Raw genomic sequence first — 115343 nt, 5'->3', positions numbered from 1 at the left:
GTGGAAGCCGTTGCGATTGTACTGGTACTGAAGTTTTCGTTGATGCTGTCTAATATCGTGCAAGCCTACATCGGTCTACCTCAGATTTTCTTTGCGATGATTTTGTCATCGGGCCTTGGCGCTATGCTGCCAAAGTGGAAGTTAGGGCCAACCATGAACTCACTGTTGTTCGCTGGTATTCCACTTGTATTGGCAGGGAGCTTCTTGGTCGGCGGTTCGCACATGCTTGAAGCGTTCGCAATTCCGGGTCTATCGAGCGTGATCGTTTACGGTTTTGCAGGACAAGTCTTCTGGATGTTTGGAGGTTTGGCGCTGTTAATCTTTGTTGGTCGTGCTAACCATCTCAGAAACTTGGCGCCGGGTATGGCAGGCGGTTTGTCTCACTCAGGGCTAACGGGCGCATGTACGGCAGGCGATTTCGGTCGCACTGCGGCATCACGAGCGCCTATCATGATCAACATTCCGTTTGCAGGTCATATCTTTGTGTTTACGATTCTTGCGGCGAGTGCTGAGAATGGTTCACTGCTCGTACAATGGACATTGCCACTGATTTTAGTGGGGGGAGCATTTGTTTTCTTTGCACTGAAAAACCTACGCAATGCCGCTGGTAGCGAGGCCAAAGAGGTGAAAGGGTTGATGCTCTTTTCCCTGGGTTGGCAAATTATGGCAGTCTTCGGCAGCTTTACCCTCCTGAGTTTGGCGGGAATGTCGTTGGAGCATGCATCAATGGCAGCGTCTTCAGGCTTATCTCACTTTGGCCTATTTGCTGCGGTGCAAGAGGGCATGTTTGGTAGTGCGGCGGCCAGCTTGATCACCTTCACTTTCGCGATGACTTTCTTAGTCCATCCACTCGTCTTCGGTATGTTCGGCAAAGCGGCGGAACGTGAGGGTGTGATGACAGAAAAAGTGGTTGGCGTGTTAGCCACCTTGGGACTTGCTGGTGTGGTTTACTCGACTATGTTGATCTAGCCCCCACGTCATTTGTCGATACAAAAAATGGCCAAGCATTACGTTTGGCCATTTTTGCTTTCTGTTTACTAAATCTGTTTAAATATCGATTGCGTCACTAATTAATGTAACGAATGAATTTTTGTTGCGCAATAGTGTGATCAATGTAACTTAATAAGGTTAAGCATAGCGATATGATGGCGGCAATTTCTAACGCTATCGATTTTCTCTGTGAGGCATTATGACGACATTACTCGCGATATCGCTGACCACCGGCTTACTTTCCGGCCTGTGGGGCTGGATTGCCATCTCACTCGGTTTGCTGACCTGGGCAGGATTTCTAGGCTGCACCAGTTACTTTGCTTCTCCGACTTCAGGCTTAAAAGGCTTAGCACAAAGCTTAATCACCAACCTAAGCGGTGTGTTTTGGGCAATGGTGATCATTCACGCTAGCCAGTTTGCTTCGCTAGAAATACTTGGCTATGTCATTACTGCGATTGTCGCTTTTTTCATGTGTATTCAAGCGAAACAGTCCTGGCTAGCTTATATCCCTGGTACATTCATCGGTTCGTGCGCGACGTTTGCCGCAAATGGTGATTGGCAACTGGTTGTTCCATCCCTGATGTTGGGCGGCGTGTTTGGTTATGCGATGAAAGCGTCTGGCCTATGGTTACAACAAAAGTCTCAATCCAATGGCAAATCCGCGTCAGCGAGAAGCGGCCAAGCTGTGAGCCAGTAGTGCGTTATTACTACTTCCCCCCGATTGAGTATCTTCTTCGCACTCTCAACCTGAATGAGTGAGCCTTGTGATACAACGGCATCTCTTTATGATATGCCGTTTTTTCGTTTGTTGGTCACACCAATATAAAACTTTAAGGCGTGTTGCCGTTCGCCATGGTAATCACACGCTTTAATGTCCATCTAAGCAGTATTGGAATGCACTCGACGCCTTGCTCTTCACAATGGTGGACCAGTGCGAGTGCTAAGTCGGGTTTGGCGTATTTCTTCAGCACCCTCGCGACCACCTTTTTCGCGGGAATAGGATGATCCAAAGGCACCTTGATTTTTTCCTTGAAGAAGGATTCAAAACCGTTGTTGTAAAGATAGTGTTCGATGTCTCGATCGGGCAGCTCGGTGAGACGATGTCTTTGCTGGTCATGCCCCAATTGCGCTTTTACCGCCGCCGCGTACTTTTTGCCAGCTGCATCGCCATCGGTCACCACATGCCAATCGATACCAAAGGCTTTAGCGACTTTGATCAGAGATTTCAGCCCCGATTGCGCAAACTCGATGATTTGCACGCCCTCTGCGGCGAGGTTATAGCCGCATTGATTGGCCAGCTCATTAAACAGCCATACTTCCGTTTCTCCCTCCACCAACAACCAACAACGCGCAAACAGCGCTCCGGATCGGTGAAAGCGAATGTGGAAACCAATCCGTCGAAGCTCATCGCGGCTAAAACGTTGTTCTGGCAAGTAGTAGGTGATGGTTTTATCGGATTGTCGCACTAGACGTCGCAGGCTGCGCATTGGCACTTGACCAAGTAACTCTCCACTGTTGGTGGTGAGAATCTTTTGCATTGGCAGCAACTGCAACAGCCCCCACGCCCGAGCTAGGTGGGTGGGGTGTAAACGACCTTCGGGATCTTCAATGATCAGCAAAGGACGTGCGCAGCGACGAAGTTTGTTTGGCCCTTTAGCCTGTAAATAGGCGTTGAGGAGTGTCATAAACAGTAAACGCGTCTGCTTGTTGTGCGTTTCCGCGACGACCTGCGTAATGCTCTTGTTGCTGCTTGGAGCATTAAAGAAGATGCCGTCACGCTGCTTCCGCGGATTCTTACGACTGCTGGATTTAAAGGAGAAATAGTGATCGACCAACACGTTCATCGAGTTGAGGCTACTGCGCATTTCGCCTTTGTTGACATGGCCAGGGATAGCCATCAAACGGCGGCAAGTGTTATCAATGCGTTTCTCTGATCGTTCATTGACGCCGTTACCGTTGCTGAAAGGGCGTTCAAATCGGCGGGAGTCTTTTAACCGAATCACGGGGTGAAGTGACATCAACTCCTGAGCAAGCTTCTCTGAGTGGTGTAACGGCAAAGGATCCCCTTGATCGTTGAGAAAAGCATAGCGGGTCGAGATGGAATGCCCGTCGCGTGAAGCACTTAAACGGTAAATAATCCTTTGTACACCTTCCTCGTCGGTGATCCAGATCGGTTTGATTTTTCGATAGCGCCCGGAGCGAACTTCATTTTTATCCGTCGCGATAAGGCTGAGCACGATTTGTAAGTGTTGGGTTTGCGGATGAGCAATGGAGTAATCAACATGAAAGTCCGTCATTTCAAATTGATACGGTGTGCCTTCAGACGGCAAGGCAACGCTCAGTGCGTCGAGCAGTGACGATTTACCCCAGGTGTTTTCGCCAATCAGCGTGGTGAGTTCATCAAATGCGATAGATAAGCGGCGGATACCGCGAAAGCCAGAAATTTCGATTCGCTCTAATCTCATAGAGTCACTCCGTTTTGGCTATAGACAGTTTAAGCATAATCGAAAAAGTGTGGTTTAGCAGATATTTACCTCACAAACAGGCAATTATGCACAAGTCACACTGAGTGATGTATATCAAATGGCATGTTCAATAAAAGTGTGAAATATAATGAATCTGTCATACCGATTGCGTTAGGATGACGGGAAAAGAGAGTAGAGAAGACAGATAAAAACTATAACATGACAAAATTACGTATAGCGCACATTAACGATACCCATTCCTATTTTGAACCCTCCTCGTTACAGCTCACATTGAACGTGGAAGGTGACACACTCACACCTTACGTCAGCGCCGGGGGCTTTGCTCGCATCGCCACTCGCGCAAAACAGCTTAGAGACGAGGCGCAACAGGCCGGTGATGCCTTCCTCTTCCTCCACGCAGGAGATTGCTTTCAAGGCACACTTTACTTTTCGCTGTTTAAAGGGGAAGCAAACGCCACCATGCTCAATGCGCTAGGCATAGATGCCATGGCGTTAGGCAATCATGAGCTCGATATGGGCAACTTACCCGTCGCGCAGTTTGCCCAGCGAATCGAGTTTCCACTGCTTGCAGGCAACTGGGATCTGAGCCAAGAGAGCCAAGACAAACCCACACGCCTATCCGATAACCCAAAGGTTATCGCCTATCAATCCCCAACACGTACGGCTGGTTGGATAGAGAAAACGGTCGGGCAGAGTAAAGTGGCGATTTTCTCCCTAGCGTTGGATAAGATGGAAGACATCTCTAATCCAGATTTTGATACGCCGTTTGTCTCCACCATTGAAACCGCGCGGGCCACCGTGGCTGCCATCCATCAAGCGGGGATCCGAAATATTATTTTGCTTAGCCATATGGGCTACGACGCGGACTTGGATATCGCCAATCATGTCGATGGGATTGGCTTGGTGATTGGCGGCCACAGCCATCGCCTGCAAGGCGACTTCTCGGCGCTCGGACTTGCGAAAGACGACGAATACGGAGTGAAGGTCAACAATACCTATGTTGTGCAAGCAGGCTATCACGCACTGAGCATGGGTCATTGTGACATTGAGTTTGATGACCAGGGCCAGGTGATCGCATTTAACGGAACCAATGAGCTATTACTGGGCCGCCAACTGTTTATTGATGCTTCGCGAAGTCAGGCGCATACAGAAAGCCGTTATCAAGCCGCGAGACATTTTATTGATGCGTATCCTCAAGCGGTGGTCTGCAAAAAAGATCCCACGGTCTATCAACTTTTAGAGCGCCAATACAGCTGTCATGTCCGCAGCCTACAAAACACATACATTGCGGATGCGGGTCGCTATCTTCGCCATGTGAGGATCCCTGATACGCAAGGGCCGAGCGAACTCGCGCCTCTCGTCGCACGCTCTTTTGTCCATTCGATGCGCAAGCGCGGTATGACAGTGGATTTTGCCATTCACAATGCCGGAGGAGTGAGAAACTCACTCAATATTGGTCAAGTGAGTGTGGCAGACATTGCTGGCAAACTTTTGCCCTTTGCCGTCCCTATTGGCGTATATGAGATAGAGGGGCAGCATCTTTATCGCGTGATAGAAGGCGCCATCAACAACGCGATCAGCAATGGAGTTGAAGGGACAGGGGATGGTTCTTACCCATACACGTACAACTTGCGCTTTACCTACAATGAATCGTCACCCATCGGTGAACGAATCACGCGGCTAGAGGTGAGAAGCTCAGGCAACCAATGGGTGAAAGTTGAACAAAATCAAACCTATGTGGGCACATCATCGGCTTACACCATGAAAGGGAAAGAAGGCTACGACGCCATCTTGAACATGGCTGGCGAGGGAGTGGTGACCCCCATGTCGATGGCCGATTGCTTTATCGAAATGCTTCAAGACTGCCCCGACACCCTCAATGCCAAGCACGTAGGGACATCAAAATCCAATTTGGCATAGAGTATGCTAAGCCATTAATGTCAGCAGAGAGACCGAAACGGTTTACGATAAGCGAACTCAAAGGTAAGACATTATGTGGCGTAAAGACTGGATTGATGTCGTCGTGGTGATCAGTTGGATAAGCGTTTGGTCGGCATTGGTGTATTTCGTACCAATGGGCACGATTTGAAAGCGATACTCACCGACATGATGATCCCATTAAACATATAAGAGCGTACATTCACCGTGCGCTCTTTTCATTTTTGAGGATTCCTCATACCAACGCTGCGGAAAATAAACATTAGCAATTGTTATGGCTTTAAGCCAAACAATTCGATAATTTATGGTTCTTACCTGCAAATTTCTATCAATCTTGTGGTAAATGACGCTACCTAGTGCTCACACAGCGATCAAGACGGTAAAAACGCCACATCAGCAGCAACGAAACGACGACAATATGGGTATCAACAAGTTAATGCCGAAAATCATACGTGACCAGATGTAAATGTTTTGTAAACAACGCAAGAGAGAAGAAATGTCTGTAGAAAAACTATGCACATTAACGAGAACTCTACGCACTTTTTAACCCCTTTGACGCATAATCCGTTTTTTGTTCTGTTAACGACTTGTTTTATTAGAAAATCTAATTTGAATAGGGAAATTTTGTCATTTTTTGGCCAACATAAGTTTGTCTATTATTAGCCCAACAAAACGTACAGATTTATAGAGAGGCAATCATGGCACAAGCAATGCAAATGGGCACACTAAACCCAACTATCTCTATGGACAAAAAAACCTACGCGGTTTCTTTCAAAGGATTGATTGCTCACTTACTCGATATTCTATTTACCGACAACAGCCAGCCACGCGCGTATTATGCGGATCAGCTGTCAGGTCACATGCAAAAGGATATCGGTCTCTACCGTTAACACCAAACGGTAATACGAAAACGCCAGCTCACGTCGAGCTGGCGTTTTGCTTTCTTAACCGCTCATTACTTCTTACGAGTAAATTCAGCAATCACGTACATCGACTGACCGCCGTTTGCTTTACCAGAAACAAGCTTAGGATCGTCACCAATGCTGATACCACGGATAACTGTACCTTGCTTAATGACTTGGTTGGTGCCTTTTACGGGAAGGTCTTTGATTACCGTTACGTCGTCACCTTTCTTTAGCTCAACGCCATTGCAATCAAGAGGTTTGTCATCAGCAGACATACCTTGCATCGCCCACGTTTTCTGATCTTCTTCCATGTACATCATGTCTAGCGCGTCTTGTGCCCAGCTCTCGCTGTTGAGGCGCGTTAACTGACGCCAAGCTGTCACTTGCACAGGTGGAACCTGACTCCACATGCTGTCATTGAGGCAGCGCCAGTGGTTAATGTCTTTTGGCTTATCAATTTCTGATAGACACTTGTCGCAAACCATAATCGCATGATCAACGGTCACGTGGCTGTGAGGCGGCACTGCATAAGCCGTCAATGGTGCGTCACTGGCGCACAATTCACACTTAGATTCACAACGTTCTAGCATAGTAGCTTCTGAAGACATAAAGGACTCACATTTGATGGGTGTTTAATCTAGGCGGCTTATTATGCACACTATCGGGTAAAAATAAAGGGCATGAACGATCGTTCAATTGATATATATTGAGTGACAGCGTCACAGATAAGCTTTACCTGACGTATTCAAGTCGGCATAATTCGCGGGTGAATTGTGCGCATACCTAACCAAAGGAACCCTCTTGGAACTCTTTTCTATCGACTTTCTAGGCAAGCCGCTGCGGGGCGAAGCCTCTATGGCAGGCTGGCAACAGATCTATTGGGACAACCACTTAGTGTCACAACTCGATGCCAATGCCGAGCGCGGACACAAATCCAGCCACCAATTTGAGTTACTCAAAGGGGATGAGCGCTTGGCCTGCAAAGTGGATTTGACGTTGCAGTGGCAGCCGTTTTCACTCGAAGTGAGAGTGATGCTCAACGATCAACTCTATTCAACCACCACGCGCACGGAAAAAGACATTGAACGTCAGCAGCCGACGCGACCACCAAAGGCAGAAAGACGATTTAGCCTGATTGGCTTAGTCTCTTTGGGTATGAAAGCGCTAAAAAGCGCCAAACTGATTAAGGTTGTACTGGCATCAGCCAGTTTAGCCGCCTATTCATGGCTGTTCTCGTTTCAGTTTGCCTTAGCACTACTGGCTTGCTTAATCTTTCATGAATATGGGCACGTCAAAGCAATGAAATACTTTGGCATGAAAACCAAAGGCATCTATTTAGTGCCGTTTCTCGGCGGACTCGCTCTCAGCGACGAAAAGATCAACACTCGCTGGCAAGACGTGGTGATCTCAATCATGGGGCCAATGTTTGGCTTCATCCTTTCATTACTGTTGACGTTAGTCTATCTGCTCACAGGGGAAGCCTTCTTTGCGGGGTTGGCGGTGTTTAATGCACTGCTGAATTTGTTTAATTTGCTGCCTATTTTGCCTCTCGACGGCGGCCATATTCTAAAAAGCATCAGCTTCTCAATGAACAGCGTCGCTGGCATTGTACTGTGCAGTGCGGCAGCTGGGGCAGGGGTCTTGCTCAGCTATTCGCTCGGTCTGACCTTGTTTGGCTTCTTGCTCATCATGGGCATGCTTGAGATCGTATTGGAGTGGCGTGGCCGCCATGCGAGCCATTTATTACCGCTCGACCGATATGGACAAGTTGTTTCATCCATATGGTATGTGGGCTTGGTAGCGGGGTTAGCCGCGATTATTGCCTTCTTTGCTAATACGGGCGATGAGTTGCTACGCCTACCTCTATTGATATTGGGTACCTAATTGACCCGATACGTACCGCGCTATCACGCTTACAGCATGAACTAGGTAGAAACAACGGGAGCATGCTCCCGTTGGTCATTGTGTAGAGTATGCACACTCAGCATTGTGGTTTGCTTACGCTGCTCGCTGGCAGCGTTTTCATTTTCGCGCTGAGATCATCAATACGTGTACTGTGAGAGGGGTGGGTCGAGAGTAGCTCAGGCGGCGTATTACCCCCGGAGGCTTTCGCCATATTTTGCCACAGCGCGACGCTTTGCTTAGGGTCAAAGCCGGCTTTGGCCATCAATTCTAACCCAACGATATCCGCCTCGGATTCTTGGGTACGCCCGTAGGGCAACAGCACGCCATATTGAACGCCAACGCCAAGTGCCGCCATCGTCATGTCACGATACTCTGAACTGCCCAACGCGATGTTGGTGATTTGTAAGCCTGCATTGGCAATTTGAGATTGAGATAAGCGCTCGTTACTGTGATCGGCGAGTACATGCGCAATTTCATGGCCAATCACCGTTGCTAGCTGATCTTGATTGACCGCGACGTTTAACAATCCGGTGTATACGCCGATTTTTCCACCTGGGAGCGCGAAGGCGTTGACTTGGTCACTGTCGAATACCACTACTTCCCATTCGTCAAATCCCGCTTGCTTGGGCACATGAGCCGTAATGGTTTTGGCAACGCACTGCACGTACGCGTTAGTTTTGGCATCGGTACTGATCGGCTGTTCGCTTTTCATCTGTTCAAATGACTGGGCACCTAAAGCGCTCATATCTTGATCGGAAAATAAAATCAGCTGTGATCGCCCCGTCGGCGATGAACTACAGGCAGACAACGCGAGGCTTGCAGCGATTAAGGATAGCGACAAGCCGCGCTTATAAGTGATGTGCATGACGTTCTCCATCTAGGTAACGAATGTGCCAGCGTCGGCATTGTGAGTCATGACGCTTGAGTTATTCCGCTTCATTATGCTACAACGCGACTCTGTTTCCTACGCACCAACCGCGCGACAACGCTTTTTATTACGACGGATCACAGAATGAAAATATGGAAAAAAGAGATCGATCTGGAAAAACTCAATCAAACCTCAAAAAACACTCTGATTGAGCATCTCAATATCGTCTATACCGATTTTGGTGATGACTCCCTAACGGCCACCATGCCCGTGTGTCATTTTACCCACCAACCACTCGGTATGCTTCATGGCGGCGCTTCAGTGGTGCTCGCAGAAACACTCGGTTCACTGGCCGCAAACTTCTGTGTTGATAACGAAAGCTATTGTGTTGGACTTGATATTAACGCCAACCACGTTCGCGCGATGCGGGAAGGGCATGTCATCGGTACAGCCAGACCCGTGCATTTAGGCGTTTCTACACAAGTGTGGCAAATTGATATCACCGACGAAAGGCAACGACTGGTGTGCACCAGTCGCTTGACCATCGCGGTTAAGAAACATCGTGGAACGAAAGCTCATGCTGATTGAGTTCAGTTTAGGGAAAATCATCGCGACCCCCAATGAAGTGGTGATTAAGTTAGCAGGGCCGGGTAGAGTCACGTTGCAAGCCCAAGCGGACGCCGTCATGCTCTATGGTGGCGGTAACGTGATTGCGGTAAGAGCGTCTGAAGCTAGCTGGTCAATCTCGCTCGATAACGCCCATCAATTAACCCAAGTTGCCGAGCAATTAGGTATCGCAATATCATAGAACTCGGTATTGGGGTGAGATATCAAAACTTGCATGTGAGCTCATAAATGAGGAAACTAGTTTGGAATCCAAAACCAACGAATTTCCCCTTTATGAGTAGCCCAAGATTACGCGTCCAGTTCGAAACTTTATTTGAGCACTACCAAGGCAAAGATTGTGGTGTCCAACTAGAAGAGATCACAGAGATCTTATTCTGCACACGGCGAAATGCGCGAATCGTGCTGAATAAAATGGAAGAAGAGGGGTGGCTTGAGTGGCACCCAGCACCGGGGCGCGGCAAGCTCTCCCAGTTGGTGTTCAAACGTAGCCGCAGTGACGTCAGCGAAACTCTAGCTCGCAGATATTTAGATGAGGGAAAAATCAGCCAAGCGCTCAAAGCGCTCGATCAAGATACCGCTAAGTTAGCTCAAGTGATTGAAAGCTACTTAGGCGTGGTCCACCAGCAAGGTGAGCAGGTGATTCGCTTACCCTACTATCGCCCCTTATCCACTCTCAATCCCGCTAAAAGGGTTCGCCGTTCAGAGCTGCACATCATCACGCAGATATTCAGCGGTTTAACTAAAATTGGCGATCAAGAGCGTATCGAGCCGGATATTGCGCACAATTGGGAGTTGGTGACACCGCAGCATTGGCGCTTTTACATTCGTAGCGGGGTACGCTTTCACAACGGAGAGTTGCTTACTATTGAGCACATTTTGTCCGTTCTGCGCCGATTGAGCCAAAACACGCTCTTTTCTCATATCGAATGCGTTGAGTGTCGTTACGCTAACACTATTGATGTATACCTTTCTAGGCCTGATTACCATTTGCCTGTTCTGTTAGCAGAGTCGAGTGCGAAGATCACGTTGCCAGAGCGAGACCAACAAGACGATTATGACGCGTTTCCCATTGGTACAGGACCGTTCAAAGTGGTTCAAAATGATGCCAAACGTCTGGTACTTCAAGCGCACGATGGGTATTTTGGCTACCGACCTTTACTCGATCGTGTGGAAGTGTGGGTGATTGAGCGAGCGCTCTCTTCGATGATTTTTCCGAGCCTTTCGCAGCCAATTGCGACTGGGATTGAGCGTGTCACAGATAATGTCGAGCTAGACCCGGGTTGTACCTTTTTGCTCTTCAATCGTAAAACGGGACTGGCTAAAGAGTCACAATGGGCAAGCTATTTCCATGACCGCCTAGCCACGCTCAATTTATTTAAACAAATTCCTGATGAGAAATTAGTCGAGTTGGGCGCTCTGCCGGCACATGGACTCAAGCCAGGTTGGTATCACCACATAAAAACCGACGCTGTCGAAGCTCCCTCAACAGAGCGAGAGGTGACGGTTGCCTACCAATCGCAACACCCGATGTTTCCGACTTTGGTTAAGTGTATAGAGCGTGTTCTCAAACAAGACAAGGTATCAGTTCGCCTCATTCGTTATGAGCACGAGACACCTGATCTCGCCGATGTGGATATCTGGGTTAAAGCGATGGGCATCACTAACAATCGTGATGATGCATTGGCTGCTTGGTTACTCAGCTACAGCGATATTGAAGCGATGAGCCAGTCAGATGACTTTCAATATTGGCAGCAACTTGTGATGGATTGGCAAAGTGATCAAAACCGACCTTTTCCCGCTAAAGCGCTAGGGCAGTCTCTTGTGGAAAGAATGCAGTTAATTCCGATGTTCCACTGTTGGTTGGGAGTGAGTAAAGATCAATGCGGTTCATTGCAAAATGCGCAGTGTAACGCGTTGGGCTGGTTTGATTTTAGTTCAGTGTGGGTGAAACCAGAACTCGGACAGTGATAGTCTCAAGCACTCACTGCTCAATGTTAATTATTTGTAATAAAGGCATGTATTATCTCAAAGATAAGACGGATTTATGTGTCAAAAATTAATCATAGCGCAGCTTTTTTGAACTGAGTCGATAAAACTGGCAAAAAAGTGAACATTTGGACTTTGCACGACGACGTAAACTGTTAGAATTACCGAAGTTTAAATTCGGTATTTTCAACAAATCAACGAGGTTCATAATGGAACTAGGTTTAATCGTCGCTTTCATCGTCGCTGCTGCGCTTATGGTTAAGAAAGAGATGGCTAGCTCAAACGCTTAATGGATTCCAACCCTTTTTTGTTCACTTTTATTGGAAACCAAAGAAAAGCTCCCTTTATTAAAAAGGGAGCTTTTTTTGTTTTTGACGTCGTCAATATTTAGAATTCGTACTTAGCCGTGATTGCCCAGTTACGACCCGGTTGAGTGAAATCTTTGTCCTCTTCTACAAAGCCTTTGACATCATTCCACTCGTAATACTCTTCGTCCGTTACGTTGAAGAGTCCGGCGCGTAGCGTCAGATCTTTCATTGGTACGTAGTAAGCCGTTAGGTCGACAATGGTCGCGGCATCAATACCGATGTAATCTCCACGAGTTGAGCCTTCAGAGTTGATGTCTTTGGCTTTCTTCTCCGCGTTATAGGTGACAGTCAACGCGCTACCCCAAGTACCAGCAGGTGCGTCGTAATTGAGGCCAACCACAGTGTTCCATGGTGTCACGTCGTTAAGTGGTTTACCTTCTCCATCTTCACCCTCGGTGTAAGCCGCGGCAACACGCGTACTGATCCCGTTAAGCGGCAACTGCTCATCCCAATAGAATGTGTTTGAGAGCTCTACACCTTTGATGGTTGCTTGATCAATGTTGATGTATTGAATAACGGCGGGATCCGCTGGCGTAAATGAACCGCTGACCGTATCGCTAGAGATAAAGTTGTCGTAGTCACTGTAGAACACGGCCAACTCTGTAGCTGAGTTCTCTGTGTTATGGCGCCAGCCTAACTCATACGAGACACTCTTCTCTGCCTCAAGATCAGGGTTAGGTTTATTGATGTAGCCATAATTAGGGTTGCCATAGGAGTAGTACAACTCTTGGAAATCAGGGGCTCTAAAACCTTGACTCACTTGAGCAAAGAGTTTGTGCTGCTTATTCAGTGCATACACCGCACCTAGACGTCCAGTGAGAGCAGAGTCGGAGAACTTTTGGTAATCAGACGCTGGGTTTTCACTTGGGTTTTCCGAACTGTCACCAGGTTTTGTCTCAAAGCTGTCAAAACGGACACCTGGAGTCAGCGTAAGTTGACCAATGGTGATCGTATCTTCGATAAATAAGCCGTAGTTTCGTTCAGAGGCAGAAGGAATGTAGAAAATCGTTTTGTCATCATCAATCGAGTTGTATTCGTTGTTGATGTTTTTGATATCCTTATCGGCAAACGACAGTCCGTAGACGATGAAGTGCTCCGTTGAACCTAGGTTAAATCCTTTATCAAACTGCGCGTCAAACTGGAAGCCTTCGTCCGAATAGAGGTAATCTTTACGCTGCACGTTACCGGCCGTCGGTAAGAACATTCCGCCATTTGAGGTACGATTGGTCACGCCATTTTCTTCTTTGCTCAACCAATCCAACTGCCAGGTCACCGTGTCTGCAATAGACGCGTCCGCATTCCAAATGTGTTTAATGCCGATCTGCTGCTTGTCGGTCGTATCATCACCGTTGTAATCACTGTAGCTGTCGCTAATAAACTGCGTGTCTACCGTATCGTGCAAGATATTACCCGTAAACTCGAAACGGTGATCATCTGACGCTTGGTATTGAAGCTTAACCAATAAACTGTTAGCCGTGGTGTCTTGCTCATCAGGCTCGCCAAAGTTATCCACTTCATTCCCATCCCTGCGCGTGTAGGCGACGAGACTTTCTAAATTGCCTGTTTTGTTGGCAAGTGCAATCGACTCACTGAACGTGTTGTCAGAAGATGAGAAATTGAACTTAGCATGGCCACCAAAATTGCGACCTTTCAGTAAATCACTCGGGTCGATGGTCTGAAAAGCCACGATCCCACCGATAGCGCCTGAGCCATAAAGGGAAGAGGCGGCCCCCTTAACCACTTCAACCGATTTTAGCAGGTCAGTGTCTACATCAATACGTGAAGAGTTGATAAAGTTGTACGACTGACCACCGCTTGGCGCGAACTGGTTGGTTTGGTTGACGCCATCCACCAAAACTTGAATTCTGTTGCCTTCCATGCCGCGAATATTGATGCCTTGCACACCTTGACGAGAGTTTGTCTGTACACTAACACCCGGTGTGTACTTAAACAAATCCTCAAGACCTGTGGTCATATTACTTTCGATTTCGTCGTTATCGATCACCGCAACCGATGCAGCAACATCACTAAGCTGTTGATCAGTACGCGTTGCCGATACCACAACTTCGTCAAATAGGGCATACTCTTGTGCATACGCACTCGTTGTTAGGGCTAAAACAATCGAAGCCGACAATAGTGATTTCTTATACATTTATGATTACCTTAAATCCATTAGGTTTGGTTGAACGGCCTGAATTTTATTGGATCTAAATGATAATTACTATCGTTATCAATATCACTTTTGAGTTGAGCTATTGGAATTTGAATGAATCCTATCAATATTTTATATATAAAACAGAAGCTTAAACTTGTAGAATAGTCAGTGTATTGGTAAAACAAGACTTCATTAGTGAGATATATGTCACAATAATGATTCTCATTTATAGGAATGTAAGCGATGCAAAGCCCGATAACGTTAGAAGCCTTACACATATTGGACGCGATTGATCGAAGAGGAAGCTTTGCGGCCGCCGCGAATGAATTGGATAAAGCGCCATCATCTTTGAGCTATCAAATTCAGAAACTCGAGCAAGACCTCGATATCACCATCTTTGATCGCTCTGGGCACAAAGCGAATTTCACTGAGGCAGGCAAACTGATTCTCGAACGAGGTAGGGCCATATTGGCGGCGACAGAGAAACTCGTCAATGACGCCAGTGTTATAGCCAATGGGTGGGAGCTCGATATTACACTCGCGTTCGATGGCATCATTCCTGTTCACAACTTTTTCCCCCTTGTCGATGCGCTTGGCAATGTCAGTTCAACTCGAGTCAAACTGCAAGAAGAGATTTTAGCCGGCAGTTGGGAGGCATTGAGTACGGGTCGAGCTGACCTGTTAGTGTGTCCGAAACTGGATGCGCTTCCCCATGACGTTAAGGCTGAAATATTAGGGGAAATGAAAATGATTTGGGTCGCGGCCAGTGATCACTACGTACACAAACGTTCAGGCGCATTTAATGAATCAGCGCGTGAGAAGTATCGTGTTATTGCGATTGCGGATACGGCAAGAGAGCAACCGGCAATCAGCATCAATGTGATGCAGCGCCAACCGCGTTTAACCGTCACGACCTTTGCTGCCAAAGTCGATGCTCTGCGCAGTGGTCTAGGCATAGGAACGCTTCCCGCCGAACTGGCGCAAAGCTTGATTGAAAAAGGGGAGCTCAAACAGATCACCGATACCGAACCTGTCACCATCGACATCGTCTTAGCTTGGAAGCGCAATAAAATGGGCGAAGCCAAGTCTTGGTGCATCCAATACCTGAAGAAAAACTGGAAGACTCTGGCAAAAATCTAATATCAACTCACGGATTTCAACACTTGGCTCCTTAATTCAAGGGTAACACCATATCCGCGACGCCATCTTCAAACTGAATATCAAGGGTGAAGCCCAGTTTTTGCGCCAGCATTAGCATACCGCGGTTGGTGGGCATGGTCATACCGGACATTTGCTTGGTGCCCTTATGGTGGCAGTAATCAATGATCTTTTTCATCAACACCTTACCTAAACCGATCCCCTTAAGATCGGAACGGATCAAAATCGCGAACTCGGCGTCGGTGTTGTCATGGTTAATTAGTGCGCGTGACACGCCAATGATTTGCGGCTGACCTTGCTCTTCACGCACTGCGACAAAAGCCATCTCTCGGTCATAGTCAATTTGCGTTAGATTCGCTAGCGCTTCATGATTAAATTCGCCCACATCCGTAAAGAAGCGTTTGTAGAGATCCTCCTTGCTGACGTTGTGAATAAAATCCGCATGAAGCGGCTCATCTTCAGGCAAGATTGGACGAAGGAGTAGGGAGTCACCGTTTTTCAATGTAATCGACTCTTCATACTCTACTGGATACGGTCGAATGGCCAAACGCTGCTGGGCGTCGCCTTGATAGCGTCGTAATGTAAGATCCGCATCGAGGATAGTAAATTGTGAGCCATTTGCTAGTACTGGATGTATATCCAGCTCATGAATTTGAGGGCAATCCACCACTAATTGAGACAAACGAACTAAAAACTCAGAGAGCCCTTGTATGTTCATCGGTTCTGGGAGTTTTTGCAGACGTATCTTGCCATTTTTAATCGCAATGACGATAAGATAACGCGCCAACGCCATATTCAACGGCGGTAAAGCGGCGGCCGCGTCGATGGCCTCGTCCCATTCGGAGCCACCCTGACCGATAAGAATTACTGGTCCGAAGGTCTTGTCATGTTTAATCTTAATACGAATCTCTTCACCGCCGGCCAATTTCGCCATGCCCTGCACAATCAAACCATGAACATTGGCGGAAGGGTAGGAAAGCTGCGTTCGGTCCAGTATCGCTTGCGACGCATTTGCCACCTCTTGACTATTTCTGAGATTAAGCATTACACCTTGTACATCGGATTTATGCGCAATGTCAGGTGAGCGAAGCTTTACCGCAACAGGATAGCCAATGCTTTCGGCGATATGCACAGCTTCACTCGCATCGGACGCAAGCCATGTCGGCAGCACATTGAACCCATAGTGCTTGAGTAATGTCCCTATTTGATGAGTATCGAGGTGGCGAACGTCATGTTGCTCTAAGCGCTCATTGATCCATACTTTTGCTTCATTTCTATCATTGATCTCGATAGGTTCTGCGGTGGTTGGGGTTTCCATCAGCTGTTTTTGATTTCGTCTGTACTCGACCAAATGCATGAAGGCCACCACAGCGCTCTCCGGAGTACGATAGGTAGGAATGCCCGCTTGGGTAAACAGCAATCGCGCGGGTTTGGCGGTTAACTCGCCAGACCAATTCGTCAAAATGTTGAAACGTCGATGACGAGGATGAGCTCTGACCGCTTCGACAATCGCTCGTGCGGTCTGCTCCGACTCCGCCACGGCTGAGGGACTGTGCATAATCAAAATGGCGTCCGCACAATCTGTATCCATCAAAGCGTTAAGCGTATTCACATAGCGCAAATGGTCTGCGTCGCCAACCATGTCAATGGGGTTACTTTGGCTCCAGCTGGGCGGCAACGCGGAGCTTAAACGCAACATGGTTTCTTCAGACAACTGCGCAAGTTTGCCGCCACGTTCGAGCAGCGTATCCACCGCCATAATCGCGGGACCACCGCCATTGGTAATGATGGCCAATCGTTCGCCGCGCAAAGGGACGGAGTGAGTCAACGTCTCAACGGCTGCAAACAGTTCATGTGAATTATTGACGCGCAGCATACCAGTACGTCGAATCGCCGAATCATATATAATATCAAGCGTGTCATCGCCGCCAGTGTGTGCTTTTGCAGCGGCACGTCCGGCTTTTGTTCGCCCACCTTTGAGCACCAGTATGCGGCGGTTACGTGACGCCGCACGCGCGGCAGAAAGAAACTGTCTGGCATCTTTGATGGTATCGACATAGAGCAAGATCGCGTCGGTGTTGGTGTCAGTGCTGAGGTGATCGAGAAGATCGGCAAAATCGACATCGCTGGCATTGCCAATCGAAATAAATGCGGAAAATCCGATGTCTTTGTCGTTGGCCCAGTCCAAAATAGTGGTACACATAGCTGCAGACTGGGAAATGAACGCGATTTTGCCTTTTTGCGCCATCACCGGGGAAAACGAAGCATTAAAATTGTGCCAAGGAAGGATGAGTCCCAAACTATTAGGACCGAGCAGGCGCATGCCAGCGGCCCGCGCTATCTCTAAACAGCGTGATTGATGAGTGATACCATCTTGGTCAGGGAGGTGCATGTCCGCCGAAAGAATGATCGCGGCCTTGACTTGTTTGTCGGCAAGCTGACGTATCAGCTCAACATTGTGCTTCGCACTAGTACATAAAATCGCGACGTCCGGTACAATCGGCAGCGAGTCAATCGTCGGGTAGGCGAGCACGCCACACACAGAGGAATAACGAGGTGTGACAGGCATGATTGCGCCCTCAAACCCACCTTGTAGTAAGTTTTTCATCACGATGTTGCCCGCTCTCATCGGTCGCGAAGAGGCGCCGATGACGGCGACTGACGAGGGCTTGAGTAACGCAGCGATACTGGACATAACGTGACACTCCTTGAATCTAACTCTGTTTATGGTATCCGAGGTTAGACCCATTCGCTGCGTGAGTTTGACGTAGTTTTAATCAGATCACTGTGTTGCTCACTGACTTTGTGTCATGTGTCACAAGAGTCTTGGTATATAATTTCATTGTTGGGTTGATTATACGATTATCTAACGGCATGATTTACAGTAATTTCTAGTTTAAGGCATTCGAACATCCCATGAAAAAAATCGCAATAGTAGGCCTGTCCGTCGTTCTCTCCGCTTGTGTATCCAGTGATTACGTCACCGATGTCAGCTCAGAGAGCTACCGTGAAGATTACCAAACGGCATCTGTCGCCAAACCTGTCGTCTCTGAGCAGGGCATGGCAAAAGATGTGACCGAAAGTAACGTCAAGCCTAATGTTGTGAAAATGTCACCAGAATCTAGCAAGCAAGTGGTGAAAAAGCAGCCACAAAGCAAGCCTGCTGTTGCAATCATACCGCCGACAGCTAAACAGAAAGCGATGAATCCACGTTTTGGTTTTACGATTCAAGTCGCGGCCGTAGGGTCACAAACGAAAGTTGACCAGTTTGCTCGACAACTACCTCAAGGTGATCAACCGATTTGGGAAAACTACAAAGTCGTGAACGGCACAAAGTGGTACACCGTACTTTATGGGGATTATGCGACGCGTGCGGATGCCAAAAAAGCAGTGAGTGAATTACCAGCCGAACTGCAAGCACTCAAGCCATTTGTTAAGAGCATCGATGATATTAAGAACTCTCAGTACCCGACGCTCAACAAACTAAACTGATAGAATGAAAGGGGCCAAGCGCCCCTTTTTCATGACTCTTCTTATTATCCGCTTAGAAATTCAACAACTAACCAACTAACTCGATATGAATAGACGAAAAACGTGTAAACGCTCCCGAGTTTTCATTAAGATCGGATAAGCCTCTTTGTTGCATTACGGAAAGACCATCAATGACGACCAACATCTTATTACTCTGTGGCGGCGGCTCATCTGAGCACGAAGTCTCACTCGTTTCAGCCAATTACCTGCAAGAACAACTTACCTTGACGGATGGGTTTAACGTCGTACGCGTTGAAATGCGCTCTGATGGCTGGCATACCGAAGATGATGAGTTAGTCTATCTCGATACCAATGCAGGCACCTTAAATACCGCAACAGATGCCATCACGCTCGATTTTGTCGTCCCGTGCATACACGGTTACCCTGGGGAGACGGGTGATATTCAATCAATGCTCGAGCTATCAGGGATTCCTTATCTAGGCTGTGGACCTGAGGCGAGCACCAACAGCTTCAATAAGATCACCTCTAAGCTTTGGTACGACGCATTAGGCATCCCCAACACACCTTACTTGTTTCTCACAGAAAACACCGAAGAGACTTATCAGCAGAGTAAGCAAGCCTTTGAAAACTGGGGTAGTGTGTTTGTCAAAGCGGCGAGACAGGGCTCTTCCGTTGGTTGTTACAAGGTCACTAATATCGATCAGTTGCGTACGGCGATTGCAGACGCGTTCACATTTTCCGATCAAGTGCTGGTCGAAAAAGCCGTGAAGCCACGAGAACTTGAAGTGGCGGCCTACGAAATGGATGGCCAACTGCACATTACCTTACCCGGTGAAGTTAAGGCGCCTGCTGATGCCTTTTATAGCTACGAAGAAAAATACAGTGCAACGAGCCATTCCACAACGGACATCGTCGCGTCTAATCTCACCGAGCAGCAACAACAGATGATTCGACTCAACGCTGAAAAGGTCTTTACCCATATGAAGCTGCGTCACCTCTCTAGGATCGATTTCTTTTTGACACAAGAGGGTGAGCTTTACCTCAATGAAGTCAACACCTTCCCTGGGATGACCCCAATCTCAATGTTCCCTAAGATGGTGGTCAACGACGGTGTGCCATTTCATCAGTTTCTCGCCAACTGCGTGACAACGTCACTCAATCAATAGGGCGGATCACTTTATATTTGAGCCTTTCTTGCGCTGCTCGCACTGTATTACCAACATAGTAATAGGGCATAGCAGCGCTCTTCCAACGACCGTAAGTCTGAATCTCACGCGTGTTTATACCTTGTTTAGCTAACTCAATCGCTCCACCTACACGCAAAGACTGACCAGAAAAATCAAGTGCCAAGCCAAGCTTGTCACTCGCTGAGCGCATGATTCGGTATATTGAGGAGTCATCCAAAGGTGCGGTACCAAACCGACCATGTTTGTCTATTGCGACAAAAAGAGGACCGGGAGCCACACCACGTAAAATCAACCAACGATTAAGCTTGTCTGTCGCACCTTTACTCAATCGATAACACTCATTACCCAAGCTCAAAATCCCCTGCGATGACTCAATCGTCACATTGCCAACGTTAAGCGATTTGAGCTCTGAACGTTTTAACAAACACTCAAACATCACGTGGTAAATCGCTAGATTTCGAACATCGATTGGCGTATTCGAGCGCTCAAGCTTATCAGTCAGTGTATCGAGCGAGGATTTAGTAAAGGCATGGCTTGATGTCGCATCCCCACGCTTTTCGTTGCTAAGTTCAGACATCAAGCGCCTAACAGAGTGGGTGTTGACGGGATCGTCGTAGCCCAATATGCGGTGCATCAAACTTATGGTGACACTGTAACGACGAATGGAGGCGTACTTTCTGTTTCTCGATTCCGACTGCAGAAATAACCGTACTGCCGTCGAGGCGGCTGGCAGCGCGACAACATGGTGACTAAGACAAAAGTTGTAGAAACGATTCCAATCATTACTCATCGCCAAGACGGAATTGTGCGAGTATTGCCCATCGGTAACAAGGTTAAGGTCTTGAATTGTCGTCTGTTTGTTGAGTGCACGAGTCAATGTTTGTCTCATGCTGTTATCGGTCACTATTCGAACATTTTTTCTCATGGATTCACTATAAAAACGCACAAACTCATATCGAGATACTTGATAAACAAGGAATTACAATTATCATTAATTTAACTCATAACTAAGACAATACATACTATGCCAGTAGCGACTTATCGAGGTTTTAACCTTAAAACTGCCGGGAACTCTACAGAGATTTGGCAAGTGCAAATCAAAAATCACCAACTGCAAGGCAGTATGGCGGCGGTGAAGAAGAGCATTGATTGGTTTTGTGACACTGCGACCATTATCGATCCCCGCGAATTCAGTTCCATCAACTCGAAACGTGAAGGTTCAGGCCAGCCCGCACAAGAGAATTTTAATGGTTTCACCCTAAAGAATGATACAGGCGAACCCAACGCTTGGTATTGTTTTTTCAATGGCAGGTTACTTAAGGGCGGAAAACTTGCCATTCAGAAGCACATAGAGGCATACTTGGTCGCGAAACAAAAAGCAGAGCAACAGAAGAAGTAATATGTCTTTAGTGTATTCAACAGAAGTTGGCCGAATTAAGCCAGATGAAGAGAAAGTACAACGCCCAAAAGGCGACGGTATTGTGCGTATTCAACGTCAAACCAAAGGCCGCAAAGGCAAAGGCGTGAGTATTGTCACTGGCCTTGATTTGGATGACGCGCCATTGAAACTCCTCGCAGCAGAACTTAAGAAAGTGTGTGGCTGCGGCGGTTCAGTTAAAGATGGCAACATTGAGATCCAAGGCGACGCGCGAGATAAAATCAAAGCCCATCTAGAAAAGAAAGGCTTTACGGTAAAGCTCGCTGGCGGTTAATGCTAAGTAATAAGCGGTTTGGTAATCGCAGATTAACAAACTGATTATTAGGTATTTTATGGTAAATTAAGTTATGTTTAATGAATGCTGTATTTAACCGTAAAGATCGAATAGGGAGCGTGGCTCCCTATATTTGAACAACCATATTTAACATAAGATAGATAATACGCACTCATTAACACGTTGAAATAGGTCATCTGAGCTAAGGCTAAATACTGCATAAGCACTTGATACGCTTGTAATTCCTAGCCCGTTATACTTTTTTGCGATCTGGCTCCACAGCGTTTGCGCTTCGTGCGACTTGGCTTTATCAGCCGCCAAGTAAACCAACACCATTTCTTTGTCCGCACAAACTTTCTCTGTTGGCGATACTGTGCGCGACTTAAAAACGGCGCTAACCAAAACACCTCTAGTCGGACCTTGTAGTCCTCACAAAATCACCCGCTTTTAACTCTCGTTATCTTAATTACATTAATTAGATTAAGTTTACGTGACCGCGTCACTTCACTCTCGTATCCAAACCATCCGTCCAATTTATAGGTGACTGTAAATGACAAGGCGACATCATTGGTCAAAGCCGGCAACAGTGACGGCATCACCCGTCAGCATGATTAACTACCAATAGTAAGCGCTTACACCGATCGGCTTTCAGTTGTGTAATTAAATTACACCATGAAGTAAAAATAAGTTAGCGGCAGAATAATAAACCAACATAAACCATTGTAATTAATAAACTTAATCTTGATGTTATTGCTTTCGACATGACTTTCAGTTTCTGTAACCACTTTGTTTTAGGCAAAAAAAAGAGAGCCATTGGCTCTCTCAAGGTGGGTTATTGTTTGTTTTTTGCTGCGGCTTTGCGTATGTCATCGGCAACGACTTTTATCGCCTGCGCGGTACTCATCCCGCTTGCCATTAGCTCTTGAATCCGCTCTACGGCTTTTTGCTGCTCTTCGTGTGTCAGGGGTGGTAAATCATCAAACATAAAAAAGGCTCCTTTTTATAGGAGCCCGACTATAGTACGAATCATTCGAGGTGGCTAGCGCTACCCTCGCCTTTAGTAACTGCCTAAGAAATTAATAAAGGCGCCCATAGAATCTTCATTGGTGTAGCTTGCACCAATATCGAGTTGAAACAGGTTCAATGGCGATATACCTATACCTGCTGTCAACGTGTCATCTTGATTGTCATACGCAAGATTGCGTTTCCATCCAGCTCGTAGTTTTAACTGACGCATGATATCAATTTCGCCACCAATTCTGAGCATTTGTGTATTGTCTTCAAAGTCAGTGTAACGTTTGTCTTCATTGAGGTCGTAGTCAACACTGATTGTCGCGTAGTCAGCAACTAAACCAAAACCGACGGTGTATTGCGGTCCTAGTTGATATTGATACGTACGCCCAGACGTAGTCGCTTTCGTTTCGATGTCACGGCTGATCAAGTTAGTCGCGGAGATACCCGCGCGTAACGGACCATGGAACCACAGGAAACCTGCATCCATATTGAACATGGTTTCGCCAGTTCCGTTTTCACGTACGTCTGTTATATCGTAGTCAGCTAGAGATGCTTCATACACGTATGTGTAAATACGCTGCAGTTTTGGTGAGACACCAAACGCAATGTGTTGTCCGAGAAATGTCTGATATTTAGCTAGAGAGATACCCGCTTCCGCAACTCCGATAGAAACAGCACTAACAGAGCTATTTTGCGCATTTTCTAAAATACGTTGCTCCTCTGTGCCTGCTGTACTATCCGTTGCAATATCAGGAGTTGCGTATGACTCGGTGTATAACTTGCCGAAAACATTGGCAGCGATAAAGCTATTCGGAATTGCAAACGCTACAACGCCACCCATTTCCAACTTAGCTTGATCACCTTGCAGATCATCAAGCGCTTGTCCTAACTCGTTAATTCTACTAGGGTCATTGGTCTCTAATAGGTCCGCCACTGTATCAAGATCATTCACCATATTATCTTGATCACTATACGAGAGACCAAAAGAAGGCACGATCATCCCGACATCATCATTGCGACGGTAAATAGCGGTAAGCGCGGGATTGTAGAACGGTGCAGTGAGAAAATTGGCGGATACCACCCCTACGCCACCCATGGCATCACCACGTGCTTCAATGGCGTAGTTGGCGGCAGAGGCTGACGTGGCAGTCAGAGCAATAGACAGGCTCAAGAATTTAATTTTATTATCCATAGCGATATAAATCTTTTCAGTTCCATTCATTTATATCGTCTTATTGTCTATGAACTTTAACTATTCCTCTACAGAAACATCATAGGTTTTGCTGATAATTTGGGATTGTTCAACAATTATTGGCCCTTGCCAACGTTGTTGATTGATGGAAACGGCCAACACGTAACGACCTGCTGGTACCACATTCGGTTTCAGCGCAGTCGGAAAATCGGAAACATGTACCTCTGTCCAAATTTGGTTATATTTGCCATCCACATAGTCGTAAATCCCCGTTTCTAGCTTAGGTAATGGGCAGTGCGGGTTGAGTAATGCGGTGCGATCGATACTCCACTCATCCTTTGATTTCCAACGAACATCAATCGCAGCATTGGGCTCGCCAAGCAACACCCAAGCACTCCAAGAGGATTGATCGGCGGCAGTGACGTCCAATCGATAGAGTCCCATAGGTAAACGACTGTTCAAGTTGTATCGCTTAATGTATTTACTCAGGCCACTTTCGTTACCCGGTAACTTAGTCAAAGTGTTGTCAGTGGATATATTACGAGATACCCACTGGGTTAATGCGATATCTCGAATGGGCTTTTCTGAATCCACTTCGACGATGGCTCGAAACGCATCGCGCCCAGGGCTTTCAATGTTAGTACGGCGGATGACAACCGAGGATATCCAGGTGGGCGTGGGATTGGTATCTAGGCCTTTTCCACAGTCCACTTCAAGCGATTGAAGGAGTAACGAATTGAGGTGGCTTGATAAATTTGAGGTTGATTCGAGTTGCCAAACTTCCACCAATGAAGAAAACATACCCGACAAGTTATTGTTGAGTAGATGCTTATGAGCTTGAGTCAACGGTGTGTTGTCCTCAAACCAAGGCGCGGTATCGCTGAGTGCAGGTGCACTCGCAATGAGTGCACCCCATAAGAGGGCCCGTATCTTCATGTTAGGCTTTCATTTTGTATCCAACACCGCGCAAGGTCTCGATTTCTAGACCTGGGAGTTTTTGACGTAGCTGCAATACATGTGTGTCAACCGTACGTGTGGTAGGAAAATGATTGTATCCCCAAACATGATCGAGCAGTTCGTCGCGAGTAAACACGCGGCCTAAGTTACTGGCTAGGAACAACAAGAGATCAAACTCTGTACGTGTTAAGGTGATGGATTCCTCTTTGTAGAACACTTCACGGGTCGCTTTGTCGATCACCAAGTCGCTGGTCGTCACTTTGGAGTCATCTTGAGCTTCGGCGTCCGGAGAGCGCAACTGCGCACGAATTCGAGCAAATAGCTCCGCTTCAGCGAAAGGTTTGGTTAAATAGTCATTCGCACCGGCATCTAAACCTGTGACTTTGTCTTTTACCGTTACCAGAGCCGTCAATAAGATCACTGGAACATCTTTGATTTTTTTCCAATCGGTTAAGTGCGCTACAGAATCACCATCAGGCAATTGGCGATCAAGGACCACCAAGTCTGCTTTATCCCAGTACTGTGCCACGTCCGCAATGGTTTCAGAGTGAAAACATTCGTAACCTGCTTGTTCAAGGCTAACTAGTAGGCCGTCAGCTAAATTTTTGTCGTCTTCAACGAGAAGCAGTGTCTGTTTCACAGGGTATCTCCAATATAAATGTTGTCGGTGGGCCGATGAGGTTCATAGTTCCGCCCATACGTCCGACCATCGATTCAACTATGGTTAATCCTAAGCCCAGGCCGCTTTTGCTCACAAAGGGTTTGCGCAAATTGCGCCAATCTTTATGGGTTAACTGGCCTTGGTCTTTGACCTTTAGCGTAATCATGTCCACTGAGGTTTCAACCTCAAGTTGAACAGGAGCAACGCCATATTTAATGGCATTGCGGATTAAGTTGTCGATGCAAGTCCCTAGCCAGTAGACATTGAGCTTTGCCGCGACATCTTGGTTAATTAAGAACTCAACTTTGTCGCCAAATTCTTCTTCTAATTTGAACTCAAGCCACTCGCTGACAGATGGTACCCAATCTGCGGCCAATGGTTTGTTATCTGATTGCAAATAATCTTTACTGGCTTCGGCCAGTTGGCGCAATCGCCTAGAATCTTCACATAATCGACGAAATTCGTCGTACACTGACTCTGGCAGCTTTTCAAACTCACGACGAAAGCCTTCAACCGTCAAGGATAAACTAGCGATTGGCGTGCGCAGTTCGTGCGTCAAGATCTGCAAAATCAGCATACGACTTTTCATTTCTTGGCGCTTGGTGTTCCAGCGATACGTCAACCAACCCAGTACCAGCAAAATGTTCGCGACCACTAAAACTGCCATGCTAATTCGTAAGATCTCTGATTGATCTTCAATATCCCAACACAAATTGCCCCGCTGTGCGAAACAGCGTACCGCCGTGGATTTCGGCTCTACTTTTAGACCACTCTGATCGACATAGGTTTTCCAAACATTGTCTGGATACACCAAATATTCATCATTATTGCGAAGCCAGAGTGCATTTCGATCCAAAAACATGCTGGATCCTGCCAATAGTGCCAACATGGCAGACTCATCCATTCGCTGCAATCGCCCTAATAAGGTCGTTTCTGGATCGAGCGGACGCTCTTTGATGTGCATGTATTGCGATAGCTCATCCAGTTTTTCCGGATGCAGTGCAACGTAACGACTTGCGTAGGTTCCGCCGCCAGGATGGATAAGCGCACTGCGCGCAAACCACTTGGTGCTCACGGTATTCCCTTTACATACAGAACGGGTAAACACCAACGGCTCCGTCACTAAAGGGCTCAGAGGGAGCTTACCTGTACAGTCTCTTGCGAGATCATACAAGCGCTGAATATCTTTGAGAGGATAATACGCCGTTTGCGGCAACATAGATTCAGGCGTAAGCAGACGTGTGGGGTAATCAGCCTGTAGTACGCGAATATCGTAACTCACTACCGCCTCAGAGCGGTCAAACATATCAATAAATGTGTCGATACGCTCAGGCAAAGAGTTCGCTAACGCCCCCTTCGTGGCCAGAGTTATCAAAGCAGTTATCAGTATGTTTACGGGTTTAATCACTGTAAAAATTCATTAAATCAGTAAGTTAGAAATAGAATAAACCATTATGACAAAAATAGACATTTCAAATGTAATATTGATGTCAGGAATCATTACCACTAAAACGCATAAAGCCAGCATTACGCTGGCTTTATCGTACTGTGAGGGGAGATTACAACGCTTTGGAGATGGCGTCGACACTCTCTTTCGCATCACCAAACAGCATCTGAGTGTTCTCCTTAAAGAACAATGGGTTCTGAACGCCAGCGTAACCAGTGTTCATAGAGCGTTTGAAGACAATCACATTTTGCGCATTCCACACTTCTAACACGGGCATGCCAGCGATCGGGCTGTTTGGATCTTCCAGCGCGGCTGGGTTCACCGTGTCGTTAGCACCGATGACAAGCACGGTATCGGTCTCTGAGAAATCGTCATTGATTTCATCCATTTCCAATACGATGTCGTAAGGAACTTTCGCTTCCGCGAGCAATACGTTCATGTGACCAGGTAGTCGGCCCGCAACAGGGTGAATACCAAATCGCACCTCCACACCTTGTGCACGAAGTTTTTCGGTAATTTCATGCACTGGGTACTGCGCTTGGGCAACGGCCATACCGTATCCTGGGGTGATGATCACAGACTTGGAGTTTTTCAGCATCTCGGCCACTTCTTCTGCTGTTGTCTCGCGGTGCTCACCTTGCTCAACATCTTCAGAAATCACCACTTCTTGACCAAAACCACCGGCGATCACACTAATGAACGAGCGGTTCATCGCTTTACACATGATGTAGGAGAGAATCGCACCGGAAGAGCCCACAAGCGCACCGGTGACGATCAAGAGATCGTTGGCGAGCATGAAACCGGCCGCTGCCGCTGCCCAACCTGAGTAAGAGTTGAGCATCGAAACCACCACAGGCATGTCCGCCCCACCGATGGACGCAACCAAGTGGTAACCAAACGCAAACGCAATCAACGTCATCACAAGCAGTGCGAACATACTGCCGTCAGCGTTGACGAAATGCACCATCAAAAGCGTTGATACCACAATCGCCGCAAGGTTCATTTTGTGCTTATGCGGCAGATTTAATGGTGAAGATGACACAATACCGCGCAGCTTACCAAATGCGACCACGGAACCTGTAAAGGTAACTGCACCAATGAAGACACCTAAGAACACCTCAACCAAGTGGATAACGTGCTCGGCATGCGTTGCTGCCTCTGGTGCGTCGAGGTAGCTGTTGTAGCCAACCAATACCGCCGCCATACCAACAAAACTGTGCAAAATCGCCACCAGTTCTGGCATTTCGGTCATTTCGACTTTCTTCGCATAGTGGATGCCGATACCCCCACCGATCACCATAGCAACGATGATCCACGCAAAGCCTTGCGATTCAGGACCAAAGATCGTGGCGATCAACGCGATCGACATACCAGCGATACCATAGTAGTTACCTGCGCGAGCAGACTCCTGCTTTGACAACCCGGCCAAACTTAAAATAAAGAATAATGCAGCAACAATGTAAGCTGCTTGTACTAATCCTGCAGACATCCTTGTTACTCCTTAGTCTTTACGGAACATTTCAAGCATACGCTTGGTGACGGTGAATCCACCGAAGATATTAATACTGGCAATCAACACAGCGATGAACGCCAAAAATGACACCACTCCGTTGCCTTGGCCTATTTGTAACAGAGCGCCGACAACAATAATGCCAGAAATTGCATTGGTCACCGACATCAGCGGAGTATGCAGAGCGTGAGTAACATTCCAAACCACGTAGTAGCCAACGACACATGCAAGAACAAACACTGTGAAATGTGACAAGAAGGCCGCTGGCGCGACAGAGGCTATCCATGCAAACGCACCGACACCCACAGCTAACGCCGCCAGTTTCTTCACTGGAGAAGTGGGCTCTTCAACTTTCGGCTCTGCTTTTACTGGCTGCGCTTTTTTCTGCTCTGGTTGAGCTGAGACTTTGATTGGTGGCGCAGGCCAAGTCACTTCACCCTCTTTAACTACAGTGACACCGCGGATAACAACATCATCAAAATCGATGGTGATGTTGCCATCTTTCTCTTTGCACAGCAGTTTGAGCAAGTTGACGAGGTTGGTTGAATAGAGCTGCGATGACTGTGTGGGCAATCGGCCGACCATATCGGTGTAGCCCACGACTTTGACACCATTGGCTGTTGTGATCACTTTGTCTGCTTCAGTGTATTCGCAGTTACCGCCGTTGGCCGCAGCCAAATCAACAATCACACTGCCCGCTTTCATGCTGTCGACCATCTCTTTGGTGATAAGCTTAGGTGCAGGGCGACCCGGGATCAGTGCGGTAGTGATGATGATGTCGACATCCTTCGCTTGCTCAGCGTAAAGCTCAGCCGCTTTTTTGTTAAACTCATCCGACATCTCTTTCGCATAACCATCGCCAGCGCCAGAATCTTCTTTGAAGTCGACTTCAAGGAACTCAGCGCCCATCGATTGCACTTGCTCTTTTACTTCTGGGCGCACGTCAAACGCACGAACGATCGCACCAAGACTGCCGGCTGCACCGATCGCAGCTAGACCAGCAACACCAGCACCAGCCACCAAAACTTTCGCTGGCGGCACCTTACCCGCGGCGGTAATTTGCCCAGTAAAGAATCGACCAAACTCATGCGCGGCTTCAACTACAGCACGATACCCGGCAATATTTGCCATTGATGAGAGCGCATCTAACGCTTGAGCACGTGAGATACGCGGCACAGCATCCATCGCCATAACATTAATGTTTTTGCTCGAAAGCTTCTCCATCAATTCTGGGTTTTGTGCTGGCCAAATAAAGCTAATCAGCGTGGCCCCTTCCTTAATCAAAGCCAACTCATCCAGCGTGTCATCGATAATCGGCGCATTGACCTTTAAAATGACGTCTGATTGCCACACGTCTTGCGTTGAGACGATGCTCGCCCCTGCGGCTTCAAACGCACCATTATCAAAACTGGCTTTCTCTCCTGCTCCTGATTCAACGGCAACGCTGAACCCCAATTTAATTAATTGCTCGACCGATTTGGGTGACGCAGCAACACGCGTCTCACCGGGGAGCGACTCTCTTGGCACACCAATCTGCATTAGCTATTCCTTGACTATTCGCAACACTGTTTGATTTGTTTTTATCCAACGTAAAAACAGACTGCAAGTCTTTTTAAAAACTTGCTGAAAAAATCATGAGTTATAACCGTTGGGAATGAAGGATTGTGCGTCTGAACGACAAAAAGGACAAGACAGAAACCATTGATAGGAGGTCAAACCAGTTGCGTCCAGTGCAAGCAAAAATTTCCTTTAAAACAACAAATTATCTTACTCACCAAAACAAAGAAGCCATCAGCATAACGGCTAATGGCTTCTTAGAGTATGATGTTCATCAAATTGAGGAGTTATCACAGCAAAATAATCAATCAGGCGCACTCTCTATGGGTTACTTTCCCATTACGCGTCTTATTACGTCACTGTTAACGAAAACTGTTAGCTGAAAATACTGTCACCCATTTGATCAATGAACATTTGTGATTTTTTCAGCATCAATTCATTGGCATCGTCTTTACTAGCGAGCACATCTGAGCGAATAAAACGGTGTGATAGGATCTCGCCCTCTTTTTCTTTCTCAATACGTCCTGCAATACGGTATTGACCGCCTTCTGCAATGGATTCTTGATAAATGAGATAACCTTTATATTCAACCGGCTCTACCGCGACGGCTTGTTGTGATTTTCCGCCACCAAATAGACGTGAAAACAATCCCATTTATAACTCCTTACTTACGACTTTTCATGGATACAATCGGTTTCTCAAACCATTCCAGCTCCAAGTCATCATCAAAACGTGGCTTGTTGATGATCACCGGAATCTCATCTTTACGATTTTTACGGCGGTCGTCAACGATCAGGCTCACAGCAGAAGAGACCGCTGTCTCAGCATACTCTTTTAATGCCACTAAACGTTCTTCTGGGAGTGCAGAGAGAAAGTCGACATCAAAACGGATGTAGACGGGCCTCAATTGGCTGAGCGCAAGACACGCTAAATCGGCCAATTGATCATGGTCGAATCTCTGAGTAAATTCTTCTCGCGCAAGCACGTGTCCAACTAAGGTTTCCATGTAATTGTGGACATCAACGCTAATCTGCATATCAATCACTCCTTTTCGTTATGCTTCTGGTATCAGTATGTGGAACATTACCTAAAATTGCCATGCAATAGAGTCATTTAGATATGATGGTGTTCAAACATTAAACATATGATCCAATTTGCTACTTAAGTTTAGTAAAAAGCTTGGATTTTCAGCAAATCAAAGTATTCTTATCTTTTGCTATTCAATATGTCTTTTTCTGTGGGTTTGGTTGTTGCATGTCACTGTCAGTAGTTTCCGCTAATTGGTTTCGGTTGTCGTTTCCGCTACTGCTACTGTTATTCATCGCGTCTGGTATGAACAATGTCATCACATTGACGCAAGCCAACCTGGATATCACCTCGAAACTGCCTTTTGTTCTGTTTATTTGTGCGATAGCGTTAGCGAACGCGTTCAAACAGAGCCGAATCGCCATGGTCGCCACGACCCTTCTGCTTGCCTACTGGTTGATACAGTCTCGACTACAATCTCCACTATCGACTGGCACGACGGTGCTTGAGTTGTCGTTGTTGGCCTTTTTGCTGCCTATTGCACTACTCAGTGTCTATCCCTACAAAGATTCGAGTTTAATGTCTCGCTCATTTGGGCTTTATTTGGTGACGCTGTCACTTATTATCGTCTGGTGCTACCTCGTATTGGCTCACTTTTACGATGGTGGTTTCGATGACATTAACTCAACGTTTTTATTTATCGAACCCGCCGTATCGCGAATCCCACTGATTCTTGTGCTTTACATGTTTGCCATCACTTTAAGTGGCGCGATATTGGTCATGGCAAAAAATCGCATTATCGATGTGGTAATATACTCATCAATACTGCTTGCATCTGTGACGTTTATCTTTTTCCATGTGCCCTTTATTTCGAGCACCATGTTCTCTCTTGCAGGCATATTGCTGCTGGTTTACTTACTGTCAGCCAGTTACGAAATGGCGTTTAACGATCGTTTGACCGATATCCCTGGACGATTGGCACTTGAGTCAGACTTAAAACACCTAGGTCGAAAATTTACGATTGCCATGCTCGATATTGATCACTTTAAGTCGTTCAATGACACCTATGGCCATGACACCGGCGACGATGTGCTGCGCTTAGTCGCCAGTAAACTTCAGCAAGTCGGCGGTAGAGCGCGAGTGTATCGCTACGGCGGTGAGGAGTTCACCGTCATTTTTAAAGGTCGGTATGCCGAACAGGTAAAAGAGCATCTTGAGGCGTTACGAGTGTCGATTGAAGAGTACGAAATGATGTTGCGCGATCAATCTGCGCGGCCAAAAGACAACAAACAAGGGACAAAACAGCGCGGTTCGGCGAAAAACCCAGACTCGGTAAGCGTGACCATCAGTATTGGTGTCTGCGACAGCCAGGAAACACGCAAAGTCTCTCAAGTGATTAAAGAAGCGGACAACGCTTTATATAAAGCGAAAAAGGCCGGGCGTAACCGAGTCGCTTACGCATAATAAACCCAATACGCGTAAATCAAGTGCAACATGAATAAAGAGTGCATAAATGAAGAGTGCAACCAGCGCTCACACAATCACGTATCGATTTCGGCCAGACGCCTTGGCTTGGTACAAAGCTTTATCCACTTTCTCAAATACCGACTCCAATGTCTCCTTTCCGCTAGGAACAAAGGAATAGACACCTTGTGACACGGTCACGTTTTGATGAATGGGTGAAGATTCGTGAGCGATATCCAACGCTTCAACGGTATTGTGGATCCGCTGCGCATCTTGCTCAACCTTGTTTTCATCGGTATAGCCGAGCAGCACAATGAACTCTTCCCCACCATAACGCCCCACCACTTCGCCATTGCGAACAAACAGGCCCGACAATGCACTCGCAAGGGCAACAAGGCACTTGTCGCCTTCGATGTGACCGTACGTGTCGTTGTAGAGTTTAAAGTGGTCTACATCCAGCAGTATGAACCCGAGGGGCAGATGATGGCGACCATGAAACGCAATCAGCTCACGAGTTTTTTCATCGATTGAGCGACGGTTTGCGACTTTAGTAAGGCCATCTTCTGTCGCCAACTTTTCAAGCAGACGATTGGCCTCTTCAAGGGCGGCGGATTTCTTTTTATATTCACGGCGCATGGCAGCGATGCGCTGCATGGCAATCAACTTAGAGTTAAGAACGATCTTATCCACGGGCTTGATCAAGTAGTCATCGCCGCCAGCTTCAATGGCTTTAGCGATGATCGCCGGCTCATCGTGACCACTTAGGAAAATGATCGGTACCCACTCTTCATACAGATCACGAATTCGAGATGAAACTTCAAAGCCGTTCATATCCGGCATGCTGATATCGAGCAGTACCAAATCAGGTTCAAAGGTGGGATAAATATCCAAAGCACCGGCGCCAGAATCCGCCATTTCGACCGTATGGCCAAGCTGCTTAAGTCGAATGGCTAGCTGCATGCGTTCCATTTGCACGTCATCCACTAGCAAGATTTTCATCGAAGAACCTGCTTTATCCACGCTAACTACCTTGATTTAATTCATGAATATCGTAATCCGTTGTCTAAAAGCATACCTTACCACCCCATGTTCAGCCAACTTATGTTGACTTTTATACGGTTTTTTTTACGATAACGCCCTAATTTTAGTAATTAAAGAGAGCATCCTTATGTCTGACGAGAATCAAGCAGAACAAGCTGTCGTAGACCTGTCCACCGTTTCCGCTGAACTTCGTCAAGTGATTGAGTTTGATGGCGTACCAGAAGCTATGCACACCATGGTCGTCTCAATTCATGAAGTATCGGAAGAAGCCGTGCGCGAATCTTGGGAACAACTGCCAAACAGTGCGCAAAATGTTCTCGATAACTTTGAGCAGTTCCATGCGCTTGTGTCGGTAAGCCAAGCGTTTGCTGGGCTTAACGTAATGGAAGAGTTTCCAACGCTTAATCTGCCCAAAGAGATGACAGATGAGCAAAAAGAAGAGTACCGTGCTCAGCTTCTCGACCAAGTCCTGCACAACTGTGTGAAAGATATGGTTAAGCAAATTAAAAAAGCACGCCGCGACCCTATTCTTAAACGCGACTTTACGGATGTCTTTGCGAAGTAATGATCGCAACACAACCGTTTTGTTGAAAAAGCGCCGCAAGGCGCTTTTTTAATGGCTACCTGTCACCGTGGGCAAGCGCAATGTCTTTTTGAGTCACGCTCACGCCTTTGATCTGGGCGTATACCGTCATCCCAGGTGTTAAATTCAACTCATCTTTGGCCCACTGAGTAATGGTCGCTTTGAGGGTTCGTCTTTCATCTAGGCGCAAATAGACCGTCACACTTTGCCGTTGATCACCATGACGCACCTCTTCCAATTGATCAATCGTAACTTTAAGGCTATTACGAATCGACGTTCGCTTTGGCGGCTCTAGAGCCAAAGAGACATCATTGGCGCGAATTTGCAGCCGTACTAAGTCGTCTTCACTGACGTTGATTTTTTGCACCCAGAGCGAATGCGCAGGCGTTAAACTCACCTCAGTCAACGCATAGTGGTGATTGTGGCGCAGGACACGAGCCTCGAACAGCGAGCTTTGCTCCGAAAACGAGTGCCACGGGCGCATGACGTCTGAAGACCAGACCGCCTCAATATTATCGCAAGCCACCACCCGACCGTCATCGATCACCACCAGTTGATTAGCCAGACGCAATACTTCATTCAAGCTGTGGGAAACATAAAGAATAGGCACGTCGATATCGGCAGCAAGCTGCTCAAGATACGGCATCACTTCGCGCTTTCTCGGCATGTCCAATGACGCAAGCGGCTCATCCATCAGGAGTATGTCTGGCTTGCGCAGCAATGCTCGTCCTATTGCGACGCGCTGCTTTTCTCCCCCAGACAACGCTTTAGGGTAACGACTCAACAGCGCGCCGAGATCGAGCGTGTCCACCACCTTGTCAAAATGTGCCTTATCATCCCCCTTCACGCCATACAGCAAGTTGCCTTCAACGCGATAATGGGGAAATAAGCGGGCTTCTTGAAACACGTAACCCACATTGCGCTGATGCACCGGGACGTTGATCTTATTTTGTGAGCAAAACAACACACGGTCATTGAGTTGAATCCGCCCTTCTAGGGGCGTATGAAGGCCAGCGACAGAATGAATCAAACTGGTTTTGCCCGCCCCCGAACGGCCAAAGATGGCGGTAATGCCGCGATTGGGCAACGCAAGGTCGATATCAAACGTTTGATCACCGAGTCGGGTGCGGTACTGAACGTTCAGCGCGTGCGAATTCGTCATTGCCCTAGCCTTTTTTGACTGACTCGGCTTAACCAGCCAGAAATAAACAGAGAGAGTAACGCAATCGCAATTGAGATGAGGCACAGCCTCATTGCCGCATACTCTGCGCCCGGGGTCTCGATAAAGGTGTACATCGCCAAAGGAATGGTTTGCGTTTCGCCAGGAATGTTGGAGACAAAACTGATGGTGGCACCAAATTCACCTAAGCTGCGCGCAAAGGCGAGCATCGTACCGGTAATAATGCCCGGTAAGGTTAAAGGCAGTGTAATGGTGGTAAAGATTTTCAACGGGGAAGCACCCAATGTGGCCGCTGCCTCTTCAAGGCGTGGGTCAATGGACTCTAGACTCAAACGAACCGACCTGACCATCAATGGTAGAGAGACAATCATGCACGCGATTACCGCGCCTTTCCAACTGAAGGCGAAGACCAGCCCCCAATGCTCAAACAGATACTGACCAAGCCAGCCTTGGCGACCAAGGGAAATCAGCAGCAAATAGCCAATCACAACAGGGGGTAACACCAGTGGTAGGTGGATGAGGCTATCTAACACGCTACGTCCGAAAAACGACTTTCTAGCCAGCAACCACGCCAACAAGATACCAAGGGGGATCAGCCATAGCACCGCCACCCCCGCTATTTTCAAACTGAGTGATAAGGCTTGAATCTCGTAATCACTGAGCATCACTGACTAAAAATCCGTATTGTGTAAACAGCGCTCTTGGGTCACGCGTTTGCAAGTAATCAAGAAATTCGTTCGCCGTGACATTGTCACTCACAACAGCAGCAGGATATTGAATCGGGTCGTGGCTACGCTCCGAAAGCGTGGCTACCACTGTCACCTTCTCTGATTGCATCGCATCGGTTTTATAGACAATCCCTAATGGCGTTTCACCTCGCTCCACTAACGCCAGAGCAGCACGTACACTTTTACTCGGCGCGAGCGACATCTCTACGCTCTGCCAGACGCCAAGCCAAGTCAGCGCTTGTTTCGCATAGATACCAGCGGGAACCGTGTCGGTTTGCCCCACCGCGAGTCTTTGCCCGTTTAGCGCTTGTTGCCAAGATTGAACGTCCCCGACAGCCAAAGCGATCTGCTTCTTGGCAATGACGACGAGTTGGTTTGCCGCTATCTGTTTCACCTGGTGTGGTTCTACACTGCCATTGTCGATCAAATATTGCACCCACTGATGGTTCGCTGAAATAAACACGTCTGCGGGTGCGCCATAGGCAATTTGCCGCGCTAGGGACGAAGAGCCACCAAACACGGTGATCACCGAGACATCACGCTGCTGCTCGAATTCATTCACGAGCTCTGAGACCACATTGGTCATCGACGCGGCGGCATAAACCGTGAGTTTGTCTTGCGCATGAGCGTGAAAAGCAAGGCCTAACCACATAGCGAAGAAAAGTGAAAATCGTTGTTTCATTGTTTGTTCTGTGTCTCTAGTTCTGGCCAGAGTAAATCCAGTTTCAAATGCTGCTCGATGGCATCAGCAATACGATCGATGGCATCAAGTTGGCGCGCATTATGGTCTATCGCGCCGATCTCCTCACCGGTTGCCCAACGCATAATCAGCGTCGTCGCCTCGGCCGAGTTAAAGATACCATGTAAATAGGTCCCAAAGACTTGATTACACTCACTCAACGCGCCATCTCTCTCGCCCGAACTGAGCATAATGGGCGATACATCTGTGGTTTGAGTGCGACCAGCATGAATCTCATAGCCTGATACAGGCACCGTGCTGCCATTTAATGAGAGTTGGCCATGCACATTCGTTAGCGTTTTTGAGTCGGTGATCACCGTTTGAGTCTGCAAGTACCCCAGCCCTGCTGTGCTGCCTGCGTCACTTTCTAACCCCAAAGGATCATCAATGTACTGACCCAGCATTTGGTATCCACCACAAATGCCAATCACTTTGCCGCCTAAACGAAGATGACGCTGGATATCGCGATCCCATCCCTGACTGCGCAAGTAGGTAAGATCGCTGCGGACCGATTTTGAGCCCGGCAAAATAATGACGTCTGCTCCCAACAGCGACTCCCCCTTACCTACGTATCTAAGGTGAATGTCTGGGTTGCTTCTTAACGCATCAAAGTCGGTGTGATTGCTGATCCGAGTAAACACTGGCACCGCAACCTGAATCTTCGCGCTCGAATTGAGCGATTGCTGAGTATTGATGGCATCTTCCGCCTCTAACTCAAACCCGTGCAGATACGGCAACACGCCGATGACAGGCTTGCCGGTTTTTTCTTCCAGCCAATCAAGGCCAGGTTCGAGCAGTGAAATATCACCACGAAAGCGATTAATAATAAATCCTTTGACTCGCTGCTGCTCGCTCTCTGATAGCAGGGCCAGAGTGCCGTATAAGTGAGCAAACACGCCGCCCCGATCAATATCGGCGACAATCACGACTGGCACATCTGCCTCCTCAGCAAAGCCCATATTGGCGATATCATTCTCACGTAGATTGATTTCTGCTGGGCTACCAGCGCCTTCGATCATAATCGAATCATAGTGTTCGGTCAGTTGACTAAACGAGTCCATCACAAAAGGCAGCGCTAACTGTTTGTAGTTCTGATAACCACACGCTTCCATATTGCTCAGTGCTTTACCTTGCACGATCACCTGTGCGCCAGTATCGGAATTGGGCTTAAGTAACACTGGATTCATATGTACACTAGGCTCAACACCGGCGGCTAAAGCTTGAACCGCTTGGGCGCGACCAATTTCACCACCGTCAGCGGTCACGGCGCTGTTTAACGCCATATTCTGTGGTTTAAATGGGGCAACTCGCACACCGCGGCGAGCCAACACTCGGCAAAGACCTGCCACGACAACGCTTTTTCCTGCGTCAGAGGTTGTACCCTGTACCATTAGGGCTTGAAGAGGCGTTTTCATATAAAGAAAAAACTACAATAAATCCATCCGTTATGTTGGCTGACGATACCACTCCCACCTTGCAATCGCTAATGTTTCGATAAAAAAGCCCGAGGTGGTAATACCTCGGGCTCTCAATCATTCTGCGAATTAGAACGCCGCTTCAATCGTGCTACCAAACTGCTTGGCTAGGAAGGCTTTCGTTTCTTGCGATTGGAAGATCTCGACGAACTGCTGATACTCAGGTTTAGTCTCTTCCCCTTTACGGGTCGCGATGACCATAACAGCGAGCGGGGCATCGGTCGATTCGAGATAAATACTCTGTTTCTGCGGATCAAGCCCTGATGACATCACATAGTTCATCGTGATTGCCGCAGCATCGACATCATCCAGAGTTCTGGGTAACTGCGCCGCATCGACCTCGATGAATTCGAACTGTTTAGGGTTGTCCACAACATCAGTGAGCATTGCCGCATATCCAACGCCCTCTTTCAGGGTGATCACTCCCGCATCAGCAAGCAATAATAGACCGCGACCACCATTAGTCGGATCGTTTGGTATCGCGATACGCGCTTTCTCTGGCAACGCATCTAAAGTGCGGTATTTATTTGAGTAAAGTCCCATACGCATGAGGATTGAACGGCCGATTGAGACAAGTTCTGTACCATGATTTTGATTAAAACTGTCTAAAAATGGTTGATGTTGATAACTATTGATATCGATACTGCCATCATCAAGCGCCGCGTTTGGTGTGACATAATCCGAAAACTCGATCACTTGCACCTTTAACCCATGCTGCTCGGCTTGTTTTGCTACCGCCTCGACAACCTGGGCGTGCGGGCCAACCGTCGCTCCAACTTTAATCACTGACTCTTCTTTTTCGCCGCACCCGGTAAGTCCGACTACCGTGATGAATGCTAGCAACGACACCTTACTGACTAACTTCATATTTCCCTCTCATTGTTAATAAAAGCCTTTTAGATGGCTAGAGCTCCACTGTATGCTTTCTATATAAAAAATCAATCAATTCAATTCGTAGGCGACAAATCATTTTAAATCATCAATAATGACACCCACCTCAAATGGCTGGCTTAAAACTTGCTAATATTTTTTCATTAGGCAAAAACGCCAAGCCAATGTGGCGCTTAGACGGAAAATTGACAATGTCGGAGACTGTTTTGAAAAAAATCCTACTTACCAGCGCGCTGGCTCTTGCGGCGACATCAGCACAAGCGAATAACTTCAGCTACAACTACTTTGAAGTGCGTGTAGGCGCCAATCCCTCGACATTAGGCGGTGAGTTTACCACTCTATTCACGGAAAACTCCCATTTGATCATTCGCGCCGATTCTCAGTTTGATGGCGATTATGACGTTGCCGGTGGTATCGGTTTTAATGGACCAGTAACACAATTTGCGGATGTGTATGGTCAAATGCTACTTCACCAAACAAAATATGTGGCAGGTGATAGCGACACGCAGATTGAAATGAACATTGGCGGTCGTCTTTGGTTGACTGAACAAGTCGAAGCGACGATGCGATTAGGCCGTTTGGATGATTCCTCTGTCTTTCACGCCGGACTTCGTTTTCACTCTACTCAGCAGATGTCGCTATCAGCCGAGACAAGAAACAACGGACTCTATGGTCCACAATTGACGATGAGCGTTCGTTTTCAGTACTGATGATCGTGCTGCTCTGATGTGAAAAAAGCGCCGTCTTGGCGCTTTTTAGTTCCACGGTTTTAGTATCCCTGTTTTAGTAACCTTATCTTAGTTAAAACGGTTAGCGAACAATCAACTCACGTGGAATCAACTCAATACCCGGATCGTAACGTTTTGCCGACGCGTTAAGTGCCAACGCCAACGCGCTGTCTGAAATCATTTCAAATTGCTGAGGCAAAGAGTTCACTTTAAAGGGAAGGAAATCAAGCAGACGATTATCACCAAAGGTCCCCAGTTTGATGCCTTTGACCAACTCTGGTTGCTCGAGAAATACGTCTAATACCCCTTCCAACAATGTATACGAGGTGGTCACAATCGCATTGGGAAGCTCATCGTTGGCCAGCCAAGTACGCATCACCTTTTTCGCGTCAATACGGTTAAAGTGGTCACCATAGCCAATCACTACACTACAACCTCGCTCTTCTGCCGCCGTCTTAAAACCCAACTCACGCTCTTTAGAGATATTGAGGTCTGGAAGTGCACCAATTAAGCCAATAGTTGTGACGGCGTCACTAATTACGGAGTGAGTGAGCTCATTCGCCGCGCCAAAGTCTTCGCTGATCACGCATGAAAAAAACTCATCGTCTAAGGGACGGTCAATCGCGATAACCGGCGTGCCCTTATTTTGAATGTCGAGATAAAATTCATTGGCATCTGGCATCGCGCTCGCCACAAACAGCCCATCGACCTTACGACTGATCAACGCATTGACGACATTTTTTTCCGTATCAGCGTCATCATCCGAACAGGCGATCAATATTTGATAGCCTGCTTTTCGAGAACTTTGTTCGAGAAGTTTTGCAAGCTTGGCATAACTGGTGTTTTCTAAATCAGGGATCACCAACCCAAACGATCGACTTTGTCCTGCGCGCAGCGTACTGGCAGCAAGATCCGGGCGATAGTTATGCTCTTCCACCACCGCCATCACTTTACGTTGTGTCTTTTCGCTGATCCGATATTTTTGTGCTTTACCGTTAATCACATAGCTTGCGGTTGTCTTGGACACACCGGCCAATTGGGCTACTTCATCTAGTGTCATATCTCTACCTTAATCTGTGCGCACGATCATAATAATTCATCAAAGATCTATCGCTGAGTTGAATTATAAGCTGAAACGTTTCAGTATAAAAGCTGAAAGGATTCAGCAAAGAATAAAACAAGAGTAAGGTCACTATTTTCAACCAAGTTGAACAGTATTGAGGCGGGAACCTCATAGATATTACTCCATTCTTTGCTAAAACTTTTTTGTGGCGCGAATTTGCTGAATCGATTCACTAAAGTGGTTGCTGGTCTCAAGCTATACTGACTGCCCAGTAAACAGATGAAAGTAAATAGCGAGAAGAGACAACAGAAGTTGCACTCCGCGCCCACAGACTGAGAACGAACTGTATGACTTTTATGCTGGAGAAGCGCCATGCTCAAGCTCACCAAAACTGATATCACCCTATCGCAACAGGCGGATGATAAATTTGCCGCTATTCAAAACATTGCATCGACACTTGCGAATAAAGGCTTAGTCGACGCGCAGTACGTCGAGGGCATGCTCAATCGCGAGAAACAAAACTCGACGTTTTTAGGCAACGGCATAGCCATCCCACACGGCACCACCGACACCCGTCACATGGTCAAAGAGACAGGCGTTGCGATTCACCACTTCCCTGACGGTGTAGAATGGGGTGACAGTAACCGTGTCTACGTCGCCATTGGTATTGCGGCAAAATCGGACGAACACTTGGGCATTCTTAAGCAATTGACCAAAGTACTGAGCGCTGACGGCGTTGAAGAACGCCTAAAATCGGTAAAAACCGCGGATGAAATCGTCGCACTCCTGAATGGAGATGTTCAGTTAGAAGTGGATCTCGACGCGTCGTTAGTTCAAGTGGGCTTTCCAGCCAGTGATATGGTCCAGCTCAGCGCTGTCGCTTCTGGTTTGCTCAAAAATACCGGATGCGCAAACCACGATTTTGTTGCCGATATCGTATCAAAAACACCCACCCACCTTGGTCAAGGGCTTTGGTTAGTCGGCAGCGAAAAAGGTGTTCAGCGTAGCGGTGTCTCTTTTGTTTCCACGGCGAATCAATGCCAATTTGATGGTGAAAACGTCAAAGCATTGATCACCTTTGCAGCGTGCAACAATGCACACCAAGCAATCTTAGAAAACCTGACGCAGTTGATTTTTGAACAAAAACACACCTCATTGCTTGATGGCAGTGGCGAACAAGTCATCGCGCTACTCAAAGGCGAACAAGCAGAGCAAGCCAGCGCTGATGGCAATACCGCAGTCTTCAAAATTCGAAACGCACATGGTTTACATGCAAGACCGGGCGCGATGTTGGTGGCGGAAGCGAAAAAGTTCGAGTCGAACATTCGCGTTGCAAACCTTGATGGCGACGGCAAAGCCGTTAACGCGAAAAGCCTAATGAAAGTGATTGCGCTTGGTGTTAAACACGGTCACCAGCTGCAATTCACCGCAGAAGGGGCAGATGCACCTCAGGCACTGGAAGCCATTGGCAGCGCGATTCAATCTGGCCTTGGTGAAGGTTAAGGGGCGACCATGTCTGAGATTGCAACCAATAAAGTCGTGACCATCACGTTGAATCCAGCGCTCGATCTGACCGGTAGTCTGGATACCCTCAATGTGGGTAGCGTGAGTCTTGTCAAAGAGAGCAACCTAAGAGCGGCGGGCAAAGGGGTCAACGTCGCTATGGTCCTACGCGATTTAGGTGCTGACGTCACTGTCACGGGTTTTTTAGGTAAAGATAACCCTGAACTGTTCCACCAACTGTTTTCAAACATCGGTGTGACGGATCGCTTTGTCGAAGTTGACGGCTCCACTCGTATCAACGTCAAGTTGGTGGAGAAAAATGGCGAGGTCAGCGACATCAATTTTCCTGGCGTCGAAGTAAACGATGCTCAAATCGCGCAATTTGAGCGAGTTCTGCACGAACTGGCGAACGATCATGACTACTTTGTCTTTGCTGGCAGCCTACCCGGTGGTGTCACACCGGCTCAGTGCGCAGCATGGATCGCGCAGTTGCGTGAACGTGGCAAAAAAGTCCTGTTTGACAGCAGTAAAGCCGCACTTGCCGCAGGGCTTGATGCCAAACCTTGGCTTATCAAACCTAACGAGGAAGAGTTAGGCGATTTCCTAGGTCAAACACTGGATACGCGAGAAGCGTGCCAAAACGCGGCACAAACCCTGTCTAACAAAGGCATCGACAACATTGTCGTTTCAATGGGCGCTGACGGTGTGATGTGGTTGCACGACGATCAATGGCTCCACGCCAAGCCGCCAAGAATGCAAGTGGTCAGCACAGTAGGCGCCGGCGATACGTTAGTCGCGGGTCTATGTTGGGGCCACATGCAACAGATGCCAAAAACCGAATTACTCCAATTTGCCACAGCCCTCTCTGCACTTGCAGTGAGTCAAGTCGGCGTTGGTGTGACCAGCCAACAAGAGCTGGATCAAATTAAGCTTAATACTCAAGTTAATGAGCTTGCCTAAGCGAATCCGTTCGCCAAAACGTAGAAGCAAACTAAGGAACAGAAGGTTATCATTATGAATATTGCCATCATTACTGCCTGCCCGAGCGGCGTGGCAAATAGCATTCTTGCTGCTGGACTGTTAGAAAAAGCAGCGAAGAAACTTGCATGGAACGCGACCATTGAATGCCAATCAAGCGTTGTCGACACCACTGTGCTCTCACAAGCGGACATCGATCAAGCGGATGTGATCGTCATTGCGGCGAATACTGAAGTTGACGACGCGCGCTTTGTCGGCAAAAAAGTGTTCCGCAGTGACATCAGCGCGGTGACCAAAGACGCCGTTGCATTCCTTGAGCAAGCAGCTAGCCAAGCACAACCCCTTTCCAGTGCGACACAATCGGTTGCTGCAGCTCCAGCCACCTCTTCTGCGAAGAAGATTGTGGCCATCACAGCGTGCCCAACAGGCGTGGCGCACACCTTTATGGCTGCTGAAGCACTCGAAGAAGAAGGCAAACGTCGTGGTCACCAAATCAAAGTAGAAACTCGCGGTTCGGTCGGTGCGAAAAACCAACTCACAGACCAAGAAATTGCTGATGCAGACTTGGTGATCATCGCCGCGGACATCGAAGTGCCACTGGATCGTTTCAACGGCAAAAAAATGTACCGTACTAAAACCGGTCCTGCTCTGAAGAAAACCGCCGAAGAGATGGATAAAGCCTTTGAGCAAGCGACGGTTTACCAACATTCTGGCTCAGCTAATCAATCTTCTGCTCAAGATGAGAAGAAAGGGGCCTACAAACACCTAATGACCGGTGTATCACACATGCTCCCTGTCGTAGTTGCAGGTGGTTTGATTATCGCGCTCTCTTTTGTCTTTGGTATTGAAGCATTTAAAGAAGAAGGCACGCTCGCCGCAGCCTTGATGACCATAGGTGGTGGTTCAGCATTCGCGCTCATGATCCCAGTGCTCGCCGGTTACATCGCCTTTTCTATTGCGGATCGTCCAGGACTGGCACCGGGCCTTGTCGGTGGTATGCTCGCAAGCTCAACAGGCGCAGGCTTCCTTGGTGGTATCGCCGCAGGTTTCATCGCTGGTTATGCCGCGAAATTCCTTGCAGATAAAGTACAACTTCCGCAATCGATGGAAGCACTCAAACCCATTTTGATCATCCCGTTTGTCGCGACCCTCTTTACTGGTTTGGTCATGATCTACATCGTCGGTGGTCCTGTTTCCGGCATTATGAACGGTCTAACAGACTTCCTAAACAACATGGGCTCTGACAGCGCAGTACTTCTCGGAATTATCCTTGGCGCGATGATGTGTTTCGACTTAGGTGGTCCAGTCAACAAAGCAGCGTACGCGTTTGGTGTTGGCCTATTGGCATCACAAACTTACGCACCGATGGCAGCCATCATGGCGGCGGGCATGGTACCGGCTCTGGGCATGGGTTTGGCGACCTTTATCGCGAAAAACAAATTTGAGAAAAGCGAGCAAGAAGCGGGCAAAGCCTCTTTCGTACTTGGCCTATGCTTTATCTCGGAAGGTGCGATTCCTTTTGCAGCAAAAGATCCAATGCGCGTTATCCCAGCGTGTATGGCAGGCGGCGCGTTAACCGGTGCTCTGTCTATGCTGTTTGGCGCTAAACTGATGGCACCACACGGTGGTCTGTTCGTTCTTCTTATCCCGAACGCGATTACTCCAGTCGTCATGTATCTTGTCGCTATCGCAGCGGGTACAGCAGTAACAGGCTTTGGTTACGCGTTCCTAAAAGCACGCAGTGACGCAAAACAAGTTCAAGCACAAGCATAACACCCCCCAACCTTTTATTAGGTCTATGCTTAATCTGCTCAGCGCTCCTCTCCGGGGCGCTTTTTTATCGCTTAGAGCGGCGCAATCAAATAACTCTATTGATATAAAACCCAATACCAAAGAAAAACATTGGAACGGGTGTTAAGCTCAATAGAATCCCACCATCTTCACAGTATTGCATATCCCCCTGGGGTAAACTTTTCGATGAATAAATCCAGAAGATGACTCTAGACGCAATGCGCTACTACTCTCCGACCAAACTTTTGTTGCAATTTATCCTCGTGTTTAGCGCACTCTCTGTTGTCCCTGCGATTTATTTCTATGAGCGACTTGATGATCTCGAGACTCGTACTGCACAACAAGTCGCCATGATTGAGCAAGCCAAAGTCAATTACGCGGTGGCAGAGCTTGGTGCCATCAATCAAAAAATTCAACTCTCTGTTGTGGAACTGGCCAACAATGGCCTACTGCACCGTGCTATCGACTCTCCCTCTCCGCTCTCACGAAGTATAATTGAAGACTTTTGGGCCCTCGTCGCTCGAACCCAAGGCTACTACTCGCAACTGCGTTATTTGGACATCCATGGCCAAGAAAAAATTCGTATCAACCACAATGGTCGTACAACCCATATCGTTGAAGATGAATTTTTGCAAGATAAATCCGGGCGCAACTATTTTTCTTATGCGCAGAGCTTGGAAGACGGCCAACTGGGGGTGTATGGCATTGATCTCGAGATTGAGCACGGTAAATACGCACGCCCGTACACGCCGGCGCTGCGCGTGATCGTGCCCGTTGCGACTTCTGGCGTCCGACAAGGCTACTTCATCGCGAATCTCAATCTGTCGATGATTTATGACGAGTTGGCGTATCGAGACAACAGCGGTTCGAAGCCCATCGTTGCTAATGCAAACGGCTTTTATGTGCTGTCTCCCGATACAGCAACGCTGTTTGGTGATCTGCTCCCCGGCCGAGCCCAGCATTCTGTCGCCAATGACTTCCCATTGCTATGGCGACAGCAAGCGATAAACGCCTCAGGAACAGTGCACGAGTCTAATGCTTGGCTGACCTATCAAACCATCGATTTTACCCTCGGTCAGCATACTCAATCGCTTTTGCTCTTCGTGACTATGCCTGCCCAGCAGGCTAACCAGATCAGTCGCGCCGAACGCTTCGAGCTATTTGTTCAGTTGTGTTCTGTCTCGGCGGTGATTTTTCTGATTGCCCTATCCTTTGTCATTTGGAATGACAATCACCACAAAAACAGCTTGGAAAGCAAAATTGCCCGCGCGGCGATAAACGGTATGTCTGCTCTGATGATCACAGATAAAGACAATCGGATTATCAAGGTGAATGACGAGCTCTGCCGGATTAGTGGTTACACCTTTGAAGAGGTCAAAGGTCAACAGCCGTCGATGTTTGCCTCCGGAGAACATACGCAAAAGTTCTATCGTGAGATGTGGGAGTCTATTCATACAAGGGGAATTTGGCAGGGAGAAATCATCAATCGACGCAAAGATGCCACCCTTATCACTGAGTTGCTGCGCATCCAAACGGTCAAGAATCACGATGGCAAAATTCAGTTCTATGTCGCCTCATTTGTCGATATCTCCGAATTGAAGGCATTGGAACAGCAACTGCGCCGATTGAGTGAAAAAGACGCCCTCACATCGCAATGGAACCGACGCAAGTTTGATATTGAATTGCAAAGCCTATGCATGCGTGTGAAGCGTTATCCGGAAGAGGAACAGGCAGCGCTCTGTTTATTCGACATCGACCATTTTAAGCAGGTTAACGACCAGTACGGTCACGATGTCGGTGATCACGTGATTAAAAGCGTGGCGCAGTTATTGAAAGGTGAGTTAAGAGAAACGGATTTGCTCGCCCGTGTCGGTGGTGAAGAGTTTGCTGTCATCATGCCTAACACCTCGGTTGAAGAAGCGGAAGCCGTCTCCAATCGCATACGCAATGTGGTTGAACAACACTCTATGCATAACGTGACGTTAAGTGGCGGTGTCAGTGATGTCTGCGCGAATCCAAGTCAGACCTACAAACGCACCGATATGGCGCTTTACGACTCTAAATATCTGGGCAGAAATCGTATTTCCGTGATCAAAAGTGATCAGGTGCAAGCCTTCGTCTAAATTGGTGCAAGATTATTTTGTTCACGCACCACGATAGCGCAGATAAACGCCCTATCGAGCGCTATACTTAGGTAACACCATCACCTTCGGGTTGGCTCGGTTCTTGATACCCCAGTAGTACCCCCGCACTATTATGGAGAATAGTATGCAAGACGCTCTCACGGTCATTCTCGCTGGAGGAATGGGCTCTCGTCTTAGCCCCCTCACGGACGATCGCGCAAAACCTGCCGTTCCTTTTGGCGGAAAGTACCGTATTATTGATTTCACCCTAACCAATTGCCTACACTCTGGACTTCGGAAAATCCTCGTCCTTACCCAGTACAAGTCTCACTCATTACAAAAACATCTACGAGATGGCTGGTCTATTTTTAACCCTGAACTTGGCGAGTACATCACCGCCGTTCCACCTCAAATGCGCGGTGGTGGTAAATGGTATGAAGGCACCGCTGATGCAATCTACCATAATCTATGGCTTTTGAGCCGCAGCGATGCCAAATATGTCATCGTCTTGTCGGGCGATCACATCTATCGCATGGATTACGCGGAGATGCTCAAAGAACATATTGATAAGAACGCGAAGCTGACGATTGCCTGTATGGACGTCCCGCGCAGTGAAGCGTCAGCCTTTGGCTGTGTCTCTGTGGGCGAAAGCGGCCGCATCGACGATTTTATTGAAAAGCCGCAAGATCCGCCATCACTGCCGGGCAATGATACGCGTAGTCTTGTGTCGATGGGCATTTATATCTTCGATATGAAAACCCTGACCCGCTCTCTAGAAGCGGATGCCAAAGATAGCCACTCTTCACACGATTTTGGCAAAGACGTCATTCCAAAACTCATCCAAGAGCAAGGCGTCTACGCTTATAACTTCTGCAACGACAAAGGTCGAGTTGACAGAGACTGCTACTGGCGAGATGTGGGTACCATCGACTCCTTCTATCAGGCCAATATGGATCTACTCGAACCCGTTCCCCCAATGAACCTCTATCAGGCAAACTGGCCAATTCGCACTTACGAGTCCCAGTTTCCTCCGGCACGGACCGTCTCCTCAGCCACAGGCAATGAGGGTATTTTCATTAATTCCATTATTGCCAATGGCGTGATCAACTCCGGTGGCTCAGTGCATCATTCCATTATCTCGCCCAACGTGCGTATTAACGACGGCGCCACCATCGCTGGCAGCATCTTGTTTGATGATGTTGAAGTGGGTGAAGGCTGCCGCTTGGTCAACTGCATCGTTGATAAGCACGTCCGAATCCCCGCCAACACAGAAATCGGCGTCGATGCGAAAGAAGATGCCAAGCGCTTTAAGATTTCCTCAGACGGCATCGTGGTGGTGCCAGAGAGTTACAGTTTTTCGTAAAAAAAAGCCTCTAACCTAAGTTAGAGGCTTCACTCAGAGATTGACTAGATCTCCTATAGGGGTAAGTGACAAATCTTCGATTTGTTGAGAGTAATTATCACCTATTTGCGATCGGATTAACACAGCAAATTGCGTGCGATTCACTTTCCCTTTTTTAGGACATAGCTCGGTTACGCCGCTAACGCGCCAGCACGAGGTGTTTCGTTAAAATGGCGCTTGTACTCCCGGGAGAATTGCGAGGTGCTGTTGTAACCGACTCGCCTTGCGGCTTCACTGACCTTCAATCCATCAAGATGAATCAACTCTTTCGCTTTGTTTAGGCGCACCTTTTTAATGTACTGAATAGGGGTTTCTAACGTCACAGAGCGAAACGCTTGATGAAAAGCGGAAATGCTCATGTTCGCCCTCTCAGCCAACCCTTGAACAGTGAGTGAGTCATGGTAGTGATGATGCACATACTCGAGCGCTTTGGCGACGCGCGCGTAATGCCCTTCGTGCTTGGCTAAATCGAACAGCACATGCCCTTCGCTGCTAAGTAGTGCTCTCAGTGCCAACTCTTCAGTTAGAGACTCACCTAACAGAGCGCTATCTACAGGATGACAAAGTGCCTTCATGATTCGACAACTCACGTCCATCATATCGTTGTCCATACTCACTGAAGAGAGCCCTTCACTGCGCGCAGGCGTCATCGCCTTTGGCTGAACGTTTAGCTCTTCAAGCTTATTGACTAAACGGTGCAGCACTTGAGGATCGACATCGACCGTTAACCCCATCAGTGGCTTGCCAGCATCAGCAATGGCTTCACATTCAAGGGGGAGCGGTACGCCGACCACAAGATAGTCATCGCCACCATATTTAACGGGCTTATCGCCTAGATAGATATGTTTTGTCCCCTGCCCCAATATGATCACGCCTGATTGGTAGACCAAAGGTTGGCGTTTATTCCCCTTGGAGCTTCGATAAAACCACACGCCTTCAATGGCGGTACCGACTACCCCTTCCAAATCGTCGAGGCCATTTTGCTCAACGTATTGCTCCATCCAATCCACCAGCGTCATCGCTTACCACCTATTCACCCAAGCAATATAAGTAGGATTAGGCAAAATAAATGCAGAATTTCGCCTTTATCCCGTCTCATTTGATTACTATTATGCACACATACAAAATCAATACTATCCCAATAACACAAGAGGGTAATGTCAATGCAATTCACCTATGTTAATCCAACCAAAATTTTATTCGGTCAAGGTCAGATCGCAAACATCGCTGCGCAAATTCCTACAGACCAAAAAGTACTCGTGATCTACGGTGGTGGTTCCATCAAGAAAAACGGCGTGTATGACCAAGTGGTCACGGCACTCAACGCGCATTCTTGGGTTGAATTCTCTGGCGTTGAGCCAAACCCAACCAAAGAAACACTCGACAAAGCGGTAGCGATCGTTAAAGAGCAATCGGTCGATTTCATCTTAGCTGTGGGTGGTGGTTCAGTGATTGACGGCTCTAAATACGTCGCTGCTGCTGCACACGTTGATGGCGACGGCTGGGATATTCTGACAGGTAAACACCCAGTCACTTCAGCCACACCACTTGCTGCGATTCTGACCCTGCCAGCGACTGGCTCTGAGTCAAACTCAGGCGCCGTGATCACTAAAGCTGAAACGCATGATAAGTTGGCATTCATGTCACCTTTCGTGCAGCCTAAATTTGCTGTGATGGACCCGGACGTGATGAAAACCCTACCGGAAAAACAGTTGGTCAACGGTATTGTTGATGCGTGGGTACACGTCTGTGAGCAGTACATCACCTACCAACATGGCGCTATGGTTCAAGATGGCTACGCAGAAACATTGTTGAAAAATCTAAAACAGCTCGGTGAACAATTTGCTGACCGTGACAACGATCAGTGGCGCGCAAACCTGATGTGGACGGCCAACCAAGCGCTTAACGGCTTGATCGGTGCAGGTGTCCCGCAAGATTGGGCAACGCACATGATTGGTCATGAGTTTACGGCGCTTTGGGGTGTTGACCACGCACGTTCACTGGCGATTGTGCAACCTTCCCTACTGCGCAACCAGTTAGCGGCGAAAAAAGGCAAACTCGAGCAGATGGGCATCAACGTCTTTGGTCTAGCTGCCAGCGACAACCTTGCCGAAGAGACGATTCAGCACATTGAAGCTTTCTACCACTCACTCGGTGTGTCAACACAGTTTGATGAGTATCAGGCAGATAAAGGCGCGGCCGTTGACAGTGTCGTATCACAACTAGAGAGCCACGGCATGTCGGCGCTCGGTGAAAACCAAGCCATTGACCTAAAGGCCAGTCGTCAAATTCTTGAAGCGGCGATCGCCTAATCAAAACGCTTAATAACGCAAAGAGCAGCAAACGCTGCTCTTTTTAATTCCTTAATCTATTCACGCTTCTCCGATCTTTCCTTTAAATAGGCCTGCAATGCTTGCAAAGACTTGTCGACCTCCTCACGAAGTCCTGTGATGTCGTTGCCCACTTCGCTCGGCGAGTTTTCCCATTGGTGACAAAGTGCTCTCAGTTGCTCCAAGCCCAAACTGGCAGCAGAGCCTTTCAATTTATGTGCGATGTCAGACACCTTTCGAGGGTGATTATCGACGAATGCCTGTTCCAGCTGAGTTAATGATGTCTGGGTAGTGCGGGCAAAAAGATCGGCGAGTTCTTGTAATTGGCTAAAACCCAACGCCTTGATGTCGGTGTCAATCAGTTGTGTGTTCAATAGCGTGGGAGGATCTGCACTTATAGGCGCGGGTTGGCGCGGCGCATCATCCATCGCTTCTCCCGTCATCAATGTATGAATCATGGCATCGAGGGCGTCTTTATCTAGCGGTTTGGGTAGATAGCCATCAAATCCCGCTTGCAGGTATCGCTCGACCTCTTGGTTGAACACGTGCGCAGAGACCGCAATCATCTTCGTCTCGCAATCGGTGTCACGCTTCATGCTTTGCATTAAATCCACACCACTGCCATCTGGAAGATTAATATCAATCAGCGCAATGTCATAAGTGTGAGCCTTAAATCGCGCGGTTCCCTTAGCGAGAGTGTCGACTGCGTCGGTGTGATGCCCGAGCGCCGCCAAAAATCCCTCAGCGACAAAGCGATTGACTTCATTGTCTTCTACCAGCAATACGCGAGCAGACGTTGTTGTCACTGCATGATTGTGTGAATCTTTGCGTGACGTCGCCCCTACAGGCATCGGCAAAGAAAAGTAGAAGCGGCTGCCTTGATTCTGATCCGATTCAAGCGCAATCTCGCCGCCCATCGCCCGCACAATTTTTTGGCTGATCGCAAGCCCAAGACCTGTTCCACCCAGTTTGCCTTGTCCTTGATGCACTTGGGTAAACGCAGAGAAGAGCTCACTTTGATCTGGCTTGGCTATTCCTACGCCACTGTCACTCACATCGAACAAAACGTGCTCAGCTTTCGCTGGATCATTGGCGATATACACATCAATGTAGCCACTGTCAGTAAACTTAACCGCATTCGCCACCAAGTTATTCAGCACTTGGCTAAGACGCGTGCTGTCGGCAAACACGCTCTCGGCGACATCGCTTTCAACCGTATATGAGAGTGACAATCCTTTAGCCAACGCGTCGGCCTGATGCAGCGCCACTACATCTTCCACCATAGCGCGGATTGGGAATGAAGCCGGACGAATCTCCATATGTCCGGCCTCAATTTTACTGTAATCAAGCACATCATTGAGTATTGCCAGCAAGGTTCGCCCACTGTGGGTGATGATGTCGACGTAGCGCTGCTGCTGTTGATCAAGCGGCGTTTCTGTCAGTAGCCTCGCGGTGCCGAGAACTCCGTTCATCGGCGTTCGAATTTCATGGCTCATGGTGGCTAAAAAGGCGGATTTCGCTTGGCTGGCTTGCTCTGCTTGTGAACGCGCATCAGCATGCTGCTCCACTTCTTGATTTAGACGTTGATTGGCCGTTTGCAGTTGCTCAGTGCGCAATTCGACCTGTTCTTCCAGGTGGCTTTTATGTGATTCAAGCGCTTGTTTGGCTTTCGCTTCACTGTCAGCCACCACTTTCAGCGCTTTGGCGGTGTCTCGCGCCGTCAGAATCGCGCGCCCCATCTCTGCTAACTCATCCTTACCACGCACCTCAAAATCCACATTAAGATCCCCTTTAGAGATCGTGAGCAGTGCGGTCGAGTAGTTATCCAAACGTTTGAGCACGGATTGATATACAACGCGCCAGACAATGAAGATGGCCACCGCTAAGCCAAGTGCGGTGATAATCGCCAAGAGCCACTGCGCATAACTCAACGTACCTTTAAGCCGTTCAACCGCTGTAGTAGTCGAGCGGTTGGATTGATCCACTAGATGCGTCACTGTCGAGTTGAGCTGAGAAAATTGATCAAAGGTAGCTTGGAGCAGCGCCTGTGCGGCAAGCTCATTTTGGTATCGCTCAAGCAATAGCGTAAACACCGATTGTCGCTGCGCCAATTGTTCCAGTAAGTCGGCCATTTGCTGTGAGCGAGTGGGATCCTCGACTCCCATAACCCGGCGCTGCATAATCTCGATGTTGTTCTGATAAGCGGATCTGACGGCCTCAATACGCTGCGCATCATTCATGGTCCGCGACTCTTCAATTTGATTGAGCAATCGAAACGCCAGCAGATGCAGTTCGTGCAAACGTTCAGACAAATCCATGTCCACTTCCACCAGCGCATCCAGCGCTTGGTAGGCATCCGTGAGCTTGTTTTCACCAAGCAGATTATAGATATGCGTCACGTTGGCGACCGCGATAGTACTGGTGTTTGCCACTTGGGTACGGGTGAGCTCTTCTAGCTCCGTTGCAAATTGGCGCATCTCCCTCGTATCTGCCGAAAGTTGCTGGTTAAAGCTCAAACGCTTTTCCACCACAACACCCAATTGAACTACGCTATCAATCACCTGCTCGACATCGATTTCTAACTGTTCCAATAAGGTTGAGTCAAACGCCTCTGCGCCAAGTTGTTTAATATGCAATAACAAAGATTCGAGCTGTGTCAGTAGCGCTTGACCGGAGTCACGATGTTGCTGAGCGGTTTTCGCGTTCGATAAGGTATGGACAGATGAAAGAATACGAGCGCTGAGCTCCGATACTTGCCGCGCTTCCACCATAGAGGGAATCGCCGTATTGACCACGCCGCGCTCGGTTTTCGCCACCATAGAAAAGCCCGCCATGCCGATCAACGCCGAGATGACAACCAAAAGCCCCATTGCGACAAAGGCGAATAAGAGCGTACGCCCAATGCTGGCCTTGGCTAGTAACATAACAAATCATCGCTTCTGTACACCGAAATATTGGGTTATATTTTGCAAGGTTTATCACGACTTTACCAATGAATTGCTTAATGACTTTGATCCCAACACTGAAATCCTCTCTGCTGCTTGGTGCGCTGTTTGTATCATGGTCATCGGTGGCGATTGCCTCACCCGCGTTTAAGATCTGCGCGCTTTATCCGCATCTAAAAGACTCGTACTGGCTATCGGTCAACTATGGCATGGTGCAAGAAGCCCAAGCGCAGAGCGTGACACTGAAAGTACTGGAAGCGGGCGGCTACCCCAATCAAAGTAAACAGGCCGCTCAGTTGCAACGCTGTCGAGATTGGCAAGCCGATGCGATATTGCTCGGTACCGTTGCCCCAGACATCTATTTGGGCAAATTAGCGCAACTCTCTGCCGATATCCCGGTTTTTGCCACCATCAATCAGTTAGACAATGCCAAACACGGCGATGACGTCTTGCTTGGCGAGGTCGGTGTTGATTGGTACGAAATGGGCTATTTCTCTGGCGAGTTTTTGGCAAAACGTCACCCGAAAGGCAGTGGTCATGTTAACGTCGCGGTGCTTCCCGGCCCCGTGGCAAGTGGTGGTACCAAACCTGTGATGCAAGGCATCGAGGCAGCAATTGAAGGCAGTGATGTCACTATCACCGGCGTGCATTGGGCAGACAACGACAAAGAGCTGCAACGCAATTTAGTTCAGCGTGTAACAGAAAAACGCGATATCCATTACCTTATTGGCAGTGCGGTCGCGATTGAAGCGGCAATCAGTGAGTTGCGCCTCGGCGGAAAGAGCGCGCAAATCGGTCTTGTCTCTACCTACCTCAGTCATGGCGTCTATCGCGGTTTACTTCGCAATAAAGTGCTGTTTGCACCGAGCGATCAGATGGTGTTGCAAGGTCGTCTATCGGTTCGTCAAGCGGTTCAATCTCTCAAACAAGCGCCTTTTGACAGGCATATTGCGCCCGATATTGTTAAGCTAACGCCCAATCATTTACCACGTTCGGTTATCGAAGCCTCGCTGTCACCATCCGAATACCGACCCATTTTTAATGTCTTAGCTAAAGAATAACGATTCATAATCAGGAAGAACATTCATGGAAAAAACAACACGTACCCTACCTGCACACAAACACATTGCGCTGGTCGCGCATGACAACTGCAAGCCAGAGTTGCTGCGCTGGGTAACGGAAAACAAAGAAAAGTTACAGAGTCACTTTCTTTATGCCACTGGCACAACTGGCACCATGCTAAGTAAACAGACCGGCCTTGCCATTAAGAGTATGATCAGTGGCCCGATGGGCGGGGACCAACAGATCGGCGCCCTCATTTCGGAAGGGAAAATCGACATGCTGATTTTCTTCTGGGATCCACTCAACGCGGTTCCACATGACCCAGATGTCAAAGCGCTATTGCGTATTGCGAGCGTATGGAATATTCCCGTGGCTACCAACCGCGCAACGGCCAAGTTCCTGTTTGAGTCCAGCTTGCTTGAGAAAGAAGTGGACATTGAGATCCCAGACTACCAGGCGTATCTGGCCAAGCGCACCTAACGCCTTCATTCACCTAGTTCGCTTATTAAGTATTCAGCCTGCCACCGTCGCAGGCTGTTTTTGTCTATCGATAGCTTCACATCAAGCTGGTCAGTTCGCGTAAATCGTGAATTTTGGGCAGGGCGTGCTCATGCACTCGATTGTTGACGCCCAGATAGTGGACAGTTTTAATCCCCGCTCGAATCCCTGCCTCTAACCCTTTGACCGTGTCATCCACATAGACACAATTTTCTAAGCGAAATCCCATGGTCATGGCGGTATATAAAATCAGATCCGGTTCAGGTTTCCAACTGTTGGTATCGAACGCAGAGAAAATCTTATTCTCGAAATGAGGGTAAAGTCCTGTCAGCTCAAGCGATCGGCGGATTTTACTTTTTGGGCCATTTGAGGCCACACAGTACTCAATCCCTTTCGCTTCGAGCTGCTTCAAAAGCTCGGTGGCACCGGCCGAGGGCTTTAAATGACGTTCAAACAAGTCATCTAGCCGCTCACGGTAAAAAGGTTCTAGTTGATCAATTGAAATTCGACAGCCAAGGCGCTCATTCGTTGCTGCTAAAATGTCAGCCAACTTCCCCCCTTCAAAATGGGCTAAGGCATCTTGAGTAGAAAGCCCAGCACCAAAATGATGAAACGTCTCACTCAGCGCTTGGCAACACAGCTTCTCGCTGTCGATTAGCGTTCCATCACAATCAAATATCACGCATTGGGTTTCTGACATAGCCGCACACTCTGTTAATTCGTTAAACAAAATAGTAAACGAGCGGCCACGATTTGAAATGCGTCACTTAACACTTTAAGTGACAAGGGAAGGGTTTTGCTGAGAACCCTCGCACGCGTCACGAATGGTAGGTAGAATAAATGATGAAGATAATGACTATCTCGTGCGCTTAATGTGCGCTGTGTTCAACATACACAGCATCACATTGATTGAGTTCAAGTTTACTCACTATCGCTGCAATCAGATCATGACGCTTGTATTCCGGTTCCATCACGACATCTGAAATCAGGGCAGCACCTTGATGCGTGGTCACCAACGCTGCGCCAACGGGTTGATTGCCTTTAAACGCAACGATCAATTGGCAAGGTGCTGAGTAGATGATCTGAGTGAAAAACTCAACAATCCACTCCCTGTCTTGTTGGCTTTGCCACTGTTTGGCCTGTTGCAAGGCAAACATCACGGTCATGCGATGAAAATCCGCCACAAACACATCTTGCTCACTGAATTCGTCTAGAGACAACTCACTGAGATCAAGCAAGTGTGTCTCTCGCTCTGAACCGCGTGCTTGATAAAGTTCGTGCCCTTTGAGGCTCTCTGGCGTTGGAAATTCTACGTCCACTTGGCTGGCAAGCCATTGGTTTTTCATCTCGGTGATGGCAGAGGCGGTATTGGGCATGGGATGTCTTTTTGAGGTCATGAATCTTATCGTCATGAGCTTAACGATAAGATCATGATGCGACAAGTTTTTCATTGAACTATTGGCTGCTTGAGCATAAAACAGATAAGCTTGGTTCATAGTTAGCTCGACAATCACAAAGCTCAACCATAATTTAAGAAGGGATAGCGGCCATGCGGATAAAATTACTTGGCGTTGCCATGGCTTCACTGCTGCTCACCGCGTGTGATAGCAACGAAGTGGGTGACGTTTCACTCGGTCTATTTACATTGAAAGACATTAAGATCACCTCACTGCAAGATGAGGTAGTGACAGGCGTGACCTGCCACATCGCATCCATTGAAGCGAATCTTAGCCTCTCCGATCCAAGCGACAGTTCCATTTCATGCCGTCAAACCGGCGAAATCACCACGGATATGATTGCAAAAATCGATAAGAGCGCGTCGGGTGAAGTGGTGTTCAAAAAGTCAAAAAGCATCTTCTTCAAAACCATGAAAGTGCGCCGCATCTACGATGCCGACACACAGTCCCTCCTCTATCTTTCGTACACAACCAAAGAAACCGAAGGTAGCTTCAAACACAGTCTGTCGACCGTGCCACTTTGGGGTACCGATGCGTATGTGGAGGTCCCTGTCGCTGCACAGTAATTGCGCGAATCACACGCAGACTGACCCGCCCTATACCAAAGTCATGCTAGGGGTGGGCAGGCTTAAGGCGAGCTGTTTTGGCTCGCCTTACTTCTTAAATCAATAGCGTATTTTAAGCCAATCTCAACGGTCTCCTTGCCCGATACGTTTCTTTGATCAAAATCTCATTGTTATGTAATTTTTATGAAATTTGAAAGGCACTTTTGTGTTAGACTGGCGAAAATTTTTTACTGTCCTTTTTGAGCATGAAATTTCCTGGCCAACGTAAATCTAAGCACTACTTTCCTACTGACAATCGCGATCCATTGATCAATCAGATGAAGCAAGCACCGAAGCTCTACCGCCCTATCGTGGTCGGTGTCGGTCAAACCATCGTTGATATTGAAGCGCGCGTCGATGACGATTTCCTCGCTAAATACGAGTTGAGCAAAGGACACTCACTGGTACTCGAAGAGGATAAAGCCGATGCGCTATATCAAGAGCTGGTGGAACGCGAGCTGATCACACACCAATACCCCGGTGATACCATTGGCAACACCCTGCACAACTACTCCGTGCTTGCGGACAGCAAGTCGGTGCTGCTGGGTGTGATGTCGAAAAACATTGAGGTTGGATCCTTCGCCTATCGCTATTTGTGTCGCACGTCCTCTCGTATGAATCTCAATCATTTGCAAATGGTCGAGGGATCGATTGGCCGCTGCTATACCTTGATCTCTGAAAATGGTGAACGTACGTTTGCTATCAATGAAGGTCACATGAATCAGCTGCGTCCCGAAAGCATTCCTGAAGAAGTGTTTGATAAAGCCTCAGCACTGGTGGTCTCTTCTTACCTCATGCGCGGTAAGCCAGAAGATCCGATGCCAAAAGCGGTCGCACGTGCAATTGAAATCGCCAAGCAAAAACAGGTGCCTGTTGTGCTGACCTTGGGTACCAAGTGGGTGATTGAAGGCAACGCAGCGTGGTGGCAAGAGTACATCAAAGAGAACATTTCAGTGATCGCGATGAACGAGGAAGAAGGCGAAGCGCTTACCGGTGAGAAAGATCCTCTGCTCGCGGCTGACAAAGCGCTCGAATGGGTCGACCTAGTGCTGTGTACTGCAGGACCTATTGGCCTTTACATGGCGGGCTACACCGATGAATCAGCGAAGCGTGATACGGAACTGCCGCTATTGCCGGGCAACATCGCCGAGTTTAATAAGTATGAATTTAGCCGCGCGATGCGCAAACAAGACTGTCAGTCGCCTTTGAAAGTTTACTCGCATATTGGTCCGTACCTTGGTGGTCCACTCGAGATCAAAAACACCAACGGCGCAGGCGATGCGGCATTATCAGCCTTGCTCCATGACATGGCAGCCAACAGCCACCACAAGATGAATGTGCCTAACTCGTCTAAACATGACTTGCCGTTTTTGACTTACTCATCATTATCACAGATCTGTAAGTACGCGAACCGAGTAAGCTACGAGGTGCTCACGCAACACTCGCCGAGATTGGGTCGAGCGTTACCAGAGCGTGAAGACAGTCTCGAAGAAGCCTATTGGGATCGATAATGTCGCGCTCAGTACGACTTAAGGTTGTGACAAACCTGCTCTAAATACGTAATAAACGCGCAAGAGCTTCTTTAAATACGTAATAAACGCGAAATACTTATAAACGCGATAGTGACAATCTATCGCGTTTTTTATTGGCCGCCTTTAACTGGTGCGGGATAAAAGACCAAGGCGTCCCCTTCCACCATGACACAATCCATTCCGCCTGCGTGCGCGGCTTGACGGCCGAGATGCGTATCTTCAAACACCACACACTGAGACGGCGCTAACTTGAGCTGCTCCGCCGCCAGTAAAAACGTATCCGGGTTCGGTTTGTGATGCTCAACATCACTGGCAGTGACAATCGCATCGAGTTTCTCGATGAGGTTCGCTTTTTCCAGCAAGCGCATCGCACTCTGCCTTTGACTGCCTGTCCCTACCGCCAGTGGCTTTTTACCGTAGAAGTGGTCGAAAATCGCCATCGTGGCTTGTATCGGCTCTCCATGATCATCAAGGCTGCTAAATGTCGCCATCTTAAATTGCGCCACTTCATTGGGATCTAACGTCAAGCCGTACTTGCTGTTCACTTCAGCGACGATTTTAAAACTCGGCATGCCACCCAAGCTGTGCAGCCATTCGCGCGTAAAGGGAAACTCGAAATGCTCGGCCGTCTTTTCCCACGCCAGCAAGTGAGCGGGCATGGTATCAATCAGGGTGCCATCCATGTCAAAAATGAGACCTTGATACGAATGTAATAATTCCTTCATATAAAATTCACAAAGCTATTTGGGTTAAGAAACTAGTTTTTTAGTAGTAGTCATGAGTATGATTGACAAACATCTCAGTACTGAACTAGCTTGAGAGTATGCACATTACTATAACAACAATAATGAGTTACACCTTTTTTAGGAAGCAATTATGAACATAAAGAGTAAGCTCTATTCTCTGGGGGCAGTCGCTATCGTCGGTATCGGCGTGTTGTTGCTCTCCACCACCCAATTTGCCAAAGTGACCAATGAACTCAATCAAGCGAATCTACTTGTCGCTCAGCTTGAAGTCCGCTTGCTCAATTTGCGTCGTAACGAGAAAGATTTCCTGCTCAGAAAAGACGCCAAGTACCTCACTTCGTTCAATGACAATATTGATAAGTTTTTAGTCAAAGAGGCAACGCTATCGACTCTCTTAAAAGCTCATGAACTGCCGTCTTCTAAACAATTACGCACGGACATCCTCGCCTATCAAAAAGGCTTTGCTAGCTTGGTGTCCGCCTTTCAGGCCTATGGTCTCAATGATGAAGACCAACTGCTTGGTCGCTACAACCAAGCGTTAGACGCCATTCGCCCATCACTCGACAGTGACCAATTGGTTCAGCTCGCCGATTTTAATGAGAAAGTGCTAGAAGGCGAATTCGACTCTTCCTTGCTACCGCCGAATGCCTCATCACTGCTCAATGCGGCGCAAGCGCTGGTCGTGCAACACAAAAAGGTCGGCCTAAAATACAATGAGGGGCTACTAGGGCAAACACGCGGGCTGTCTCACACGGTCGAGGAGCAATTTAAAAGCTTCTCTTCAGCGCTCAGTGAAAACTCGGCGCAAACCCAATCTCGCCTAGCGACCCTCAAGTTAAGTGTTACCATGATCGTCTCTTTGGTGATCATTGGCTTCATCTGGCAAATCGCTCGTTCGATCAACACCCAAGTGTCCACCTTGCTCTCTCTGATTCAGGAGATCGCGCGGACTAATAATGTCGCACTGCGTGCCAATCTCAAAGGTAAAGATGAGTTGGTCGCCATCAGTCAATACTTCAACCGTCTCCTCGATAAACTTGAAGGGCTGATTTCAGGAACTCAAGAGAAATCTGCGCATCTATCATCCACGACCGGTAACATGCATCAAGAACTGGAAAATGTCATTGTTCAGTTTAATGTCCAAGCGGATCACACCTCCACGATGGCCACATCGGTTCAAGAGATGGTGTCGACCATCAATGAGATTTCAGAAAGTACCTCAGTGGCGGTGGAGGGCGTTCATCAAGCGTCGATCAATGCACATAAAGGTCGTGAGGTGGTGGAATCCACGGTGCGTAATATTGATCAGCTGTCGAGCATTCTAGGCGAGAGTCAGACCTCTATCCAATCGCTCAACCATCACGTCGACAAGATTGGTGATGCGGTCAACATCATTCAAGGTATTGCTGAACAGACCAACCTACTTGCGCTGAACGCCGCGATAGAGGCTGCGCGTGCCGGTGAGCAAGGACGCGGATTTGCTGTGGTGGCCGATGAAGTGCGCGCATTGGCAAGCCGAACGCATCAATCGACCGAAGACATCACCAAAGTGGTGAGCGCGATTCAGTCACAAATGTCCGAAGTGGTCACCAATATCGATAAGTGTAACGAGCAAGGCGCTGAGACCTTGAAAGCATCGGAAACATTGGATGCGAGTTTGGAGCAAATCATCTCCGATATGGACAACATCCAAGCCAACTCTGAGCGCATCGCCTCGGCGATTGAAGAGCAAGGGATTGTGATGAATCAAGTCAGCGAATCCATCACCGAACTCAACTCGATTTCCGAGGGTAATATGGAATCGGCCAAACTCTGTTTGCTCGAAGTCGATAACGTCTCAGCTCAAGCGATTGAGATGGACAAAGCGGTGGCGGAGTTCAAAACCAAGTAACGTACCTATTAGAGCTATGAGGTAAAAAGGCGCGCTCAACGATTGGGCGCGCCTTTTTATTTCGCTCTATTGAGTGACGTTGGCATTTTGCTTACTTCTGAGTTCATCAATGACATAGCTTGGGGCGACTTGACTTAACTCATCCATACATGGCTCGGATTTATCATGATCGTAACGGATATAAATATCACAAAGAGCATATAACTGTTCTGGAGCACCTGATATAAGGTAAGCAGTCTCAAAAGACTGAGTCGATTTTTCAATATCCAACGACTCTTGTAACACACCGTTTAGATACCAGTAGTAACTATTATCTTTCGCAAGGTTTGCGGCGATGTCCATGTCTTTCGCTGCCTGCTTTCTCTCATCTGTGCGAACCAAGGCTAACGACTTCGAATAGTACAACGCGGCGGCTTCGGGATTCAGTTCCAGTGCCTGATCCAAGATCGCGATAGCCTTATCATTCAGTTGCTGTGCACGATAGTTGTCTGCATAAGCGAGCCAAAGCTCTGTCGAGTATTGATCATTCTCTACCAAATTCACATAGATAGGCTCAGCGAGAGTCCATCGCTCTGTCCAACGGTACACGTTTGCCAGCAACAATAAAGACTCTGGATCATTTTGTTCAGCGAGACTTGTCTCAAGCTCTTTGAGCGATTCAGACAGTTGCTCTCTCTGCGATTGACTTAACGCATTGAAGTCTTGAACCAGGTTCGCACTCGCTCGTACGCGAACTATCTGCTCGGCATCGGTAAGCAAAGGAGAAACCATGCGCCAGCGATGCTCAATCGGGTATACCTGAGAGCCGACAATCGCACCATGACGAATCACAGCGCTCTCATCTTTTAAGCCACGAGCAACAGCAACGAGTGCGTTCTCACTCGGGTAACTCGCAAGCGCCATCAATGCCATTGCTCTTTCTTCATCGTCCAAACGCGTGTCTTGGGCATTGTAGGCCAATTGAACCGGATTGATAGCTTGGGTTTCCACCTGTGGCATGAGTGGGCTCGGTGCCACTGCATTCGTTTGATTAGGCGCAGCAACCACAGTGGAAACGCTCAGCGCTGCAACAAGCAATGCGATAGTTGAAAATGGACGAGTCATAATATTACCCCTTATTCAATTCATTGCGTTGTTGCATCATTTCGCGAACAACGGAGTCACTATACTTACCATGAGCGACAGGATGACGTGTTGCACGCAAGATGTACGCGATACTGCGATCGACATGTGAGAAGAACTTTTTCCAACCTGCACACAAATAATTCAAGCCAGGTTCACCTTGTGCGGTTCGAATAAAGCGATTTTTGGGACATTCACCGTAGCAAGCAAACTGGTAATCACATTGCTGGCACTGTGTCGTCAACGTACGCGATTTAGCGAAACCAAATTTTTGTTGTTCGGCGCTGTAAGCAACATCATCGATTTTTTGCTCGTGGATATTACCGATTTTGTATTCTGGGTAGACGTAATGGTCACACGCGTAAAGATCGCCGTTAGGCTCCATGGCGAGACCTTTGCCACACAACTCACCCAGAGTACACAGTGGGTTTTTACGCCCCATCCAAGTTTCAATGCTCGCTTCAAAATATTGCACGAACACTTTGCCAATGTCGTGCTTCACCCACTCGTCGAATACCGCAATCAAAAAGTTACCCCATGCCATATCCGACACACACCAAGGCTCCATCACCGAATCTTTGTGACCCGGGATCAGGCGTTTATCGCCCTGCTTGGGTTGATCTCCTGCGGACCAAGTTTGCGGCGCCGTGGTGCGGAACGTTTTTTGTTCCACAATCGGAATGAATTGGATTTGCGGTGAACGCACTTCATCACGTAAGAAACGGTAGACTTCAAGTGGGTTCTGACTAGTGAGATTATTCACGCAAGTCAAGGTAGCAAAGTTCACCTTGTGCTTGTGCAGCAGGTCAACCGCCGCCATTACTTGCTTGAATGTGCCACGCCCTGCTCGGTTGGTACGGTAAGCATTGTGCAGCATCTCCGGGCCATCAATACTTAGGCCAATCAGGAAGTTGTTTTTGGCAAGGAATGCACACCACTCGTCGTTTAACAAGGTGCCATTGGTTTGCAAATCGTTAGAAATCACAATCCCTTCTGGCTTATATTTATTTTGGAGCTCAACGATTTTTTCAAAGTATTCGAGTCCGAGCATCGTCGGCTCACCACCTTGCCAAGAAAAGATGATTTCAGGGGTATTTTGCCCTTCAATGTACGTCTTGATGTAGTGCTCTAGCGTCTCATCAGACATTCGCGGCGAGCAGCCTTTTTTGTACTCAAGCAAGTCCTGTTTGCTGAGGTAGTAACAGTATTGGCAATCAATATTGCAAGCTGCACCGATGGGTTTCGCCATCACATGCATGCGCTTAGACGCCTTACCTTGAAACTGAGGACCTTGAGTAATTTGCATACATCACCTTTCATCTTTTTGTGTACCGTTAGTGTACTGCGGCTAATCCGTGAGTTCATGTTATAGGGGTTATAACCAAAGCTTATGGTGTAAAGTGCTATTATCAATACACTCACATTACCAGAGAACAGATGATGAAAACGAGTCTATCCCTTCTTTCTATACCTCTATTTGTGTTTACTCTTGCCGGTTGTGCGAGTAAACCTGCACATCCACTCGCTGAAAAAATAAATCAAGATATGGTCTGGGTTGAGGGCGGTGAGTTTGTCATGGGGAGTGACTCAGAAACAACAACCAAAGCAGAGCGCCCCGCAAGAAGCGTGAAGGTTGATGGTTTTTACTTATCTAAATTTGAGGTAACTCAAGAGCTATTTGAGTCAGTGATGGGCTCATCATTAAGTTTTTTCAAAGACCCTCAGGTACCAGTAAACAACTTAAGTTGGCAGCAAGCCACGTACTTTGTGGAACAGCTCAACGAAATGACGGGAGAGAACTACCGCTTACCGACCGAGGCTGAATGGGAGTTTGCCGCTCAGGGCGGTATCCACAGTCAAGGTTATACCTACGCCGGTTCTAATAATATTGATGATGTGGCTTGGTACGATGCAAACTCTAACAACCGTGCCCATCCAGTAGGTCTAAAGCAACCGAACGAGCTTGGCTTATACGATATGACAGGTAATGTCGGTGAATTTGTTATTGATGCCTTCGACGATACATTTTATCGATTTGGTCCAACCGATAACCCTAACAACGCTCAACACAGTGACCTCGGTCTTGCACATAAATCCGTCCGTGGTGGCAGTTTCGCCTACAGCGCAAACGAGTCCGAAAACTTCCGCCGCGATTTCGCCAGTCAAACTATAATCATGTCTGATATGGGCTTGAGATTGGCGAAAGATTAACTCCACAATTAAGGAATGTTATGAAAACAGTATGGCTAGGTGCCGCCAGTGCACTTCTGATTTCCGCACCACTGATGGTCGTGGCGCAAGAAGCCAAACCCAAGTTGGTTTTGCAAGTTACCGTTGATGGTTTGCGCGGCGATCTGCTTGACCGTTATAAGCACAACTTTGGTGAGGGTGGCTTCCGTTACTTAATGGATCAAGGTACACATTATACCAACGCCCATTACCAACATGGCAACACGGAGACGATTGTGGGGCACGTGTCACTCGCGACCGGTGCACCGCCTTCTGTTCACGGTATGGTAGGTAATGTTTGGTATGATCGACAATTAGAACGACTGGTGTACAACGTCGAAGACGCGAACTATTCGATGCTTTCTGCGGGCGCAGGTGTTGATAAATCAACGGAAATCGACCCTACACAAAAAACCGCGCTTCAAGACGGGCGTTCACCAGAGCCAATTCTCGCCACCACCTTTAGTGATGAGCTTACCGTTTCTTCCAACGGCCAAGCCAAGGTGTTTTCTGTCTCGATCAAAGACCGCGGCGCCATTTCGTTAGCGGGCCACACCGGCAAAGCATTTTGGTTCTCAAAATCGCAGTCTGAATTTGTCACCAGCGACTACTACTACGATCAATACCCGAACTGGGTATCGCGTTGGAACGAGAAGCAAATTCCGAATCAGTACAGCGGACAGCGCTGGGAGCTCAGCCTAGAGCGTGATCAATACACGCTGGACGAAATCAGCCAAGAGAACAAACTCGATTTGGCAGGATTCGCTCGCACCTTCCCTCACCCATACGGACCGTCAAGTTTTAAATACTTCTCTACCATGCTAACGGTTAGCCCAGCGGGCGATGAGATCACCGGTGATTTCGCGCAAACCCTGCTGCGTCAAGAGCGCCTTGGTCAAAGTGGGTTTACCGATTATCTCGCGGTGAGTTTTTCTTCGAACGACTACGTGGTTCACCTCTACGGACCTGACAGCCTAGAAACCGAAGATAACCTGATTCGTTTAGATCGCACTCTGGCAAAACTATTTAAAACCGTCGATGACCACATTGGTCTTGAGAATACTCTGATTGTCCTTTCAGCTGACCACGGTGTGCCTGAAGTGTCACCAAACGCTAGCCAACTTGGTTTTCGTCAAGCGAGCTACTTTGATGTCAATAACATCATTAATGACAACGTGTTAGCAAGATTAAAGAGTGAGTTCGGTTTAGGTAAAGAAGCCGTACGCCTTTACGCGCAGCCTTACATCTATCTTGATCACGACGTGATAGCAAAGAAGAAAGTCGCACTGGCGGACGTACAAGCCGCTATTGCTGAAGAAGTTCGCAAAGTGGAAGGCGTCGCTTATGCGGTCACATCAAGTGATGTGGCAGCGAACCGCCTACCCAATACGCGTGTCTTCGATATGGTGAAAAACAACTACCACCCAGATCGCTCTGGTGATGTGTACTTGGTGTTCGCACCGCGCACCTACATCAACGACATGGATGGCCTCACCATTGCGTCAACCCACGGTTCACCTTGGCGTTACGACACGCACGTTCCGGTGATCTTTGCTGGCCATCAGGTACCGGCTCAAGTCGTCAACCGCGACGTGACGCCTTACGACATCGCACCAACGTTGTCTAACTACTTAGGCATCACCCTACCGAGTGGCGCAACAGGGCATGTGCTAACGGAAGTGAAGAAGTAACCGTTCAAGAACTCTAAGGAAAAGGGCTTGCATTGAAGCCCTTTTAAATTTGGCATAAAGCACTAATACCCTAACGCCTTCACCGCCTGTTTCAACTGCGTTCTTAACCATTCGTGTCCGCTTTCTTGAGTGCGGCTCGGGTGCCAGATCATACTGAGTTTCTGCTCAGCGTTACTAAAAGGTAATGGGATCGCCTTCAACTGATACTGCTCAGTAAAGCTTTTTAACGCGCGACACGGCCAGATACCAATGTACTCGCCGCCACTGATGACAGGCAGCATTTCAAAAGCGCCTGACGCGCGGTACGCCACCTTGCGCTTTGCTAACTCGGTAATGTGCTCGCCGAGCAAACTAGTGCGGCTTTGCCAGCGCGAGACCACAACGTGCTCCTCCTCCAAAAATCCTTCGAGCGAAATGGTATCGCCAATGCGCGGGTGATCCTTCGCACAAACCACGATCATCTCTTCACTGTAAAGTCGCTCATACTTGAGTTTCGTGCGGTCTCTAGGCTCAATATCAATAATTAAATCATAGCGTTGCAGACGCAAATCACTTTCGTAGTCTTCGGTAAAGAGAGGGTGAATCTCGAGTGCTATGTTTGGCGCATGCTGTCTGATCTGCTTAAGCAGCAGGGGCAACAACTGGTAACTCGGGACAGAAACAGAGGCAATCGAAAAGGTACGATTGGTGATTTTCGGGTCAAATTCACGCGACGCTGAAAGCGTTGAGGTGTAGTTCTTTAGCGCGGCCGACATCGCAGGATAGATATCAATGGCAAAACTGGTTGGCTCTACCCCACTGGTACTGCGATGGAACAAAGGCTCGTCGTAAATATCTCGCAAACGCGCCAACGCTTTACTCACCGCAGGTTGGCTGATATCCAAACGTGTGGCCGCTCGGGATAAATTCTGTTCTTCGAAGATCGCAACAAAAATGGGGATAAGATTAAGTTCTGTGGTTTTCATATCGATACAGGCTGGGCAGGAAAGGCGTTATTGTAACGAAAATGCCACTCGGTATCGAAATGAAAACACACAAAATGCTGCCTATATGGCGAAAATTGCCGACAAAAAGCATGTTTCCATCAAGAGTCACGCTTTTTCTTAGCAAGATCAGGGAGTGCTTTAGGCAAGGCGACGCGATTGAATCTCGCACTAAAACGGCCTGTGCTTTGACGGATAAGGCGCCATAACGCTTGATAGACATTGACCGCTTCGCTCCCTGCTTGCAAAGCGCGGGTTTGCATCTGCCACTCGTCGTCCTGTTTCGCGTCAGAAAGCGGCTGACTAGAAAGCAGTGTGCGTCGGCCCGTTCGTGCGCGGTGTTCGCGATAAATCAATGCTCTAGCGGCGCCCCACTCTTTTGCTTTCAGCGTACGTCTAAACACGAGCCAAGTGGGTGTTGGGTGCGTGCGATAGTAACGCAGCGTTAGCAGAGCAAACACAGTAACGCTCAACAAGACAACAAGCAGCGCAATCAACCAAGGCGCGTAGGCTTTAAGCCAAGAGCTGAGCGTATGTTTAATCACAAAACTCTGCCCCTCAATCGTCATATGCTCAAGTTGCTTCGTCTCACTGTTCCACCACTGGAATTCGATATCGGGCAAGGTTAAGGTTCCACCTCGCTGCAAGACATACACTACCTCTTCTTTACGCTCTGAACGATAGTTACCTCGCTGCTGCGTATCGTCGAGGGCACTGGGTTGTGAGTAGGCTTGGTAAAAATCCGATCGCGACCCATCGAGAAGTTCGGGCAGCAAAACGGAGAGGCTATCATTGGCCGTGATACTTACCGCTCTCGTGATGCTATCCCCGACATTAAGCACCTCGTTTGAACGCTGCCACTGCTGGGAAACCTCAACCTCGCTGGCGCTAAACCAACTTTTTTGTGTGTCAATCAGCCCAGAAGGTAGCACAACCTGAAAAGGTAGCGGTGGCGTTTGTAGTGTACCCGACAGCGGCTTGCCATCTTCCGCCGACACAGTGATAGCCAAAGCCAACGGTGGTACAACATAATCACCCGATGCTTGAGGGTAGAGCGTGATCTCCCAACGTTGGTGTGACCAGGTTTCGCCACTACGACGCTCCGTGTAGTTGGTGGCTCTCGGGTTACGCTGCATCGCAATCACATTTGCCAACTCCACGTTTTGAATATTCGTCCCTGCCGTAAACCAACGCGGCGTACTGACATCAATCGTCATGACAATCTGTTCGTTGACTGTAAACTGTGGCGTTGCGCTTGGCGCTTGTTCGTCACCTAGCCAAGCGCGGATTTCGACTTGTGCGCTGCGCTGTTTACCGCCAAACGTCTGGGCATGCACGCTTGTCGACATTAAAGCGGCGAAACAGGCACACGTTAGCCAAACCATGATGGATTTCATTGAGACTCTCCCTGCGCCGATTGCTGCTGAAGATAAAATTTCGTGCGTAAGAAACGTTTGGGATCCGCTTCCACTCGTTTTAGCCACTTATCCGCGAGCTCATCACTGCCTAAAATCTCGCGGGCGTTTAAGCTCTCTTTGTTGAGCAGCTCTTCAACGGTATTCTCTTCGGCGCCATCGGCGGTTTGAGGGTTATCAGACAACTCATACGAGTCTTCCAACCCATCCGACACACTGGTCTGGCTCTCGCTTAAGCGGTTGATCTCCTCAACGATCCCAGCCAACACATCGCGGTTATTGAGCACGTCTTTTCTTAGCGCTTCGGGCAGATTCTCGTCATCAAGCAAACTATTGAGCAAGTTGCGCGCGGCTAAATATTCCCGTTGACGCGCCAAGGCACTGGCGGCGTTATACAAACCGAGATAGTGCGATTCATCACGCTGATCATTTTGCATCGAAAGAAACGCCGTGTGGGCGAGCTTGTACTCAGCGGCGTAGTAATAGGCGACGCCTTTATGCAACGGGCTTTGATAATGTTTGGCTGCACGTAAATAGTCGCCGCGGTTAAACCAGCGCTGGCCTTGCTGATCTGGGGTTAACCAGAGATCCCACCACCACTGCGCCGCCTCATCAAGCATCGTCGGTACTTCAACGTTTACGGGTGATTCGGCATGCGTCGAAACAGTTTGCGCCAGCACTGGCGATGGCAAGCCTACCGAGCCAAGCAATGTTAGGGCCAAACACCACTGGACCAGCCAGCCTTTTCTAAACCACAACAACATCAGCAACATCACCGGGATCAAAAGCCAATACCCCATATCTTGCCAAGGCATCGCCGAATCGCCGTTCATTTGCATATTACGCTCAACGTAACGGTTGATCTGCTCGACGTCGCTCTCATCAATGCTCATTTCAACCACTCTTCCGCCGACAGCATCCGCCAACTGATTGAGTGACTGAAGGTCGAGGGAGGATTTTGCCTGACTGGTGCTCGCCACTTGCTCATTGCCCGCCGCCAGAATGACGAGCTGATAAGGACGCTCAGCAAAAAAGCGTTGATAGGCATTAATGGCACTCGGCGTGACACCATCACTGACCAATAGCACTGTTGAGCCCGGTTGCTGATTGAGCTGATCGTCGATAAGCGCCAAGGCGGTATCGGCGTTCTTACCCGATTCGGGCATGATGCTTGGCTCGATCGCGGCTAAAAATGGCGCAAATACCGCGACATCTTGTGTCAAGGGCATAGCAGTGTGACCACTACCCGCAAACACGAGCAGTCCGGTGCTGCCACCACTTCGTAGGGCTAACAAGTCACGAATTTTATGTTTCGCACGTTCCAGTCGACTTGGCGCAACATCGGTTTCCAACATGGTATCACTGCTATCGAGTACCACCAGCATCGCTGCTCGATCTTCGCCAAACGGCGACGCCTCGCGCTGCCATGTAGGGCCTGCGCACACCACTATCGCCAAAGTGACGATCATCACCAACAGTTTGAGGGGTAGCTGCTTGCGCCACCCAGCATCACCAATGGTTAGCGCCTTTCTAAGGTGCGCCGGTAAGATCTCCTGCCAACTTGGTTGACTCTCTTCTCGCCAACGCAGCCAAAGCAGCAGCAACATCGGAACCAGTGCTAACAACCAAAAAGGACGAATAAAATGAAACTGGGTAAAAAACTGTACCCACAGCTGGCTATCGAACACCTTGACCTCCTGACTGTGAGCGGCGCGCCCGATGAATGCGCTTGCTTGTCGCCAGCGCAAACGCAAGTAAATAGATCACCACAACTACGGCGATGAGCTGATGATGAATGCTCTGTTTCGGCCGATAGGTCAGGCTTTCAAACAGTTCGGGTTCGATGTCTGAAATGATCTGATAGGCATCACTAAGCGCCGCCCTGTCAAGCGCTTCAAACGCACGTCCACCGGATTCACTGGCGATCCGTTCGATCACCTCCATATCCAGCGCAGTTTCACCCACCGTTTGCGGATCGCCCATCGCAATAACGTGGATACGAACCCCTTTCGCTTTGGCGACTTTTGCCGCGTCTATGGGTTCAACAAAGCTGCCAGTGTCGTTCCCGTCGGTGAGGACGATCGCCACTTTTTCGCGTGCGCGAGCCTCGTCGCCTGTTTGCGTGTTATTGTCACTTTGTTCAAACACTTTGATTGCCAAACCGATCGCATCGCCAAGGTGGGTGCTCTGCCCAGCCATCGCCACATCGGTCTGCGACAAGAGTTCAAGCCACACGTCATGGTCAACGGTAAACGGTGTTTGCACAAACGCTGCGTCACCAAACAGAATTAAGCCTAGTCGGTCCCCTTGGCGCGATTGCGCAAACTCTTCCAGCACTTCTTTTGCGGCATCAAGACGGGAGACTTTTTGACCTGAGGCACTGGTAAAGTCGGTTTCCGCCATCGACCCGGATAAATCGACCACCACCATCACATCACGGCCGATACTTTCTCTCACTTGTGGTTCGCCCAACACCGTCGGTTTAGCAAGCGCCATCACCACCAGCACCCATGAGAGCAGCAACGTCGCACGCTGCCACCAAGTCGGTTTAAGCTGGCTTGCCCCTTGACTTGGCGCCTCGCCCATCGCTTCAACCAAAAGGGTAAAAAATGGCACTTTGGTCGCCATCTGCTTGGTGCGATAAGCCGGTACCCACCAATAGATCAACAGTGGCAGCGGCAACACCACAAACCAAGCGGGATAAGAGAACTCAAAGCCACTCATGGATAAAAGACTTTGCCAACTATTCATCGTGCGCGCTCCTGATGACGACTCAGCCACTGTTTCGATTGCGCAATCAGCGCTTGTTTGTCGTGATCGCTAAGTGGCGCCGCGGGATTAACTAAATGATTCATCCAACGCTCAGCAAGCGGGGCGTCAAACGGCGCATCCACGCAAATGGCATTGAGCTTATCCGTAAAGGGGGCGCCAAATAACGGACTGTTGCGGCTATCTAGATAGACCAGCACCACTTTAATGATGTGAAAGAGCTGCGAAGCAAACTGGGGATCAGTCGGTTCAAGCCTTGCAATGGCGTTCAGCGCTTCTTGGCGGTAGCGATTGCGCCACCAAAAGCGCGCATAGCGGTAGCCGCCGTACAGCGCAGCGAGCAGGATAAATAGCGCGACGAGTTTCCAACCTAAGGTTTGTGGCCACCAGCTGATGCTCGCGGGCACGGCGACGTCGTGCAAATCACGCAAAATGTAGGTGCTTGGTGGCGTATGTGTCATACTCATCCTCGCCCTCCTACACGGCGCTGAAACTGCGCAATGTGTTCACCGTCGGTGGCCAATTCAATGTACGGCAACTTTTTCGACGCCATCAAACGACTGAGCGATTGACGCTGATTCTTCATCCGTTGCTCTAACTCTAAATTCGCTTGAGAAAGCTTACTGCGACTATCGAGATTTAACTGGTATTCGCCATCGCCGACCACCCAATTCATGGACGCCAATCGGGACGGCAGTGATTGCTCTAAGGGATCACTGACCATCACCGCGAGCACATCATTGTGTTGTTGGAGCTGCTTAAGACGATCCACATCATGATCTTGGCAATCGTGCCAATCACTGATCATGATAATAGTGGTCTGTTTTAAGCGCATGCGTTGCAGTTGCTCCATCCAATGGGAAAAACTCACGGACGCAGTATCGGTACTGTCCACATTGAGCGCTTGGTTGGCCTTAACCAAGTGTTTGAGCTGACCAAGCAGTTGATTTTGGCTGCGCTGAGATTTGCTGTGCACAATAGACTGGCTCGAGGCGAGCGAAAACCCAACCCGATCGCCATCTTTAAGGACGCGCCAAGCGCACAAGGCAGCCACTTCCGCGGCCACCACAGATTTCATCACCTGCACAGAAGAGAAATACATCGCACTGCGTTGGTCAACACAGATCATCACGTTGCGATCTTTCTCTTCGGTATAGCTTCGCACATGAGGCTTGCCGGTGCGCAGGGTCACTTTCCAATCTAAGTTGCGAATGTCATCACCTAACTGATAGTGGCGTAGCTCTTCAAAGTTGAGCCCACGCCCTCGAAATAGCGACGTATTACGCCCCGCCAATACGCTGGCCGATTTTAAATGCGGCAGCAGCGTGAAGGATTGTGCTTGAGCTTGCAGGCGTACTAACGTGGCGTAATCACTGTAGAGCCTTGGGTCGAGCCCTTGTGATTTCGGTGCTAATGTCGGCTTAGCCATCAATGCCCCTTACTTATCCAATCGCCACACAATCAAGCAGCTCATTGACCACACGTTGATGATCAACGCCGTCAGCTAACGCGTCATAAGTCAAGGTGAAACGGTGACCGAGCACCGCAGGTGCAACGCTTCGCACATCGTCTGGCGTGACGTGGTCACGCCCTGCGAGCCAAGCACTTGCGCGCGCACACTTATCAAGCGCAATTGACGCACGTGGGCTCGCGCCCACCTCGATCCACTGGGCGAGGTTTGATTCACCGTAGCGCTCGGGTTTACGCGTTGCCATCACCAGTGCCACAATATAATTTTCTACCATCTCGCTGACGGTAATGGATGGCAGTTGTTTGCGCGCGTCCAACACATGCTTGACTTCAATTGTATTTAAATCCGGGGTCGCACGATTGGCCGCACCCAACTCCTCACTGCGTACAAGGCGGATAATGTCTCGCTCCGCTTCGTCTTCTGGATAATCAACCGTCACTTTCATAATAAAGCGGTCCATTTGCGCTTCTGGTAAGGGGTAGGTCCCCTCTTGCTCGACGGGATTTTGTGTCGCGAGTACCATAAAAAGCTCAGGTAGGATGTGCGTTTTTTCGCCGACCGTGATCGTGCCCTCGGCCATTGCCTCAAGGAGCGCCGCCTGCACTTTTGCCGGCGCGCGGTTCACTTCATCAGCCAAAACAATCGAATTGAAAATCGGACCCGGCTGGAAGTGGAGTTGGTGATGGCCATCGATTTCTTGATACACCTCAGTGCCCGTCACATCAGAAGGCAACAAGTCTGGCGTAAATTGGATGCGGCCAAAGCGTGTATTAAGAAGGTTCGCCAGCGATTTGACCGAGCGTGTTTTCGCCGTACCCGGTAAGCCTTCTAACAAGATGTGACCATTAGTCAATAAACCAATCACCAATGCTCGCACGACGTGGCTTTGCCCGATGACACTCTTCTCTGTTTGTTCAATCAGGGCGGCAATGGCCTGCTGTGCTTGATTCATATTGTGCTCCACTCTATTTAACCGCAATGTTGCTGCTACTCGCTCGTCTCCAATGAGACCGTATGGCATCTGCCCTATCGTAGCGATTTACCCTATAACTATTGGTTATACCTGTCATACTTCGCCCTTTACTTAGGGGCTAATCCAAGCCGCGCGCGCAGTTGCCCCACCACCTCTGGGGGGACCACTTGCGCTAATGTGCCCAGACACGCCTTGAGGGCTTCGTCTACCTCAGCGCTGTGTCGGTTGCGCGCTAAGACTTCACACTGAGCATAAAGATGTTGAGGGTTTCCGCCCACTTGATACGCTTGATTGAGCGCCTGACTGGCCGCCATTACATCACTGCCCTCCAGAGCAAGACCGTACACATACCAATATTGGGCATTGGTTTGCGCGCCTTTGGCTGCCATGGCCAGATAATCATTGGCCTTTGCTCGATCGCCGCTGCGAAGCAAGGATAACCCTAGGCTGTAAGGGATGATCGAGGAGTTGGGCTGCGCAGCAAGACCACTCAGCAGCACCTCACGTGCTTTACTCTCGTCGCCTTGGGTGCGGTAAAGATCGGCTAAGTTGATGTAACTGTTCTCAAAATAGGGTTCAAGTTGTATCGCTTGTTGATACAAACGTTCGGCCTGCCCACTGTCGCCCATCTGACGGTGCACATTGCCAAGATTAACGCGACCAAAGCCGCGATCGGCGTTAAAGCGTTGAATCTCGATATACTCCTCAAGCGCCGGTTTCAATTGCGCTTTTTGTTCCGCACTCATCGACAAATAGCCACTGACTAACGCGGCGGCGGTTTCGGTTCGCACGGCAAGGACTGGATCACTAAGCAGCGGTGAGAGTATTTTCCACTGATCAGCAAACTCGTACCCCGACGCCCCTTCAATGGCGCCAAGGCGAATCATCTCATTGTCGTGTTTGACTGCTCGCGCGAGCGAAATCAACGTATTTTGACTCTGATTTCCCGCCATACGCTCTAGTGCAGAGGCGCGAATAATTGGCGCCAACGAGGCATCTTGCGCGCTGTAAGCAAGTGCATCGGCGCTGCCTTGATGCCCAATCTCATCGGCGTAAAAAGCCACGGCAAAATGTTGCTGATTTCGATAAGGGGAGTCTGGGAACCATGCGCCGACTTGCTCGTCCGCCCACTGCGCACTTTGATCTGTGTGACAAGCAGTGCACACATTGGGTGTACCAATATGTTTGGCGATATCCGCACGTGGCACATGCCAGCTGTGATCGCGCCTTGGATCCACCTGCATATACGTCGTCTCGGGCATATGGCATGTGGTGCATTTCGATGCCTCACTGTCTGGAGCATGGAAGGTGTGCTTTTCTGGCGTATAATCCGATGCTAAGTGACATTGTGCACACACGGCCTCTTCGGCCACTTTCAACTTAGCACTGTGTGGATCATGGCAATTGCTGCACGTTACACCTTTTCTCGCCATCTCCGATTGCAAGAACGAGCCGTAAACATAATCTTCATCGTAAATTTGGCCATCATGGTGATAAAGCTCTGGCGTGATCAAGCTTAAGCGGTATTTGTCAAAAAATGAGCCATTCACATGATCGCCCGTCTCATTCAACTGGGTCCGACGGCTATGGCACTGGGCACAAGTTTGCACTTGCGCTGTCGGTACGATTGCGTCTGGCTGTAAGGTCGAATGCCCTTCTTGATAAACCCAATTAGCGACTGATTGGCCTAAATCACGATCAAAGCCAAGGTGGGCACTCTGCTTTGACCATTCGCTGCGCGGCTGATTGGCATACTGCGTTGCTTGCTCAACGTGTTCACTTCCCGGGCCGTGGCACGCTTCACAACCGACATTGATTTCTGACCAAGTCGTGTTGTATTGATTGCTCTCGGCGTCATAATTTTTCTTGAGGTTAGTAGAGTGACAATCAGCGCACATAAAGTTCCAGTTTTGGCCACTATTGGTCCAATAGAATTCATCGGTAGGCGTCGTATCTGGGTAAAGATGAAACCAGCGCTGCCCACCATCTGATTTAGGTCTTGAATCCCATGCATAGGGAATCAGTTGTACTCGGCCATCATCAAAGGCAACCATGTACTGCTGCAAAGGGTCAAAACCGAAGGTATAAAGAATCTGATGATCTTGCATTTCACCGTTTAGTCCTTCCAAGGTGACCCAATATTCTTCGTCTTTTTTGTAGAACCGAGACTTTTTCCCATTGTGCGTCATGCTCGCATCTTGGAAATCACCGAGCACTGAATCGGATTTAGCATGGCGCATCGCCATATCATGGTGAGAACCCTGCCATGCAGTATAAGACTCTTGGTGACAATCGATACAAGCCTCAGAGCCAACGTACTGGAACTCTGCGTTGGAGGCAAATGAGAGAACGCCAGTCATCATGAGTCCCAAATGGGTCAAACATTGTAAAAAACATCTCAGTTTGTTGCTTACTGATATCCCTATGGACATAGTTTCTCCAACCTCAAATAAATCTATTTAAATCATACGCGTTAAGGTTATTCCACTTCACTTCATCACCTAAATAATTGAACCTGCTCTCACATCTCACGATTAACTTTACAGAACGAAAGGTCAATTAATCATTTAATACCGTAAAATCAACAACTTAAAAAATGCGCATAACCTTAGGTTATATTAACTATAAAGAGACTTTCACAAATTTGGCTACTATTGTATGGCGATAAGAGCAAAGTCTTTGTTCTACACAACTCACATAACTATTGGAGTCCTTATGGCTAACCATCTAAGCAAACTGGCTATGGGTGTCGCAGCAATCGCTACGTCTACCATGGCTGTCGCTGCGGATAAACCGAACATCCTAGCGATCTGGGGTGACGATGTTGGTATCTTCAACATCGGTGCATACAACAACGGCATGATGGGTTACGAAACCCCAAACATCGACCGTATCGCTAACGAAGGTGCACTGTTTACTGACCACTACGGTCAGCAATCTTGTACTGCAGGTCGTGCTGCCTTCTTGACAGGTCAAGAACCATTCCGTACTGGTCTTCTGACTATCGGTATGCCAGGTTCAGATCACGGTATTCCTGATTGGGCTCCAACCATCGCTGATCTTCTTAAAGAACAGGGCTACATGACCGCTCAGTTCGGTAAGAACCACATGGGTGACCAAGACAAACACCTTCCTACTGCGCACGGTTTTGACGAATTCTTCGGTAACCTTTACCACCTAAACGCAGAAGAAGAACCAGAGACCTACTACTACCCGAAAGATCCAGAGTTCCGCGCAAAATACGCTCCACGTGGCGTTATTAAGTCAACGGCTGACGGTAAGATTGAAGATACCGGCCCAATGACGCGTAAGCGTATGGAAACGGCAGACGAAGAGTTCCTAGAAGCATCATTGAACTTCATGGAGCGTGCAGTGAAGGCGGACAAACCTTTCTTCATCTGGCACAACACCACACGTATGCACGTTTGGACTCGTCTACAAGAGAAATACCAAGGCGCATCAGGCATCTCTATCTACGCTGACGGTATGTTAGAGCACGATGATCACGTTGGTGTGCTACTAGATAAGCTCGATCAACTGGGTGTTGCTGACAACACGATCGTTATCTACTCAACCGATAACGGTGCGGAAACAGGCACATGGCCAGACGGCGGTGCAACTTTCTTCCACGGTGAAAAAGGTACCACTTGGGAAGGCGGTTTCCGTGTACCTCAATTGGTTCGTTGGCCTGGTGTGATCGAACCTGGTACTAAGATCAACGACATCATGTCTCACAAAGACTGGATCCCAACGCTACTTGCAGCGGCTGGCGATGACAAAGTCGTAGATAAACTAAAATCAGATAAGGGTGCGAAATACAACGGTAAGAACTGGCGTGTACACTTAGATGGCTACAACTTCCTACCTTACTTTGAAGGCAAAGAAGAGAAAGGTCCTCGTGAGTCTCTACTTTACTTCTCAGCTAACAGTGACTTAGATGCTGTTCGTTGGAATGACTTTAAAGTTCAGTTTGCACATATGGAAGGTAACATCGCTGACGGCGTACGTTTCCAAACCAACTGGCCTTCAATTGTTCACCTACGTGCTGACCCATTTGAAAAAGCACCACACGAATCTGGTCTGTACCTACGTTGGATGGCAGATAACATGTGGTTGTTTGTTCCGGTACAACAGCAGATCGCACCATTCTTGGCAACAATCAACCAGTACCCGTTCCAAGCAAGCCAAGTGTTGAACCCAGGTAACTTCAACCAGAACGTTATGATGCTTCAAGGAAAACTGAAGCAGCTTGAAGCGGCGACAGCTAAGTAATTAGCCTTACTCGTTAAGTTCATTCAAAGCAAAACGCTCTGCCACATGGCAGAGCGTTTTTTTTATGCATTCAACAGTATGTAAAATCCAAGTTATTCATCATCCAGCGGGATTAATTTCGTCGGACCACCATGTACTTTTTCCCTCTGCCTCTGCACCAAAGCGTAGAAACCTGGGATTAAGAAAGTACCTGCGAGTAGAACACACAACAGCCCGCCGATAAGAGAAACACCTAACGAGTTTTGACTGATGTGGCCCGCGCCATTGGCAAAGATCAATGGGAAGATCCCTAAGATAAACGACCAAGACGTCATATTAACGGCGCGAAAACGCAGTTTTCCGCCCTGAACTGCCGCCTCATCGATTGGTGATTCTTTCTCTTCGCGCTCGACCTTAGCGAACTCGACAATCAAAATGGCGTTTTTCGCCGCCAAGGCAATCAGCAGCACCAGTCCGATTTGCGCATAAAGATTGAGTGGCATTCCGGCAAGGTTTAACGCCAAGAAAGATCCGAGCGTTGCGACTGGCACAACCAAGATGATCGCCAGTGGAATACTCCAGCTTTCATACTGCGCCACCATAAACAAGTAAATAAAAATCAACGCCAGCGCGAACGCGAAGATCGCTTGGTTACCGGCTAAGACCTCTTGGTAGGCCATGCCTGTCCACTCGTATTGGTAGCCTTGTGGTAACATTTCCGCCGCGACTCGCTCCATCGCTGCAATCGCATCGCCACTGGAGTACCCCGGTGCCGGTTGACCCTGAATAATGGCGCTGCGGTACATGTTGTAACGCCATGCCACATCAGGCTCAAATACCTGCTCGTAGCTGACCAAAGTGCTAAGCGGCACCATCTCTCCCGAATGACTGCGCACGTGGAAACGCTGCAAATCTTCCATGCCACGGCGGTGCTCGCCATCAGCTTGCATCGTGACGCGGAAGTTTTTTCCAAATAGGGTGAAGTCGTTGACATAGAGTGATCCCAGATTACCTTGCAGCGTCTGGAATACTGACGACAACGGGACACCCAATTGCTGTGCTTTTTCACGATCAATATCGATGTAATAGTGCGGTACGTTCGCCCTAAAGGTACTGAAGGTATACGCGATCTCAGGTTGCTGATTGGCCGCTGCAATCATCTGCCCCATTACCAGCGCCAGATCGGTTCGGCTACGTCCCAACGTGTCTTCGAGTACGAACTCAAATCCAGACGCGGCGCCCATACCTGGCACGGCAGGCGGTCCCATTGCGAATACAACCGCCTGCGGCAGTGTCATCGCTGCTTTTCCGTTGATCCGCTGAGCGATCGCATTGGCGCTGTGATCACCTGTGAGCGCATTGCGTGTATTCCAATCGTGCAGTTTAACGAACAGAGATGCACCGTTTGATGCTGCGGCACCGGTCATAAAGGAGTAACCATTCGCTACCGTCACGCCATCTACGCCCGGCTCCTGGCTGACCAAATCAATCAGCGAGCCCGTGACCGCCTCGGTCCTTGACAAAGACGCAGAGTCAGGCAACTGGACATTGATCAACAAGATGCCTTTATCCTCTTGGGGAACAAAGGCGGTAGAAGTCGTTTTGGCGAAAAAGCCGACCGCTACCACGGCAACAACAAAGAATCCGGCCAATAAGACGGTCTTTTTCACCAAGAAACCCGCGATCTGACCATAGCGATGCGTGACGTTATCTAACCCGCGGTTAAAGACGTTAAACCAACGAGCGGTATTGCCTCCACCCTGCTTGAGCACCAAAGAACAGAGTGCCGGCGAGAGGGTCAGCGCGTTGATGGACGAAATCACCACAGAGATACAGATGGTTAACGCAAACTGACGGTACATGATGCCGGTAATACCCGGCAACATAGCAACAGGTAAGAATACCGCCAGCAACACCAGTGTCGAGGTAATGATCGGCCCCGTCACCTCTTTCATCGCCAGCAAAGTGGCTTTACGCGGGGAAATGGTCGGGTCTTTCGCCATCGTGGTATCCACGTTTTCGATGACCAAAATTGCGTCATCAACGACAATACCGATGGCCAGAATCAAACCAAACAAGGTGACGGTGTTAATCGTAAAGCCCGTCGCTTGCATGATGGCAAAAGTACCAATCAAGGAGACCGGAATGGCAAACACGGGAATTAAGGTGGCTCGCGCGCTGCCTAAGAACAAGTAGGTCACCGCAATCACCAACAAAATCGCCTCAATTAAGGTTTTGACCACCCCTTTGATCGATTCAGCGACAAACACTGTGGTGTCATAACTGGTCTCATACGCCATGCCTTCTGGGAAGTTGGCGCTCATGCGCTCAAGCAAATCCATCACCGCTTGACCACTTTCTAGCGCATTGGCATCCGATTGCAGTGACAACGCGACAATCGACGCATCGCGGCCACGGAACTGGCCGCTTCCGTCGTAAAACTTTTTGCCCAGCTCCACTCTTGCCACATCTTTCAGATAGACAGTCGACGCATCATGGTTAGCGCGCAGCACCACGTGCTCAAACTCTTCAACGCTCTCCAAACGCCCTTTAGTGACTAGGTTAAACTGCACTTCCTGAGTTTCACTATATGGAGCAGCCCCCACTCGACCGGCAGCCACTTGCACATTTTGCTCACTGAGTGCGGCGTAGACATCCGATGTGGTCAGTTTCAGGTTAGCCATCTTGTCAGGATCGAGCCAAACACGCATTGCGTATTCTCCTCCTCCAATAACGTTGACTTCACTGATGCCTTTCACTCGCGCGAGCTGATCTTTGACGTTGAGGTTGATGTAGTTGATCAAAAACTGATCGTCATACTTGCCATCGGGTGAGTAGAAGTTGAGCACCATCAGCAAATCTGGCGAGCGCTTTTTCACCGTCACACCGACCATACGGACTTCTTGGGGTAGCTTTGACTCAATCTGCGAGACGCGGTTTTGCACGTTGACCTGCGCCATGTCTGGATCGGTCCCGACGTCGAAGGTGACATTGAGGCTGTACGAACCATCGTTAGCGCTTTTTGATGACATGTAGATCATGTTCTCAACGCCGTTAACCGAGGTTTCTATCGGATCGGCAATGGCTTGCTCAACGACTTCGGCACTCGCCCCAGTGTAAAACGCGCTCACGCTGACCGAAGGAGGACTAATTTTCGGGTACTCAGCAACAGGCAAGATTGCCAACGCAATCGCTCCAGCTAAGGTTAATATGATCGAGATAACCAGCGCGAACTTAGGGCGCTGGATAAAGAAACGACTCAGCATCCTGCCCCCTTACGATTGCGTCGCATTTGTCGACGTTTCATCTTGCGGTGAAACATGGACAGGCACGCCATTACGGACACGTTGCAGACCTTGGGTAATCACTTGCTCGCCAGCCATCACGCCATCTCGAATGATCACCCCTTGCGGTGTTTGCTGACCAAGCGTCACGTTGCGGCGCTCAGCAATATTCCCCTTTGCTAGGATCATAACAAAGTGGCCTTCTAAGTCGGTTTGTACTGCACGTCTTGCAACCACTACCGCCGGCTTTGCTTGTTTCTCTCGCAACTCAACACGAACATGTTGCCCGGGAAGCAAGCGATAATCAGGGTTTGGCACACGCGCGCGCATCGCGATAGTGCCTGTGTTGAGATCAATACGATTCCCTAAATAGTCCAGCTCGCCAAAGTGGTCGAAAGGTTGACCGTTTTCAAGCAGCACCTGTACTTCGACAGAGTGGGCCCCTTCGCGGCCATCGCCTTTGATTGAATCCACCCCGAGGGCTAAGCGTTCACGTTCACTGACGCTAAACGCGGTGTGGACAGGGTCAAGACTGACGAGCGTTGTCAGCACACCACTTTGCGGAGAGACCAGATCGCCGGTGCTGAAGTGGCTCTCGCTGATGCGACCTGAAAACGGTGCGCGAATTTGGGTATACGAGAGATTGACCTCAGCCAAGTTGACTTGCGCTTTGCCTGCTTCAACTTGTGCTTGCGCGCCAAGCAAGTTGGCATTCAAATTGTCAAATTCTGACTGCGAGATACTGCCTTTGGGCAAGAGGTTTTTCCCGCGTTCGAAATCGAGTTGCGCTTTTTTCAGCGCGGCGTTGGCCTGCGCCAAGCTTGCTTTAGCACTCGCCAATTGCGCTTCAAAAGAAGAAGGTTCGATAGTGAAAAGCAGCTGACCTTTTGCCACCATCTGCCCTTCGTCAAAATGGTGCGCTTTAAGGTAGCCTGTCACTTGTGCCGTGATGTTGGTGTCTTCCACCGCCTCCACTCGGCCAATGTAGGATTTGCTTTCTTGGTAGGAAATTTCAGTGACAGGTTCAACGACCACTAACGGCGCTGATCCACCTTGGGCAGCCGTAGAAGAATCGTTGCAACCTGTAATAAAAAGCGCACTGGTGAGCGCAGTGATGATTAACGTCTTTTTCATGATAAACCGCTAATGAAATGAAATTGGTTCATCATGAACATAAACACAATTCACATCGCTTCTGTCCGAGAAGTATCAGAGCGATACCGTATTGTGTATCAGTTTGTAACTAAACGCCTTTGCAATAAGTTATCAACTTGTTGATACAAAACGTCGGGCGATGGCCAGGTATAAACCAGTTCTGGAACTTGAGTACCACATGGGGCATTCCATAGCCTCTCTTGTGCTAACTGACCACCAATATGCTCATAGAAATCAATCGCCTGCTGATTCCCCTTGAGTACTTCAAGATACACGCCGTTATCAGGGAAATATTGACGTGCCCAATCGGCAATCGCTTTGAGTAGTGTCAGGCCAATACCGCGACCGCGAAAGTAGTCATCCACATGAAGGGCATCAATGATGGTGCCGCGCTCAAAATCATGATTACCAAAACCACACACAAAGCCGCACAATAGCCCACCTTCTTCAATCACATACACCGCTTGATTGAACGGTGGATTGGTTAAGCGCGTTTGCCAGATGATTTTACGTTCGGATTGTACCTCTTCTCCGAGATACGCTTTAGATAGGATGCCAGAATAGAAGCGTTGCCAACTTTTTGCATGCAATCCTGCTATACGCTCGAAGTCGCTATATTCCGCTACTTTTATTTCCATTTATAGTTCCTTATTACTTCCTGTAAGGATGAATTACACATTCATACTATTGAACATTTAACAAAAAGCCAAACATCCTGTCAAAGATAAGCAATAAATCCGGGCCTATTGGGTTCACTTTGCAAACAAAACAGTGAATTACTCTGTTACAGATTTAGCTCTCAGTCCTTTCAACTTTCGTTTGACTTACACGTGTACGCTGACTATTCTGGCGAACACGTGTTAGCTGAAGGTTTGCATCATGTCGATTAAGGAAAAGCCGCCTCTCATTTGGGTCAATGTTTTACTGTTTGTTTCTACCTTTTTAGTCGCTGCGATTGCCGCTCCGTGGTATGGCATCGAGTTTGGTTATCAGTGGCAACACTGGTTCTGGCTGGTGGTGACGTACTCGTTTTGTAATCTCTCCATTACTGCAGGCTATCATCGCTTGTGGTCCCACAAAACCTACCAAGGTCACTGGTCTATCCGATTGCTGTTTGCGCTCGGTGGTGCTTTTGCTCTGCAAAACAGTATCCTCCATTGGAGTTCTGACCATCGCGTCCACCACAAACACGTCGACAACAATGACAAAGATCCATACTCGGCCAAACGCGGGTTTTGGTTTTCTCACATTGGCTGGATGCTAAGAAACTACAATCAAGAGATCTACGCCGATTACGCCAACTGCCGCGACTTACAGAAAGATAAGATCGTGATGTGGCAACACAAACACTATCTCTTACTCGCGTTGGTGACCAACCTTGGTATTCCTGTGGGCCTTGGCCTTCTATATGGCGATGTTTGGGGCATGGTGTTGATGGTGGGCGTCGTGCGTTTGGTGCTGAGTCACCACTCCACCTTCTTCATTAATTCATTGGCGCACATCTGGGGCGCTCAACCTTACACGGACAAGAACACCGCACGTGACAACGGGATTCTCGCGTTCTTCACGTTTGGCGAGGGGTACCACAACTACCACCACATCTTTGAAAATGACTACCGCAATGGTATTCATTGGTGGCAGTACGATCCAACTAAGTGGCTAATCAAAAGTTGTGAATGGGTAGGATTGGCGGAGAAACTTCGCGTGACTCCCAAGATTAAGATAGAGAAAGCGCGCGCAAAAATGACGCTAGAGCGCGCCAAATCTAACATTCGCTCTATGCCAAATGCGAGCCTCATCAGCGATACGCTCAACAAAGAGTTTGAGCAGTTGATGAGCAAAATGACCGACTACTACGAGGTGAAGAAGCAGGTCCTCGAAGCGAAGAAAAGCAACATGGTTGAGCGCTACGAGCAATCCCTCTTAAAACTGCGCTATCAACAGTTGAAACAGGATCTCGCCGCACAAAAACGTCGCTGGGAAGGACAGATCGCTCAATACGCCTAATCAGAACACTTTGTTCAGTCTAAAGTATCTAAAAGTAAAAGCCTTAAATGATCAAAGGGAGCTGACGCTCCCTTTGTTGCATTCATGTTTCGATAATGGCTTGTCTTGATTAGAGTGCCGCTCAAGCCGCACTCTGGCTATTAGCCAATCATACGCTCGTCTTGTATACGATGCTCGTTGATCAACACCGTAGTCGCACGTTTGAAAAAGTTGAAGTCGGTCGCGGTCGCACTAGTGTACGCACCCATCATGCGGCCCACCACCAAGTCACCATTTTCGAGCATCGGTAGCATGATGTTTTCCGCAATCACATCAATACTGTCACACGTTGGACCTGCCAGCACACTTGGCATCATCTCGCCACCTTGCTTCAGTACCGCCATTGGGTAAGGCGCATCATCAAACATGAGACCACTGAACGAGCCATAGATACCATCGTCTAGGTAGTACCACATCTGACCTTCACGCTCCGCTTGGCCCATCACCGATGCCACACTGGTTACTGCCTCTGCCACAATAAAACGTCCTGGCTCAGCAATCACCTGCACTGTTTCTGGTAGGGTAGCAAGCGCTTGGTTGATCGGTTGGCAAAACTCATCAATCGGCATCACTTTTTGTGTATAGCACACTGGGAAACCTCCGCCGATATCTAAGGTACTCAGTGCCGGTAGCCCTTTCGCCACCACTTTGTCCATGACATCACGGCAGGCGTGAATCGCGTCGACGTATTTCTGCGGATTCATCGTTTGTGAACCCACGTGGAAAGAGAGTCCTTTAATGCGAATATTCCACATTTGCGCTGTCTCGATGATCACGAGTGCTTGCTCTGGTGTGCAACCAAATTTTTTCGACAAATCGGCAAACGCTTCATTGTTGCGAAAACTCAAGCGCACTAGTAGCTCAACTTCATCTTGATAAGGCTTAAACTTCGCCAATTCGTTCAAGTTGTCGACCACAAACACGTTGCAACCGTACGCTAAGGCATCACGGATATCGGCATCACGTTTGATTGGGTGAGTATGAATCGTGCGCTCAGCAGGCACGCCCTGCTCGGCCACCAATTCCACTTCGCCGGTAGTGGCAAGGTCAAAACTCGCCCCTTCTTCAAGCAGAGTGCGAACAACAGCAGGGTGTGGCAGTGGCTTAAGTGCGAAGTGCAAGGTGACATTCGGCAGTGCACGGCTTAGCGCTTGGTAGCGTTCACGAATGATGTCGCAATCGAGGAGCATCAAAGGTGCGCCATATTGGCTCACCGCTGATTCGATGAATTGCGCTTCACTCGCTGCCATCGCAGGGGAAGCAAAAGATTGAAAACCAAGTACTGAGTGTGTGTTAGCCATGATAGCTTTCTCCAACAATTTAGGCATTGCTCGTCGCGCTGCCCTATTGGAGGGGTAAGCAAATCGATGAACAATGGAGCGTCAATAAAGCGCAATACGCGCAGTCAAAGTCACTCTTGGATAGTTGCTCTATCGCCTTGCCACAAAACAGAATGTGATGTACTCGGATTGGCTATCATCAAGAAGCAGGGCGATAGTAAGGTCATGAGTCGGTCAGTGCAATAGGAAATGGGCAAAAGAAAAGACACTTATTTTTATCGTCTAGATAAGGATTCTTTATCCACTCCACGCGATGACCTAACGCCTGTGATCAGCCCTTTTTCTTACCGCGTCCCGCATGAATTTTCAGCTTGGCTTTCATTTTACGCTTTTCCGATGAACGGCTTTTTTTCCTTGGCGCACGATCAGGTTCCATCTCTTCAATCAGACTCGGTTCGAAGCCCGCCAGCCACTCTTGTGGTAAGCGCTGATCAAGCAAACGCTCAATCGCCTCAAGCAGGTACTCTTCGTCTTTTGCCATCAAAGAGACCGCTAGCCCGGCTTGACCCGCGCGGCCCGTACGGCCAATCCGGTGGATATAGTCTTCCGCTTTGTAAGGTAAATCGAAGTTCACCACCTGCTCTAATTGCGCAATGTCTAAGCCTCGCGCGGCGACATCTGTGGCAATCAACGCACGCACTTTACCTGATTTGAAATCGTCGAGCGCTTGCTGGCGTGCCCCTTGGCTTTTATCACCGTTGATAGAAGCAGCCTTAATGCCATCTAACTTTAACTCTTTGGCCAACGCATCACTGCCCTGCTTGGTTTTGGTGAAGACCAACACCTGCTGCCAGTTTTTAGATCCAATCAAATAGGCCAACAATTCCGCTTTGCGTTTTTTGTCGACCGGATAGACCATCTGCTCCACTTTCTCAGCGGTGCTGTTGGCCGGCGATACTTGCACGACTTGCGGCTCATTGAGCATTTTGTGCGCTAGCGTTTTGATGCGTTTATCAAACGTGGCAGAGAAAAACAGCGTTTGACGCTCTGGGTTTGTCGCTTTGAGAATGCGTTGAATATCCGGCATAAAGCCCATATCCAACATGCGATCCGCTTCATCCAACACCAAGTAACGTGTTTTCTTAAGTTGGATGTGTTTACAGTAAAGGTGATCAAGCAGGCGCCCAGGCGTTGCGATCAAAATATCACAGCCATTGGCGAGGTGACGCGTTTGTACATTGATGCTTGTGCCGCCATACGCGGTGACAATGTGCAATTCACTGGTCTGATTGTACGCGCTGAGGTTGTCGTACACTTGCTGCGCTAACTCACGCGTGGGCACCACGATCAGCGCCAACACATCGTTGCTTTGTGGATCGCGCTTTAACGCCGCTTGGCTCAAAAGTTGGATAATCGGCAAACCAAACGCGGCGGTTTTCCCCGTACCGGTTTGCGCACCGGCCAACAAATCGACCCCTTGCAGTACTTTTGGAATGGCCTGCTCTTGTATGGCTGTGGGCGTATCGAAACCCAAACGTTCCACCGCTGCGACAAGCGAAGAATCAAGACCAAGTTGAGTAAATAGAGACATTGTGCAATTCCAAATAGAGTCGGGTCGGCGATTCTATCAGAAACTCTTCGCAGCGTTGAGTACGTCTGAATACAATTGGTCGAAAATCGCCATTAAGTGAGCAGATTCTCGGCTTAAATCCTCACCGCAATGCGCCAATGGCGTCATTCTAGGCGAGCGCTGAGCAATTCGGCTCAGTGCAAAGCGGATGTTGTCGAGCTCTTGATACGAGTTCAACCATTGACCTTGGTGCATTGCGTTAGCAACACGCATAAAACGTTCAGGTAGTGGCTGCTCTGTCTGCTGAGCTTGGCGTAGAACGGTGCGCATGGCAGATTGACTGAATTGCTCAAGCGAGACGGGATGATACTCATCAAAGCGGCAGGCTAACGCATGGTCCCAGAACATATCTAACGCGATGGGCGCATAACGCCTTTTTTCACGGGCGAAAAGCAACTTTGCCTGCGCGGTTAATGGGTGGCGATCGGTGTACGAATCGACAAATCGGTGCAACTTAATGCCGTCTACCACTGAAGGATGAAAACGCCCCTCGGGATTGCCTTTAACAAAATCCCCGAGCAAGTTTCCCATTAGGTTTGACTCACACGCGGTCGCGATATGTAGGTGAGCGAGGTAGTTCATAAAACACAAAGCCAGCGCATCCGCACTGGCTATTCTCTAAAAGAGGGTTGGGTAACACTTACTGACCAAAGAGTTCTTTGGCGAGTTCGAGGGTTTCTTCATCGTAGTTCGATAAATCAAACCCGATTTCCATCGCATCGAGGAGTTCAAGATTCTCTTCGTTGATTGCTTGGTCACTCATAGGACCTCCTTATTCTTCATTTCCCCTGCCCGAGCCTCGAGCAGGTTTCCTTTATACGTCTGTTATATGACACTTTTTTGAAAAGTAAAACCCCTTGGCACTCGATAGCGCACTGAGATCCAGTGCAAAACGTTTGCATGACCGCCCGAATAGGCATTACACAGCCAACTGTAAATAATAATGTACAATTGTGGCGTTTTATCTGTACATTTCACTTGATCTCAAGTGAAAGCTCCAACATAATCGCCATAAAGGTAAATAAAGCACTAATCTTGCTCTTATTAACGCCATTATTCTCTAACCAAACACCAACAACACGTAAAGAATTTAATACATGTCTAAATCAAAGGTTTTCGGTAGTACTTTGATCATTGCTGGTACCACCATAGGTGCGGGCATGCTTGCCCTGCCACTTGCGTCCGCTGGGATCGGATTTTCCACCTCTCTACTCATCATGCTCGTCTTGTGGGCCCTGATGGCTTACACCGCGCTATTGATGGTCGAGTTGCATCAACACGCCGACGCCAAAGCGACACTGCACACATTGGCCGAGCAATTTCTCGGTAAGCGAGGAAAGTGGCTCGCCAGTTTTGCCATGATGTTTCTATTCTATGCACTCTGTGCTGCTTACATCGCAGGGGGTGGCGCGCAGTTTGGTGAGCGTATAACGCAAATTGCCGCCATTGAGGTCTCACCTGCCATCGCCACCATCGTATTTACACTCATTGTTGCTGTCGTGGTGACCATTGGCACAAGCACCGTGGATAAAGTCAATCGCGTACTCTTTAGCGTGAAGATGCTCGCGATGGCGTTAGTGCTGACCTTCCTAGCACCCAATGTGACACAATCTTACCTACTGAGCCTTCCGATTGAGCAAGGTTTGATCATCGCCGCTATTCCCGTGATTTTCACTTCATTCGGTTTTCACGGCAGTATTCCCGCCATTGTGAATTACTTGGACGGCCACACGACCTCACTGCGCCGAGCGATTATGATTGGCTCGGCGATCCCCTTGGTGATTTACCTAGTTTGGCAGTTGGTGACTCTGGGCGTCGTCAGTCAAAGTACGCTGATGGACAACCAAGGCCTGAGCGCGCTCATTCGCACCTTGGGCGAACAAGTCCATCAATCTAACTTGGCGCAAACCATCGGCCTGTTTGCTGACCTTGCACTGCTGACTTCCTTCCTCGGTGTCAGTTTAGGCTTGTTCGAGTTCCTCGGCGACTCGCTGACGACATCGACGCGCCGACCTAATCGTTGGGTCATCGGCGTGGTGACCTACTTGCCGCCGATGGGCTTTGCCCTTTTCTATCCTGAAGGCTTTATTATGGCGCTCGGTTACGCAGCGATAGCCTTAGCGGTCTTGGCGATATTCCTACCAGTATGGATGGTAAAGCGCTCAAGGCAAACGCATCAAAGCGCGGGCTATCAAGTCATCGGTGGCAACATAGCGCTGAACATATGTGGGCTGACTGGACTTATCATTGTCGGCGCGCAAGTGCTCATCACTGCAGGTTGGCTCCCGGCTCTGGGTTAAGCAACATTAATAGTCAGAGATTATGGATGATGGAAAGGCAGCGTGGCTGCCTTTTTTGCGTATGAGGGTTGTGGGTTGTGGGTTGTGGGTTGTGGGAGAGAGTTTGATCGTTGGGGGTGGAATAGGAGTATAGGGAGACGACTTTATGTGAAAGTTTTTCGTTACTGGCTCTGTCTTGTGTAGAGATAGTCAAATTCAACGAGGTTGATATGAAACTGAACAGTCACGTGACCTTAGTCCTTATTGCCATTGCGGCAGTGGCGACGTCTTTTCTTGGTCATACACAAAGCGCGGAAGTTAGCCCCTCAACGAGCGCCGCTCAGAATACCGCTCAGATAGAAACCGCAACGCTCGCCGGCGGATGTTTCTGGTGCACGGAATCGGATCTGGAAAAGTTGGACGGTGTGATTGATGTAGTGTCCGGCTATTCCGGTGGTGAGCTCGACAATCCGACCTATAAACAAGTCTCTTCAGGCAAAACCGGGCATATCGAAGTGATTCAGGTGACCTTCGATGCCTCTCAAGTAAGCTATGAGCAAGTGCTCGATCAGCTGCTGCGCCATATTGATCCTACCGATGACCAGGGATCGTTTGTTGACCGAGGTCGTCACTATCGCCCCGCTATTTTCTATCACAATTCACAACAGCGCGATATTGCCAGCCAATTCCTCGCCGATGTGGACAAGTTAGGCGTGTTTAAAAAGCCACTGAAAGTGGAGCTCATTGCGTTCGATAACTTCTGGCCTGCAGAGGAGTACCATCAGGACTACTACAAAAAGAGTAAAGTGCGTTACAACTACTATCGTTACGCATCTGGACGCGACCAATATCTAGACTCGATTTTTGGTGAAGACCGCAACGAAAATCCAGTGACACTGCGTGAGATGATCAACCAAAACTCCGGTCAAGTCAGTGGCTCGATGTCAGAGGTTACAACCTACGTGAAACCGAGTGATGACGAACTCAAAGCTCGCCTAACCGATCTGCAATACTACGTGACCCAAGAAGAAGGGACTGAGCGCCCATTTGACAACGAATATTGGGACAACAAACAAGCAGGTATCTATGTGGACATCGTCACTGGTGAACCGCTGTTCTCGTCGACCGACAAATATAAATCGGGCACAGGCTGGCCGAGCTTTACCAAGCCGATCGATGAGCGTTACATTGTCACTAAAACCGACTTTAAGCTCATCTATCCAAGAACAGAAGTACGCAGTCGATTCGCTGACTCTCACCTAGGTCACGTCTTTAAAGATGGGCCGGCGCCAACAGGGTTACGCTACTGCATGAACTCAGCGGCGATGAAATTTATTCCGCTTGAGGAGATGGCTAAACAGGGCTACGAGAACTATCTCTATTTATTCGAAGGTTGATTGAATCGCCATAAAAATAGCCAGCAAAGACGCTGGCTATTTTTGTTTTTCCATCGAGTGTAATGACGATTATTTCATCACACGCGCTTTAAAGGTGCGGCCTTTCATCTTGCCGGTTTGTAGCTGTTTTAGCGCCGTTTTGACGGCATCATGCGTCACCGCAACATACGACACCATGGGTAGGATGTTGATTTTGCCAATCTTACTGCCATCAATGCCTGCTTGTTTGGTCAACGCTCCTAAGATATCGCCCGCGCGCACTTTTTGCTTCTTACCGCCGAGGATTTGGATGGTTTGCATCGCTGGATAATAAGGTCTTTCCATCGGCTTTTCCGGCACCGATTGTGGTGTGATCTCTATGTCCATGTACTCTTCAATTCGCGCTACGCGGTACTGCTCTTTTTCACTGAAAAAGCTCAATGCCATCCCTTTTGCGCCCGCACGACCGGTACGGCCAATTCGGTGAACATGCACTTCAGGATCGCGTGAAAGCTCAAAGTTGACGACTGCATCAAGGTTGTCGACATCTAATCCGCGCGCCGCCACATCGGTGGCAACCAAAATAGAAATGCTCTTGTTGGCAAAGCGAGTCAAAGCTTGTTCACGTTCACGCTGTTCCATATCGCCATGTAACTCGACCACGCTAAAACCGCGCTGAGACAACTCATCCGTCACGTTTTGCACTTCTCGCTTGGTGTTGCAAAACACCACCGACGACTCTGGTTTATGCGTCAGCAGCAATGCCTCCAGAGCATCGTCTCTTTGCTCGGTACTCTCCAGTTGGAAAAACTGCTGAGTAATGGTGCTGCTTTGGTGGGTCGACTCGACTTTAACGATCTTGGGCTCACGCATCACTTTGTGCGCTAAGCTGTCGATATTGGTTGGGAAAGTGGCACTAAACAGCAAGGTTTGACGATCTGTTGGCGCCTCAGCCAAAATGGCATCAATGGCCTCTTCAAAACCCATGTCCAGCATGCGGTCCGCTTCGTCTAAAACGAGAGTGTTCAGCTCATCAAGATTGATACGACCTTTGCTGAGGTGATCCAACAAACGCCCCGGGGTACCGACCAATATATGCGCGCCATGCTCTAATGAACCGATTTGAGGGCCCATTGGCATGCCGCCACACAGCGTCAGTACCTTAATGTTGTGAATGCCTCGCGCTAGCGTGCGGATCTCGGTCGCCACTTGGTCAGCCAGCTCTCGAGTAGGACACAACACCAATGATTGAACACGAAAACGACCCACATTCAGATTGTTCAGCACGCCAAGAGAAAAGGTTGCGGTTTTACCAGAGCCCGTCTTCCCCTGACCAATGACATCCTGCCCGTCGAGAATAAGCGGCAACGCCTGCTGCTGAATGGCCGTCATCTCAGTGTAGCCCATCGAGTCTAGGGTCTGCTGGAGTTCGGTTTTGAGGTTAAGTTGGTCAAATGAAAGGTTCACTCTGGTGTCCTTGTTGTTTCAATATGGGTTCGCGCGGTGGCGACTGCAACAAGCGCTTGGTCTGCGCTCGTAACGCTTAAAATGAGTAAAACGAAAAACCGCTTCACAAGAAGCGGTTTTTACTTATCTATCGAATACCGTGTAAAAACTCATGTCGGGTCGCGGGGTTCGATTTGAAAATCCCCCCCAACGCCGTGGTGGTGGTTTCGCTGGTCGCGTCCATCACGCCGCGAGATTTGACACAATAGTGAGTGGCATCAATCGTTACCGCGACATCGTCCGACTCCAATAAGGTTTGCAAGGCCACCAAGATCTGCTGAGTCATTCGCTCTTGGACCTGTGGACGCTGAGCAAAAAATCGTACGATGCGGTTAATTTTGGACAAACCGATGATTTTACCGCGCGGAATGTACGCCACCGCTGCACGACCATCGATCGTCACTAAGTGGTGCTCACAAGTGCTCGTCACGGTGATGTCTTTAACTCGGACCATCTCACTGACATTCATCTTATTTTCAATCACGGTGATCTTAGGGAAGTTGGCGTAATCCAAGCCAGAGAAAATCTCATCCACGTACATTTTGGCAATGCGATGCGGCGTCTCTTCCAAACTGTCGTCACTTAGGTCTAACTCAAGCAAAGCGAGGATCTCACGCATGTGATGCTCGATCTTCTGCTTCTTTTCGTCTCGGCTAAATTCGTTGGGCACCATCGGGGTTTCTAACCCGCGACGTTCTAGCGCCTCTTTTACTAACTTCGCGGACTCGCTAAGACCTGACATTCGACTTCCTCTTAATACTCTAACTGCCGTCAAATCGGGATATTTACCCCTTTCGGATGGCTGACAAGGATACTCGGATTTTTGAATAATTACATCCACATTTTACTGACGGGGATTGATTTGTGCTGCTTTTTGTATGGTAGAGTGTCAACCATTACGTCAACCCTAAACACCTGTGGTTATTTGGGGTGAATAATAATCAAAACAACGGAATTTACTCTATGGGATGCTGTGACGCACCGGGCCTAATGCCCATTGAAGAAGCGATGGAAAAAATGCTATCGCCGATTAAGCCGATTCAAACCACCCTACGCTTACCGCTCGCCGACGCGATCGGTTTTGTCCTTGCACAAGATATTCTCTCGCCTATTAATGTGCCCCCTTTTGATAACTCTGCGATGGATGGCTATGCCATCAGGCGTGCGGATCTGTCCAAGCAAGCGATCTTGCCACTGGCGGGTAAATCTTTCGCAGGCCAACCGTTTGAAGGTGAATGGCCAGCAGGAAGCTGCATTCGCATCATGACTGGTGCAAAAATTCCTGACGGTGCCGACGCCGTGGTCATGCAAGAAAACACCGAAGTGAGTGATGAGGGTATTCGCTTTCTGCAAACCGATGTCAAACCCAACAACAATATTCGCCCGACCGGAGATGATATTCGCCAAGGCGATGTGGTGTTACCCAAAGGAGAGAGACTGACTGCCCGCGATATTCCTATGATCGCAACCTTGGGAGTTAGTCATGTTGAAGTGGTACGTAAACCTCGCGTGGCGTTTTTCTCCACAGGAGATGAACTGAAGCCACTCGGCGAACCTCTACTTGACGGACAAATCTACGACAGCAATCGCTATGGCATCAAACCTCTGATTGAAAATTTTGGCTGTGAGCCGATTGATTTAGGCATAGTACCCGACTGCCCTGAAACGCTGGCCGCGACATTTGAACAGGCACAAAGACTGGCCGACGTGGTGGTGACCTCGGGGGGCGTCAGTGTCGGTGAAGCGGACTACACCAAAGACATCCTCGAACAGCTCGGCGAAATTGGTTTTTGGAAGCTAGCGATCAAGCCGGGCAAACCGTTCGCGTTTGGTCAGCTCTCCAGTGCGTGGTTTTGTGGGCTGCCGGGTAACCCCGTCTCTGCGGTTTTGACCCTATACGTGCTGGTGCAACCCATGTTAGCGAAATTAGCCGGACACACGCAGTGGCAGGCGCCGCCAATGATTCCCGCCATAACCAAAACCGCCTTCAAAAAATCGCCGGGACGTACAGACTATCAACGTGGTATCTACCGAATCGAAAATGGGCAATTTGTGGTTGAAACGACAGGTAATCAGAGCTCAGGCGCCTTTCGTTCTATGAGTCTTGCTAACTGTTTCGTGATTTTGGAGCGCGAACGGGGCAATGTTGCAGAAGGTGAAACCGTTCACATTCAGCTCTTTAATTCAACCTTGTACTGATAAGGGGGGAACTTGGTGATGTTATCTGATCAAGAACTGCTCCGTTACAATCGCCAAATTATCTTGCGCGATTTTGATTTTGACGGTCAAGAAGCGCTCAAAGAGGCCTCTGTCCTCATTCTGGGCGCCGGGGGCCTTGGCTGCGCGGCCAGTCAATACCTCGCCGCCGCAGGCATCGGTACCTTGACCTTGGTTGACGATGATGAGGTTGAGCTGTCGAACCTTCAGCGCCAAGTGCTCCATCATGACCAAGACATTGGCAAGAAAAAGGTCCAATCTGCGGCGGAGTCTCTACGTCAATTGAATCCGCACGTCGTCGTGCATACCGTCGAGTCGCGTTTGGACGACATTCGTCTCTCCCAGCTGATTGGCGTTCATTCTCTTGTGATCGATGCCAGTGACAACGTAGAAACACGCAATCAGCTAAACCGCCTTTGTTTTACTCATCAAGTTCCACTTGTTTCTGGCGCAGCGATCCGCATGGAAGGACAAGTAAGCGTATTCACTTACCAAGACGCGCGCAAACCGTGTTACCAGTGCCTGAGTGCGCTATTTGGCGCCAATGCGCTGAGCTGCGTAGAGGCCGGCGTTATGTCTCCCGTGGTCGGAATTATCGGCGCGATGCAGGCACTCGAGGCAATCAAAGTCATCACCCATTTTGGTCAGCCTTGTGAAGGTAAACTCCTCATGTTTGACGCGCTGACACTCAACTGGCGTGAAATGGCACTGATGAAACATCCTGATTGTCAGGTCTGCGGCTCACAGCAGTAACCGCCTGTCTGGACGAGGCTCAAATCACATCTAACAGGCGCACCTAAATCAGCACCGAAAACGAATAAGGAAAATCAATGTCAGCACTCGTTAACGCCCACTGGCTCCATGAGCACCTTCATCGCCCAGAGCTGGTGGTATTGGATGCCAGTATTTCATTCCAGATCCCCAATACCCCTGCGCCAGTGCTTAATGAGGTGATCCCCGGCGCGCTGCGCTTTGACTATGATGACGATTTTCACGATCCAAGTTATGGCTTGCCGCATATGATGCCAAGTGAAAGCGCCTTTAACCGTCAAGCCCAAGCATTGGGTTTAAACAATGACAGTGTGATTGTGGTGTACGACAACACGGGCACTTTCGCATCGCCGCGTGCTTGGTGGATGCTAAAAAGCATGGGCCACGAGGAGGTCTATGTGCTTAACGGCGGCCTACCTGCTTGGATAGCGCAAGGTTATGCGACGCAACCAACCCACAATGCACCCAAAGGGTTGGGTAACTTCGAGGGCCAACGTAGCCAAGCTGGATTTATTCATGCGGATGCTGTCCTAGAGTTTGCTAACGCAAAAAGCGCCACTATACTTGACGCCCGCTCACAAGCCCGATTTGATGCCCAAGTACCGGAACCCAGAGAAGGGATACGTAGTGGTCATATTCCCCACTCTCAATGCTTGCCTTTTTCTTTACTCATCGACAACGGGCAAATGAAAGACCGTAACGCTCTCGCTTCGGCATTTGCATCACGCCTTGCGTCGCACAAGGACAACCAACCGTTAGTATTTAGCTGTGGCTCTGGCGTCACTGCTTGCATTTTAGCCCTAGCGGCGTATGAGCTCGGCCATCGCCAGCTGCAGGTCTATGACGGATCATGGACGGAATGGGGAAGCCGACCAGATCTGCCTATCGAGTGCTAACCCACTCACTATTTAGAGGTAATTCGTTTCTAAACTAACGTTTTATCTGTTCAAACATGGCGCTTCTCCTATTTGCGTATACGCTTAATTGAGGTTTAACGGATTAAAGCGGAGAAGCGGCATGATCAACCTGACGATCGCAAACAAACTGAGACTTGCGTTTGCCACTTGTTTGATATTTTTCGCCATATCAGGCTGGTACAGCTATCAGGGTATGACGGGCGCCAGTCAAAACTTCAAACAGTACGGTCACCTTGCCAAAGAAACGACACTGGCCGGTGAGATACAAGCCAATTTTCTCAAAGTCCGTTTAAGCGCCCTGCAATACGCCAACACGCTCTCCCCCAAGCAACTTGATATCTACAACCAACGCTACAACAAATTGATCAGCATCATCTCAGACGATTTGAAGCTCACCGATGATCCACTTCGTACCAAGCACCTCAATGCGGTGCTCGACGAGGCAAAACAATTCCATCAAGCGTTTGATGTGGTTAAGCGCTCCGCCGAGCAAGTGGAGCAGAAAGTGTTCGTTGACATGGTGGAGTTGGAGAAAAAGGCCCTATACGACCTCGAATCCATGATTGAATCTGCGCACAGCAACGGCGATGCCGATATTGAGTATTACTCGTCGATGGTGATGGAGAAATTCTTACTCGCCAATATCGAAGTGCTCAATTACCTTCACAAAGAGAAGCCGGAAACCATCGAGACCATTCGTGCCTATTTTCAAACTGAAATCCCAGCGCTTGAAACACGTTTCGCCGATCTCATTACCTCTAGCCAGGATCAGGCGCTGCTCGCTGAGTTCATTGTGCAGCGCCAAGCCTATGAACAAGGTTTTGAGCAAGTCATTACCCTGAGAGACACTCAGCATCAAGCAGAAAAGAGCATGCTTGAGTTGGGCGAAGACATCTCTCATGAGCTCGAAGCGATCAAGCTTGAATCGATGGACCAGCAAGTCACACTTACAGAGGTGCTAAGTGAACACAAAGCACAAACTATTGAAATGATCGTGATTCTTACTCTGCTTGCCATTCTGGTGTCACTTACAGCAGCAGTCATGATCACGCGAGCGATTCGACAAGGGTTGATGAAGGTGCAAGAGGTTTCTACTTCTCTGGCAGAGGGCGACCTGTCGATTGAGGTCGAGGTCAAAGGTAAAGATGAAATTGCGCAGCTATTACGTAACATGCGCAACACCATTGAATCACTGCGCGATATTGTTGCGACGGTCGCGGACTCGTGTATCAAAGTCGGTCACATGTCAGAAGAGTTGCAGGCGATCACGCACACCACAGACCAATCCGCGGATCGTCTGCGTGCCGAAATGGATCAAATTGCCTCCGCCGTGCAGCAGCTTTCCACCAGCACGACAGAAATATCGCAAAGCGCCACAGACGGAGCCAGTTTCACTCAGCGCGCGGGTCAAGACATCAGTGAAACCCTAGGTGACGTTGAGAAAACGTTGCAGGCCATTGAAAGCGCGGACGAAGCCATGTCTATTGGCTCTGAGCAAGTCCTCGCGCTTTATGATCAATCCATGAACATCGGCTCGATATTGGAAGTGATTCACGGTGTTGCCGAACAAACCAACTTACTCGCCCTGAACGCAGCGATTGAAGCGGCTCGTGCTGGTGAGCAAGGACGTGGTTTTGCTGTGGTGGCTGATGAAGTAAGAACACTTGCCAAACGTACTCAAGATGCGACGGGCCAGATCGAGACCATGATTCGTGAATTGCAATCTGGCGCAGAATCGGCTCGCAAGTCCATCGATTCGAGCCACGATAAAGTCACACACGTCAATACCCAAGCGCAGGTCACTTCCGGTAAGCTCAATGCTATTCATGGCACCATCGGTGAACTCGAAGACTCGAATCTGCAAATTGCCGCGGCGGTCGAAGAGCAGTGCATGGTCACCAATTCTGTGAGCGAAAACATCACTGAAACCGCCAACATCACTCGAGATAACAGCGAAACCATCAAACATATTGCGATTTCCGCTACTGAACTGGCAGAAGTGGCGCAATACCTCGACATGCAAATGAAACGGTTTAAGACCGCTTAATCCAGTTCACAAACACGTAAAACACCACCGCGCCCTGACGCGGTGGTGCTAGTTTGAATTCCCCGCTGGGTTCATTTGTTCATCCAAGTTCAATACGGTCAACGCATTGCTGACACTGGTCGCGATAACATCGATAACGCCGGTTCGCAATGCGCCCAGCAGAGCCAAAGGCTTACTGTTTTCTGCCGCTATGGCGATCACCTGCGAGATGGGCCTAAATTCTTCTATGCCCAGCCCTATCACCCTGTCGCTCATCACTGTGGTCGCACTTACGCCGTGGATGTCAAAAAAGTCATAGCCAGCAAAATCCCCAACGATCCCCTGCTGCATACGCGCCTGAACAACTTCTTCGGCACTGAACCAGCCCAAATCGACCATATAGCTGTTTTCACTCATGTCACCGATGCCCACTAGGGCGACATCGGCTTTGCGGGCGAGATCTAACGTCTGTTTTACCGTACCGTTTTGCATAAACGCCAGTTTTTGTTCGCGGTTCTCTGCGTAAGCGGGGGCGTAGAGGGTTTCCGAACTGCCGCCATAACTTTTGGCAAACTGACGGCAAATGTGGTCAGCATTAAACATCCCACCGCGCGGGTGTATACCGCCAATCCCACAAACAAATTTCACCTCGCGTTGTGGGATCACACCGACATGGTGAGCGACCGCTGAGACGTTGCGCCCTTGCCCGACCGTCACCACAGTGCCATTTTGTAACGTGCTCGCCATGTAGCGCGAGACCAACCCCGCCACTTGCTGGCGCTGCAACTCTTCACTGGGCTGATCGAGCGCGACGAGTGCCCGCTTCACGCCAAAGCGCTCTATCAAGCGTTGCTCAATTTTGGCGCTGAACACTGGATGATATTTGACGGTAATTTCAACGATGCCCTCGTCACGGGCCTGCTTTAACATCCGTCCGACTTTGGCGCGCGAGACGGCAAATTTTTTGGATATTTCTTCCTGGGTTGCCCCATCTTGATAGTAAGCCACCGAGATTTCTGTCAATAGATCAGTGCTATCAACCGAGACCTCTTGCTGTGTTTTACTCATGCTTCACCTTTATTGTCCTTGTAATTCAATCAGGACTTACCGAGTTAGATGGAATGGATATCCGTCTGTAACAAACGCTCAAGCTCGTAGCATATGTCACCCTCTCATTAAATGCCAACATTTGCTCACAGCCGATACATTTTCTCACAAGAATTTTGACCCAGTTCAAGCCAGTGTTCTTGCTAGCTTTGGCTACGCAAACGTTTCATCAATTTGCGGTGTCATGCCAAGACAAATAAAGCTTGATAAAGCTCACTGAACATCAGGATCTAGCATTGACTTTAACCCCAGATCAGATAATTATGGACCCATCATTTACTCAACGTTAGAGCAAATGTTCACAACAACTGCTCAGACGCTGGAAACATTGTGGTCGTGGTTCGCCTTTTTATGACACTAACGCATCAAATTCATAAGACGATCCGCGCACTCGCTTGCCAATGCACCGCACACATCTTAGGTACGGATGTGGACACCCAAGAAATAGGATGATCGAAATGAGCAACAAACTCGCACAACTTCGTAAACTGACAACTGTCGTCGCTGACACTGGTGAACTTGAAGCGATTAAAAAATACCAACCAGAAGACGCCACTACGAACCCATCTTTGATTCTTAAAGCGGCACAAATTGCTGAGTATGCCCCTCTTATCGATGACGCGATTGCCTATGCAAAATCTCAAAGCAGCGACAAAGCGCAACAAGTTCAAGACACCTGCGACATGCTGGCTGTTAACATCGGTAAAGAGATCCTGAAAACCATTCCAGGCCGTATCTCTACCGAAGTGGATGCTCGCCTCTCTTACGACACCGAAGGCAGTGTCGCAAAAGCACGCCAACTGGTGAAAATGTACAACGATGCAGGCATCACCAACGATCGCATCCTGATCAAACTGGCTTCTACTTGGGAAGGTATCCGCGCAGCAGAAATCCTAGAGAAAGAGGGCATCAACTGTAACCTAACGCTTCTCTTCTCTTTCGCTCAGGCTCGTGCGTGTGCTGAAGCGGGTGTATTCCTCATCTCGCCATTCGTTGGCCGCATTATGGACTGGTACAAGGCGAAAGAAGGCCGTGACTTTGAAGCTCAAGAAGATCCAGGCGTACTTTCTGTTACTAAGATCTACAACTACTACAAAGAGTACGGTTACAACACCGTCGTTATGGGCGCAAGCTTCCGTAACATCGGCGAAATCCTAGAACTCGCTGGCTGTGACCGTCTCACTATCGCACCTGCTCTTCTTGCTGAGCTCGAATCAGCTGAAGGTGAAGTGGTTGAGAAACTGGTTGACTCTAAAGGCGCCGCTGAGCGTCCAGCACCAATGACACACGCTGAGTTCCTATGGGAACACAACCAAGACCCAATGGCGGTTGAGAAGTTGGCAGAAGGTATCCGCAACTTCGCTGTCGACCAAGGCAAACTTGAAGCCATGATTGAAGCGAAACTTTAATCAACAGAATTTAAAAAGGGGAACGTTTGCGTTCCCCTCTTCACATCTTTTTAAGAAACCATCTACTAGTCGGTATTTATTATGGATCGCAAATATTTAGCCAATGCCATTCGTGCGCTGAGCATGGACGGCGTACAACAAGCCAATTCAGGTCACCCGGGCGCACCTATGGGTATGGCAGACATCGCTGAGGTACTGTGGCGCTCTCACCTCAACCACAACCCTTCAAACCCAGAGTGGGCTGACCGCGACCGTTTTGTGCTTTCAAACGGCCACGGCTCTATGCTGATTTACTCATTATTGCACCTTAGCGGCTACGAGCTATCGATTGACGACCTGAAAAATTTCCGTCAACTGCACTCTAAAACCCCTGGCCACCCAGAGTATGGCTACGCACCGGGTATCGAGACCACTACAGGTCCACTTGGCCAAGGTATCACTAACGCAGTCGGTATGGCGCTAGCGGAAAAAACGCTCGCAGCGCAATTCAACAAACCGGGTCATGACATCGTTGACCACTTCACCTACGCATTCATGGGTGATGGCTGTCTGATGGAAGGCATCTCTCACGAAGCCTGTTCTCTAGCGGGTACGCTAGGCCTTGGCAAGCTGATCGCATTCTGGGATGACAACGGCATCTCTATCGATGGTCACGTTGAAGGTTGGTTCTCTGACGATACGCCGAAGCGTTTTGAAGCGTACGGCTGGCACGTCATCCCAGCGGTAGACGGTCACGATCCTGAAGCGATCGACGCCGCCATCATCGCCGCTAAAGCAGACCCTCGCCCTACTCTAATCTGTACGAAAACCATCATCGGTTTTGGTTCACCGAACAAGTCTGGTTCACACGACTGTCACGGTGCACCACTCGGCGCTGAAGAAATTGCAGCGACACGTAAAGAACTAGGTTGGGAGCACGGTCCTTTTGAAATTCCGCAAGATGTCTACGCGCAATGGGATGCGAAAGAAGCAGGCGCAACTAAGGAAGCAGCGTGGAACGAGAAACTTGCAGCTTATGAAGCTGCATATCCAGAGCTTGCAGCAGAATTCAAACGCCGCGTAAACGGTGAGCTACCTGCCGAGTGGGAAGAGAAAGCCAGCGCCATCATCGCTGACCTTCAAGCGAACCCAGCCAACATTGCATCACGTAAAGCGTCTCAAAACGCGCTAGAAGCGTTCGGTACTATGCTACCAGAATTCCTAGGCGGCTCGGCTGACCTTGCGCCTTCTAACCTCACCATGTGGTCTGGCTCTAAGTCAGTCTCTGCGGAAGATGCGTCGGGTAACTACATCCACTACGGTGTACGTGAATTCGGTATGACAGCTATCATGAACGGTATCGCTCTGCACGGTGGTTTCGTGCCATACGGCGCAACTTTCCTAATGTTCATGGAATACGCTCGTAACGCAATGCGCATGGCGGCTCTGATGAAAATTCAGAACATCCAAGTGTACACGCACGACTCTATCGGCCTTGGCGAAGATGGCCCGACTCACCAACCGGTTGAGCAAATGGCCTCGCTACGTCTCACGCCAAACATGAGCACATGGCGTCCATGTGACCAAGTGGAATCCGCTGTCGCTTGGAAACTCGCGATCGAGCGTAAAGACGGCCCAACGTCTCTCATCTTCTCTCGTCAGAACCTTGCACAGCAAGAGCGTAGCGCAGAGCAAGTCGCGAACATCGCTCGCGGTGGTTACATCCTGAAAGATTGTGAAGGCAAGCCAGAGCTTATCCTTATCGCAACAGGCTCTGAAGTTGAGCTGGCGGTTAACGCTGCGGCAGAGCTCACCGCGGAAGGTAAGAAAGTGCGTGTTGTTTCAATGCCATCAACCGATGCCTTTGACAAGCAAGACGCTGCGTACCGCGAATCTGTACTGCCATCAGATGTGACCGCACGTATCGCTATCGAAGCGGGTATTGCGGATTTCTGGTACAAGTATGTTGGCTTCGGCGGCAAGATCATCGGTATGACCACCTTCGGTGAATCCGCACCTGCAGGCGAACTGTTCAAAATGTTCGGATTCACGACAGAAAACGTGGTGAAAACAGCTAAAACACTGATCGGCTAACGACGGATTCAGCTGTGATAAACGATGCCCCGCTAGTGATAGCGGGGCTTTTTAGTATTCCAAAGAAGTTTTATCGAGATAGAGCACTTTTAAGAGGTCCAATTCCGGGAGGTGGCTTTTAGAGCGTTTCACCCGCAGCGACACCAACCAGCGGTCACTGTTGATTCTTGAGACAAAAGAGCTCAGTTTAATCAGTTTCCCTTCATTAAGTTGCTCTTTCGCTACATGATCTGGCAAATAGGCGATCCCCAACCCCTGCACGCAACTATTTAGCAAGCCATCGATACTTTCTATTTGAATATGACGCTTACAGTATTTAATTTCATCCAATAAATCCTCCGTTGCATTCATCGGCGTTAACAATGCGGAGGTTATCATTCGTTGCAACGTCAGTTCTTTATCTTTAAAGGCCCATACGATGGGATTGATATACCAACTAGCAGGCACTTCGGTAATGGGATAATCACAATAAAGGGTTGAGTCAAACTCAAAAAAGGTGCCGATTACCGCATCCAAATCATCACAAAATAATTTCTTTTGTAAATCTAACGTGCTTTGCTGAATAATATTCACTTTGTTATCTTGATATATCGACATATATTCAATCAATGGATTTAACACCCATTCCGTTTGGATTTTCGGATCTAATCCGATATTGATCAATGGCGCTTCTCGACTCGAAACATTACTCACCGAGACTAAAAAGGCTTTGGATTGTTCTAATAGATCGCGTGAAAGGTGCAGCACATGCTTACCGCTCTCTGTCAGAATCGGCAACTTCTTCGAGCGATCAAACAGTTGCACGTTAAGATCTATTTCAAGGTTTTGAATCGCCACACTAATCGTGGCTTGAGACTTACCCAGTTTTTTTGCAGCGGCACTGAATGAACCGCTATCTGCGGCAGCAACAAAAGCTTCAACCTGGTCTAAATTTACTGACATCGCTTTCCCCGGCAATAAGTGTATTACGTTATGAACTTCTTTTTGTTTTATATGGAATAGTTACCCATAAAAAACAAGCGCACAATAGTTTAGTGAAAATAATTTCATATAAACGATTGCTTTATTCCCATTTGTATTATTAGTGAGATTTAAGACCACAAAAAAAATGCGTGGCAAAGCCACGCCAAATGGAAAAAAGACAGGTCATTACAACTGCCTATAAATGGAGAAGCTTAATTAGTGGTAACTAAATTAACGCGGCGATTCTTCGCACGCGCTTCTGGTGTATCATTCGGGGTTATTGATCTTTCAAAACCATAACTTACCGTATTTAATTCTTCCTTGTTGTACCCTTTTTGAATTAAGTACGCAGCGACCGTTTCGGCACGTGCGAGCCCCAACGCATGGTTATAACCTGCCGTACCGACATTATCAGTGTGTCCTTCAATGGACAGACGAGGCGCTGGCACTTTAAATTGCTGATACACCTGATCGAGCACCTGTTTCGATGCTTCGGTTAAAGTGGCTTTATCAAAATCAAAATAGACGATCGCTAGTGGCGCGTCGCCCTCTTTTATTTGGCTGTCTGCGTATTCGTAGCATTCGTTGCGCACGAGCGTATTCGTCTTGCTGACGTCCATATGGATTGCCCCATCATTGGTGTGAGCAGCACTGACCAACTGGCCAGTTCGGTGCATCACCCAAGCCTGGCGTGAGCTTTCTATCGTTTCAGTGACCATCACTTCACGCTTCCCACAAGCGATCACTCGCGGCATCACCTCATTGTGATTGGCGTGCAGATCCACCTGTGGCGGCTGGGCGGTGGGCGTTTGAGCGCAGCCCATCACAAACAAGCTCGCAGTGCCTATCCCGTATATTTTGTTCATTCGTTAACCTCAGAAAATCGATAGTGAAGTTTGGTTTGCATCTTTTGCGCGCCGCCGGATCCGGATTGCAACATCTCTAAAATTGCTTCAAGTAAGTCATCAGCATTATCGATATCAATAATATTGTCTTCACCCACGCACTTCTTAAACGCTCTGTGGTTAGACGCTTTGAAATCGAGGCCGATTACCCCCATATAGGCCGGTGCATCCTCATCATGCGTAAAGTATTCGAGCATCTTTGAACACATCCCTTTGTCGACTAGCTGTTCTAGTGTGTCCTGCCAAGGGTTTTCTTGCCCATCGCTGATGATTAAAAACATCTTGATGCGTTTGTTGTAGCGCTCTTGATCCTCATCCTCCAATTGATCAAAATCTTTCGGCTTGCCGCGCATCATCATCTTGGTGCTACCCAAAATGCCTTGGTAAGCGCTCGTCCAGCCGGCGGCGTGCATAGATTGCACTTTATCAATCTCACTCTGATTATCGGTCAACTCGATACTCTCAAAATTGGCCCATTTACCCGCGCTATCGGTATTGAGACAAAGACCAATTCTAGAACCAAATAAGTTCGCCGCTTGTGCTCTAAAATCTCCCGCGTAGGCATGTTTGTCTTCATCAAAGAGAGAAACTAAGGTTTTATCTAAATCGACCCAATGCAGCCTATCTGGCAATCCTTGATCTGCATCCAACCAATTGTTTCTCGAAATATAGTGCGCCATTTTGGCGTGCGATTGCTGCGTACCCGATGGACAGTTCCTGCTGTTACTCGCACAACGATTCGCTGTGGTCTGTGACTGCAACGCCCACGTCATCCAATCCACTTCCCCAAACGACGCATAACCTAAGCCTGTAGGTGTCTTTTGATTGTATTCCAGATAGGTTTTGCAATAGAGCGTATTGTCGTGGCGCTCAATCGTACGCAGATTAAACGGAATAAAGCCAATTCTGTGGGTCATTTTGTCGCCATCATTGGTCGACAAAATCCCCGTTGAGATATCTTTGATCGCCTTTTTTAGCGATTGAATCCGTCTGTTCTCGTTCATCGATCCTGAGAAGTCGGAAATAAAAATCAGATCCGCTTCTTTACCCCCAAACAACTCTGGATAATTGCGAGCGATCGCCGTATTACCCACCTTTTCAGTACGTTGAAAACTGGGTATCCACTCGCTCGAGTACCAACTTTGGTGAGTCGTTTTGACATCAACCCGATATTGGTCGTACAACCCTTGGTCGGGGTTATCTTTAGAGAGCTTCACCTCCAACAGAAAGTCAGCATCATCAATGCGGCTATCTTGCACGTACTCGCGAAAATAGTGTTTGGCAAACTCACTCAAGACTTTGTCGTTACTGCTTGGCGATGTGCCTCTCGCTTGCAACGCTACGGCAAATGCCGCAGCCTCTGCCGCATCGCCTAGACGATTTTGCGTTTGCACGTAGCGCGTCCCTTCGATGGCCAAGAAAGTCATACTCAGGACAGGAATCAAGGTTAACCCTAAGTAGATACCTGCCGCACCGCGCTGTTTTGCTTTTGAACGGTAGGCACGTTTAACCTTCATCATCAAAGAATCTCCCTGGTAATATTGCAAATGAACGAAGGGTCAACCGATCATCTTGGCCAAAGAAACGTGAAAACATCGATGTGGTTTGTATTGATATCGCGACACGATACGCGTAGAGCAGATCGTCATCATCTTTGTTGTGACCTTGTGGCACAAAACTTTTAAGATCTTCTGACCACTCATCTCCATCCCAATCACAAACTATCGCATCGCGACCGATTGGACGCTGACAATATATCCCCGAAAGCCCACTTGCCATTGCAACTTCAAACGAAATACCGTAATCCGATGACTGCGTAATTAAGCTGTCTGATCCCTTTAATAGCATCAAAGCCAATTGATCCAGCAGCTCATATTCCGATTCATTGTTTTCGTTCAACCAATACCAAGCGGTCCCTTCAAAAAATCTATCGCGCTCTTTAATCACATTGGTCAACGTGTAGGCAACCGTGTCCAAGCGTGATTGGCGAATCAACTGACCACTGAGATCGCTAACGAAGTAAAAAAAACCACACGCCAACACCAACACCAACGCCAGCTCCACAGAAAAATTGCCTGCTTGATGAACTTTATGTCTGCTAGTAAGTGCCATCTAATAGCCCCCAACCCTCATGTTCCTGCACTAAAAATGCCGAGCGTCTGATATCAATTGTCAGCCAGTCACTCAAAAGGAAGAGTGGATGATAAGTTGCGCTAACCGTCACCTTGGCGAACGGTGCCCTCGGGGTGACAGTTGGGTGGTCGGCCAATACTGTCTCCAAGCTTTGATAAAATCGCATCTCACTACGCTCGATATCGATGTCATCGAGCATAAAACGCCACACTCGATGCTTGTTGTTTAAAAACGCTTTGTACATCGCATCATACTGCTCACCCAACTCGTGCATTTCGCTGACTCGCGTATCTCTCGCCGCATCTCTTACTGCTGTTTCAACCAAGTTGATGCAGTAGAAATAGCGGCTTAGCTCAAAGCAGGCGAACACGATCCAAAACAGCAAAAAGGCGCCAAAAGCGAACTCGATGGTAGCGATACCGCGTTGATATTTATGAGGGGAGCTATTGGTTTTCATCTATCCCCTCTTCTCTGTCATCACTGGAGTCAACGATTAACTCAGGCGTCGGCTCTATGGCGTTGACTGGCTTTTCATCACTCACATAGAGCGTGGTTCCGAGCAGATGATGCGCCTCATCGTGTTGACCGAGTTTCAAATAAGTCATCGCTAAGTTGACTTTAATTTTGTCCTCCGCCGGATACTCTCGATGCAATCGTTCAAAGCGCTGATACGCGTTTAGGTAATCACCTTCAAGCAAGTAAGTGAGCGCAAGGTTGTTTTTCACAACTTTCTCGTCATAGCCTTTTAGACGCGCTTGGTTAAACGACTCACGCGCTGCTGGGTATTGCTCAGTTAAACTGTATGCCATCCCAAGTAGCACATCGGCATCCGCCGCCTGATAGCCCATCGTTTTTGCCTGCTGAGCCGTTTGGATTGCCGCTGGGTAGCGCTCTTGTTTTGCTGCAATTTTTGCCCGTAAGAACCACAATGACGCCTGTTGATCCTCTGAGTTCAATAGCTGATCAGCGTAAAAACTCGCCGATTCCAAATCATCAATTTCGTAGTAATAGCCCGCTAGCTTATTCATGATCGCAGGATCACCCGGGCTTGCGGTCAATTCACGTTTGGACTTTTCAATCAAACCTGCATAGTTGCCCGCATTGAGGTAGTTTTGCTCTTCATTGACCAAAGGCTCAGTGGTCACACACCCAATCAATGTCAGTAACACTGATATCGTTAACCAGGCTCTCATTAGTACATTCCTTTTAGCAGCATCATAAATCCAGGTGCCAAAATCAGCACAACAATGGGAAACATAATCAATAGAATCAGTGGGATACTCATCTTGGCCGCGAGCTTACCGATCTTCTCTTCCACCGTGAGCAACTGATGCTTGCGCATATCTTCCGAGAGTTCGGATAGCACCTGTGCGATCGAAGTACCAAACTGAATATTCTGGATAAGCATCATGGTGAAACTGCGTACTTCGTTGGTGGGTATGCGCTCTCCAAGCTCATAGAGCGCTTTAGCTAACCCTTTCACTTTGGCGGCATCTGACGTGACTTTTATGTGGTAACATAAGTCTTTATCAAAGCCTTTTAGCTCAACGGACAAATACGCTAACGACGCTTCAATCGTCATGCCGGTTTGGACACAAATCGCCATCATGTCGAGCATATAGGGCAACTGGCGCGAGCAGCGCGCGATGATCGCTTTTTTGCGCCATGACAAATAGGCATCCGGTCCCACAATGATCACAATCAGCGCCACCAACCCTACACTGGTGCAAACGATGAGAGACCAACCTGACCACATTAACGCAATGCCGACCGCAACCAACGCCAGAACCTTGCCCGCAAGATAGAAACGCGCGAGGTGAACGTTATAAATACCTGCTTCAATGAATTTATCTTCTAGATCTTGCTTCTCTTCATCAGCAAATAGAGCATGAAAACGTTCAACAAGACTGGTTTTTTTTTGTGGCAGAAACATTTCAATTCGGCGCTTCTTGGCCAATTGAAAGTAGACACCACTCAAAATTAACGTGAGTAACATGGCAAGTACCAATAGGAATAAAAGCTCCACCTTTACCTCACGCTGCGTATCAGTAACCAAATAATAAACATCCCAATCGCCTCACTAATCAAAACGTAATAGAGGATGTAACGCCCGCTCTCATCGGTGAGCACAAAATCAATGTTCTTGGGGTTGATGTAGCTCAGTAGCAGCATAAATAGGAATGGTAACGATCCAACGATCTTGGCTGAGAGCCGCGCTTCCGACGTCATCGCTCCCTTCTTTTTCTCCATGGTTCGCGCGTCCACCAACACGCGAATCAACTTTGCCATCACACTTTTGAGCTGCCCACCCCGAGAAATATTGGCGCGAACCGTGACGGTAAAGAATAGAAACACAGGGTAAGGAAAATACTTATTCGCCCGAGCAAAAACCTGCTCAACGGGCTCTCCCAGTTTGAGTCGCTCCCCCATATCACGAAACTGATAGCCGATGGAGTTATCAAGCGCTTTACCCACATAAATGATAGATTGGGTAACACTCTCGCCCGCAGTAATAGAGCTCATCATAATATTGAGTGCATCAGGAAAAAGCTGCTCGAACTCTGAGCGGCGTTTTGAACGAGACCAAAACACCATGTAGACAAAACCCAATGCCGGTAGCGCAAATACAATCCAAGGCGAACTCAACTCAAGCAACCTCTGCAAATAGAGTGATATCGAGACCAGCCCCACGACGATCAGACTGGTGTACAACACGTAACGTTGACCAAACTGGCTTTGTAGCGCAATGCGACTTTGCGAGACAAAGTCTTGCCAACCACTGCGATTGAGTAGAGCCAGATTCACTGCGGTTGACTCTTCGTTTTCTGTCGTCAACTGTTCCGTTAAGTAGTTTTGTTTGAGTTTCTTGTTCTCAATGCGCATCAATACGGCAGCGACGGCAACCAGAACCAAGGCGAGTATCACATACACCATCTATCGCCCCCGAAACGCACTCATGAGTTCATCGTACAGGCCAAAATAGTTCGCGCGTTTGACCAGTTCCGAGCGCTGCATAATGCCATTGGTGACAAATTTCCCTTGAACACGCTCAGCATCATATTGCTCTTCGGCATATTGGAAACTAAAGATCTCTTCAAGCACCACGTTGTCACCTTCCATGCCAACTACCTCGCTCAAACTGGTCACCTTACGCGAGCCATCGCGCAGACGATTCACCTGAACGATGAGATGAACCGCACTAACAATATTCCGGCGGATCGCATCAATTGGCTGGTTGAGCCCCGCCATCATCACCATAGACTCGACGCGAGCGATAGCATCTCGGGGAGTATTGGCGTGCAATGTTGACATCGAACCATCATGGCCCGTGTTCATCGCTTGCAGCATCTCAAACGCTTCTTCTCCACGGCACTCACCAAGAATGACCCTATCTGGGCGCATACGTAGCGAGTTAATGATCAAGTCACGTTGGCTGATTTTCCCAGTATTTTCGATACTCGCGGCACGTGTCTCTAAGCGAATCACATGAGGCTGTTGAAGCTGTAGCTCCGCCGCATCTTCAATGGTGATAATGCGTTCGTCTTCACCAATAAAATTAGACATCACGTTGAGAAGCGTGGTTTTACCCGAACCAGTGCCCCCAGAAATAAGGATATTGAGACGACAACGAGCAGCGATCATCAGCACCTTCGCCAAATCGTAAGAGACACTGTCATACTCCACTAAGTCTTCGAGTAAAATACTTTGCTTACGGAACTTACGGATGGAAATGGACGAGCCATCTAACGCAATAGGTGGAATAATAATATTGACTCGGCTACCGTCTTCCAGGCGGGCATCGACCAGTGGACTCGACTCATCGACCCTTCTCCCAACACGACTCGCAATACGTTTCGCAATCTCAAGCAATTGCGCCTCATTGACAAAAGTAATGTCCGACTTGTGGATTTTCCCTTTACGCTCAAAGTAGATTTGGTTTGGCCCGTTCACCATAATGTCCGTGATCGAGTCATCTTCAATCAATGATTGAATTGGCCCAAGCCCAGTGATCTCATCAAACAGACCTCTAATAATTTGAGCACGTACGGTTGTTGTGACTGGGCGTGAGTGATTGTCAGCCAAGGCATTAACGGCGTTGCTGATCTGAGTTCGCAAGCCTTCTTTGTCCATGGAGGCAATCATTTGTGCATCCATAACTTCAAAGATTTGGTGGCGAAAATTCAGGTAAATGTCTTTATTGATGTTCATCGGCTAAAAGCTGCTTTCATACGTTGAGAAAACGATCGACGTGAGAACTTGGTCTCGCCTTGGATTAAGGTTGCAATTGAAATGATCGATTCACTGCGGCGCTTCTCTGCGGCCAGCACTTGACCGGTTAAAATCGACTGCACTTGCTTTTTGTCAAACGGCTTGTAGAGATCGACCTTACGTGAGAGGTAGTGCTCCACCTCTTTGCGCGAAAGCGCAAAAGCACCTTCAGGCTTGTGGCAATTAGTCACGATCACTATGCGTTTTTCGGCCATGTTGCTTTCATTGTGTTCCGCAATCGCATCGATGATGCGTTTTGCACTGCGCACCGAAGCGATACTCGGATCCAGTACCACCACGAAGATGTCTTGATTGCGCATCAGATCCGTCAGTTTATAGTCCACCCCATTGCCCGCCGAATAGTCCTCGACAATAAAATTTCCGCGCCGCGTCAACAAATCGCACACCGACGTGGTGATGTCGTAGTTCGCCTGTATAGTCGATTGGCCTTCCAAAGCGAGCACAGACAGGTGTTCGTCAATTTTGGTCAAGTAGTTTTCTGCGCTCTCCTGATCAAGGTCGAACATGTGACCACTGAGTTCATCATTGTCGCGCTTTTGGTATTGTTTCAGGCCAAGAAAGATGTCGATATTAGTATTGCGATAGTGGTGATCGACCAAAATGCATTGGCTGCCTTTTTCTGCTAGCACTTTGCTGATAAAGGTCGACACATAACTGGCCCCCACACCGCCCTTTGCGCCAATCACTGCGACACGTTTGGCGCGGCGGTTTTCACTCACACCGAAAAACTTCTCTTGGCTGGCTGATACATGGCGGATAAATTGTGTGAACTCGCCACGGTTGATCGGCCAAAACACATAGTAAAAGCCCATCTCTTTTAAACCACGTAAAGTCGTGATGGAGTTTTCAGTGCCAATGACGATGACACCCTTCTGGTTGGGCACTTTGGTCGCAAACCGTTTCGCGTCTTCTATCACATCTGCCGACTGGGTTAGCTCGAGAATCACGATGTCGCTGAGCTGTTTGGTGTCCAGTTTTTGCGAAGAGGATAAGCGTACGCTCACCGGTTCATTCCACCCTTCAAACACAAAACAGCTCTCAACCGTTTTACGGCACGCCTCATCTTGATAAAACAGATGAGACGAACGTGGGCCTTGTTTTTGTACTTTTTGCTCAGCTGTTTTCGTTACAGCTTTGGCGAGATCGAACATCAAAATACCTCTTTAGCAGCTGGGGTTAATGCGTCCAGATGACGAGTCTGGATGACACGGCTGTTTTCCACAAAGCAACCAGAAATGCGCACCGTTTGCTTGAAACCATACGCCGGGCATTCAGGCAGATGCAGCGTTTGCGTCACAACCGTCAGCGTCACTTTGCCCTGAAGAGTTGCGCGCTCTTCCAGTTGCGCTGTTGCCTGATAGTGCGTAAGCGTTTTTTGCGCACTGCGCGCTGCGCTTGCGAGCTCCTTTCCATAGGCGACATGCCATGTGACGGCGTTGTGCGATGTGTTCGGTGCTTGCTGGTGATACTGCTCTATCAGTTGCTCTAGTTCGCGTGCTACCTGACGGTTTTTCTCTTTAGCAGAGCTTGTGGTTGAGCGCGCTTGCACCGTCATGGTGTGGGTTTGAGTGCTGAGCGCCGCTTCACTGCCTGTGATTGGCTGAGCGCGATCGGCACAGCCAGTCACCGCCGCCATCACCAATAAGGTTAAGATGAGTTTCATCAGTAAAAGCCTCCTTGGTTAAGTAGCTTGATCGAACGCTCTTGCTCTGGGCTACTGGCGCTAGGTGGCAAATTAAACAGGCGATGCAACGTGCTTGAAGGCTCAATACGGGGCAAGACCACCTCATAAGGCGAGGTTGGTTTAACAAGATTCACTGTCGCCACGATGACTAATTCAGTATTTTTGCGTGTCGTACTGGCATTACGAAACGCTGCGCCAAGCACAGGAATATCACCCAGCATGGGGATTTTGCTGACTTGCTCGAAATCGTCCGAACTCATTAATCCACCCAAGATAAAGCTGTCGCCGTCACCCAGTTCAATGGTCGTCATCGCGCGGCGTTGACTTAATTGCGGTGCCACTATGCCATTGGCGCGGATGATGCTGTCTATCGCGCTCACTTCAGGCGCCAACTGCAAACGGATGTTGTCACTGTCTTGTACCTTGGCGGAAAGCTCTAACTTAACACCATACTCTTTAAAGCTGATGTTGGTGCTACCATCGCTCGATGAGATGACTGGGAACTCACCGCCGACCAAAAAGCTCGCCGACTCACCCGACATCACAGTGAGGTTGGGCTCGGCAAGCACCTGAGCAATGTTGTCATCGCCCATCGCATTGATGATGGTGGTCAGTTTGTCCGCTTTAAAATCTTGGATAACAAACTCACCAAAACCGGCACCGAATGAGGACCAGTTAACCCCTAACGACTCTTGAAACCCTTGGGTAACTTGCGCCACTGAGATTTTGACGTTGATCTGAGATGGCTGTTGCATCACCAACTGCTCAATGATCCCTTCATATCGGTAGTTGCGATAAAAATTGACCCAAGATTGCTCGTTCAGATTGCTATCGGGCAGCTCAGTTTCGCTGGTGTTCACAAAGCGCGGTACCGCTTGACGACCAAGCAAATCGGCGACTAAGCGATAGATGCCATCGCGCTCTTTCTCTGAACTCACTTCCCCTTCCACAATCACTTGGTCACCATGTGAGGTCACTTTGATCGCTAAGTGTGGGTAGCGTTTTCTCAGTTGCGTGCGCACCATATCTAAGCCAACATCAACACGAATCATCGCATTTAAGATGGTTTTCCCCTGCTTGTCGTAGGCAATAAAGCGGCTTTGACCCACCTGTTTGCCGTAAAAGATGATCGACTTATTGCCGCTGATTGAATAATCCGCGATGTCTGGGTTTGTGATAAATACCGTCCCTAACTCACGTTCTACCTTAACGTGGCTCGCATCATCGACCGCCACATAGTAGTCGGCGTTCGCGAGCGAACTCCATAGAGACGTACTGGCAACGGCGGCACAACATAAAGCTGCGTTAAGCACCGCTGTGCGTGTTATCGAATTCAACATTAGTACACTTCCCCACGTTGACTGCCCTGACTACCGCGAATTTCGATCACACCGGTATAGTTATCGATGATGTCACTGACGTAGGTCGTCGGTGCGAGCTTCGCCTCGTGGCTTTTATAGACTTCGAGATACATGGTGCGTTGCGCCAGGGT

Annotated in this window: 100 protein-coding genes (1 of these 100 running past the window's edge); 40 read left to right on the top strand and 60 right to left on the bottom strand. The window is 48.6% G+C overall.

Features of this window, described 5'->3' with window-relative positions; translation table 11 throughout:
* Both AC6R0L_RS03780 and AC6R0L_RS03775 read left to right on the top strand, forming a co-directional pair.
* On the top strand, positions 1–969 hold the 3' portion of the coding sequence (locus tag AC6R0L_RS03780; protein WP_500628274.1) for a hypothetical protein. 561 nt of this gene lie to the left of the window's left edge; 969 of the gene's 1530 nt are visible here — the last part of the coding sequence; its start codon lies off the left edge, out of view; it ends in the stop codon at positions 967–969.
* Positions 970–1189: 220 nt separating this feature from the next.
* Complete coding sequence (locus AC6R0L_RS03775) at positions 1190–1687, top strand: DUF1097 domain-containing protein (protein WP_500628273.1); 498 nt, start codon at positions 1190–1192, stop codon at positions 1685–1687.
* Between the two features lie 133 nt (positions 1688–1820).
* Here AC6R0L_RS03775 and AC6R0L_RS03770 read toward each other — a convergent pair whose 3' ends face one another.
* A complete protein-coding gene (locus AC6R0L_RS03770; RefSeq protein WP_487901511.1) occupies positions 1821–3455 on the bottom strand; it encodes an ATP-dependent endonuclease in 1635 nt (544 codons plus the stop codon).
* Between the two features lie 219 nt (positions 3456–3674).
* On the opposite strand from AC6R0L_RS03770, the gene AC6R0L_RS03765 reads away from it, so the two are divergent.
* A complete protein-coding gene (locus AC6R0L_RS03765; protein ID WP_500628272.1) occupies positions 3675–5396 on the top strand; it encodes a bifunctional metallophosphatase/5'-nucleotidase in 1722 nt (573 codons plus the stop codon).
* Between the two features lie 716 nt (positions 5397–6112).
* The gene (locus tag AC6R0L_RS03760; protein ID WP_487901509.1) at positions 6113–6304 is read left to right on the top strand and encodes a hypothetical protein; all 192 of its coding nucleotides are present in this window, start codon (positions 6113–6115) and stop codon (positions 6302–6304) included.
* Between the two features lie 65 nt (positions 6305–6369).
* Here AC6R0L_RS03760 and AC6R0L_RS03755 read toward each other — a convergent pair whose 3' ends face one another.
* Positions 6370–6927 carry a PhnA domain-containing protein gene (locus AC6R0L_RS03755; protein ID WP_500628271.1) on the bottom strand — a complete coding sequence of 186 codons (558 nt, stop codon included), beginning with the start codon at positions 6925–6927 and terminating at the stop codon, positions 6370–6372.
* A gap of 193 nt (positions 6928–7120) precedes the next feature.
* On the opposite strand from AC6R0L_RS03755, the gene AC6R0L_RS03750 reads away from it, so the two are divergent.
* A complete protein-coding gene (locus AC6R0L_RS03750; RefSeq protein WP_500628270.1) occupies positions 7121–8203 on the top strand; it encodes a site-2 protease family protein in 1083 nt (360 codons plus the stop codon).
* 97 nt (positions 8204–8300) lie between these two features.
* On the opposite strand, the gene AC6R0L_RS03745 is transcribed toward AC6R0L_RS03750, so the two are convergent.
* A complete protein-coding gene (locus tag AC6R0L_RS03745; RefSeq protein WP_500628269.1) occupies positions 8301–9089 on the bottom strand; it encodes a M48 family metallopeptidase in 789 nt (262 codons plus the stop codon).
* Between the two features lie 147 nt (positions 9090–9236).
* Here AC6R0L_RS03745 and AC6R0L_RS03740 point away from each other — a divergent pair, with 147 nt between their 5' ends.
* From AC6R0L_RS03740 to AC6R0L_RS03730, 3 genes are all read left to right on the top strand, one after another.
* Positions 9237–9680: a hotdog fold thioesterase gene (locus AC6R0L_RS03740; protein WP_500627171.1), complete on the top strand. Its 444-nt coding sequence runs from the start codon at positions 9237–9239 to the stop codon at positions 9678–9680.
* The gene (locus AC6R0L_RS03735) at positions 9670–9900 is read left to right on the top strand and encodes a DUF3389 family protein (RefSeq protein WP_487901547.1); all 231 of its coding nucleotides are present in this window, start codon (positions 9670–9672) and stop codon (positions 9898–9900) included. The genes AC6R0L_RS03740 and AC6R0L_RS03735 overlap by 11 nt, the downstream gene beginning before the upstream one ends.
* A 92-nt stretch (positions 9901–9992) precedes the next feature.
* Positions 9993–11687 (top strand): SgrR family transcriptional regulator, encoded by a 1695-nt coding sequence (locus AC6R0L_RS03730; RefSeq protein ID WP_487901504.1) that lies wholly within the window; start codon positions 9993–9995, stop codon positions 11685–11687.
* Positions 11688–12092: 405 nt separating this feature from the next.
* Here the strand turns inward: AC6R0L_RS03730 and AC6R0L_RS03725 are convergent, their stop codons facing one another.
* The gene (locus tag AC6R0L_RS03725; RefSeq protein ID WP_500628268.1) at positions 12093–14225 is read right to left on the bottom strand and encodes a TonB-dependent hemoglobin/transferrin/lactoferrin family receptor; all 2133 of its coding nucleotides are present in this window, start codon (positions 14223–14225) and stop codon (positions 12093–12095) included.
* A 246-nt stretch (positions 14226–14471) separates the two neighbouring features.
* On the opposite strand from AC6R0L_RS03725, the gene AC6R0L_RS03720 reads away from it, so the two are divergent.
* Positions 14472–15368 (top strand): LysR family transcriptional regulator, encoded by an 897-nt coding sequence (locus AC6R0L_RS03720; protein ID WP_500628267.1) that lies wholly within the window; start codon positions 14472–14474, stop codon positions 15366–15368.
* Between the two features lie 31 nt (positions 15369–15399).
* On the opposite strand, the gene AC6R0L_RS03715 is transcribed toward AC6R0L_RS03720, so the two are convergent.
* A complete protein-coding gene (locus AC6R0L_RS03715; protein WP_500628266.1) occupies positions 15400–18081 on the bottom strand; it encodes a bifunctional acetate--CoA ligase family protein/GNAT family N-acetyltransferase in 2682 nt (893 codons plus the stop codon).
* A gap of 221 nt (positions 18082–18302) precedes the next feature.
* Here AC6R0L_RS03715 and AC6R0L_RS03710 point away from each other — a divergent pair, with 221 nt between their 5' ends.
* Together AC6R0L_RS03710 and AC6R0L_RS03705 are read left to right on the top strand one after the other, a co-directional pair.
* Positions 18303–18878, top strand: a complete 576-nt coding sequence (locus AC6R0L_RS03710) for an SPOR domain-containing protein (protein ID WP_334551873.1) — start codon at positions 18303–18305, stop codon at positions 18876–18878.
* A gap of 170 nt (positions 18879–19048) precedes the next feature.
* Complete coding sequence (locus AC6R0L_RS03705; protein ID WP_487901499.1) at positions 19049–20044, top strand: D-alanine--D-alanine ligase; 996 nt, start codon at positions 19049–19051, stop codon at positions 20042–20044.
* On the opposite strand, the gene AC6R0L_RS03700 is transcribed toward AC6R0L_RS03705, so the two are convergent.
* Positions 20034–20954, bottom strand: a complete 921-nt coding sequence (locus tag AC6R0L_RS03700) for a tyrosine-type recombinase/integrase (RefSeq protein ID WP_500628265.1) — start codon at positions 20952–20954, stop codon at positions 20034–20036. The genes AC6R0L_RS03705 and AC6R0L_RS03700 overlap by 11 nt on opposite strands.
* Positions 20955–21089: 135 nt before the next feature.
* Here AC6R0L_RS03700 and AC6R0L_RS03695 point away from each other — a divergent pair, with 135 nt between their 5' ends.
* Together AC6R0L_RS03695 and yciH are read left to right on the top strand one after the other, a co-directional pair.
* Positions 21090–21464, top strand: coding sequence for a DUF3319 domain-containing protein (locus AC6R0L_RS03695; protein WP_487901497.1), 375 nt, complete (start codon positions 21090–21092; stop codon positions 21462–21464).
* Between the two features lies 1 nt (position 21465).
* Positions 21466–21777 (top strand): stress response translation initiation inhibitor YciH, encoded by a 312-nt coding sequence (gene yciH / locus AC6R0L_RS03690; RefSeq protein WP_500628264.1) that lies wholly within the window; start codon positions 21466–21468, stop codon positions 21775–21777.
* Positions 21778–21924: 147 nt separating this feature from the next.
* On the opposite strand, the gene AC6R0L_RS03685 is transcribed toward yciH, so the two are convergent.
* The 8 genes from AC6R0L_RS03685 to pntA all read right to left on the bottom strand — a co-directional run bounded on the left by AC6R0L_RS03685 (position 21925) and on the right by pntA (position 30097).
* Entirely contained in the window at positions 21925–22113 is a 189-nt protein-coding gene (locus AC6R0L_RS03685) for a DUF3693 domain-containing protein (RefSeq protein WP_500628397.1), read from the bottom strand.
* Between the two features lie 496 nt (positions 22114–22609).
* Positions 22610–22762, bottom strand: coding sequence for a YoaH family protein (locus tag AC6R0L_RS03680; protein ID WP_487901495.1), 153 nt, complete (start codon positions 22760–22762; stop codon positions 22610–22612).
* A 72-nt stretch (positions 22763–22834) separates the two neighbouring features.
* Complete coding sequence (locus AC6R0L_RS03675; RefSeq protein ID WP_500628396.1) at positions 22835–23983, bottom strand: conjugal transfer protein TraF; 1149 nt, start codon at positions 23981–23983, stop codon at positions 22835–22837.
* 60 nt (positions 23984–24043) lie between these two features.
* Complete coding sequence (locus AC6R0L_RS03670) at positions 24044–24919, bottom strand: DUF2861 family protein (protein WP_334551880.1); 876 nt, start codon at positions 24917–24919, stop codon at positions 24044–24046.
* Position 24920: 1 nt separating this feature from the next.
* Positions 24921–25580: a response regulator transcription factor VxrB gene (gene vxrB, locus AC6R0L_RS03665; protein ID WP_334551881.1), complete on the bottom strand. Its 660-nt coding sequence runs from the start codon at positions 25578–25580 to the stop codon at positions 24921–24923.
* Entirely contained in the window at positions 25555–26985 is a 1431-nt protein-coding gene (gene vxrA, locus AC6R0L_RS03660) for a sensor histidine kinase VxrA (protein ID WP_500628395.1), read from the bottom strand. The genes vxrB and vxrA overlap by 26 nt, the downstream gene beginning before the upstream one ends.
* A gap of 175 nt (positions 26986–27160) precedes the next feature.
* Positions 27161–28537, bottom strand: coding sequence for a Re/Si-specific NAD(P)(+) transhydrogenase subunit beta (gene pntB, locus AC6R0L_RS03655; RefSeq protein ID WP_334551882.1), 1377 nt, complete (start codon positions 28535–28537; stop codon positions 27161–27163).
* A gap of 12 nt (positions 28538–28549) precedes the next feature.
* A complete protein-coding gene (gene pntA, locus AC6R0L_RS03650) occupies positions 28550–30097 on the bottom strand; it encodes a Re/Si-specific NAD(P)(+) transhydrogenase subunit alpha (RefSeq protein ID WP_334551883.1) in 1548 nt (515 codons plus the stop codon).
* 125 nt (positions 30098–30222) lie between these two features.
* On the opposite strand from pntA, the gene AC6R0L_RS03645 reads away from it, so the two are divergent.
* The gene (locus AC6R0L_RS03645) at positions 30223–30498 is read left to right on the top strand and encodes a hypothetical protein (RefSeq protein WP_487901494.1); all 276 of its coding nucleotides are present in this window, start codon (positions 30223–30225) and stop codon (positions 30496–30498) included.
* On the opposite strand, the gene AC6R0L_RS03640 is transcribed toward AC6R0L_RS03645, so the two are convergent.
* Both AC6R0L_RS03640 and AC6R0L_RS03635 read right to left on the bottom strand, forming a co-directional pair.
* Positions 30491–30769 carry an HlyU family transcriptional regulator gene (locus AC6R0L_RS03640; protein ID WP_487901493.1) on the bottom strand — a complete coding sequence of 93 codons (279 nt, stop codon included), beginning with the start codon at positions 30767–30769 and terminating at the stop codon, positions 30491–30493. The two genes, AC6R0L_RS03645 and AC6R0L_RS03640, sit on opposite strands and share 8 nt — an antisense overlap.
* A gap of 10 nt (positions 30770–30779) precedes the next feature.
* The gene (locus tag AC6R0L_RS03635; RefSeq protein WP_334551886.1) at positions 30780–31151 is read right to left on the bottom strand and encodes a late competence development ComFB family protein; all 372 of its coding nucleotides are present in this window, start codon (positions 31149–31151) and stop codon (positions 30780–30782) included.
* Positions 31152–31369: 218 nt separating this feature from the next.
* Here AC6R0L_RS03635 and AC6R0L_RS03630 point away from each other — a divergent pair, with 218 nt between their 5' ends.
* Positions 31370–32605 carry a GGDEF domain-containing protein gene (locus AC6R0L_RS03630; protein ID WP_500628263.1) on the top strand — a complete coding sequence of 412 codons (1236 nt, stop codon included), beginning with the start codon at positions 31370–31372 and terminating at the stop codon, positions 32603–32605.
* A gap of 69 nt (positions 32606–32674) precedes the next feature.
* Here AC6R0L_RS03630 and AC6R0L_RS03625 read toward each other — a convergent pair whose 3' ends face one another.
* The gene (locus AC6R0L_RS03625) at positions 32675–33604 is read right to left on the bottom strand and encodes a GGDEF domain-containing response regulator (RefSeq protein ID WP_487901543.1); all 930 of its coding nucleotides are present in this window, start codon (positions 33602–33604) and stop codon (positions 32675–32677) included.
* 169 nt (positions 33605–33773) lie between these two features.
* Here AC6R0L_RS03625 and AC6R0L_RS03620 point away from each other — a divergent pair, with 169 nt between their 5' ends.
* Positions 33774–34211: a DUF3069 domain-containing protein gene (locus AC6R0L_RS03620; RefSeq protein ID WP_500628262.1), complete on the top strand. Its 438-nt coding sequence runs from the start codon at positions 33774–33776 to the stop codon at positions 34209–34211.
* Positions 34212–34266: 55 nt separating this feature from the next.
* Here the strand turns inward: AC6R0L_RS03620 and modC are convergent, their stop codons facing one another.
* From modC to AC6R0L_RS03595, 5 genes are all read right to left on the bottom strand, one after another.
* Positions 34267–35391, bottom strand: a complete 1125-nt coding sequence (modC, locus tag AC6R0L_RS03615; RefSeq protein ID WP_500628261.1) for a molybdenum ABC transporter ATP-binding protein ModC — start codon at positions 35389–35391, stop codon at positions 34267–34269.
* Positions 35388–36074, bottom strand: coding sequence for a molybdate ABC transporter permease subunit (gene modB / locus AC6R0L_RS03610; RefSeq protein WP_500627185.1), 687 nt, complete (start codon positions 36072–36074; stop codon positions 35388–35390). Before modB ends, modC begins: the two co-directional genes overlap by 4 nt.
* Entirely contained in the window at positions 36064–36819 is a 756-nt protein-coding gene (gene modA, locus AC6R0L_RS03605) for a molybdate ABC transporter substrate-binding protein (protein WP_500628260.1), read from the bottom strand. Before modA ends, modB begins: the two co-directional genes overlap by 11 nt.
* The gene (locus AC6R0L_RS03600) at positions 36816–38291 is read right to left on the bottom strand and encodes a cobyric acid synthase (RefSeq protein ID WP_500628259.1); all 1476 of its coding nucleotides are present in this window, start codon (positions 38289–38291) and stop codon (positions 36816–36818) included. The genes modA and AC6R0L_RS03600 overlap by 4 nt, the downstream gene beginning before the upstream one ends.
* A 129-nt stretch (positions 38292–38420) precedes the next feature.
* A complete protein-coding gene (locus AC6R0L_RS03595; protein ID WP_500627188.1) occupies positions 38421–39218 on the bottom strand; it encodes a MetQ/NlpA family ABC transporter substrate-binding protein in 798 nt (265 codons plus the stop codon).
* Between the two features lie 215 nt (positions 39219–39433).
* Between AC6R0L_RS03595 and AC6R0L_RS03590 the strand changes: the two genes are divergently transcribed.
* Entirely contained in the window at positions 39434–39952 is a 519-nt protein-coding gene (locus AC6R0L_RS03590; protein WP_487901486.1) for a hypothetical protein, read from the top strand.
* 100 nt (positions 39953–40052) lie between these two features.
* Here AC6R0L_RS03590 and cra read toward each other — a convergent pair whose 3' ends face one another.
* Positions 40053–41030 carry a catabolite repressor/activator gene (cra, locus tag AC6R0L_RS03585; protein ID WP_500628258.1) on the bottom strand — a complete coding sequence of 326 codons (978 nt, stop codon included), beginning with the start codon at positions 41028–41030 and terminating at the stop codon, positions 40053–40055.
* A gap of 375 nt (positions 41031–41405) precedes the next feature.
* Between cra and fruB the strand changes: the two genes are divergently transcribed.
* The 5 genes from fruB to glgC all read left to right on the top strand — a co-directional run bounded on the left by fruB (position 41406) and on the right by glgC (position 48791).
* Positions 41406–42536: a fused PTS fructose transporter subunit IIA/HPr protein gene (gene fruB / locus AC6R0L_RS03580; protein WP_500628257.1), complete on the top strand. Its 1131-nt coding sequence runs from the start codon at positions 41406–41408 to the stop codon at positions 42534–42536.
* A 9-nt stretch (positions 42537–42545) separates the two neighbouring features.
* Positions 42546–43496, top strand: a complete 951-nt coding sequence (gene pfkB, locus AC6R0L_RS03575) for a 1-phosphofructokinase (RefSeq protein WP_487901483.1) — start codon at positions 42546–42548, stop codon at positions 43494–43496.
* 54 nt (positions 43497–43550) lie between these two features.
* Positions 43551–45287, top strand: a complete 1737-nt coding sequence (gene fruA / locus AC6R0L_RS03570) for a PTS fructose transporter subunit IIBC (protein ID WP_487901482.1) — start codon at positions 43551–43553, stop codon at positions 45285–45287.
* Positions 45288–45508: 221 nt separating this feature from the next.
* Entirely contained in the window at positions 45509–47428 is a 1920-nt protein-coding gene (locus AC6R0L_RS03565) for a GGDEF domain-containing protein (protein ID WP_500628256.1), read from the top strand.
* Between the two features lie 145 nt (positions 47429–47573).
* Entirely contained in the window at positions 47574–48791 is a 1218-nt protein-coding gene (glgC, locus tag AC6R0L_RS03560) for a glucose-1-phosphate adenylyltransferase (protein WP_500628255.1), read from the top strand.
* Positions 48792–48961: 170 nt separating this feature from the next.
* Here the strand turns inward: glgC and AC6R0L_RS03555 are convergent, their stop codons facing one another.
* Entirely contained in the window at positions 48962–49849 is an 888-nt protein-coding gene (locus AC6R0L_RS03555) for an AraC family transcriptional regulator (protein ID WP_500628254.1), read from the bottom strand.
* Between the two features lie 144 nt (positions 49850–49993).
* On the opposite strand from AC6R0L_RS03555, the gene AC6R0L_RS03550 reads away from it, so the two are divergent.
* On the top strand, positions 49994–51142 hold the full coding sequence (locus tag AC6R0L_RS03550) for an iron-containing alcohol dehydrogenase (RefSeq protein ID WP_500628253.1): 1149 nt from the start codon (positions 49994–49996) through the stop codon (positions 51140–51142).
* A 56-nt stretch (positions 51143–51198) separates the two neighbouring features.
* Here AC6R0L_RS03550 and torS read toward each other — a convergent pair whose 3' ends face one another.
* A complete protein-coding gene (torS, locus tag AC6R0L_RS03545; RefSeq protein WP_500628252.1) occupies positions 51199–54084 on the bottom strand; it encodes a TMAO reductase system sensor histidine kinase/response regulator TorS in 2886 nt (961 codons plus the stop codon).
* A gap of 89 nt (positions 54085–54173) precedes the next feature.
* Between torS and torT the strand changes: the two genes are divergently transcribed.
* Both torT and AC6R0L_RS03535 read left to right on the top strand, forming a co-directional pair.
* On the top strand, positions 54174–55166 hold the full coding sequence (gene torT, locus AC6R0L_RS03540) for a TMAO reductase system periplasmic protein TorT (RefSeq protein ID WP_500628394.1): 993 nt from the start codon (positions 54174–54176) through the stop codon (positions 55164–55166).
* 25 nt (positions 55167–55191) lie between these two features.
* Positions 55192–55647, top strand: a complete 456-nt coding sequence (locus AC6R0L_RS03535) for a methylglyoxal synthase (RefSeq protein WP_334551905.1) — start codon at positions 55192–55194, stop codon at positions 55645–55647.
* Positions 55648–55723: 76 nt separating this feature from the next.
* Here the strand turns inward: AC6R0L_RS03535 and AC6R0L_RS03530 are convergent, their stop codons facing one another.
* Entirely contained in the window at positions 55724–56365 is a 642-nt protein-coding gene (locus AC6R0L_RS03530) for an HAD-IA family hydrolase (protein ID WP_500628251.1), read from the bottom strand.
* A 169-nt stretch (positions 56366–56534) separates the two neighbouring features.
* The gene (locus AC6R0L_RS03525) at positions 56535–57041 is read right to left on the bottom strand and encodes a GNAT family N-acetyltransferase (RefSeq protein ID WP_500628250.1); all 507 of its coding nucleotides are present in this window, start codon (positions 57039–57041) and stop codon (positions 56535–56537) included.
* 173 nt (positions 57042–57214) lie between these two features.
* On the opposite strand from AC6R0L_RS03525, the gene AC6R0L_RS03520 reads away from it, so the two are divergent.
* Together AC6R0L_RS03520 and AC6R0L_RS03515 are read left to right on the top strand one after the other, a co-directional pair.
* Positions 57215–57688 carry a CreA family protein gene (locus AC6R0L_RS03520; RefSeq protein ID WP_500628249.1) on the top strand — a complete coding sequence of 158 codons (474 nt, stop codon included), beginning with the start codon at positions 57215–57217 and terminating at the stop codon, positions 57686–57688.
* 245 nt (positions 57689–57933) lie between these two features.
* Complete coding sequence (locus AC6R0L_RS03515) at positions 57934–59238, top strand: inosine/guanosine kinase (protein WP_500627200.1); 1305 nt, start codon at positions 57934–57936, stop codon at positions 59236–59238.
* A 131-nt stretch (positions 59239–59369) separates the two neighbouring features.
* Here AC6R0L_RS03515 and AC6R0L_RS03510 read toward each other — a convergent pair whose 3' ends face one another.
* Entirely contained in the window at positions 59370–59984 is a 615-nt protein-coding gene (locus AC6R0L_RS03510; protein WP_500628248.1) for a beta-phosphoglucomutase family hydrolase, read from the bottom strand.
* 151 nt (positions 59985–60135) lie between these two features.
* Here AC6R0L_RS03510 and AC6R0L_RS03505 point away from each other — a divergent pair, with 151 nt between their 5' ends.
* The gene (locus tag AC6R0L_RS03505) at positions 60136–61896 is read left to right on the top strand and encodes a methyl-accepting chemotaxis protein (RefSeq protein ID WP_500628247.1); all 1761 of its coding nucleotides are present in this window, start codon (positions 60136–60138) and stop codon (positions 61894–61896) included.
* A 66-nt stretch (positions 61897–61962) separates the two neighbouring features.
* On the opposite strand, the gene AC6R0L_RS03500 is transcribed toward AC6R0L_RS03505, so the two are convergent.
* On the bottom strand, positions 61963–63000 hold the full coding sequence (locus AC6R0L_RS03500; RefSeq protein WP_487901470.1) for a tetratricopeptide repeat protein: 1038 nt from the start codon (positions 62998–63000) through the stop codon (positions 61963–61965).
* 4 nt (positions 63001–63004) lie between these two features.
* The gene (locus AC6R0L_RS03495) at positions 63005–64324 is read right to left on the bottom strand and encodes an anaerobic sulfatase maturase (RefSeq protein WP_500628246.1); all 1320 of its coding nucleotides are present in this window, start codon (positions 64322–64324) and stop codon (positions 63005–63007) included.
* Positions 64325–64455: 131 nt separating this feature from the next.
* On the opposite strand from AC6R0L_RS03495, the gene AC6R0L_RS03490 reads away from it, so the two are divergent.
* A complete protein-coding gene (locus AC6R0L_RS03490; protein WP_500628245.1) occupies positions 64456–65229 on the top strand; it encodes a formylglycine-generating enzyme family protein in 774 nt (257 codons plus the stop codon).
* 20 nt (positions 65230–65249) lie between these two features.
* Positions 65250–66938: an alkaline phosphatase family protein gene (locus tag AC6R0L_RS03485; protein ID WP_500628244.1), complete on the top strand. Its 1689-nt coding sequence runs from the start codon at positions 65250–65252 to the stop codon at positions 66936–66938.
* A 62-nt stretch (positions 66939–67000) separates the two neighbouring features.
* Here the strand turns inward: AC6R0L_RS03485 and AC6R0L_RS03480 are convergent, their stop codons facing one another.
* The 8 genes from AC6R0L_RS03480 to AC6R0L_RS03445 form a co-directional block, all read right to left on the bottom strand.
* Positions 67001–67903 carry a LysR family transcriptional regulator gene (locus AC6R0L_RS03480; RefSeq protein ID WP_487901466.1) on the bottom strand — a complete coding sequence of 301 codons (903 nt, stop codon included), beginning with the start codon at positions 67901–67903 and terminating at the stop codon, positions 67001–67003.
* Positions 67904–68022: 119 nt separating this feature from the next.
* On the bottom strand, positions 68023–69318 hold the full coding sequence (locus AC6R0L_RS03475; protein ID WP_500628243.1) for a BatD family protein: 1296 nt from the start codon (positions 69316–69318) through the stop codon (positions 68023–68025).
* Positions 69315–71024, bottom strand: coding sequence for a VWA domain-containing protein (locus tag AC6R0L_RS03470; protein WP_500628242.1), 1710 nt, complete (start codon positions 71022–71024; stop codon positions 69315–69317). Before AC6R0L_RS03470 ends, AC6R0L_RS03475 begins: the two co-directional genes overlap by 4 nt.
* Positions 71014–72087 carry a vWA domain-containing protein gene (locus tag AC6R0L_RS03465; protein WP_500628241.1) on the bottom strand — a complete coding sequence of 358 codons (1074 nt, stop codon included), beginning with the start codon at positions 72085–72087 and terminating at the stop codon, positions 71014–71016. Before AC6R0L_RS03465 ends, AC6R0L_RS03470 begins: the two co-directional genes overlap by 11 nt.
* Positions 72084–72572 carry a DUF4381 domain-containing protein gene (locus AC6R0L_RS03460; protein ID WP_500628240.1) on the bottom strand — a complete coding sequence of 163 codons (489 nt, stop codon included), beginning with the start codon at positions 72570–72572 and terminating at the stop codon, positions 72084–72086. The genes AC6R0L_RS03465 and AC6R0L_RS03460 overlap by 4 nt, the downstream gene beginning before the upstream one ends.
* Positions 72569–73534 (bottom strand): DUF58 domain-containing protein, encoded by a 966-nt coding sequence (locus tag AC6R0L_RS03455; protein ID WP_500628239.1) that lies wholly within the window; start codon positions 73532–73534, stop codon positions 72569–72571. The genes AC6R0L_RS03460 and AC6R0L_RS03455 overlap by 4 nt, the downstream gene beginning before the upstream one ends.
* Positions 73535–73547: 13 nt before the next feature.
* Positions 73548–74528, bottom strand: a complete 981-nt coding sequence (locus AC6R0L_RS03450) for an AAA family ATPase (protein ID WP_487901460.1) — start codon at positions 74526–74528, stop codon at positions 73548–73550.
* 128 nt (positions 74529–74656) lie between these two features.
* Positions 74657–76981 carry a multiheme c-type cytochrome gene (locus AC6R0L_RS03445; protein WP_500628238.1) on the bottom strand — a complete coding sequence of 775 codons (2325 nt, stop codon included), beginning with the start codon at positions 76979–76981 and terminating at the stop codon, positions 74657–74659.
* A 283-nt stretch (positions 76982–77264) separates the two neighbouring features.
* Here AC6R0L_RS03445 and AC6R0L_RS03440 point away from each other — a divergent pair, with 283 nt between their 5' ends.
* On the top strand, positions 77265–78821 hold the full coding sequence (locus AC6R0L_RS03440) for an arylsulfatase (protein WP_487901459.1): 1557 nt from the start codon (positions 77265–77267) through the stop codon (positions 78819–78821).
* A gap of 92 nt (positions 78822–78913) precedes the next feature.
* Here AC6R0L_RS03440 and AC6R0L_RS03435 read toward each other — a convergent pair whose 3' ends face one another.
* From AC6R0L_RS03435 to AC6R0L_RS03425, 3 genes are all read right to left on the bottom strand, one after another.
* Positions 78914–82066 (bottom strand): efflux RND transporter permease subunit, encoded by a 3153-nt coding sequence (locus AC6R0L_RS03435; protein WP_500628237.1) that lies wholly within the window; start codon positions 82064–82066, stop codon positions 78914–78916.
* Positions 82067–82075: 9 nt separating this feature from the next.
* Complete coding sequence (locus AC6R0L_RS03430; RefSeq protein ID WP_500628236.1) at positions 82076–83218, bottom strand: efflux RND transporter periplasmic adaptor subunit; 1143 nt, start codon at positions 83216–83218, stop codon at positions 82076–82078.
* Positions 83219–83316: 98 nt separating this feature from the next.
* A complete protein-coding gene (locus tag AC6R0L_RS03425) occupies positions 83317–83877 on the bottom strand; it encodes a GNAT family N-acetyltransferase (protein WP_487901456.1) in 561 nt (186 codons plus the stop codon).
* A 241-nt stretch (positions 83878–84118) separates the two neighbouring features.
* Here AC6R0L_RS03425 and AC6R0L_RS03420 point away from each other — a divergent pair, with 241 nt between their 5' ends.
* Positions 84119–85246, top strand: a complete 1128-nt coding sequence (locus AC6R0L_RS03420; RefSeq protein WP_500628235.1) for an acyl-CoA desaturase — start codon at positions 84119–84121, stop codon at positions 85244–85246.
* 140 nt (positions 85247–85386) lie between these two features.
* Here AC6R0L_RS03420 and AC6R0L_RS03415 read toward each other — a convergent pair whose 3' ends face one another.
* The 4 genes from AC6R0L_RS03415 to AC6R0L_RS03400 form a co-directional block, all read right to left on the bottom strand.
* Positions 85387–86586, bottom strand: a complete 1200-nt coding sequence (locus AC6R0L_RS03415) for a type III PLP-dependent enzyme (RefSeq protein WP_500628234.1) — start codon at positions 86584–86586, stop codon at positions 85387–85389.
* A gap of 310 nt (positions 86587–86896) precedes the next feature.
* Positions 86897–88156, bottom strand: a complete 1260-nt coding sequence (locus tag AC6R0L_RS03410; protein WP_500628233.1) for a DEAD/DEAH box helicase — start codon at positions 88154–88156, stop codon at positions 86897–86899.
* Positions 88157–88192: 36 nt separating this feature from the next.
* Positions 88193–88777: an acyl carrier protein phosphodiesterase gene (locus AC6R0L_RS03405; protein WP_500628232.1), complete on the bottom strand. Its 585-nt coding sequence runs from the start codon at positions 88775–88777 to the stop codon at positions 88193–88195.
* 58 nt (positions 88778–88835) lie between these two features.
* Positions 88836–88958 (bottom strand): hypothetical protein, encoded by a 123-nt coding sequence (locus tag AC6R0L_RS03400; RefSeq protein WP_334551932.1) that lies wholly within the window; start codon positions 88956–88958, stop codon positions 88836–88838.
* 334 nt (positions 88959–89292) lie between these two features.
* Between AC6R0L_RS03400 and AC6R0L_RS03395 the strand changes: the two genes are divergently transcribed.
* Both AC6R0L_RS03395 and msrB read left to right on the top strand, forming a co-directional pair.
* Positions 89293–90495, top strand: coding sequence for an aromatic amino acid transport family protein (locus tag AC6R0L_RS03395; RefSeq protein ID WP_500628231.1), 1203 nt, complete (start codon positions 89293–89295; stop codon positions 90493–90495).
* A 209-nt stretch (positions 90496–90704) separates the two neighbouring features.
* Entirely contained in the window at positions 90705–91871 is a 1167-nt protein-coding gene (msrB, locus tag AC6R0L_RS03390; RefSeq protein WP_500628230.1) for a peptide-methionine (R)-S-oxide reductase MsrB, read from the top strand.
* 69 nt (positions 91872–91940) lie between these two features.
* Here msrB and dbpA read toward each other — a convergent pair whose 3' ends face one another.
* Positions 91941–93257, bottom strand: a complete 1317-nt coding sequence (gene dbpA, locus AC6R0L_RS03385; RefSeq protein WP_487901541.1) for an ATP-dependent RNA helicase DbpA — start codon at positions 93255–93257, stop codon at positions 91941–91943.
* A 187-nt stretch (positions 93258–93444) separates the two neighbouring features.
* Positions 93445–94098, bottom strand: a complete 654-nt coding sequence (folE, locus tag AC6R0L_RS03380) for a GTP cyclohydrolase I FolE (protein WP_334551936.1) — start codon at positions 94096–94098, stop codon at positions 93445–93447.
* A 221-nt stretch (positions 94099–94319) separates the two neighbouring features.
* Here folE and moeA point away from each other — a divergent pair, with 221 nt between their 5' ends.
* From moeA to AC6R0L_RS03360, 4 genes are all read left to right on the top strand, one after another.
* Positions 94320–95555, top strand: coding sequence for a molybdopterin molybdotransferase MoeA (moeA, locus tag AC6R0L_RS03375; RefSeq protein WP_500628229.1), 1236 nt, complete (start codon positions 94320–94322; stop codon positions 95553–95555).
* Positions 95556–95567: 12 nt separating this feature from the next.
* Positions 95568–96326, top strand: a complete 759-nt coding sequence (gene moeB / locus AC6R0L_RS03370) for a molybdopterin-synthase adenylyltransferase MoeB (protein WP_500628228.1) — start codon at positions 95568–95570, stop codon at positions 96324–96326.
* 77 nt (positions 96327–96403) lie between these two features.
* Entirely contained in the window at positions 96404–97240 is an 837-nt protein-coding gene (locus tag AC6R0L_RS03365) for a sulfurtransferase (protein ID WP_500628227.1), read from the top strand.
* A gap of 121 nt (positions 97241–97361) precedes the next feature.
* Positions 97362–99308 carry a methyl-accepting chemotaxis protein gene (locus AC6R0L_RS03360; RefSeq protein ID WP_500628226.1) on the top strand — a complete coding sequence of 649 codons (1947 nt, stop codon included), beginning with the start codon at positions 97362–97364 and terminating at the stop codon, positions 99306–99308.
* Positions 99309–99356: 48 nt separating this feature from the next.
* Here AC6R0L_RS03360 and AC6R0L_RS03355 read toward each other — a convergent pair whose 3' ends face one another.
* A complete protein-coding gene (locus AC6R0L_RS03355) occupies positions 99357–100355 on the bottom strand; it encodes a sugar-binding transcriptional regulator (protein ID WP_500628225.1) in 999 nt (332 codons plus the stop codon).
* Between the two features lie 497 nt (positions 100356–100852).
* Between AC6R0L_RS03355 and tal the strand changes: the two genes are divergently transcribed.
* Complete coding sequence (gene tal / locus AC6R0L_RS03350; RefSeq protein WP_500628224.1) at positions 100853–101803, top strand: transaldolase; 951 nt, start codon at positions 100853–100855, stop codon at positions 101801–101803.
* Positions 101804–101884: 81 nt separating this feature from the next.
* Positions 101885–103876, top strand: a complete 1992-nt coding sequence (tkt, locus tag AC6R0L_RS03345) for a transketolase (protein ID WP_500628223.1) — start codon at positions 101885–101887, stop codon at positions 103874–103876.
* A gap of 51 nt (positions 103877–103927) precedes the next feature.
* On the opposite strand, the gene AC6R0L_RS03340 is transcribed toward tkt, so the two are convergent.
* The 12 genes from AC6R0L_RS03340 to AC6R0L_RS03285 form a co-directional block, all read right to left on the bottom strand.
* Positions 103928–104818 (bottom strand): LysR family transcriptional regulator, encoded by an 891-nt coding sequence (locus AC6R0L_RS03340; protein ID WP_500628222.1) that lies wholly within the window; start codon positions 104816–104818, stop codon positions 103928–103930.
* 233 nt (positions 104819–105051) lie between these two features.
* Positions 105052–105705, bottom strand: a complete 654-nt coding sequence (locus AC6R0L_RS03335) for an OmpA family protein (RefSeq protein WP_500628221.1) — start codon at positions 105703–105705, stop codon at positions 105052–105054.
* Positions 105702–107264, bottom strand: coding sequence for a hypothetical protein (locus tag AC6R0L_RS03330; protein WP_500628220.1), 1563 nt, complete (start codon positions 107262–107264; stop codon positions 105702–105704). The genes AC6R0L_RS03335 and AC6R0L_RS03330 overlap by 4 nt, the downstream gene beginning before the upstream one ends.
* Positions 107251–107856: a tight adherence pilus pseudopilin TadF gene (gene tadF / locus AC6R0L_RS03325; RefSeq protein WP_500628219.1), complete on the bottom strand. Its 606-nt coding sequence runs from the start codon at positions 107854–107856 to the stop codon at positions 107251–107253. Before tadF ends, AC6R0L_RS03330 begins: the two co-directional genes overlap by 14 nt.
* Complete coding sequence (locus AC6R0L_RS03320) at positions 107843–108334, bottom strand: TadE/TadG family type IV pilus assembly protein (RefSeq protein ID WP_500628218.1); 492 nt, start codon at positions 108332–108334, stop codon at positions 107843–107845. Before AC6R0L_RS03320 ends, tadF begins: the two co-directional genes overlap by 14 nt.
* On the bottom strand, positions 108321–109070 hold the full coding sequence (locus AC6R0L_RS03315; protein WP_500628217.1) for a tetratricopeptide repeat protein: 750 nt from the start codon (positions 109068–109070) through the stop codon (positions 108321–108323). The genes AC6R0L_RS03320 and AC6R0L_RS03315 overlap by 14 nt, the downstream gene beginning before the upstream one ends.
* Positions 109070–109873: a type II secretion system F family protein gene (locus tag AC6R0L_RS03310; protein WP_500628216.1), complete on the bottom strand. Its 804-nt coding sequence runs from the start codon at positions 109871–109873 to the stop codon at positions 109070–109072. The genes AC6R0L_RS03315 and AC6R0L_RS03310 overlap by 1 nt, the downstream gene beginning before the upstream one ends.
* 32 nt (positions 109874–109905) lie before the next feature.
* A complete protein-coding gene (locus tag AC6R0L_RS03305; protein WP_500628215.1) occupies positions 109906–110811 on the bottom strand; it encodes a type II secretion system F family protein in 906 nt (301 codons plus the stop codon).
* Complete coding sequence (locus AC6R0L_RS03300; protein ID WP_500628214.1) at positions 110812–112086, bottom strand: TadA family conjugal transfer-associated ATPase; 1275 nt, start codon at positions 112084–112086, stop codon at positions 110812–110814. It abuts the gene before it with no gap.
* Positions 112083–113318: a CpaE/TadZ family protein gene (locus AC6R0L_RS03295; RefSeq protein ID WP_500628213.1), complete on the bottom strand. Its 1236-nt coding sequence runs from the start codon at positions 113316–113318 to the stop codon at positions 112083–112085. Before AC6R0L_RS03295 ends, AC6R0L_RS03300 begins: the two co-directional genes overlap by 4 nt.
* On the bottom strand, positions 113318–113830 hold the full coding sequence (locus AC6R0L_RS03290) for a hypothetical protein (protein ID WP_500628212.1): 513 nt from the start codon (positions 113828–113830) through the stop codon (positions 113318–113320). The genes AC6R0L_RS03295 and AC6R0L_RS03290 overlap by 1 nt, the downstream gene beginning before the upstream one ends.
* Positions 113830–115191, bottom strand: a complete 1362-nt coding sequence (locus AC6R0L_RS03285; RefSeq protein WP_500628211.1) for a type II and III secretion system protein family protein — start codon at positions 115189–115191, stop codon at positions 113830–113832. The genes AC6R0L_RS03290 and AC6R0L_RS03285 overlap by 1 nt, the downstream gene beginning before the upstream one ends.
* Between the last annotated feature and the right edge of the window lie 152 nt (positions 115192–115343).

The organism is Vibrio sp. R15-SG3-ISO1A (assembly GCF_059833955.1).
This window is presented reverse-complemented; position numbering and strand designations above follow the sequence as displayed.

What these genes read in the sequence shown, in the direction of transcription:
- AC6R0L_RS03490 (WP_500628245.1), top strand. Translation starts at nt 64,456, where the DNA reads ATGATGAAAACGAGTCTATCCCTTCTTTCTATACCTCTATTTGTGTTT.
- AC6R0L_RS03715 (WP_500628266.1), bottom strand. Translation starts at nt 18,081, where the DNA reads ATGTCCAGTATCGCTGCGTTACTCAAGCCCTCGTCAGTCGCCGTCATC.
- AC6R0L_RS03550 (WP_500628253.1), top strand. Translation starts at nt 49,994, where the DNA reads ATGCAATTCACCTATGTTAATCCAACCAAAATTTTATTCGGTCAAGGT.
- AC6R0L_RS03720 (WP_500628267.1), top strand. Translation starts at nt 14,472, where the DNA reads ATGCAAAGCCCGATAACGTTAGAAGCCTTACACATATTGGACGCGATT.
- glgC (WP_500628255.1), top strand. Translation starts at nt 47,574, where the DNA reads ATGCAAGACGCTCTCACGGTCATTCTCGCTGGAGGAATGGGCTCTCGT.
- AC6R0L_RS03450 (WP_487901460.1), bottom strand. Translation starts at nt 74,528, where the DNA reads ATGAATCAAGCACAGCAGGCCATTGCCGCCCTGATTGAACAAACAGAG.
- modB (WP_500627185.1), bottom strand. Translation starts at nt 36,074, where the DNA reads ATGCTCAGTGATTACGAGATTCAAGCCTTATCACTCAGTTTGAAAATA.
- AC6R0L_RS03300 (WP_500628214.1), bottom strand. Translation starts at nt 112,086, where the DNA reads ATGAACATCAATAAAGACATTTACCTGAATTTTCGCCACCAAATCTTT.
- AC6R0L_RS03530 (WP_500628251.1), bottom strand. Translation starts at nt 56,365, where the DNA reads ATGTCAGAAACCCAATGCGTGATATTTGATTGTGATGGAACGCTAATC.
- AC6R0L_RS03525 (WP_500628250.1), bottom strand. Translation starts at nt 57,041, where the DNA reads ATGCCCAATACCGCCTCTGCCATCACCGAGATGAAAAACCAATGGCTT.
- AC6R0L_RS03480 (WP_487901466.1), bottom strand. Translation starts at nt 67,903, where the DNA reads ATGAAAACCACAGAACTTAATCTTATCCCCATTTTTGTTGCGATCTTC.
- AC6R0L_RS03305 (WP_500628215.1), bottom strand. Translation starts at nt 110,811, where the DNA reads ATGGTGTATGTGATACTCGCCTTGGTTCTGGTTGCCGTCGCTGCCGTA.
- AC6R0L_RS03755 (WP_500628271.1), bottom strand. Translation starts at nt 6,927, where the DNA reads ATGTCTTCAGAAGCTACTATGCTAGAACGTTGTGAATCTAAGTGTGAA.
- AC6R0L_RS03365 (WP_500628227.1), top strand. Translation starts at nt 96,404, where the DNA reads ATGTCAGCACTCGTTAACGCCCACTGGCTCCATGAGCACCTTCATCGC.
- AC6R0L_RS03595 (WP_500627188.1), bottom strand. Translation starts at nt 39,218, where the DNA reads ATGAAGTTAGTCAGTAAGGTGTCGTTGCTAGCATTCATCACGGTAGTC.
- AC6R0L_RS03685 (WP_500628397.1), bottom strand. Translation starts at nt 22,113, where the DNA reads ATGGTGTTGGTTTACTTGGCGGCTGATAAAGCCAAGTCGCACGAAGCG.
- AC6R0L_RS03335 (WP_500628221.1), bottom strand. Translation starts at nt 105,705, where the DNA reads ATGAACAAAATATACGGGATAGGCACTGCGAGCTTGTTTGTGATGGGC.
- AC6R0L_RS03600 (WP_500628259.1), bottom strand. Translation starts at nt 38,291, where the DNA reads ATGAAAACGCCTCTTCAAGCCCTAATGGTACAGGGTACAACCTCTGAC.
- moeA (WP_500628229.1), top strand. Translation starts at nt 94,320, where the DNA reads ATGGGATGCTGTGACGCACCGGGCCTAATGCCCATTGAAGAAGCGATG.
- AC6R0L_RS03705 (WP_487901499.1), top strand. Translation starts at nt 19,049, where the DNA reads ATGACGACCAACATCTTATTACTCTGTGGCGGCGGCTCATCTGAGCAC.
- AC6R0L_RS03415 (WP_500628234.1), bottom strand. Translation starts at nt 86,586, where the DNA reads ATGGCTAACACACACTCAGTACTTGGTTTTCAATCTTTTGCTTCCCCT.
- AC6R0L_RS03495 (WP_500628246.1), bottom strand. Translation starts at nt 64,324, where the DNA reads ATGCAAATTACTCAAGGTCCTCAGTTTCAAGGTAAGGCGTCTAAGCGC.
- AC6R0L_RS03515 (WP_500627200.1), top strand. Translation starts at nt 57,934, where the DNA reads ATGAAATTTCCTGGCCAACGTAAATCTAAGCACTACTTTCCTACTGAC.
- AC6R0L_RS03500 (WP_487901470.1), bottom strand. Translation starts at nt 63,000, where the DNA reads ATGACTCGTCCATTTTCAACTATCGCATTGCTTGTTGCAGCGCTGAGC.
- folE (WP_334551936.1), bottom strand. Translation starts at nt 94,098, where the DNA reads ATGTCAGGTCTTAGCGAGTCCGCGAAGTTAGTAAAAGAGGCGCTAGAA.
- AC6R0L_RS03400 (WP_334551932.1), bottom strand. Translation starts at nt 88,958, where the DNA reads ATGAGTGACCAAGCAATCAACGAAGAGAATCTTGAACTCCTCGATGCG.
- fruB (WP_500628257.1), top strand. Translation starts at nt 41,406, where the DNA reads ATGCTCAAGCTCACCAAAACTGATATCACCCTATCGCAACAGGCGGAT.
- AC6R0L_RS03315 (WP_500628217.1), bottom strand. Translation starts at nt 109,070, where the DNA reads ATGAGAGCCTGGTTAACGATATCAGTGTTACTGACATTGATTGGGTGT.
- AC6R0L_RS03760 (WP_487901509.1), top strand. Translation starts at nt 6,113, where the DNA reads ATGGCACAAGCAATGCAAATGGGCACACTAAACCCAACTATCTCTATG.
- pntB (WP_334551882.1), bottom strand. Translation starts at nt 28,537, where the DNA reads ATGTCTGCAGGATTAGTACAAGCAGCTTACATTGTTGCTGCATTATTC.
- AC6R0L_RS03460 (WP_500628240.1), bottom strand. Translation starts at nt 72,572, where the DNA reads ATGAGTATGACACATACGCCACCAAGCACCTACATTTTGCGTGATTTG.
- AC6R0L_RS03770 (WP_487901511.1), bottom strand. Translation starts at nt 3,455, where the DNA reads ATGAGATTAGAGCGAATCGAAATTTCTGGCTTTCGCGGTATCCGCCGC.
- AC6R0L_RS03670 (WP_334551880.1), bottom strand. Translation starts at nt 24,919, where the DNA reads ATGAAGATACGGGCCCTCTTATGGGGTGCACTCATTGCGAGTGCACCT.
- AC6R0L_RS03395 (WP_500628231.1), top strand. Translation starts at nt 89,293, where the DNA reads ATGTCTAAATCAAAGGTTTTCGGTAGTACTTTGATCATTGCTGGTACC.
- AC6R0L_RS03425 (WP_487901456.1), bottom strand. Translation starts at nt 83,877, where the DNA reads ATGGAAATAAAAGTAGCGGAATATAGCGACTTCGAGCGTATAGCAGGA.
- tkt (WP_500628223.1), top strand. Translation starts at nt 101,885, where the DNA reads ATGGATCGCAAATATTTAGCCAATGCCATTCGTGCGCTGAGCATGGAC.
- AC6R0L_RS03295 (WP_500628213.1), bottom strand. Translation starts at nt 113,318, where the DNA reads ATGTTCGATCTCGCCAAAGCTGTAACGAAAACAGCTGAGCAAAAAGTA.
- AC6R0L_RS03455 (WP_500628239.1), bottom strand. Translation starts at nt 73,534, where the DNA reads ATGGCTAAGCCGACATTAGCACCGAAATCACAAGGGCTCGACCCAAGG.
- AC6R0L_RS03485 (WP_500628244.1), top strand. Translation starts at nt 65,250, where the DNA reads ATGAAAACAGTATGGCTAGGTGCCGCCAGTGCACTTCTGATTTCCGCA.
- AC6R0L_RS03340 (WP_500628222.1), bottom strand. Translation starts at nt 104,818, where the DNA reads ATGTCAGTAAATTTAGACCAGGTTGAAGCTTTTGTTGCTGCCGCAGAT.
- AC6R0L_RS03420 (WP_500628235.1), top strand. Translation starts at nt 84,119, where the DNA reads ATGTCGATTAAGGAAAAGCCGCCTCTCATTTGGGTCAATGTTTTACTG.
- AC6R0L_RS03625 (WP_487901543.1), bottom strand. Translation starts at nt 33,604, where the DNA reads ATGAAAATCTTGCTAGTGGATGACGTGCAAATGGAACGCATGCAGCTA.
- torS (WP_500628252.1), bottom strand. Translation starts at nt 54,084, where the DNA reads ATGTTACTAGCCAAGGCCAGCATTGGGCGTACGCTCTTATTCGCCTTT.
- AC6R0L_RS03505 (WP_500628247.1), top strand. Translation starts at nt 60,136, where the DNA reads ATGAACATAAAGAGTAAGCTCTATTCTCTGGGGGCAGTCGCTATCGTC.
- AC6R0L_RS03740 (WP_500627171.1), top strand. Translation starts at nt 9,237, where the DNA reads ATGAAAATATGGAAAAAAGAGATCGATCTGGAAAAACTCAATCAAACC.
- tal (WP_500628224.1), top strand. Translation starts at nt 100,853, where the DNA reads ATGAGCAACAAACTCGCACAACTTCGTAAACTGACAACTGTCGTCGCT.
- pntA (WP_334551883.1), bottom strand. Translation starts at nt 30,097, where the DNA reads ATGCAGATTGGTGTGCCAAGAGAGTCGCTCCCCGGTGAGACGCGTGTT.
- AC6R0L_RS03745 (WP_500628269.1), bottom strand. Translation starts at nt 9,089, where the DNA reads ATGCACATCACTTATAAGCGCGGCTTGTCGCTATCCTTAATCGCTGCA.
- AC6R0L_RS03285 (WP_500628211.1), bottom strand. Translation starts at nt 115,191, where the DNA reads ATGTTGAATTCGATAACACGCACAGCGGTGCTTAACGCAGCTTTATGT.
- AC6R0L_RS03730 (WP_487901504.1), top strand. Translation starts at nt 9,993, where the DNA reads ATGAGTAGCCCAAGATTACGCGTCCAGTTCGAAACTTTATTTGAGCAC.
- AC6R0L_RS03620 (WP_500628262.1), top strand. Translation starts at nt 33,774, where the DNA reads ATGTCTGACGAGAATCAAGCAGAACAAGCTGTCGTAGACCTGTCCACC.
- AC6R0L_RS03700 (WP_500628265.1), bottom strand. Translation starts at nt 20,954, where the DNA reads ATGAGACAAACATTGACTCGTGCACTCAACAAACAGACGACAATTCAA.
- AC6R0L_RS03775 (WP_500628273.1), top strand. Translation starts at nt 1,190, where the DNA reads ATGACGACATTACTCGCGATATCGCTGACCACCGGCTTACTTTCCGGC.
- fruA (WP_487901482.1), top strand. Translation starts at nt 43,551, where the DNA reads ATGAATATTGCCATCATTACTGCCTGCCCGAGCGGCGTGGCAAATAGC.
- AC6R0L_RS03445 (WP_500628238.1), bottom strand. Translation starts at nt 76,981, where the DNA reads ATGTCCATAGGGATATCAGTAAGCAACAAACTGAGATGTTTTTTACAA.
- dbpA (WP_487901541.1), bottom strand. Translation starts at nt 93,257, where the DNA reads ATGGGCTACACTGAGATGACGGCCATTCAGCAGCAGGCGTTGCCGCTT.
- AC6R0L_RS03520 (WP_500628249.1), top strand. Translation starts at nt 57,215, where the DNA reads ATGCGGATAAAATTACTTGGCGTTGCCATGGCTTCACTGCTGCTCACC.
- AC6R0L_RS03535 (WP_334551905.1), top strand. Translation starts at nt 55,192, where the DNA reads ATGGAAAAAACAACACGTACCCTACCTGCACACAAACACATTGCGCTG.
- AC6R0L_RS03320 (WP_500628218.1), bottom strand. Translation starts at nt 108,334, where the DNA reads ATGAAAACCAATAGCTCCCCTCATAAATATCAACGCGGTATCGCTACC.
- AC6R0L_RS03290 (WP_500628212.1), bottom strand. Translation starts at nt 113,830, where the DNA reads ATGAAACTCATCTTAACCTTATTGGTGATGGCGGCGGTGACTGGCTGT.
- AC6R0L_RS03565 (WP_500628256.1), top strand. Translation starts at nt 45,509, where the DNA reads ATGACTCTAGACGCAATGCGCTACTACTCTCCGACCAAACTTTTGTTG.
- AC6R0L_RS03635 (WP_334551886.1), bottom strand. Translation starts at nt 31,151, where the DNA reads ATGCAGATTAGCGTTGATGTCCACAATTACATGGAAACCTTAGTTGGA.
- AC6R0L_RS03435 (WP_500628237.1), bottom strand. Translation starts at nt 82,066, where the DNA reads ATGCTGAGTCGTTTCTTTATCCAGCGCCCTAAGTTCGCGCTGGTTATC.
- AC6R0L_RS03430 (WP_500628236.1), bottom strand. Translation starts at nt 83,218, where the DNA reads ATGAAAAAGACGTTAATCATCACTGCGCTCACCAGTGCGCTTTTTATT.
- AC6R0L_RS03710 (WP_334551873.1), top strand. Translation starts at nt 18,303, where the DNA reads ATGAAAAAAATCGCAATAGTAGGCCTGTCCGTCGTTCTCTCCGCTTGT.
- AC6R0L_RS03590 (WP_487901486.1), top strand. Translation starts at nt 39,434, where the DNA reads ATGTCGGAGACTGTTTTGAAAAAAATCCTACTTACCAGCGCGCTGGCT.
- AC6R0L_RS03725 (WP_500628268.1), bottom strand. Translation starts at nt 14,225, where the DNA reads ATGTATAAGAAATCACTATTGTCGGCTTCGATTGTTTTAGCCCTAACA.
- AC6R0L_RS03475 (WP_500628243.1), bottom strand. Translation starts at nt 69,318, where the DNA reads ATGAAATCCATCATGGTTTGGCTAACGTGTGCCTGTTTCGCCGCTTTA.
- pfkB (WP_487901483.1), top strand. Translation starts at nt 42,546, where the DNA reads ATGTCTGAGATTGCAACCAATAAAGTCGTGACCATCACGTTGAATCCA.
- AC6R0L_RS03330 (WP_500628220.1), bottom strand. Translation starts at nt 107,264, where the DNA reads ATGATGAAGGTTAAACGTGCCTACCGTTCAAAAGCAAAACAGCGCGGT.
- cra (WP_500628258.1), bottom strand. Translation starts at nt 41,030, where the DNA reads ATGACACTAGATGAAGTAGCCCAATTGGCCGGTGTGTCCAAGACAACC.
- modA (WP_500628260.1), bottom strand. Translation starts at nt 36,819, where the DNA reads ATGAAACAACGATTTTCACTTTTCTTCGCTATGTGGTTAGGCCTTGCT.
- AC6R0L_RS03555 (WP_500628254.1), bottom strand. Translation starts at nt 49,849, where the DNA reads ATGACGCTGGTGGATTGGATGGAGCAATACGTTGAGCAAAATGGCCTC.
- AC6R0L_RS03465 (WP_500628241.1), bottom strand. Translation starts at nt 72,087, where the DNA reads ATGAATAGTTGGCAAAGTCTTTTATCCATGAGTGGCTTTGAGTTCTCT.
- AC6R0L_RS03310 (WP_500628216.1), bottom strand. Translation starts at nt 109,873, where the DNA reads ATGTTACTCACGTTAATTTTGAGTGGTGTCTACTTTCAATTGGCCAAG.
- AC6R0L_RS03765 (WP_500628272.1), top strand. Translation starts at nt 3,675, where the DNA reads ATGACAAAATTACGTATAGCGCACATTAACGATACCCATTCCTATTTT.
- AC6R0L_RS03695 (WP_487901497.1), top strand. Translation starts at nt 21,090, where the DNA reads ATGCCAGTAGCGACTTATCGAGGTTTTAACCTTAAAACTGCCGGGAAC.
- AC6R0L_RS03410 (WP_500628233.1), bottom strand. Translation starts at nt 88,156, where the DNA reads ATGTCTCTATTTACTCAACTTGGTCTTGATTCTTCGCTTGTCGCAGCG.
- modC (WP_500628261.1), bottom strand. Translation starts at nt 35,391, where the DNA reads ATGACGAATTCGCACGCGCTGAACGTTCAGTACCGCACCCGACTCGGT.
- AC6R0L_RS03680 (WP_487901495.1), bottom strand. Translation starts at nt 22,762, where the DNA reads ATGTTTGATGATTTACCACCCCTGACACACGAAGAGCAGCAAAAAGCC.
- AC6R0L_RS03630 (WP_500628263.1), top strand. Translation starts at nt 31,370, where the DNA reads ATGTCACTGTCAGTAGTTTCCGCTAATTGGTTTCGGTTGTCGTTTCCG.
- AC6R0L_RS03355 (WP_500628225.1), bottom strand. Translation starts at nt 100,355, where the DNA reads ATGAGTAAAACACAGCAAGAGGTCTCGGTTGATAGCACTGATCTATTG.
- AC6R0L_RS03440 (WP_487901459.1), top strand. Translation starts at nt 77,265, where the DNA reads ATGGCTAACCATCTAAGCAAACTGGCTATGGGTGTCGCAGCAATCGCT.
- AC6R0L_RS03360 (WP_500628226.1), top strand. Translation starts at nt 97,362, where the DNA reads ATGATCAACCTGACGATCGCAAACAAACTGAGACTTGCGTTTGCCACT.
- msrB (WP_500628230.1), top strand. Translation starts at nt 90,705, where the DNA reads ATGAAACTGAACAGTCACGTGACCTTAGTCCTTATTGCCATTGCGGCA.
- AC6R0L_RS03640 (WP_487901493.1), bottom strand. Translation starts at nt 30,769, where the DNA reads ATGGGATTGTTTTCACGTCTATTTGGTGGCGGAAAATCACAACAAGCC.
- AC6R0L_RS03510 (WP_500628248.1), bottom strand. Translation starts at nt 59,984, where the DNA reads ATGAAGGAATTATTACATTCGTATCAAGGTCTCATTTTTGACATGGAT.
- AC6R0L_RS03405 (WP_500628232.1), bottom strand. Translation starts at nt 88,777, where the DNA reads ATGAACTACCTCGCTCACCTACATATCGCGACCGCGTGTGAGTCAAAC.
- tadF (WP_500628219.1), bottom strand. Translation starts at nt 107,856, where the DNA reads ATGGCACTTACTAGCAGACATAAAGTTCATCAAGCAGGCAATTTTTCT.
- AC6R0L_RS03735 (WP_487901547.1), top strand. Translation starts at nt 9,670, where the DNA reads ATGCTGATTGAGTTCAGTTTAGGGAAAATCATCGCGACCCCCAATGAA.
- AC6R0L_RS03675 (WP_500628396.1), bottom strand. Translation starts at nt 23,983, where the DNA reads ATGGATAATAAAATTAAATTCTTGAGCCTGTCTATTGCTCTGACTGCC.
- yciH (WP_500628264.1), top strand. Translation starts at nt 21,466, where the DNA reads ATGTCTTTAGTGTATTCAACAGAAGTTGGCCGAATTAAGCCAGATGAA.